Annotated in this window: 81 protein-coding genes, 2 tRNA genes and 1 pseudogene (1 of these 84 only partly in view); 40 read left to right on the top strand and 44 right to left on the bottom strand. The window is 53.2% G+C overall.

Annotated elements, in window-relative coordinates:
• Positions 1 to 1,733: the 5' portion of a polyphosphate kinase 1 gene (gene ppk1 / locus MLE19_RS14500; protein WP_240718869.1), read on the bottom strand. It extends 457 nt beyond the left edge of the window; the window shows 1,733 of its 2,190 coding nt (coding positions 1-1,733); the start codon lies at positions 1,731 to 1,733; the stop codon falls past the left edge of the window.
• A 121-nt stretch (positions 1,734 to 1,854) separates the two neighbouring features.
• On the bottom strand, positions 1,855 to 2,865 hold the full coding sequence (hemB, locus tag MLE19_RS14505) for a porphobilinogen synthase (protein WP_240718870.1): 1,011 nt from the start codon (positions 2,863 to 2,865) through the stop codon (positions 1,855 to 1,857).
• Positions 2,866 to 3,033: 168 nt separating this feature from the next.
• Between hemB and elbB the strand changes: the two genes are divergently transcribed.
• Complete coding sequence (elbB, locus tag MLE19_RS14510; RefSeq protein WP_240718871.1) at positions 3,034 to 3,693, top strand: isoprenoid biosynthesis glyoxalase ElbB; 660 nt, start codon at positions 3,034 to 3,036, stop codon at positions 3,691 to 3,693.
• Between the two features lie 90 nt (positions 3,694 to 3,783).
• Here the strand turns inward: elbB and tatC are convergent, their stop codons facing one another.
• The 13 genes from tatC to MLE19_RS14575 all read right to left on the bottom strand — a co-directional run bounded on the left by tatC (position 3,784) and on the right by MLE19_RS14575 (position 16,455).
• Positions 3,784 to 4,575 carry a twin-arginine translocase subunit TatC gene (tatC, locus tag MLE19_RS14515; protein WP_240718872.1) on the bottom strand — a complete coding sequence of 264 codons (792 nt, stop codon included), beginning with the start codon at positions 4,573 to 4,575 and terminating at the stop codon, positions 3,784 to 3,786.
• On the bottom strand, positions 4,572 to 5,054 hold the full coding sequence (tatB, locus tag MLE19_RS14520; protein ID WP_240718873.1) for a Sec-independent protein translocase protein TatB: 483 nt from the start codon (positions 5,052 to 5,054) through the stop codon (positions 4,572 to 4,574). Before tatB ends, tatC begins: the two co-directional genes overlap by 4 nt.
• A gap of 3 nt (positions 5,055 to 5,057) precedes the next feature.
• Positions 5,058 to 5,336 (bottom strand): Sec-independent protein translocase subunit TatA, encoded by a 279-nt coding sequence (tatA, locus tag MLE19_RS14525; protein WP_240718874.1) that lies wholly within the window; start codon positions 5,334 to 5,336, stop codon positions 5,058 to 5,060.
• A 142-nt stretch (positions 5,337 to 5,478) separates the two neighbouring features.
• Positions 5,479 to 5,841 carry a phosphoribosyl-ATP diphosphatase gene (locus MLE19_RS14530; protein ID WP_240718875.1) on the bottom strand — a complete coding sequence of 121 codons (363 nt, stop codon included), beginning with the start codon at positions 5,839 to 5,841 and terminating at the stop codon, positions 5,479 to 5,481.
• A 41-nt stretch (positions 5,842 to 5,882) separates the two neighbouring features.
• Positions 5,883 to 7,505, bottom strand: a complete 1,623-nt coding sequence (gene ubiB / locus MLE19_RS14535) for a ubiquinone biosynthesis regulatory protein kinase UbiB (RefSeq protein ID WP_240718876.1) — start codon at positions 7,503 to 7,505, stop codon at positions 5,883 to 5,885.
• Positions 7,502 to 8,158, bottom strand: a complete 657-nt coding sequence (locus MLE19_RS14540; protein ID WP_240718877.1) for a ubiquinone biosynthesis accessory factor UbiJ — start codon at positions 8,156 to 8,158, stop codon at positions 7,502 to 7,504. Before MLE19_RS14540 ends, ubiB begins: the two co-directional genes overlap by 4 nt.
• 31 nt (positions 8,159 to 8,189) lie before the next feature.
• Positions 8,190 to 8,945, bottom strand: a complete 756-nt coding sequence (ubiE, locus tag MLE19_RS14545) for a bifunctional demethylmenaquinone methyltransferase/2-methoxy-6-polyprenyl-1,4-benzoquinol methylase UbiE (protein WP_240718878.1) — start codon at positions 8,943 to 8,945, stop codon at positions 8,190 to 8,192.
• Between the two features lie 150 nt (positions 8,946 to 9,095).
• Positions 9,096 to 9,479 (bottom strand): gamma-butyrobetaine hydroxylase-like domain-containing protein, encoded by a 384-nt coding sequence (locus MLE19_RS14550; protein WP_240718879.1) that lies wholly within the window; start codon positions 9,477 to 9,479, stop codon positions 9,096 to 9,098.
• Between the two features lie 131 nt (positions 9,480 to 9,610).
• Entirely contained in the window at positions 9,611 to 10,933 is a 1,323-nt protein-coding gene (hslU, locus tag MLE19_RS14555; protein WP_240718880.1) for an ATP-dependent protease ATPase subunit HslU, read from the bottom strand.
• Between the two features lie 51 nt (positions 10,934 to 10,984).
• Positions 10,985 to 11,518, bottom strand: a complete 534-nt coding sequence (gene hslV, locus MLE19_RS14560) for an ATP-dependent protease subunit HslV (protein WP_008957546.1) — start codon at positions 11,516 to 11,518, stop codon at positions 10,985 to 10,987.
• A gap of 159 nt (positions 11,519 to 11,677) precedes the next feature.
• The gene (locus tag MLE19_RS14565) at positions 11,678 to 12,409 is read right to left on the bottom strand and encodes an SPOR domain-containing protein (protein WP_240718881.1); all 732 of its coding nucleotides are present in this window, start codon (positions 12,407 to 12,409) and stop codon (positions 11,678 to 11,680) included.
• A gap of 3 nt (positions 12,410 to 12,412) precedes the next feature.
• On the bottom strand, positions 12,413 to 14,098 hold the full coding sequence (argS, locus tag MLE19_RS14570; RefSeq protein ID WP_240718882.1) for an arginine--tRNA ligase: 1,686 nt from the start codon (positions 14,096 to 14,098) through the stop codon (positions 12,413 to 12,415).
• A 146-nt stretch (positions 14,099 to 14,244) separates the two neighbouring features.
• Positions 14,245 to 16,455, bottom strand: coding sequence for a primosomal protein N' (locus MLE19_RS14575; protein ID WP_240718924.1), 2,211 nt, complete (start codon positions 16,453 to 16,455; stop codon positions 14,245 to 14,247).
• Between the two features lie 219 nt (positions 16,456 to 16,674).
• Here MLE19_RS14575 and rpmE point away from each other — a divergent pair, with 219 nt between their 5' ends.
• Entirely contained in the window at positions 16,675 to 16,890 is a 216-nt protein-coding gene (gene rpmE, locus MLE19_RS14580; RefSeq protein ID WP_146875607.1) for a 50S ribosomal protein L31, read from the top strand.
• Positions 16,891 to 17,219: 329 nt separating this feature from the next.
• Positions 17,220 to 18,491 carry a malic enzyme-like NAD(P)-binding protein gene (locus tag MLE19_RS14585; protein ID WP_240718883.1) on the top strand — a complete coding sequence of 424 codons (1,272 nt, stop codon included), beginning with the start codon at positions 17,220 to 17,222 and terminating at the stop codon, positions 18,489 to 18,491.
• Positions 18,492 to 18,563: 72 nt separating this feature from the next.
• Here the strand turns inward: MLE19_RS14585 and MLE19_RS14590 are convergent, their stop codons facing one another.
• Positions 18,564 to 19,382: an acyl-CoA thioesterase gene (locus tag MLE19_RS14590; RefSeq protein WP_240718884.1), complete on the bottom strand. Its 819-nt coding sequence runs from the start codon at positions 19,380 to 19,382 to the stop codon at positions 18,564 to 18,566.
• Between the two features lie 121 nt (positions 19,383 to 19,503).
• Between MLE19_RS14590 and tadA the strand changes: the two genes are divergently transcribed.
• Positions 19,504 to 19,998 carry a tRNA adenosine(34) deaminase TadA gene (gene tadA, locus MLE19_RS14595; RefSeq protein WP_240718885.1) on the top strand — a complete coding sequence of 165 codons (495 nt, stop codon included), beginning with the start codon at positions 19,504 to 19,506 and terminating at the stop codon, positions 19,996 to 19,998.
• A 13-nt stretch (positions 19,999 to 20,011) separates the two neighbouring features.
• Here tadA and mltF read toward each other — a convergent pair whose 3' ends face one another.
• Complete coding sequence (gene mltF / locus MLE19_RS14600; protein WP_240718886.1) at positions 20,012 to 21,475, bottom strand: membrane-bound lytic murein transglycosylase MltF; 1,464 nt, start codon at positions 21,473 to 21,475, stop codon at positions 20,012 to 20,014.
• 184 nt (positions 21,476 to 21,659) lie between these two features.
• Between mltF and purL the strand changes: the two genes are divergently transcribed.
• Positions 21,660 to 25,607, top strand: coding sequence for a phosphoribosylformylglycinamidine synthase (purL, locus tag MLE19_RS14605; protein WP_240718887.1), 3,948 nt, complete (start codon positions 21,660 to 21,662; stop codon positions 25,605 to 25,607).
• A gap of 93 nt (positions 25,608 to 25,700) precedes the next feature.
• Here purL and MLE19_RS14610 read toward each other — a convergent pair whose 3' ends face one another.
• Complete coding sequence (locus MLE19_RS14610; protein ID WP_240718888.1) at positions 25,701 to 25,940, bottom strand: hypothetical protein; 240 nt, start codon at positions 25,938 to 25,940, stop codon at positions 25,701 to 25,703.
• Positions 25,941 to 26,092: 152 nt separating this feature from the next.
• Between MLE19_RS14610 and MLE19_RS14615 the strand changes: the two genes are divergently transcribed.
• The 7 genes from MLE19_RS14615 to nadA all read left to right on the top strand — a co-directional run bounded on the left by MLE19_RS14615 (position 26,093) and on the right by nadA (position 32,354).
• A complete protein-coding gene (locus MLE19_RS14615) occupies positions 26,093 to 27,859 on the top strand; it encodes a DEAD/DEAH box helicase (RefSeq protein ID WP_340163106.1) in 1,767 nt (588 codons plus the stop codon).
• A gap of 100 nt (positions 27,860 to 27,959) precedes the next feature.
• Positions 27,960 to 28,910 carry a segregation and condensation protein A gene (locus MLE19_RS14620; RefSeq protein ID WP_240718889.1) on the top strand — a complete coding sequence of 317 codons (951 nt, stop codon included), beginning with the start codon at positions 27,960 to 27,962 and terminating at the stop codon, positions 28,908 to 28,910.
• Entirely contained in the window at positions 28,907 to 29,758 is an 852-nt protein-coding gene (scpB, locus tag MLE19_RS14625) for an SMC-Scp complex subunit ScpB (RefSeq protein WP_240718890.1), read from the top strand. Before MLE19_RS14620 ends, scpB begins: the two co-directional genes overlap by 4 nt.
• A complete protein-coding gene (gene rluB / locus MLE19_RS14630) occupies positions 29,745 to 30,620 on the top strand; it encodes a 23S rRNA pseudouridine(2605) synthase RluB (protein WP_240718891.1) in 876 nt (291 codons plus the stop codon). Before scpB ends, rluB begins: the two co-directional genes overlap by 14 nt.
• 181 nt (positions 30,621 to 30,801) lie before the next feature.
• A tRNA-Lys gene (locus tag MLE19_RS14635) sits at positions 30,802 to 30,877 on the top strand.
• 88 nt (positions 30,878 to 30,965) lie between these two features.
• Positions 30,966 to 31,041: transfer RNA gene (locus MLE19_RS14640), tRNA-Lys, on the top strand.
• 284 nt (positions 31,042 to 31,325) lie between these two features.
• Positions 31,326 to 32,354, top strand: a complete 1,029-nt coding sequence (gene nadA, locus MLE19_RS14645; RefSeq protein WP_240718892.1) for a quinolinate synthase NadA — start codon at positions 31,326 to 31,328, stop codon at positions 32,352 to 32,354.
• A gap of 140 nt (positions 32,355 to 32,494) precedes the next feature.
• Here the strand turns inward: nadA and MLE19_RS14650 are convergent, their stop codons facing one another.
• Positions 32,495 to 33,958, bottom strand: a complete 1,464-nt coding sequence (locus tag MLE19_RS14650) for a M48 family metalloprotease (protein WP_240718893.1) — start codon at positions 33,956 to 33,958, stop codon at positions 32,495 to 32,497.
• A 158-nt stretch (positions 33,959 to 34,116) separates the two neighbouring features.
• Here MLE19_RS14650 and MLE19_RS14655 point away from each other — a divergent pair, with 158 nt between their 5' ends.
• Together MLE19_RS14655 and MLE19_RS14660 are read left to right on the top strand one after the other, a co-directional pair.
• Positions 34,117 to 34,380: a sulfurtransferase TusA family protein gene (locus tag MLE19_RS14655; protein WP_240718894.1), complete on the top strand. Its 264-nt coding sequence runs from the start codon at positions 34,117 to 34,119 to the stop codon at positions 34,378 to 34,380.
• The gene (locus MLE19_RS14660) at positions 34,377 to 35,483 is read left to right on the top strand and encodes an AI-2E family transporter (protein ID WP_240718895.1); all 1,107 of its coding nucleotides are present in this window, start codon (positions 34,377 to 34,379) and stop codon (positions 35,481 to 35,483) included. Before MLE19_RS14655 ends, MLE19_RS14660 begins: the two co-directional genes overlap by 4 nt.
• 48 nt (positions 35,484 to 35,531) lie before the next feature.
• Here the strand turns inward: MLE19_RS14660 and MLE19_RS14665 are convergent, their stop codons facing one another.
• A complete protein-coding gene (locus tag MLE19_RS14665; RefSeq protein WP_240718896.1) occupies positions 35,532 to 36,008 on the bottom strand; it encodes a peroxiredoxin in 477 nt (158 codons plus the stop codon).
• A 350-nt stretch (positions 36,009 to 36,358) separates the two neighbouring features.
• Between MLE19_RS14665 and dapA the strand changes: the two genes are divergently transcribed.
• From dapA to purC, 3 genes are all read left to right on the top strand, one after another.
• On the top strand, positions 36,359 to 37,243 hold the full coding sequence (gene dapA, locus MLE19_RS14670) for a 4-hydroxy-tetrahydrodipicolinate synthase (protein WP_240718897.1): 885 nt from the start codon (positions 36,359 to 36,361) through the stop codon (positions 37,241 to 37,243).
• Positions 37,244 to 37,320: 77 nt separating this feature from the next.
• On the top strand, positions 37,321 to 38,304 hold the full coding sequence (bamC, locus tag MLE19_RS14675; protein ID WP_240718898.1) for an outer membrane protein assembly factor BamC: 984 nt from the start codon (positions 37,321 to 37,323) through the stop codon (positions 38,302 to 38,304).
• Positions 38,305 to 38,336: 32 nt separating this feature from the next.
• Positions 38,337 to 39,053, top strand: a complete 717-nt coding sequence (gene purC, locus MLE19_RS14680; protein WP_240718899.1) for a phosphoribosylaminoimidazolesuccinocarboxamide synthase — start codon at positions 38,337 to 38,339, stop codon at positions 39,051 to 39,053.
• A 15-nt stretch (positions 39,054 to 39,068) separates the two neighbouring features.
• Here the strand turns inward: purC and tsaA are convergent, their stop codons facing one another.
• Complete coding sequence (gene tsaA / locus MLE19_RS14685) at positions 39,069 to 39,806, bottom strand: tRNA (N6-threonylcarbamoyladenosine(37)-N6)-methyltransferase TrmO (protein ID WP_240718900.1); 738 nt, start codon at positions 39,804 to 39,806, stop codon at positions 39,069 to 39,071.
• Between the two features lie 212 nt (positions 39,807 to 40,018).
• Between tsaA and MLE19_RS14690 the strand changes: the two genes are divergently transcribed.
• A complete protein-coding gene (locus tag MLE19_RS14690; protein WP_240718901.1) occupies positions 40,019 to 40,543 on the top strand; it encodes a GNAT family N-acetyltransferase in 525 nt (174 codons plus the stop codon).
• Positions 40,544 to 40,549: 6 nt separating this feature from the next.
• Here the strand turns inward: MLE19_RS14690 and nadC are convergent, their stop codons facing one another.
• A complete protein-coding gene (gene nadC / locus MLE19_RS14695) occupies positions 40,550 to 41,404 on the bottom strand; it encodes a carboxylating nicotinate-nucleotide diphosphorylase (protein ID WP_240718902.1) in 855 nt (284 codons plus the stop codon).
• A 105-nt stretch (positions 41,405 to 41,509) separates the two neighbouring features.
• Here nadC and ampD point away from each other — a divergent pair, with 105 nt between their 5' ends.
• The 7 genes from ampD to MLE19_RS14730 all read left to right on the top strand — a co-directional run bounded on the left by ampD (position 41,510) and on the right by MLE19_RS14730 (position 50,859).
• Complete coding sequence (gene ampD, locus MLE19_RS14700; protein ID WP_240718903.1) at positions 41,510 to 42,091, top strand: 1,6-anhydro-N-acetylmuramyl-L-alanine amidase AmpD; 582 nt, start codon at positions 41,510 to 41,512, stop codon at positions 42,089 to 42,091.
• Between the two features lie 386 nt (positions 42,092 to 42,477).
• Positions 42,478 to 45,150, top strand: coding sequence for a pyruvate dehydrogenase (acetyl-transferring), homodimeric type (gene aceE, locus MLE19_RS14705; protein ID WP_240718904.1), 2,673 nt, complete (start codon positions 42,478 to 42,480; stop codon positions 45,148 to 45,150).
• Positions 45,151 to 45,208: 58 nt separating this feature from the next.
• Entirely contained in the window at positions 45,209 to 47,245 is a 2,037-nt protein-coding gene (gene aceF, locus MLE19_RS14710; RefSeq protein ID WP_240718905.1) for a pyruvate dehydrogenase complex dihydrolipoyllysine-residue acetyltransferase, read from the top strand.
• A gap of 253 nt (positions 47,246 to 47,498) precedes the next feature.
• Positions 47,499 to 48,152: an adenylate kinase gene (adk, locus tag MLE19_RS14715; RefSeq protein WP_240718906.1), complete on the top strand. Its 654-nt coding sequence runs from the start codon at positions 47,499 to 47,501 to the stop codon at positions 48,150 to 48,152.
• A gap of 122 nt (positions 48,153 to 48,274) precedes the next feature.
• Positions 48,275 to 48,973 (top strand): tRNA (adenosine(37)-N6)-threonylcarbamoyltransferase complex dimerization subunit type 1 TsaB, encoded by a 699-nt coding sequence (gene tsaB, locus MLE19_RS14720; protein ID WP_240718907.1) that lies wholly within the window; start codon positions 48,275 to 48,277, stop codon positions 48,971 to 48,973.
• The gene (locus MLE19_RS14725; RefSeq protein ID WP_240718908.1) at positions 48,970 to 49,713 is read left to right on the top strand and encodes a class I SAM-dependent methyltransferase; all 744 of its coding nucleotides are present in this window, start codon (positions 48,970 to 48,972) and stop codon (positions 49,711 to 49,713) included. Before tsaB ends, MLE19_RS14725 begins: the two co-directional genes overlap by 4 nt.
• 24 nt (positions 49,714 to 49,737) lie before the next feature.
• Positions 49,738 to 50,859 (top strand): phospholipase D-like domain-containing protein, encoded by a 1,122-nt coding sequence (locus MLE19_RS14730; RefSeq protein WP_240718909.1) that lies wholly within the window; start codon positions 49,738 to 49,740, stop codon positions 50,857 to 50,859.
• A gap of 46 nt (positions 50,860 to 50,905) precedes the next feature.
• Here the strand turns inward: MLE19_RS14730 and MLE19_RS14735 are convergent, their stop codons facing one another.
• Positions 50,906 to 51,565, bottom strand: a complete 660-nt coding sequence (locus MLE19_RS14735) for a YecA family protein (protein ID WP_240718910.1) — start codon at positions 51,563 to 51,565, stop codon at positions 50,906 to 50,908.
• Positions 51,566 to 51,629: 64 nt separating this feature from the next.
• Between MLE19_RS14735 and MLE19_RS14740 the strand changes: the two genes are divergently transcribed.
• Together MLE19_RS14740 and acs are read left to right on the top strand one after the other, a co-directional pair.
• On the top strand, positions 51,630 to 52,178 hold the full coding sequence (locus tag MLE19_RS14740) for a SprT-like domain-containing protein (protein WP_240718911.1): 549 nt from the start codon (positions 51,630 to 51,632) through the stop codon (positions 52,176 to 52,178).
• A gap of 194 nt (positions 52,179 to 52,372) precedes the next feature.
• The gene (acs, locus tag MLE19_RS14745) at positions 52,373 to 54,322 is read left to right on the top strand and encodes an acetate--CoA ligase (protein WP_240718912.1); all 1,950 of its coding nucleotides are present in this window, start codon (positions 52,373 to 52,375) and stop codon (positions 54,320 to 54,322) included.
• A 93-nt stretch (positions 54,323 to 54,415) separates the two neighbouring features.
• Here the strand turns inward: acs and MLE19_RS23040 are convergent, their stop codons facing one another.
• A complete protein-coding gene (locus MLE19_RS23040) occupies positions 54,416 to 54,541 on the bottom strand; it encodes a hypothetical protein (RefSeq protein WP_022522133.1) in 126 nt (41 codons plus the stop codon).
• Between MLE19_RS23040 and MLE19_RS14750 the strand changes: the two genes are divergently transcribed.
• Positions 54,540 to 55,202 carry a response regulator gene (locus tag MLE19_RS14750; RefSeq protein WP_240718913.1) on the top strand — a complete coding sequence of 221 codons (663 nt, stop codon included), beginning with the start codon at positions 54,540 to 54,542 and terminating at the stop codon, positions 55,200 to 55,202. The genes MLE19_RS23040 and MLE19_RS14750 overlap by 2 nt on opposite strands.
• A 70-nt stretch (positions 55,203 to 55,272) precedes the next feature.
• Here MLE19_RS14750 and MLE19_RS14755 read toward each other — a convergent pair whose 3' ends face one another.
• The 4 genes from MLE19_RS14755 to MLE19_RS14770 all read right to left on the bottom strand — a co-directional run bounded on the left by MLE19_RS14755 (position 55,273) and on the right by MLE19_RS14770 (position 62,042).
• Positions 55,273 to 59,214, bottom strand: a complete 3,942-nt coding sequence (locus tag MLE19_RS14755) for a hybrid sensor histidine kinase/response regulator (RefSeq protein WP_240718914.1) — start codon at positions 59,212 to 59,214, stop codon at positions 55,273 to 55,275.
• 136 nt (positions 59,215 to 59,350) lie between these two features.
• A complete protein-coding gene (locus tag MLE19_RS14760; protein ID WP_240718915.1) occupies positions 59,351 to 59,860 on the bottom strand; it encodes a hypothetical protein in 510 nt (169 codons plus the stop codon).
• Positions 59,861 to 59,993: 133 nt separating this feature from the next.
• The gene (locus MLE19_RS14765) at positions 59,994 to 61,775 is read right to left on the bottom strand and encodes a sodium:solute symporter family protein (protein WP_240718916.1); all 1,782 of its coding nucleotides are present in this window, start codon (positions 61,773 to 61,775) and stop codon (positions 59,994 to 59,996) included.
• A gap of 6 nt (positions 61,776 to 61,781) precedes the next feature.
• Complete coding sequence (locus MLE19_RS14770; protein WP_007113808.1) at positions 61,782 to 62,042, bottom strand: DUF4212 domain-containing protein; 261 nt, start codon at positions 62,040 to 62,042, stop codon at positions 61,782 to 61,784.
• 679 nt (positions 62,043 to 62,721) lie between these two features.
• Here MLE19_RS14770 and MLE19_RS14775 point away from each other — a divergent pair.
• The 11 genes and pseudogenes from MLE19_RS14775 (at position 62,722) to MLE19_RS14825 (ending at position 76,548) form a co-directional block, all read left to right on the top strand.
• Positions 62,722 to 64,551: a DUF294 nucleotidyltransferase-like domain-containing protein gene (locus MLE19_RS14775; RefSeq protein ID WP_240718917.1), complete on the top strand. Its 1,830-nt coding sequence runs from the start codon at positions 62,722 to 62,724 to the stop codon at positions 64,549 to 64,551.
• Positions 64,552 to 64,556: 5 nt separating this feature from the next.
• Complete coding sequence (locus tag MLE19_RS14780) at positions 64,557 to 65,210, top strand: DNA polymerase III subunit epsilon (RefSeq protein ID WP_240718926.1); 654 nt, start codon at positions 64,557 to 64,559, stop codon at positions 65,208 to 65,210.
• Between the two features lie 313 nt (positions 65,211 to 65,523).
• Positions 65,524 to 65,742 (top strand): annotated as a pseudogene (locus MLE19_RS14785) (tRNA 2-thiocytidine(32) synthetase TtcA); the annotation flags it as partial.
• A gap of 143 nt (positions 65,743 to 65,885) precedes the next feature.
• The gene (locus MLE19_RS14790; protein WP_208862694.1) at positions 65,886 to 67,145 is read left to right on the top strand and encodes a site-specific integrase; all 1,260 of its coding nucleotides are present in this window, start codon (positions 65,886 to 65,888) and stop codon (positions 67,143 to 67,145) included.
• Positions 67,142 to 68,848 (top strand): hypothetical protein, encoded by a 1,707-nt coding sequence (locus tag MLE19_RS14795; RefSeq protein ID WP_133732149.1) that lies wholly within the window; start codon positions 67,142 to 67,144, stop codon positions 68,846 to 68,848. The genes MLE19_RS14790 and MLE19_RS14795 overlap by 4 nt, the downstream gene beginning before the upstream one ends.
• Complete coding sequence (locus MLE19_RS14800; RefSeq protein WP_133732150.1) at positions 68,841 to 71,126, top strand: hypothetical protein; 2,286 nt, start codon at positions 68,841 to 68,843, stop codon at positions 71,124 to 71,126. The genes MLE19_RS14795 and MLE19_RS14800 overlap by 8 nt, the downstream gene beginning before the upstream one ends.
• Before the next feature lie 5 nt (positions 71,127 to 71,131).
• Positions 71,132 to 71,542 carry a hypothetical protein gene (locus MLE19_RS14805; RefSeq protein ID WP_022522142.1) on the top strand — a complete coding sequence of 137 codons (411 nt, stop codon included), beginning with the start codon at positions 71,132 to 71,134 and terminating at the stop codon, positions 71,540 to 71,542.
• On the top strand, positions 71,535 to 71,972 hold the full coding sequence (locus MLE19_RS14810) for a VPA1267 family protein (RefSeq protein WP_022522143.1): 438 nt from the start codon (positions 71,535 to 71,537) through the stop codon (positions 71,970 to 71,972). Before MLE19_RS14805 ends, MLE19_RS14810 begins: the two co-directional genes overlap by 8 nt.
• 212 nt (positions 71,973 to 72,184) lie before the next feature.
• Positions 72,185 to 74,137 carry an AAA family ATPase gene (locus MLE19_RS14815; RefSeq protein WP_208797096.1) on the top strand — a complete coding sequence of 651 codons (1,953 nt, stop codon included), beginning with the start codon at positions 72,185 to 72,187 and terminating at the stop codon, positions 74,135 to 74,137.
• Positions 74,138 to 74,593: 456 nt separating this feature from the next.
• Positions 74,594 to 75,985, top strand: coding sequence for an MBL fold metallo-hydrolase (locus tag MLE19_RS14820; RefSeq protein WP_133732152.1), 1,392 nt, complete (start codon positions 74,594 to 74,596; stop codon positions 75,983 to 75,985).
• A gap of 107 nt (positions 75,986 to 76,092) precedes the next feature.
• A complete protein-coding gene (locus MLE19_RS14825; protein WP_240718918.1) occupies positions 76,093 to 76,548 on the top strand; it encodes a DUF305 domain-containing protein in 456 nt (151 codons plus the stop codon).
• An 807-nt stretch (positions 76,549 to 77,355) separates the two neighbouring features.
• Here the strand turns inward: MLE19_RS14825 and MLE19_RS14830 are convergent.
• The 12 genes from MLE19_RS14830 to MLE19_RS14885 all read right to left on the bottom strand — a co-directional run bounded on the left by MLE19_RS14830 (position 77,356) and on the right by MLE19_RS14885 (position 87,482).
• Positions 77,356 to 79,668 (bottom strand): heavy metal translocating P-type ATPase, encoded by a 2,313-nt coding sequence (locus MLE19_RS14830; protein ID WP_008958466.1) that lies wholly within the window; start codon positions 79,666 to 79,668, stop codon positions 77,356 to 77,358.
• On the bottom strand, positions 79,661 to 80,119 hold the full coding sequence (locus tag MLE19_RS14835) for a hypothetical protein (RefSeq protein ID WP_008958467.1): 459 nt from the start codon (positions 80,117 to 80,119) through the stop codon (positions 79,661 to 79,663). The genes MLE19_RS14830 and MLE19_RS14835 overlap by 8 nt, the downstream gene beginning before the upstream one ends.
• Positions 80,120 to 80,146: 27 nt before the next feature.
• On the bottom strand, positions 80,147 to 81,484 hold the full coding sequence (locus MLE19_RS14840) for an APC family permease (protein WP_008958468.1): 1,338 nt from the start codon (positions 81,482 to 81,484) through the stop codon (positions 80,147 to 80,149).
• 220 nt (positions 81,485 to 81,704) lie between these two features.
• On the bottom strand, positions 81,705 to 82,049 hold the full coding sequence (locus tag MLE19_RS14845) for a hypothetical protein (RefSeq protein WP_022522184.1): 345 nt from the start codon (positions 82,047 to 82,049) through the stop codon (positions 81,705 to 81,707).
• Between the two features lie 40 nt (positions 82,050 to 82,089).
• On the bottom strand, positions 82,090 to 82,296 hold the full coding sequence (locus tag MLE19_RS14850; RefSeq protein WP_035586996.1) for a DUF2933 domain-containing protein: 207 nt from the start codon (positions 82,294 to 82,296) through the stop codon (positions 82,090 to 82,092).
• 1,340 nt (positions 82,297 to 83,636) lie between these two features.
• The gene (locus MLE19_RS14855; RefSeq protein WP_240718919.1) at positions 83,637 to 84,137 is read right to left on the bottom strand and encodes a c-type cytochrome; all 501 of its coding nucleotides are present in this window, start codon (positions 84,135 to 84,137) and stop codon (positions 83,637 to 83,639) included.
• A complete protein-coding gene (locus MLE19_RS14860; RefSeq protein WP_133732153.1) occupies positions 84,097 to 84,963 on the bottom strand; it encodes a WD40/YVTN/BNR-like repeat-containing protein in 867 nt (288 codons plus the stop codon). Before MLE19_RS14860 ends, MLE19_RS14855 begins: the two co-directional genes overlap by 41 nt.
• 23 nt (positions 84,964 to 84,986) lie before the next feature.
• Positions 84,987 to 85,730, bottom strand: a complete 744-nt coding sequence (locus MLE19_RS14865) for a cytochrome c biogenesis CcdA family protein (protein WP_008958474.1) — start codon at positions 85,728 to 85,730, stop codon at positions 84,987 to 84,989.
• Positions 85,731 to 85,745: 15 nt separating this feature from the next.
• Entirely contained in the window at positions 85,746 to 86,129 is a 384-nt protein-coding gene (locus MLE19_RS14870; protein ID WP_008958475.1) for a hypothetical protein, read from the bottom strand.
• A 12-nt stretch (positions 86,130 to 86,141) separates the two neighbouring features.
• Entirely contained in the window at positions 86,142 to 86,690 is a 549-nt protein-coding gene (locus tag MLE19_RS14875) for a TlpA family protein disulfide reductase (protein WP_240718920.1), read from the bottom strand.
• A gap of 14 nt (positions 86,691 to 86,704) precedes the next feature.
• Entirely contained in the window at positions 86,705 to 87,145 is a 441-nt protein-coding gene (locus tag MLE19_RS14880; protein ID WP_008958477.1) for a DUF411 domain-containing protein, read from the bottom strand.
• Between the two features lie 100 nt (positions 87,146 to 87,245).
• A complete protein-coding gene (locus MLE19_RS14885) occupies positions 87,246 to 87,482 on the bottom strand; it encodes a hypothetical protein (protein WP_062363006.1) in 237 nt (78 codons plus the stop codon).
• 245 nt (positions 87,483 to 87,727) lie between these two features.
• Between MLE19_RS14885 and MLE19_RS14890 the strand changes: the two genes are divergently transcribed.
• Entirely contained in the window at positions 87,728 to 88,153 is a 426-nt protein-coding gene (locus MLE19_RS14890; protein ID WP_240718921.1) for a MerR family transcriptional regulator, read from the top strand.
• On the opposite strand, the gene MLE19_RS14895 is transcribed toward MLE19_RS14890, so the two are convergent.
• The 4 genes from MLE19_RS14895 to MLE19_RS14910 form a co-directional block, all read right to left on the bottom strand.
• Positions 88,150 to 88,884, bottom strand: a complete 735-nt coding sequence (locus MLE19_RS14895; RefSeq protein WP_240718922.1) for a sulfite exporter TauE/SafE family protein — start codon at positions 88,882 to 88,884, stop codon at positions 88,150 to 88,152. The two genes, MLE19_RS14890 and MLE19_RS14895, sit on opposite strands and share 4 nt — an antisense overlap.
• Complete coding sequence (locus tag MLE19_RS14900; protein ID WP_062362913.1) at positions 88,885 to 89,427, bottom strand: protein-disulfide reductase DsbD N-terminal domain-containing protein; 543 nt, start codon at positions 89,425 to 89,427, stop codon at positions 88,885 to 88,887. It lies immediately after the preceding gene.
• Positions 89,424 to 90,236 carry a prolipoprotein diacylglyceryl transferase gene (lgt, locus tag MLE19_RS14905; RefSeq protein WP_008958484.1) on the bottom strand — a complete coding sequence of 271 codons (813 nt, stop codon included), beginning with the start codon at positions 90,234 to 90,236 and terminating at the stop codon, positions 89,424 to 89,426. Before lgt ends, MLE19_RS14900 begins: the two co-directional genes overlap by 4 nt.
• A 67-nt stretch (positions 90,237 to 90,303) precedes the next feature.
• The coding region (locus tag MLE19_RS14910; RefSeq protein WP_340163105.1) for a redoxin family protein at positions 90,304 to 90,571 on the bottom strand (268 nt) is incomplete at its 5' end.

The raw sequence follows: 90,571 nt of genomic DNA on the forward strand, positions 1-90,571 counted from the left end.
ATGATATGTCCACGTTTACCCTTGCGCGCTATCTGCGATTCACGGTCAATCATCTCCACCAGCCGCTCATGCAGGGTAAAAGGGGCGTGGAGCAGGGTATCAATTTTACGCGCACGCCCCATCCCCGACAGCTGCTGAAACACTTTATGCACATCGGCACACAGTGCTTTATTCGCTGTCAGCAGGCTGTAATCGGTGTAAAGCTTGGCAGTTTTAGAGTGGTAGTTGCCGGTGCCCAGGTGCGCGTAGTAGCACAGCTCGCCTTTTTCGCGGCGGACAATGTGTAGCATTTTGGCATGGGTTTTATACGCCATAATGCCGTAAACAACGATGGCACCAGCTTCCTGCAACCGTGACGCTAACTGTAGATTGTCCGCTTCATCAAAACGTGCGCGTAGTTCGATCACGACCGTGACTTCTTTACCCTGACTGGCCGCTTCTACCAGCGCGCTAACGATGGGAGAGTCTGCGCCCGTACGGTACAACGTCTGCTTTACCGCCAACACATGGGGGTCGCGGGCAGCTTCACGCAGCAGGTCTTCAATCGGAGTAAATGACTGGAAAGGGTGGTGCAGCAAAATATCGTTCTTGGCAATGGCATTAAACAAACTGCCCGATTTGAGCGCTTTGGGAATGCTTGGCGTAAACGGTCGATAGAGCAGCTCCGGGCGATCGACATCGCCGAGCACCGACATCATGCGGGTTAAATTCACCGGTCCTTTGACCCGGTATAAATCGCCGTGCTCAAGCTCAAATTGGCGCAGCAGGAAGTTAGTCAAGTCATCGGGACAGCTGTCTGCCACTTCTAAGCGCACGCCGCTGCCGTAGCGGCGTGCCAAAAGCTCACCGCGCAGCGCAGAGGCAAGGTCGGAGACCTCCTCTGGATCAACGCTCATATCCGCGTTACGGGTCAATCGGAACTGGTAACAGCCGCGCACACGCATACCGGGAAACAGCTCATCAGCGTGGGCGTGGATCATTGATGAAAGAAAAACGTACTCCGAAAAACCCTCTTCGCATAACTCTTTGGGCAGTGCCATCAGGCGAGGTAGCGAGCGGGGGGCTGGCAGAATGGCCATGCCGCCCGCCCGGCCAAAGGCATCCTTGCCTTCCAGCTCAACAATGAAATTGAGGCTTTTATTCACCAGGCGCGGGAAGGGGTGTGATGGGTCTAAACCGATTGGGCTAATGACCGGCATGATTTCGTTATCGAAGAATGCCCGAGCCCACTCTTTTTGCTTTTCAGTCCACTGGTCGCGACGGCGAAAACGCAGCCCGTGGGTTTCCAGTGCGGGTAGTAAGGTGTCGTTAAGTATTTGATACTGGCGATCAATCTGGGTATGCGCGACCTGGGATATCTCCGCCAATACGGCTTTAGGCAGACGGCCATCGGCGGCGGTAGTATCGTCTCCAAGCGCGATTTGATGCTTTAAACCTGCAACGCGTATCTCGAAGAACTCATCCATATTGGACGAAAAGATCAGCAGAAACATCAGCCGGTTGAGCAGCGGGTGAGCATCATCTAATGCCTGTTCCAATACGCGAATATTAAATTGCAGGTGTGACAATTCTCGGTTGAAGTAGAGCTGGGTGTCATCGAGATCCGTTTCCGGCAGCGCTTCACGGGCTTGAACGCCGGTAGGGGTGCGGTTAATTCGTAGCGGCATATCGCCGTCGCTGCTGGTTTGATCAGTAGACGATGATGGTAAGGAATCTGAAGCTTGCTCGTCCATAGTGGATCTCCCCGCGTTGATGGCTCGAAGGTATCATAGCCTGATACTTGTATATGAAGGCAGTATGCGGGGAGAAGATGACAAACAAGTGTCACCTTGTTGTCATCTTTGTCGCAACGAATTAGTGACGCTGCAATAAACGTGCCGCGTCGAGGGCGAAATAGGTCAAAATTCCATCGGCGCCTGCTCGTTTGAAACACATCAACGATTCCAAGATGACCGGCTCTGCTTCTAGCCAGCCATTATCAAAGGCGGCGCGGTGCATGGCGTACTCGCCGCTAACTTGGTAGGCAAAGGTGGGGACCTGTAGCTCAGATTTTACGCGGCGAACGACATCCAGATAAGGCATGCCGGGTTTGACCATTACCATATCCGCACCTTCGGCGATATCCATGGCCACTTCGTGTAGCGCTTCATCGCTATTGGCTGGATCCATTTGATAGGTACGTTTGTCTGCTTTGCCCAAGTTAGCCGCGGAACCCACCGCATCGCGGAAGGGCCCGTAGTAGTGTGACGCATACTTAGCGCTGTAAGCCATGATGCGCACGTTGTGCAGATTCTCTTGCTCCAGCACTTGGCGAATAGCGCCAATGCGGCCATCCATCATATCGGAAGGGGCTACGACGTCGGCGCCTGCTTCAGCATGGGAGAGGGCCTGCTTTAGCAGTGTGTCTACTGTACGGTCATTCTGCACGTAGCCATTCTCATCGAGAATGCCGTCCTGTCCGTGGCTGGTGTAGGGGTCGAGCGCCACGTCAGTGATAATGCCCAGTTCTGGCAGGGCTGCCTTGAGGGCACGTACACTTCGTTGTACTAAGCCGCTCGCGCTATACGCCTCTTCAGCAAGCTCCGTTTTGTGCTCTGGGCCAACGACGGGGAACAGTGCCAATGCGGGAATGCCAAGCGCATAAGCCTCTCGGGCTTGCTCAATCAACAGGTCGATAGAGAGCCGCTCAACGCCGGGCATTGAGGCCACGGCTTCACGCTGATTTTCTCCTTCCAGTACAAACACCGGCAGGATCAGGTCTGAAGGGCTCAGGCTGTTCTCTTGCATTAAGCGACGTGAAAAATCATCGCGGCGCATGCGGCGCATACGTGTGGCAGGGAAGTGGCGGGGAGTAGGTGTGCTCAAAGGGTCTCTCCATTAAGGAACGCATATGAGGGTGCCCGAAGGCCTGGACGGAGTATATCAGCCATACCCTGCGGCGAAAGCCGTCTTGTGACAACAAGGTAGACTGACTAAAGTGAGCAATTGCTTTGCTGTATTGCGTTCGGCAGACCCTGGGATAAGGAGATAGGCATGACCAAACAGGTAGCGGTGATTTTAGCTGGCTGTGGCGTTTACGATGGTTCAGAGATATATGAGACCACGCTAACGCTGCTGCGCTTGGATCAGTTGGGTATTGGTTACCACTGTTTTGCCCCGAATATAGAGCAGCATCATGTTATTAACCATCTCACCCAAGAGGCGGTTGAGGGCGAGCAGCGTAATGTGTTGCAAGAGTCTGCCCGTTTGGCGCGGGGAGATATTAGCCCGCTGGAAGAGTTAGACGCTGATAATTTCGATGCAGTGATTGTGCCCGGTGGGTTTGGTGTCGCCAAGAACCTGTCGGATTTTGCCACTGCCAGTGACAACATGCAGGTGCTTGAAGCGCTAAAAACGTCGTTGGCTGGTTTTCGCCAAGATGCCAAACCGATTGGCTTGATGTGTATTTCGCCGGTATTGGTGCCCCGTCTGTTAGGTGATGGGATTGCGGTCACCGTGGGTAATGATCCTGCGGTTTCTGGGGCGATCAGTGCCATGGGCGGGTTGCACCGCAGCTGCGCGGTAGAAGATATCGTCGTTGATCTTGAACATCGCGTGGTGACTACCCCGGCGTATATGCTGGCCACGCGCATCAGTGAAGCCGCTACCGGTATCTTTAAACTGGTGGATCGCATCAATGAAATGATGGAGTAAGCCGCTACTTAAAAAGTGTGGGCTATATAAAAGCCGCCGCCATCATTGATGGCGGCGGCTTTTTAATTAGCTGCCCGTCAACGGCTAGGGTTAAAGGTCAGCTTCTTGCTCTTCAGCGGCTTCTTTCTCAGCTTGGCGTTTACGTACCAGGCGTCCAAACAGTAGGCCAACTTCGTAAAGCAAATACATTGGGATCGCCAGTAGGCTTTGAGAAATCACATCCGGTGGTGTTAGGAGCATCCCCACCACGAAGCAGCCTAATAGAATGTAGGGGCGCTTTTTAGATAGGCTTTCCACCGTCGTGGCGCCAGAAAGAATCAGTAAGAAGGTCGCAATAGGAATTTCAAATGCTACACCGAAGGCAAAAAACAGCTTAAGAACAAAGTTCAAATACTGGTTGATGTCAGTCATCACAGCGACATTTTCAGGTCCCGTTTGGGTGAAAAACTCAAACAGCAGCGGAAAAACCACGTAATAGGCGAACGCCGCGCCGCCATAAAAAAGCGCAATGCTCGACACCAGAATCGGAATCGCCAACGCTTTTTCATTGTCGTAAAGCCCCGGCGCAATAAAGGCCCATGCCTGATGCAACACAAAGGGAATAGCGATAAACACCGCCACAACCAAGGTGAGCTTAAATGGTGCCAAAAACGGCGAGGCCACTTCCGTGGCAATCATCTGCGAGCCTTCAGGCAGCAGATTCATTAATGGCTCGGCTACAAAGGTATAAATATCATTGGCAAAGGAGTATAGGCCCAAAAAGATCACCAGTATCACGATCACGGCACGCATTAGCCGTGAACGTAATTCGATCAGGTGCTCAATGAGGGGGGCTTGGCTCTGTTCTTCACGCGGCTCCTTTGAATCGCCAGACATACTCATTGGTGATTACGATCCTTATTTAATGCAGCCTTTTCAGTTTCAGCCAGTTCAGGTTTCGCCTCGCGGTTAGTCGCTGAAGGTGACGCGGGTGGCTCTTCGCGCACTGTTTGAAGGGCGTCATCTAAACGCGCGCGGGCCTTGGCAACCCGTTGTTCCGTATCGCTTTTAGCCGCGTTGGTTGCCGGGGGAGTAGTTGAGGCAGTAGTTGAAGAAGAAGGGGCGTCGGCAATGCTTTCTACGTCCAGCTTGGCTTTTTTCAAGCTGCTGTCGAGCTTCTGCTGCTGCTCGTTAAGCTTTTGCCTAAGCTCTTCCGCTTCCAGTTGGGCGCTGATTTCACGCTGCATGCCAGATACCGTGCGCTTAATTTTGCCAATCCACATACCCGCCGTTCGGGCAGCACGGGGCAGCCGCTCCGGGCCAAGCACCAATAGCCCAACGACGCCAATGAGCATCAGTTCAAGAAAGCCGATATCCAGCATGATTTATTTGCGCTCTTCGTTGCGGTCGTTGGCGGCCTGTTTCTCTTCGGCTTGAACGTCATACGTATTGCCAGGCTCTTCATGGCTCACTTTGGCATGAGGTTTGTCGCTGTCTTCTTTATCGCTCTCTGTGTTTTTCTCTTCATCATGGATGGCTTTCTTGAAGCCCTTGACCGCCCCGCCAAGGTCGGTGCCCACGTTACGCAGTTTTTTGGTGCCGAAAACCAGGATGATGATGCCCAGAACAATCAGCAACTGCCAAATACTAATACCACCTAACATATGCGTTTCCTCATGGGAGCAGGTTGACTATCTCGTGTCTATCTTTCTCGTTTCTAGCTAACTTGTTTCTAGCTATCTCGTTTTTTCTAGCTAGCTTTTTTAGCTCTAGCGTGAACCGCTGTGCGACAGCTTATAGGGCTAGCTATGGCTGACGAGACGCTTTTTCATCGTGTCCAGATATGCCAATGCGACGTGCCAGCTCGTCTAAAACCGCTTGATGATCCATCTCAAGGTGGGACAGCATCACCAAGCTATGAAACCACAGGTCGGCAGTTTCAGAAATCAACGCTTGACGCTCGGCTTCACCGCCGTGCTCGGCATCTTTTGCCGCAAGCACTGTTTCAGTCGCTTCTTCGCCAACCTTTTCGAGTATCTTGTTCAAACCCTTATGATGCAAGGAGGCAACATAAGATTCTTCTGCTGCTGCATGGCGCCGCTGCTTCAATACCTCATTAAGCGTATCCAGTACATTAGCATTGTTAGGCGATAATGCGTTGCTGTCCATGGGAATCCTTATAAACGTTTAATGCGCCTCTCGGCTATGGCTTATTGCCACACCAGCAGTAACAGGCCGATAGCGGCGGCCGCTAGTATTGGCCACTCCTGAAGCGCTATCCAACCGCTTAATGGCTGCCAGGCCAGCGCTAGTGCTAGTAGAATCAGGCCAAGCCTGAGACGGTATAGCCGCTTGCCCTGGCGTGCCATCTGTTCACGCATGGCGTTGATCGAGTCGACCTGCTGGTGGCGTTGTCGATGCTCGTGCTCCATACGGCTGAGTGCTTGGTGCGCGAGTACTGGCAATTCAGGTAGCTGGCGCGATAGTTCCGGTGCCTGACGTTTCATCGACTCCCATAAACCGCTAACCCCTGCACGCTCTTTCATCCACTGCTCTAGATAGGGTTTGGCAGTGCTCCAGAGATCCAGGTCGGGATACAGCTGGCGCCCTAACCCTTCGATATTGAGCAGCGTTTTCTGCAGCAGTACCAGTTGCGGCTGCACTTCCATATTAAAGCGGCGCGCGGTTTGAAATAGCCCCAATAGCACCTGACCAAAGGATATATCTTTTAAGGGTTTCTCTAAAATAGGTTCGCATACGGTGCGAATGGCCGCCGCGAACTCATTGGCACGGGTATTTTCACCCACCCAGCCGGACTCAATATGCAGCGCAGCGACTTCGTAGTAGTCCTGGTGGAAAAACGCGAGTAGATTGCGCGCCAGATAGTCTTGATCTTCCCGTGTCAGGCTGCCGACAATGCCGCAATCGATGGCGATGTACTGGGGGTCTTCGGGATTGTCGCAGTTAACGAAGATATTGCCTGGGTGCATATCCGCATGGAAGAAGTTGTCACGAAATACCTGGGTAAAGAACAGTTCGACGCCGCGTTCGGCGAGTTTTTTCAGGTTAGTGCCCCGGGCAATCAGGGTGTCTAAATCGGCGACCGGAATGCCGCGAATGCGCTCCTGCACCATCACGTGGCGTCGGGTGAAGGGCCAATAGATAGTCGGCACAAACAGCAGCGGTGAGTCTTTAAAGTTACGTTTGAGCTGCGAGGTGTTGGCGGCCTCTTTATAGAGATCCAGCTCGTCAAACAGCGTGGCTTCGTAGTCACGAATCACTTCCACGGGGCGCAGGCGGCGAGCCTCGGGGATTTTGGAAAACAGTTTGGCGACTTGGTACATCAGCGCCATGTCCTGGCGCATTACGCGGTCAATACCGGGGCGAATGATTTTCACCACCACGTCTTCACCGCCGTGCAGCGTTGCCGCGTGTACCTGGGCAATGGATGCCGAGGCTAGTGGCACCCGGTCAAACTCTGCAAAGGCCTCTTCCAACGACATTTCCAGCGCTTTCTCGACCCGAGCGGCGGCTTGCTCGCCAGGGAAGGGCGGCACCTGATCCTGTAGACGTTTCAACTCATCGGCAATATCCGCGGGCAGCAGATCGCGACGGGTCGAGAGCATTTGGCCAAATTTGATAAAAATCGGCCCCAGCGCCTCTAACGCCAAGCGAAGGCGTTCGCCGCGAGTTCGCTTGCCAATAGGCACCAAGCGTAGCGGTGAAAACCAAAGCAGCGCGCGCAGCCACCAGGGCAGGCGCTCTAACGGCAGCAGCGTATCCAGTCGATGGCGCGTAATGACCCAGCTTATACGCAGCAGACGCAGACTCATGGGCTCGGCTCCTGAGAGGCATTTTGCTGCTGCGTTAGCTTTCTTTGCAGGCGTTTGAAGCGCGCTTCCAGACGATCAGTGGCGACTTCTAATTCGGTCAGGTGTTCGCGTAAGAGGTTGCGCTGTTGCGGCCCTGGAAGCAGTCGCGCCTCTTCAAAAACGTATTCAGAAACGTCTTGCATCAGCTCATCTTTTGCACGCAGTCCCCAGCGGGCGGCGCGCCGCAATCCTTCTGCCAGCGAGTGGGCGGGCATGTCACCTAGCCACCTGGCCAGCTCGCTTTCCCAGTCAATGTCCAAATCAAAAAGCAGGTCGCGGGTCGCTTCAAGAAGATGGATACGCCCACGCACGGCTAATTTGCCGTCAAACATGAGCCGTTCAATTGATGCGCCGCTAAGCCACTCGGAAAGCGTTTCTGGGGTCATCTCTACGACTGCGTCCACATCGGTTTCTTCGATGTCTTCGCCACGCATGAGGTCGAGCCCCGCGTAGTGATAGTGAATGACTAGCGCTAGATGTGGCTGCTCCAGACGCACCAATAAGCGACTGCCCGACAGTGCCGCCAGCCTTGCGGGGGCTGCCGGGTCACGGGCGAGTAGGGCATTGAGTGTGCGTTCACATCCGGCCAACAGCAGGGTCGGGGTTACCAGCATGCTGGCCTCTGGGTCTGTAGCGTGTGAAGCCTCATAGCTTAATGCCGCGGTGCAGCGCAACGATGCCACCGGTCAGATTGGTATACTCGACCCGCTCCAGTCCGGCGGCTTCCATCATGTCTTTGAGCGTTTCCTGGTCAGGGTGCATTCGAATCGACTCCGCTAGATAGCGATAGCTCTCGCCGTCACCCGCCACCAGTTCACCCATTTTGGGCAGTAAGCGAAACGAATACTCGTCGTACGCTTTTGAGAGTAGCGGATTGTTAGGTTTGGAGAATTCAAGCACCAAAAGGCGTCCGCCGGGTTTGAGTACGCGCGCCATTGAGCGCAGCGCGGCGTCTTTGTCGGTGACGTTACGTAGGCCAAAGGCAATCGTAATGCAGTCGAAACTGTTATCGGGAAACGGCAGGCTTTCAGCATTTGCCTGAACATACTCGACGTTGCCACCTACTCCGTTATCCATCAGCTTGTCGCGGCCGACTTTGAGCATGGACGCGTTGATATCGGCCAGTACCACCTTACCCCGGGGGCCCACCAAGCGGGAAAACTTGAGCGTTAGGTCGCCCGTGCCACCCGCGATATCCAGCACGTGGTGACCGGGGCGGACACCGGCACGCTCAATGGTAAGCCGTTTCCATACCCGGTGAATGCCCATGGACATCAGATCGTTCATCACATCGTAACGGGCGGCAACCGAATGGAATACATCGGCCACTCGTGAGGCTTTCTCATCAACCGGTACTTCCTGAAAGCCAAAGTGGGTGGTGCGTTTTTCAGTGGGGCTCATTGGGCAGTAGCTCCCGAATTCGAGGCATTGGCAGATCGACCATGGTTTTTTGACCCAGGGGTCGACGCGATTAAAAGAGTAGCATCATTGTAGCCTTGTCCACCCTGGCTTGTCTGCCCGGCTCGACTGAGTATGGGCTGCGTCGTGCAGTTACAGTTGCTTGAATTGGATACTGGCGGGCTCGCGGGAGGCACCGGCGTCTTTTAAGCGCTGTAAGTAGTTGTTCCAGTAGGCCTCTTCATGAGTCGCCAGATCATACAGATAATTCCAGCTAAACAGTCCGCTGTCGTGACCATCGTCAAAGTGTAGTTTTAGTGCGTAGTTACCCGCCTGGGTAATATTTTGCAGGCCAACATCTTTTTTACCTACCTGGAGCACGGCCGTATCGCCACCGTGGCCGCGTACTTCTGCAGAGGGGGAGTAGACGCGTAAAAGCTCAACCGGAAGGCGGAAGCTCTCTCCATTGGCGTAGCCAAGTTCCAGCTCGCGGGGCTGCTTATGGTAGTGAACCCGAGTGGGGGTGGGGGCGTTCATGTTGAGACCTCATGGCTAAGAGTCCATGGCTAAATATGATAACAGCAAGCCCGCGAAGAGCGGGCTTGCTGTTGCTGGCTACACCTATGCTTTTAAAAACGGCAGGCGCTGATAAAAACGGCAGGCGCAGCTTATAAAATATACCGCGACAGGTCTTCGTCGACCGCCAGTTCGCCAAGCTGTGCATTGACATAGTCGCCGTCAATGATAAGCGGGCTCTCCATGTCGCCGCCTCTGAAAGAGGCTTCTTCGAGCAGACGCTCCATCACTGTGTGTAGGCGACGGGCGCCGATATTTTCAGTTCCTTCGTTGACCTGCCAGGAGATCTGCGCGATACGCTCGATACCGTCGGGAGTAAACTCCACATCAAGGCCTTCAGTCGCCAGCAGTGCTTGATACTGCTTGGTTAGCGAGGCAGAGGGCTCAGTTAGAATGCGTTTAAAGTCGTTGGGCGTGAGGGCATCAAGCTCCACACGAATCGGTAAACGACCCTGCAACTCAGGAATCAGATCTGACGGGCGCGAAAGGTGGAAGGCGCCGGAGGCAATAAACAGAATATGATCGGTTTTGACCATGCCGTACTTGGTTGACACGGTAGAGCCTTCAATCAGTGGCAGTAGGTCGCGCTGAACGCCCTCACGGGAGACTTCGCCACCGCTGGATTGACCGCTGCCCTTGGCAACTTTATCGATCTCATCCAGGAACACGATACCGTGCTGCTCGACCGAGTAGACCGCGCGAGCCTTGATCTCTTCCTCGTTGACCAGCTTGCCGGCTTCTTCATCGCGCAGCAGAACCAGCGCCTCTTTCACCGTCACGCGGCGATTCTCACGCTTCTGCTGGCCCATGTTGGAAAACATGCTCTGCAGTTGGCTGGTCATCTCTTCCATGCCCGGCGGAGTCATGATGTCGATGCCTTGGCCGTGAGAGGAGATTTCGATATCAATCTCTTTATCGTCCAGTTGGCCTTCGCGTAACTTTTTACGGAAGGACTGGCGAGTGCTGCCTTCTTCGCGTGGCTTGTCTTCCTGGCCACGGGGAGGCGGCAGTAGGGCATCCAGTACCCGATCTTCGGCGGCATCGGCGGCGCGGTTGCCTACTTCTTCTTTGGCCTGTTCGCGCACCATCTTAATCGCCGCTTCCATCAAGTCGCGAATAATCGACTCAACGTCGCGGCCAACGTAGCCGACCTCGGTGAACTTGGTCGCTTCGACTTTGATAAACGGTGCTTTGGCCAGCTTGGCTAGGCGCCGGGCAATTTCCGTTTTACCCACACCGGTAGGGCCAATCATCAGAATATTCTTGGGCGTCACTTCAGGGCGTAGGTCGTCATCCAGCTGCATACGGCGCCAGCGGTTACGCAGCGCGATGGCAACGGCGCGTTTAGCATCCTGCTGGCCGATAATGTACTGATCAAGCGCGTGAACGATTTCGCGGGGTGTCATCTGAGTCATATAAGTAACCTTTGTGGGCAGTGAGCGGCGTTTGAGAGTCGCGTACGTTGATTAGCGACCGTCAATCGACAGCTCTTCGAGCGTCACGTGATGATTGGTAAACACACAAATATCACCAGCGATCGCCAGCGATTTCTCAGTAATTTCACGCGCCGAAAGCTCGGTATTTTCTAACAGCGCTCGGGCGCTGGCCTGGGCGAAGTTGCCACCAGAGCCAATCGCAATAATGCCGCGCTCAGGCTCGACCACGTCACCGTTACCGGTAATGATCAGCGAGGCGCTATGGTCGGCCACGGCCAGCAGTGCTTCTAAACGGCGCAATGCCCGGTCAGTGCGCCAATCTTTGGCGAGCTCGACCGCTGCTTTGGTTAAATGGCCTTGGTATTTTTCCAACTGCGCTTCAAAGCGCTCAAACAGAGTGAACGCATCCGCAGTGCCTCCAGCAAACCCGGCGAGGACTTTGCCGCGATAGAGGCGGCGTACTTTGCTGGCGTTACCTTTCATTACGGTATTGCCCAGCGACACTTGACCGTCGCCAGCGAGGGCGACTTGGTTACCACGACGAACGGAGACAATAGTGGTCATGGAGATAACTCCTTGGTGGGAGGCGTGCTCCCGATGACTGGCTGGTCACTTGCTCTTTAACATACTGCTTCTAGCAGCGACCATTGTGTAAGCGTTCACAACAAAATGCGGGCGGCTGATAAAAAATCAACCGCCCGCAGGGTATTCCAGATGGGATTATTAGTTTTGCAGTTGGATCAGCAGTGGCTCGATACCTTGGGTATTCATCAAATCCTGAGCGCGGTTCAACTCGCGGGTATCTTCGTAAGGCCCCACTTGAACGCGGTGCCAGGTATTGCCATCCGCCTGTACTTCGCTGATTTCTGCCAGCAGGCTTAGATTGCGCAGCCGGCCGCGCAACTGCTCGGCGTCGCCAACCTCGCGAAACGAGGCAGCCTGAAGCATATAGCGCCCTGGCGTGTTGGTAGCCGCTTCATTCTCCTGGGCTGCGGAGACCTGATCCTCAGGCCGGGTGTTGGCCGCAATGACCTGGGCGATAGGGTCATCGCCTGTGGCCGGGGCTGCGTCGCTATCAGTGGCCTGCTCGGCAGCCTCTGGGCGAACCACGCTGGAAGGTAGCGTGACGCCGGGAGCAATGACCTCGGTTTCAGGCAGCAGAGTATAAAACTCAAATGTTGGCATTGAGGGTTCGGCAGCATCTTCGGTTTCCCGAGCGGCGGCGCGCTCTTCACTGCCATCCGGCTTGGGTAGCACCGTGGCTTGAGGCGTTGCACTCGGCTGCTCTTGCCAGGGGGCGGTACCGTGCTGGTGCTGAGCCAAGAAAAAGCCTGCAGCCATGCCAGCAAGGCCCCACAGCCAGCCAGGAAGGCGGAAACCACCGCCAGAACTACGGGCTGATTTGCGCTGCGAGGTGGCCCCGCGGCGGGCGGGCTTTTTACGCGGGGTAGCCATGAATTACATCTCCTCTGGGGCGCTAACCCCCATTAAATCAAGCCCATTGCGCAGCACTTGACGGGTAGCAAGTCCCAGCGCCAGGCGGGTATTGCGTAGGGTGTCGTCCTCGACCATTACTTTGACGGCGTTGTAGCAGGTGTGGAAATCGCCGGAAAGATCGAGCAGATACTGGGCAACCTGCTGTGGTTCACGGTTTCTGGCGGCGGTTTCAACCACTTCAGGGAAGCGTGCCAAGCGATTAAGAACGGCTTTCTCCTGGTCGCTATCCAGCAGCGCTAGGTTGGCCAGTGCTAATGGGTGGTCGAACGGCTGATCAGCGTCTTGGGCTTTGCGCAGCATGCTGCATACCCGCGCGTGAGCGTACTGAATGTAGTACACCGGATTGTCGTTCGACTGTGAGCGGGCTAAGTCGATATCAAAGGTAAGCTGAGAGTCGGCGCGGCGCGCGGCAAGAAAGAAGCGCGTGGCATCGCGCCCCACTTCGTCGATCAAGTCGCGAACGGTGACATAGCTACCGGCGCGCTTAGAGAGTTTTACCTCAACGCCGGAGCGGGTGACCATCACCATCTGGTGGAGCACGTAGTCGGGCCAGCCTTTGGGAATGCCGACTTCCAATGCCTGTAAACCGGCGCGAACGCGGGTGACGGTGGAGTGGTGGTCGGCGCCCTGCTCGTTAATCACGGTTTTGAAGCCGCGCTGCCACTTGTCCAGATGATAGGCCACATCAGGCAGGAAGTAGGTGTAACCGCCATCGCGCTTGCGCATCACGCGATCCTTGTCGTCACCAAAATCGGTGGTGCGCAGCCACATGGCACCGTCATCCTCATAAGTGTGACCTGCGTTTACCAGCGTCTCAACGGTGGCGTCTACTTTGCCGTCTTCATAAAGAGAGGACTCTAGGAAGTAAACATCGAACTCAACGCCGAACGCTTTAAGATCCAGATCCTGCTCGCGGCGTAGCCAAGCGACGGCGAACTCTTGAATAGCGTCTAAATCGTCAGGATCCTTTTTGGCGGTAACTTCGCGGTCATCGGCGCTTACCGTTTTACCCGCCAAGTAGTCGTTGGCCACATCCACAATGTACTCACCGCGATAGCCGTCTTCCGGCCAGCTTTCATCATCAGGGCCCAAGCCTTTTACCCGCGCTTGTACCGAGCGGGCGAGGTTGGCGATCTGGGCGCCTGCATCGTTGTAGTAAAACTCGCGGGTCACATCATAGCCGGTGGCTTCAAGCAAGCGGCATAAACAGTCACCAATGGCAGCCCCACGGCCGTGGCCAACATGGAGCGGGCCAGTTGGGTTGGCGGAAACGAACTCCACCTGCACTTTTTCGCCTTTGCCTATCAGGCTGCGGCCAAAGGTGTCGCCGCAGTCGAGCACTTGGGCTACGATTTGCGCTGCGGCATCGGCGGCAGCGAAAAAGTTAATAAAGCCGGGGCCTGCAATGTCAGTTTTTTGAATGGCGTCGCTTTCGGGAAGCGCGGCGACCAGCATATTGGCCAGTTCGCGCGGATTTTTACCGGCGGGTTTGGCCAACATAAGCGCCAGATTGGTGGCGTAATCGCCATGTGCTTTGTCTTTGGTGGGGTCCACTTTAATCGTGGGTTGAAGGTCGTTCGGCAGCACGCCTTGGTGCTTGAGCGCGGTAACCGCGCCTTCGAGCAGAGAAACTATAGTGTCGTTCATGTAGGTATCCGGGTGTCGTCGTTGGCGGCGTGTGCTAACGCGCATCAATATAGGTGCGTCAATAAGGCGGCTATTATCAGCAATTGAGCCGCAGTTTCAAAGCCGCGTAATGGGAAGCCCCTATTTAGGAGAGCGTTTAGGAGGGCTTAGGAGAGCGTTTGTGGATCGATATCGATCGACCAGCGCACCTTGCGTGCCTCACGATTCGCTTCCAGCCACTGCACGAGCCAACTGACGGCAGGGTGAAGCTGGCTTCGCTTATCTGCCGCCAGCATGACATGTAAATGGTAGCGATTTTGACGTCTTTCCATCGGTGCAGGCACCGGCCCCAGGCAGCGGGTCGAAACGCCTGACGCTTTGAGCCATTGACGTAGAGCTTGAGCAGCCTGTTGCGCCATGGCTAGGGCCGCATCCTCTTTGGGACTTTCAATCCGCAGTAACGCCATAAAGCAGAACGGGGGCAGTTGGGCGATGCGCCGCTCTTCCAGCATGTTGCGCGCCAGCGCCCCGTAACCGTGCTCCGCCAACTGGCCTAGATGCGGGTCATCGGGGTGTAGCGTTTGAACCAGCACTCTGCCTGGGTGGGCGGCACGCCCCGCACGCCCCGCCACCTGTTCGAGTAACTGTGCGCTATGCTCGAGCGCGCGAAAATCCGCTGCATACAGCCCACCGTCGGCATTGATGACCACCACCAAGGTCACGTGGGGCAGGTGGTGCCCCTTGGCGAGCATCTGAGTACCAACCAGCACACACGGCTCGCCGCGCTGAATCTCTTTTAGCACTTGCTCAAAGCTATCCTTTCGCCGCGTGCTGTCACGGTCAATGCGGTAAATGGTGGTTTTCGGAAACAGCGTTTGTAGCGTCTCTTCAGTACGTTCCGTGCCGCTACCCAGCGCGCGTAAGTCGCCGCTGCCGCACTCGGGGCAGGCGTCCGGCAGAGCGCGGCGACTATCACAGTGATGACAAGCTAGCAGCGGTGGCTGGCGATGCAGTGTCATGCGGGCGTCGCACTGGCCGCACTCGGCCATCCAGCCGCAGGCGTGGCAGGCAAGCGTTGGCGCAAAGCCGCGGCGGTTGATAAAAATCAGCACCTGTTTGCCAGCGCTTAAGGTGCTTTTAATCGCCTTGATCGCACCGGGGAGCAGGCCGCCCTGACGATGCTGGTGGCGTAAATCAATCAGTTCCAACTTGGCTGGTGGGTGGCGGCTGGGCCGCTGGGTCAGGCGAAGATGGCGATAAGCACCGCTGAGCGCTTGATGAAGACTCTCTAAAGAAGGCGTGGCACTGCCCATCAGCAGCGGAATTTTATGGTAGTGAGCGCGGGCCACGGCCAAGTCGCGGGCGTGGTAGCGTAAGCCATCGTGCTGTTTGTAGGAGCCGTCGTGTTCTTCATCGACAATGATCGCACCGGGGTTGGCCAGCGGCGTGAAAATCGCCGAACGAGTGCCGATAATAATCAGCGCACGACCACTGGCAGCGGCTTCCCACACGTCTAGACGCTCGGGGTCAGTAAGGCCCGAGTGCAGCGCCACCACCGGAACGCGAAAGCGGCTCCTAAAGCGGGCGAGGGTTTGCGGTGTTAGGCCAATTTCCGGCACCAGTACCAGCGACTGCTTGCCTTTAGCGGCGATAGCTTCAATCAGTTGCAGGTAGACTTCCGTTTTACCGCTACCCGTAACGCCTTCCAGCAGGCAGGGGTGATAGCTATCGAGTTTTTCATGCAGCATAGCCAGCGCCGTGGCCTGTTCGCGGTTGAGGGGGAGTGCGGGGGTCGCTAGTAAATTGCCGCTTGGCGCTGAAGGGGCCGTTAGAATATGTTCCTGACTGGTGGCCAAGCCTTTCTTCTCAAGCGCCAGTAGCTGGTCGCGGGCAAAACCATGGGCGTTTACCGCACGACTGGGTAACCCATGGGGGTGTTGGCGCAGCAGTGCATGCAGCTCTGCTTGCTTGGGCGCTCGACTAAGAGTCCCTTGTTTACCATCACCCTGGGCGAGCCACAGGGTTTGGGTGCGACCTGCCATGGCGTGACCCTGGCGTAGCCGCGCGGGCATGGCGTGGTGAAGGGTGTCACCCAGGCTGTGCTGATAGTAGCGAGCGGCAAATCGGCATAACCAGAGCCAGTCTTCTGGGAGTGGAGCGTCGTCAAGCGTTTCGCTGACTGCACGCAGTTGGCTGCGCGGCAGGTCGCTGTGATCGGCAAGCTCCACTATTACGCCGACGACTTCACGCCGCCCAAAGGGCACCCGCACTCTCAGACCCGGCTGCCAGCCGCAGACAGGGCTCGTGGTGCATGGCAGGTAGTCGAACAGGCGGCGAAGTGGTGAAGGCAGCGCTATTTTGAGTACTGGTGTTGGCATTTGGGAAGCTACCCGTGAAGAAACAGAATCAGGCAATTGGCCTCCGGCGTTAGTTTTGCTAGAATACGCGACCGCTCAATCTTAACGACCTGTCTTTAAGAACGACATTTAAGAACTATCGTAACGAAAGAGCGTCTAACCGGTTAGTAGTTTTTCCAAACCCGTATGCGGTGCCTGGCGCTAGATCAGGTGGCGGCATATAGCTTCGTGAGGCTCGAAATGAGACAAGGTATTCACCCGAATTACAACACGGTCACCGCTAGCTGTTCTTGCGGCGCTAATTTCCAGGTTGGTTCTACCTCTGGTCAGGACTTCTCTCTGGACGTGTGCTCCAACTGCCACCCGTTCTACACTGGTAAGCAGAAGCAAGCGACCACTGGTGGCCGCGTAGAGCGCTTCAACAAGCGTTTCGGCGCAGCTGTTAAGCGCGGCTAAGCCATACTGGATAGCCACATCGCAAGCACGCCATGTGTTTGTGCAAAACCCACGCCACGGCGTGGGTTTTTTGTTGTTCAGCTAAAACTAACTCAATGGCATTTGTGGAAAAAATTTTCATAAATGCTGCGCCACAGCAATTTGCAAAGCATTACGGCTAAAGCGGTTTTTGGTAATTTTCAGCAAAAATCATACGAAATGCGGCGAATGTGAAGGTAAAATTCAGTTAAACGAGCGTTTTTATATGAGTTGACGACGCGCTTGAGACGCATAGGTTTTTTCTATATTCTGAAAAGACTTATCTACTTTATGTTAACTGGACTCTGACCATGACGGATGCAAATAAGCAGGCTGCTTTGGATTATCACGCGAAACCAATTCCCGGCAAGCTGTCGGTAGAGTTGACCAAGCCCACTGCAACCGCACGGGATTTGGCGCTGGCGTATAGCCCAGGCGTGGCTGAGCCAGTGCTTGAAATCGCCAGGGATGCGGAAAATGCCTACCGCTATACCGGCAAGGGTAATCTGGTCGCCGTTATTACCGACGGCAGCGCTATCCTTGGCCTAGGCAATCTGGGCCCACTGGCGAGTAAGCCAGTAATGGAAGGCAAAGGCGTGCTGTTTAAGTGCTTTGCCGGCCTCAACTCGGTTGATATCGAAGTGGATGCGGAAAGCCCGCAGGCATTTATCGATACCGTTGCGCGCATTGCCGATACCTGGGGCGGCATCAACCTTGAAGATATCAAGGCGCCTGAGTGCTTTGAAATTGAAAAAGCCCTGATTGAGCGCTGCAGCATCCCGGTGTTTCATGATGATCAGCACGGCACCGCGATTGTAACGGCGGCAGGTATGCTCAATGCGCTGGATATCGCCGGCAAAAAAATCGAAGACGTTAAGATTGTCTGCATGGGCGCAGGGGCGGCGGCGATTGCCTGCATGCGGCTGCTGGTCTCTTGCGGTGCCAGTAAAGACAATTTGGTAATGCTTGATCGTCGCGGTGTTATTCACGCCGACCGTGAAGGCATTAACGAATACAAGGCTGAATTCGCCCGCGATACTGAAATGCGTACCCTGGATGATGCCATCGATAACGCCGATGTCTTTATCGGCTTATCAGGCCCTGGGCTGCTGTCCGCCGACCAAGTGAAGAAAATGGCACCCGATCCGGTGATTTTCGCCTGCACCAATCCGGATCCGGAAATTCACCCTGACGTTGCTCGTGAAGCGCGTCCGGATGTGATTATGGCCACTGGCCGTTCGGACTTCCCGAACCAGGTTAACAACGTGCTGGGCTTCCCGTTTATCTTTCGGGGTGCTTTGGATGTGCGTGCCACGCGCATTAATGAAGAGATGAAGCTGGCTGCCGTGCACGCGCTCAAAGATCTGGCCCGCGAGCCGGTACCCCAGGAAGTGCTGAACGCCTACGAGCGTACCGAGATGAGTTTTGGTCGCGAGTACATTATTCCCACGCCTGTCGATATTCGCCTGTTGGCGAGGGTCACCTCAGCGGTGGCTCAAGCCGCGGTTGATTCTGGCGTAGCGCGTAAACCGTATCCTGCGCACTATCCGCTAACGTCAATTAACGACGTTTACGGCGGCTAAGCCACTCACTGAGCTCTGGTCATTACTTACGCCCGCTTCTTAGCGGGCGTAAGTGTTTAAGAGGCTCTCTAATTAGTCTTGTGAGTAACGCGTTAGCCCTTCCTGAGCAGTAGAAGCCACTAATCGACCGTCACGGCTGTAGATATGCCCCCGCGCCAGCCCGCGAGCGCCGCCTGCCCATGGCGAGTCGATAACGTAGAGCAGCCAGTCGTCCAGGCGGGTGTCCTGGTGGAGCCACAGCGCGTGGTCTAGGCTGGCGATGCGTAGCTTGGGGTCGCGATATTCAATGCTGTGAGGAATCAGGCTGGTGGTCAGCAAGTTGAAGTCAGAGGCGTAAGAGAGCAGGTGACGGTGCAGGGCCGGATCGTCCGGAAGGGTGCCTGAAAGGCGAAACCATAAGCACTGACCCGCAGGTGTGCCGCTGTCGGGATTGCCCGTTAGATGCAAAAACTCAATGGGGTGGCCAGGAAAGCGGTCATGTTTGGCATCGCCGCTTTCGATTAACGCTTCCGGTGCAAGCACCTCTGGCATGGCGCGTTGGTGGCTAAAGCTTGCCTCTTCGCTCTGAAAGGAGGCGCTACAGAAAAAGATCGGCCGACCTTTTTGGATGGCGGTGACGCGGCGGGTGGTAAAGCTGCCGCCATCGCGAATGGTATCTACCTGATAGACAACGGGGCGATGGGGGTCGCCAGGGCGCAGGAAGTAACCGTGTTGAGAGTGAGGGCGACGCTCATCTGGCACAGTGCGTGCGGCTGCCGCTAGCGCCTGGCCGAGCACTTGGCCACCGTAGAGCTGAGGAAAGCCTAGATCCTGGCTCTGGCCACGAAATAGCGTCTCTTCCAGCGTTTCCAACTCCAGTAACGCTACCAGTTTGTTCAGCGCGTCTGTCATTCTCGGTATCCTTGCGGCTGTCTCTATCGAATGCTGTCGTTGAAAATGGACTACCACGGCGGCGGGCTGCCCTTTTCATACGATCGTTTAGCTATCAGCTACCTTAGCGGAGTTTACGTTTATGCGCAGCGATGAATTTTACATGTACCGGGCGCTTGACCAAGCCCACCTGGCTGCCGCAGCGGGCGAGGTGCCGGTGGGCGCGGTAGTCGTTGACGCGCAGGGTAATATTATTGGTGCAGGGTGCAATGCGCCAGTGGCCAGCTGTGACCCCAGCGGCCACGCGGAAGTGCGCGCACTGCGTGAGGCGGGTAAGCACCAGGGCAACTACCGCCTTGAGGGCTGTACGCTGTTTGTCACTCTGGAGCCCTGCATGATGTGTGCAGGCACGATGATTCATGCCCGCTTAGCCCGCCTGGTTTACGGTGCCGCCGAACCTCGGGCGGGCATGGTGGAGTCAAAGGCTAACCTGCTGTCACAGCCGTGGTTCAATCATCAGATCATAGTAACCGGTGGCGTGCTAGCCGCAGCCTCGCAAAAACTGCTGAAGGGTTTTTTTGCCGCCCGGCGCGCGCAGCCAGGTGAGCCGTTGCCCACAAACAGGGCTAGTGAGTAAGTTGGACTGACCTTTAATTAAGCGGCGGTACAAGCTCAAACAGCAGTAGCGGATCATCGTTGACAGGTGTTTGTTCTAGTTGAAAAAACTGCTGGCGACTGCGCTCTACATACTCGATCATTTCGTAATAACGGCGGATGTTGCGCACGTAAATCACCGGTTCGCCGCCACGGGCATAGCCGTGACGCGTCTGGCTATGCCATTCGCGCTGCTGTAGCAGTGGTAGTGCAGCGCGTACATCTTCCCAACTGTCGGGGTCGCCGCCGCGCATTTCCGCAATCTTGCGAGCGTCGTATAAATGGCCAAGGCCGACGTTGTAGGCCGCCATGGCCATAAACAGGCGGTCATCGCCGGTAATGCTTTCCGGTAAGCGGTCTTTAATGCTGCGTAAATAGCGGGCACCGCCATCAATGCTCTGTGCGGGATCGGTACGGTCAGCAACGCCCATCTCACCCGCCGTGGGGTTGGTCAGCATCATCAAGCCTCGCACGCCTGTCGGCGAGACAGCGTCCGGATCCCAGTGAGACTCCTGATACCCCACCGCCGCCAGTAGCTTCCAGTCAAACTCTGTTTCACGGGCGGACTGCTGGAACAGTTCCGTGTAACGGGGCAGGCGTGCATCAAGGTGGTCAAGAAAGGTGCGGGTGCCGACATACTCTAAGTAGTCGTCATGGCCAAAATAGCGGCTGACGAGCCGATTGAGCGTGCCGCTTTCTTGTAGGTCTTGCAGGAAGCGATTAGCGGCTTCCAGTAACCCCAGGCCTCGACCACTGGGCACTGCCCACGCCATGGAGAGCGGATCGCCGAGTATGAAACCACGCTCGACGTTGGGGAAAAACAGCCGGTTTAAACGGAATTGATGCTCAAAAATAACGGCGGCATCCAGCGTGCCGTTCTCCACCCGTGCAAGCAACTCAGCAACTTCAAGCTCGTGTGACTCTTTCCAACTCAAGGTGGGATGACGGCGTTGAAGATCGCGCAGCGCTTGATCCGTCCCGGCTTCACTGAGCGTGCCCAGTTCTAAGCCGACCAGATCACTCGGCGCTTTAATGCCGTTAAGTCCGCGGCGGTACACCACCAGCGGCTGCATTTGAATAATCGGGCGAGTGTAGTGGATGCCGGGGCTATCGGGCAGTAGTGGGAGTGCTGCTGCACCGAGATCGCCTTTGTCACGTACCGCTGGCAGCACACTTTCGGGGTGATGGCTGGCGTCAAGATTAAGGCTTACCCCCAAGTAGTCAGCAAAGCGGTGCATCAGCTCGTACTCAAAGCCGGTAGGGCCTTGGCGGCCTTCGTAATAGGTGGTGGGGGTGTTGCGGGTGTGAACGGTAATAAAGTCTTTTGCACTGATATGCGTCAAATGCTCGCCTGGGGGGACGAGGGAAAGAGTCGGTACCATGGCTAACAGCATAATGGCAGTTAACGCATAATAAGCGCTGGCACGGGCTATAAAATGTCGGCAAATCAACGTCAGCATGGCGTCTTGTCGGCATGAAACAAGCTGCCACGATACCCAGACACGGTCATGCTGTCACCTTGTTGATTTCGTGTGGCGGCTGGTTTCCAGTATCATAGGCGTTTTTAGGCACCATAAAAGCATGGTCGCACAGCGGCCCGGTGATTTCCCTGCTCGAATTTCCCTGCTCTAGAGGCTTCAGGATATGCTCGAACTGCGAGGCGCGCCCGCCCTTTCTGCCTTCCGTCATGCTCGGCTGTTAACGGTGCTGCGTGAACGTGTGCCCGAAGTGGAAGCGCTGTCTGCCCACTATGTTCATTTTGTCGATGCTCACACCAATGATCGTCAAACACTGGAGGACGCCTCCCGCGAGCGTTTAGCACAGCTACTCGACTATGGCACTCATACCAGCGTGGAGGTTCCCGAGAACGCCCAGCGTTTTTTGGTGGTGCCGCGCTTGGGTACTCAGTCACCCTGGTCGTCAAAAGCGACTGATATCGCCCATAACTGCGGGTTACGCGACATTAGCCGCATCGAGCGCGGTATCGATTACCGGGTAAGCTTCACCGCCACGCCGGATGACGAGAGCCTGAACGCGCTGGCGGCACTGCTGCATGATCGTATGACCGAAACGGTGCTGACGGATGTCTCAGACGCCGCTAAACTTTTTGCCCAACATGATCCAGCACCGCTGGGCAGTGTGGATATTCTCGAAGGTGGCCGAGACGCGCTGGCTACCGCCAACCAAGCGCTGGGGCTGGCGTTGGCAGAGGATGAAATCGACTATCTTGTCGACGCCTTCAATGAGTTGGGGCGTAACCCCAGCGACGTTGAACTGATGATGTTCGCCCAAGCTAACTCTGAGCACTGCCGTCACAAAATCTTCAACGCGGATTGGGTTATCGACGGCGAAGCGCAAAATCATTCGCTGTTTAAGATGATCAAGAATACGTTTGCGTCATCGCCCGATAATGTTCTTTCGGCCTATAGCGATAATGCCGCCGTCATTAAAGGCAGTCAGGCCGGGCGCTTTTTTGCTACACCGCTAACCGGGGCTGACGACGAACGCGCGCTCTATGCCACTCATCAGGAGCCCATTCATATCCTGATGAAGGTGGAGACGCATAACCACCCAACCGCCATTGCCCCTTTCCCGGGTGCCGCGACCGGCTCCGGCGGTGAAATTCGCGATGAGGGTGCGACGGGGATCGGCGGTAAACCTAAAGCAGGTCTTTCGGGCTATACCGTATCTAACCTGCGCATTCCTGAGTTTGTGCAGCCCTGGGAGGCGTTTGATTACGGTAAGCCCGAGCGCATGCAGTCAGCGCTTAACATCATGCTCGACGGCCCGATTGGCGGCGCGGCGTTTAATAATGAATTTGGTCGCCCTAACTTAACCGGCTACTTCCGCACCTACGAGCAGGAGTCGCTTAACGAGGGCGGTATCGAGCGGCGCGGCTTCCATAAGCCGATTATGCTCGCCGGCGGATACGGCAATATTCGTGCGCACCATGTTCAGAAGGGCGATATCCCCGTCGGCGGCAAGCTGATCGTCATGGGCGGCCCGGCGATGCTGATTGGCTTGGGCGGTGGCGCTGCATCCAGCATGGCGTCCGGCACCTCCAGCGCTGATTTGGATTTTGCCTCGGTTCAGCGTGAAAACCCTGAAATCGAACGTCGCGCCCAGGAAGTGATTGACCGCTGCTGGGCAATGGGCGACCACAACCCCATTCGCTTTATTCACGATGTCGGCGCGGGCGGACTTTCCAACGCGTTGCCCGAGCTTGTTAAAGACGGCAACCGTGGTGGCCGCTTTGATCTGCGCGCGGTGCCCAATGCCGAGCCGGGCATGAGCCCGCTGGAGATCTGGTGTAACGAAGCCCAGGAGCGCTACGTACTTGCCGTCGCGCCAGAGGATTTAGACACCTTTGACGCGCTTTGTAAGCGTGAACGCTGCCCTTATGCGGTGGTCGGTGAAGCGTTGGAAGCGCATCACCTTGAAGTCCGTGACGGCCACTTTGACAGTAAGCCTGTCGATTTGCCGATGAGTGTGCTGTTCGGTAAAGCACCCAAAATGCAGCGCGAATTTGAGCGTCACGATCCTGAACTTTCCGGCATGATGCTCGACAATCTCGACCTGCGCGAAGCGCTTGATCGCGTGCTACGGCTCCCCACTGTGGCCTCCAAAAATTTTCTGATCACTATTGGTGACCGCTCAATTACAGGCCAAGTGGCCCGGGACCAGATGGTCGGCCCCTGGCAGGTGCCGGTAGCCGATGTCGCCGTAACGACCGCTAGTTTTGATACCCATGCCGGTGAAGCCATGGCGATGGGTGAGCGTCCGCCGGTGGCGTTGATCAACCCCGCCGCCAGCGCCCGCTTGGCCGTCGCCGAAGCGATTACCAATCTGGCGGCTGCGCCAATCGCCAAGCTCAGCGATATCAAGCTCTCCGCTAACTGGATGAGTGCGGCTGAACATCCGGGTGAGAACCAAGCGCTGTATGACGCTGTTTATGCGGTAGGTATGGAGATGTGCCCGGCGCTGGGTATTGCTATTCCGGTGGGCAAAGACTCCATGTCGATGCGCACCGCCTGGGTTGATGATAATGACCAAGGGGAAAGTGAAGACAAGAGCGTAACGTCGCCGCTGTCTCTGGTCGTCACCGGCTTTGCACCTGTTACTAATGCATTGGCGACGCTAACGCCGCAGATCAACTTGGATCAAGACGAATCGGATCTGATTCTGATTGACCTAGGCAGCGGTCAAAATCGCTTGGGTGGCTCAGCCTTGGCGCAAGTGTACGGCCAAGTGGGTAATGACTGCCCTGATGTAGACGACCCGGAAGATATTAAAGCGTTCTTCGAGGTCATTCAGGGTCTTAACCGTGACGGTAAAGTGTTGGCTTATCATGATCGCAGTGATGGTGGCCTGCTGGTGACGCTGCTGGAAATGGCTTTCGCCGCCCACGCCGGGCTTGAAATCAAGCTCGACTGGATGATTGATGAGCCGGTAGAAGCGCTTAATGCGCTGTTCTCGGAAGAGCTAGGCGCGGTCATTCAGGTCAATCGCCAACACACGGAAGAAGTGCTGGCGCAGTTTGCCGTTGCCGGTATCGAAACGTGCGGCGTCATTGCTCGCCCCCGTTATGATGACCAAGTACGCGTGACGCTGTTTGAAGAGCCGCTACTGGAAACCACGCGTCTACTTACCCAGCGCACCTGGGCTGAAACCAGTTACCGCATGCAGGCGCTGCGGGATAACCCCGAGTGTGCCAAGAATGAGTTCGACAATCTGCTTGATAGTCGCGATCCGGGCCTCTCTGCAGCGCCAACCTTTGATATCAACGACGATATTAGCGCGCCCTATGTCAACACCGCCAAGCCAGCCATGGCCGTCCTGCGCGAGCAGGGCGTCAATGGCCAGGTAGAAATGGCCTGGGCCTTCGATAAAGCCGGGTTTGAGGCAGTCGATGTGCATATGAGCGACATCCTCGAAGGGCGTGTTTCGCTTGATGAGTTCAAAGGCCTTGTCGCCTGCGGTGGCTTCTCTTATGGCGATGTGCTGGGCGCCGGGGGCGGCTGGGCAAAATCAGTGCTGTTTAACGAGCGCGCCCAGGAGCAGTTTGCGGCGTTCTTCGCCCGTGACGATAGTTTCTCGCTGGGGGTATGTAACGGCTGTCAGATGCTCTCGCAGTTAAAATCGTTAATTCCTGGGGCTGAAAATTGGCCGACCTTTGTACGCAATGAGTCTGAGCAGTTTGAAGCGCGGGTCTCTATGGTGAGGGTTGAGAAGAGTCCTTCGATTCTGCTTGCCGGCATGGAAGGCTCCAAGCTGCCCATTGCGGTTGCTCATGGTGAGGGGCAGGCGGCGTTCCGTGACAGCGCCCATCTGCGTAGCATGCAGTCGAGCAGTCAAATTGCCATGCGCTACATCGACAACTACGGCCAGGTGACGACGCGTTACCCGGCTAACCCTAACGGTTCGCCCTCGGGCATTACCGGCCTAACCACCCCCGATGGCCGAGTGACGATCATGATGCCGCACCCTGAGCGTGTGGCTCGGGCGGTCACTAACTCTTGGCGTCCGGCGGAGTGGACGGAAGATGGCGCTTGGCTGCGCCTATTCCGCAACGCTCGGGTTTGGCTCAACTAATTTAGGCAATGCGTCCAGGTAATGCGCTTGATTTGACGATAGCGTTCAACGTTAACGGCGGCTTTTGCCGCCGTTAATCGCTAAAATCAGCGCTCAAGCGTGCTGCTGGGGCGCACTCTCTGCTGTTTCGTCTATTGTCACAGGCGGCAGCCCCAGCTTAGCCTCCAGTGTTTCAAGCTCTAAGCGATAGCGCTCCACGAGGTATTCGAAGCGACCAAAATCATGCCCGCAATCCATGCAGTACACGTGGGCTTGAGCACGCCGTGTAGCGGGCAAGCGTTTTAGACGGCTACTGCATTCTGGGCATTCAGGGCTGAAATGATTCGTTGTCATGGTGAACCTCTTTCTTAAACTCCCGCAGAACGACGCAATAACGACTCGGGAGATTAAAAGTGGATTTGAAAACCTTCACTGTTAAGATGCGACGAAAGTCGCAATAGTTCAATAGCAGGCTAATTAATTTGCCGACATCCAACGCCTCTCAAATATCCTCGCCCACGCCCCAGCTTCGCCCCTATCAGGTGGACGCGGTAAAGCGCGTGGTGGTGCACTTTCGCGCCTCGAGCGATCCTGCTTTGGTAGTGCTGCCTACCGGGAGCGGTAAATCGCTGGTGATTGCCGAGCTGGCGCGCTTGGCAAGAGGGCGGGTGTTGGTGCTGGCCCATGTGCGCGAGCTTGTGGAGCAGAACCACGCCAAATACCAAGCCTATGGCCTTGAAGCGGATATTTTTAGTGCCGGTTTAAAGCGCAAAGAAGCGAGTCGCCAAGTGGTGTTTGGTTCGGTGCAGTCAGTAGTGCGTAACTTGGCGAGTTTTAATGATGCCAATTTTACCCTGCTGGTGATCGACGAAAGCCATCGTGTATCGCTCAGCGAGGATGCCAGCTACCGCCAGGTGATCGAACATCTGCGCCAACACAATCCGCAGCTGAAAATTCTTGGCTTAACGGCGACCCCCTACCGACTGGGGCAGGGCTTTATCTACTATCGCCACCATCACGGTATGGTGCGTGGCAGTGAAGAGAGCTTTTTCCGCGACTGCGTGTTTGAACAGCCCCTCCGCTTGATGGTGAAACAGGGCTATCTCGCCGAGCCCAAGCGCTTGGATATGGCTATTGAGGGCTACGACTTCTCAGCGCTACGGCCGTCAACGAGCGGCCTGTTTCAGGAGGAGGAGCTTAACCGCGTGGTAGCGGGCAGCCGTGCTACGCCGGGCATCATCGGGCAAATTATCGAACGCGCTCACGACCGCCAGGGCGTGATGATTTTTGCCGCCACTGTGGCCCACGCTGAAGAGATCATGGGCTACTTGCCCAAGGCAGAGGCTGCGTTAATTACCGGTGCAACGCCTTCCCAGGAGCGCACAGCGCTGATCGATGCCTTTAAAGCGCGGCAGCTTAAATACCTAGTTAACGTGGCGGTGCTGACCACTGGTTTCGATGCGCCCCACGTAGATTTGATCGCTATTTTGCGGCCTACCGAATCGGTGAGCCTCTATCAGCAGATGGTGGGCAGAGGGCTGCGCCTATCGCCGGGGAAAAACGACTGTCTGATTCTGGATTATGCCGGTAACCCCTGGGATCTCTTTGCGCCGGAAGTGGGCGAACCAAAGCCGGATAGCGACAGCGAACCGGTGCAAGTGGAATGCCCCGCCTGCGGTCATGCCAATCTTTACTGGGGCAAGCGCGACGGCGATCTAGTCATTGAGCACTTTGGACGCCGGTGCCAAGGACTGATTGAAGATGATGAAGGAAAGCGGCGCCAGTGTGAGTTTCGGTTCCGTTTTAAAGTTTGCGAGGCGTGTGGCGCCGAGAACGATATCGCCGCCCGCCGCTGCCATGGCTGCGACAAACTGTTGGTGGACGCGGATGACAAGCTCAAAGATGCCCTTAAGCTGAAAGATGCCAAAGTGTTGCGCGTAAGCGGTATGCAACTAGAAGCAACCACCAATGGTCGTGGTCTGCCGCGCTTAAAAGTCACCTATCATGACGAAGATGGCACCCATCTCTCTGAGTGGTACGCGCTGGAAACCCCCGCTCAACGGCGCGCCTTCTATGCTGCCTTTCTGCGCTATCACCTGCGTGCACCAGGGGGTAAATGGCAGCCGCTAAGCGCCGAGGAGGTCGTCGCCGAGCAGCGTCGGCTGCGCCATCCTGATTTTGTCGTAGGCCGCAAAGTGGGGCGCCATTTCCAAATCCGAGACAAGCTGTTTGATTACGCTGGCCGCTACCGCAAAGCAGTGGAGGCGGGGTAGTACGCTTGTGCTGACTTTCTAATAGAGCGACGCGAATGCTGATGACTTTGCTAAACTGTTCGCTTGTGCCGATTCCCATTTCTCAAGAGAGCCGACCCGCGTGAGCGAGACGCCAAGCGCTACTGTTGATTTAGAAACACCTGATTCCGAGCCCGCTGATCCAGTGGCGGTTTCGTTTGGGCGTCTGTTTAATGAGCAGATTACGGAAATGCCGGAGGATTTGTATATTCCTCCCGAGGCACTACGCGTCTTTCTGGAGACCTTTGAAGGCCCCCTGGATTTACTGCTATACCTGATTCGGCGTCAGAACCTGGATATCCTGACCATCAATGTGGCCACTATCACCCACCAGTACATCGAATACGTGGAGCTGATGAAGGCCATGGAGATTGAGCTGGCGGGGGAATACCTGTTGATGGCCGCCATGCTCGCTGAGATCAAGTCGCGCACGCTGTTGCCGCGCCCGCCGAAAGCAGAGGGCGACGATGAGGAGGATCCTCGCGCAGAGCTTATCCGACGCCTCCAGGAGTACGAACGCCTCAAAGAGGCAGCCGAGACCCTGGATACGCTGCCGCGCATGGGGCGTGACTGGTTCAGCGTGCAGGCGGGTTTACCTCCACTGGAATCACGCGTGATTCATCCTGAGGTAGAGCTGGACGAGCTGCTCAGCGCGCTCTCCGATATCCTCAAGCGCGCCGAGCTGGTGCAGGCCCACCAGATTAGTCGTGAGGTGCTATCTACCCGCGAGCGCATGCTCAAGATTATGGAGCAGCTAAGCGTTGATGACGCGCATCAGCGCTATACCCCCTTTGAAGCGCTGTTCACCCTAGAAGAAGGGCGGGCTGGCGTGGTCGTGACCTTTATGGCAATTTTAGAGCTGGCCAAAGAAGCCATGATTGAAATTGTTCAGAATGCACCGCTTTCGCCGATTCACGTACGTGCTCGTCGTGCCGCCCTGGCCGATGACGAGGAAGGAGCTTTTGAGGAGGGCGAGATAGAAGATGATGCCTATGGCGAGTCCGCTTTTGAGCCTGGAGAGGAGACGCCATGAGTAACGCCGCCAACGCGTTAAATGACACTGTTTTAGATGACATTATTGAAGCAGCGCTCCTGGCCGCTGGCGAACCCTTGCCCCTTGAGCGCTTGGAAACTCTTTTTCTGGAAGGCGAATGCCCAACGCGCAAGGAGTTCCGTGATGTACTTGAGCGCTTACAGCTGCGCCATTCGGCTGGGGCGCTAGAGTTATTGGAAACGATCTCAGGCTATCAGCTACGCATTCGCCCGCGTCTATCGCAATGGGTCTCGCGGCTATGGGATGAGCGCCCCCAGCGCTACTCTCGGGCGCTGCTGGAAACGCTGGCCTTGATTGCTTACCGTCAACCGGTCACCCGAGGCGATATTGAAGAGGTACGTGGGGTCAGCGTGAGTAGCTCGATTATGCGTACTCTGGCGGAACGTGGCTGGATTCGCGTAGTCGGTCATCGTGATGTGCCCGGTCGACCGGCGGTGTACGCCACTACGCGCAGCTTTTTAGACGATTTTGGTTTAAAAACCCTCGATGCGTTGCCGCCGATGCACACCCTGGCGAGCTGGGACGAAAGCGAAATACCTGAAGACACGGGCATGACGAACGATGCTGGCATTCAGGGAGTCAATGATCCCGATTCAGACCATGAAGCACTGGACGAAACGGATAAAACGGTGCAGGATGCGCCTCCCCAGAAAGATGAGATAACGTCGGCTGACATTGCCGATACGCACGCCGAGACGGCGTTAACCCAGCCGCTGAGCTTTGCTGATCTACAGGCACGGCTAGCGGCACGTGCCAAGCGCCAACAAGATGAGCGCGAGGGCACGCAGACTAACGATGTGAGGTCAGACGACCATGAATCAGAGTAATACCACTACGCCCCCTACCAGCGAAAAGCTGCAAAAAGTCTTGGCCCGTGCCGGTCTTGGCTCGCGGCGTGAGATGGAAACAGCCATTTCCGCCGGACGCGTTAAAGTGAATAGCCAGGTAGCCAAGCTGGGCGATCGCGTTGAAGCACGAGACAAGGTCAGTTTCGATGACCGTCCGGTATCACTGCGCCCGGAAGAGGAAGTGCCGCGTCGGGTGATTATGTACAACAAGCCGGAAGGCGAGTTGTGCACGCGCAAAGACCCAGAAGGTCGGCGCACCGTATTTGAACGCTTGCCGCGCTTGAAAGGTGAGCGCTGGATTGCCATTGGCCGTCTGGATATCAACACCAGCGGTTTGCTGCTGTTTACCACGGATGGCGAGTTGGCCAACCGTTTGATGCACCCCTCCACCCAGGTGGAGCGTGAGTACGCCGTTCGCGTGATGGGTGAAGTGAAGCGCGAGCATATCTTGGCCATGGTCGATGGCGTGATGCTGGAAGATGGCCCGGCACGCTTTACGGACGTGCAGGAGTTTGGTGGCGAGGGCATTAATACCTGGTTTCACGTGGTGATTTTAGAAGGTCGCAACCGCGAAGTGCGTCGTCTTTGGGAGTCACAAGCGCTCACCGTTAGTCGCCTAAAACGTGTACGCTACGGCAATATCTTCCTGGATAAGCGGGCAAAAGCAGGCGAATGGGTCGAGCTTACTCAGGATGAAGTGGATGACTTGGCCACGCTGGCTAACTTAGAAACCCGTAAAGTGCCCGCGCTGACGCCCGATGAGAAGAACCGTTGGAACCGCGATAAACATAAGCGCAAGCCGGTTCAGGCAATGCGTAAACCGAAAAGCAAAGCTCGCTAAGCGCGTCTTTGATAGCTCCGTGTCGAACGGCATGGAGACGTGAAGTCAGTCGTTAAATAAGCGTGTCTGACTCTGTTTAAATGAGTAAGTCAGGCACGTTTGTGGTTCATTTCTACTATCCGAGGCTAAAAAGCACTTGCTATCAAAGCAGTGTAAGCGTAGGATATGCATCCGTTCAGGCGGGTCGTTAGCTCAGTTGGTAGAGCAGTTGACTTTTAATCAATTGGTCGCAGGTTCGAATCCTGCACGACCCACCATCGAAGCCTTTGTTTTTACGATATGTTTGAACAGCAAGTGGCGTCGGGTGGTTATGAACGAAGATAGTATGATGTAGCAGCGCAATTTGGGTCGTTAGCTCAGTTGGTAGAGCAGTTGACTTTTAATCAATTGGTCGCAGGTTCGAATCCTGCACGACCCACCAAATTCAACGCCCCTGGCAGCTAGCTGCCAGGGGCGTTTTGCTATGCGCTGATAAGAGACTCGCTTGAGCAGTGGGCCCTAGTGACAATCTGTTTGCAGCGGGCAGCTATTTCCCACCACAATGGTCTAGAATAGATTTTAGACGACGGGTCACCGCGAGAGACGCAGCGGCCCGTCGCGCACGCGAGTGACATAGGTGTAAAAGTAGCTGCGAAACAGTGCTTGCCTGTGCCTCGACCCAGTGTTTAGCAGGGGGATTCCCTGTTCGTCACAGTGGTAGACACAATGACTATTATGACTACTCAAGCCGAGCTCAGTACTCCGCTACCCGTTGCGTATTGCCCGACCCGTATTCCGGCGGAAGATCTGGCGCGGGTCGAAGAAATTAAACGGCTATTGAAAGCCCATAACGCCGTTTTGGTAGCGCACTACTACACCGATGACGCGATCCAGCAGCTTGCCGAAGAGACCGGCGGCTGTGTCGCTGACTCGCTGGAGATGGCACGCTTTGGTGCCCGCCACGAGGCCACAACGCTGGTTGTTGCCGGTGTACGTTTTATGGGCGAAACCGCCAAAATCCTATCGCCTGAAAAGCGCGTGCTCATGCCCACCCTTGAAGCAACCTGTTCGTTGGATATTGGTTGTCCTATCGACGAGTTCAGTGCTTTCTGCGATGCCCATCCTGACCGCACCGTGGTGGTGTATGCCAATACGTCTGCGGCGGTTAAGGCGCGGGCTGACTGGGTGGTGACTTCGTCGATTGCGGTTGAGGTGATTGAGCACCTGCAGGCCAAGGGTGAGAAAATTCTCTGGGCGCCCGATAAACATTTGGGCGGCTATATTCAGAACAAAACCGGCGCCGATATGTTGATGTGGGACGGCGCCTGTATCGTCCATGAAGAGTTCAAGGCCAAAGGCGTTGAAGACCTTAAACGAATCTACCCCGATGCAGCGGTACTGGTGCATCCCGAGTCGCCTGAACCGGTCGTCAGGCTTGCGGATGTAGCTGGCTCCACCTCCCAGTTGATTAAAGCGGCAAAAGAGCTGCCCAACGATAAGCTGATTGTGGCAACTGACCGAGGCATCTTTTTCAAGATGCAGCAGGCGGTGCCCCATAAAACCCTATTTGAAGCGCCCACCGCCGGTAACGGCGCTACCTGTCGCAGCTGCGCGCACTGCCCCTGGATGGCCATGAATGCGCTGGATAACCTGGCGGGTGCATTGCGCGAGGGGAGTGGTGAGATCCAGGTCGATGAGCCGATGCGTTTGAAGGCCTTGATGCCGCTGGAGCGAATGCTTAATTTCAACGCATAGCGAGAAAAGATTAACCGAAGGTCATTGCGAACGAAGTGAAGCAATCTCGGGGTTATTGCCACCGCTGGTTAAGATTGCCGCGTCGCTGCGCTCCTCGCAATGACCTAGGTTTAGTTGACCTAGATTTAATTGGCATAGATTTAGTTAAAATCTTCCAGCGCTTCGCGGTACTCAATAAACGCCTCGCGGCGCTGCTCAATTCTTGCTACTACCTGCAGATCACTTTCGCGCTCCGCCGCATCCCTTGCAATGGAGAGCTGGCGAATGCCGCGGTCTACCCGCCCCGTTAGCTGAAGATGCTCTGCTCTCGCTAAATGCCCCCAACCATCATGCCCGCTGCGTCCAGCCGCCTCGGCGAGCAGGTTAAAACCTTGTGGGTTTTCTGGATGTTGAGACGTTACGTCGCGCAGCAGGTTGTAAGCAGCTTCAGGGTCGCGCTGTAGCTGTGCTTCAGCCAGTATCAGTTGAGCAGGAAGGTAGTTAGGCATAAAACGCAGCAGTCGCTGGCTGCGCTGGATGGCCTCATCGTACTGGCCAGCCTCTAAGGCGACGCTCGCCGCAGAAGCGGGTAGCATAGCGAAGTCAGGCTGCTGGCTGGCAAGCTGATCCAGGCGTTGTAAGGCGCTACTCGTCTGGCCGTTGCGGGCAGCGATCAACGCATCTAGGTAGCTCTGGGCAACTTCATCCGCGCCTTCACGGGCAAGGCGTGACGCCGCTTGCTGAGGAGTGTTGGCGTGAATGCTCAGCAGTGCCCGGGCGCGCATCATGTCGTAAAGAGTGTCGCTGGTGTATGCATCGGCGACATTCAGCTGGGCAGCGCGATCCTGAGCGGCGCTTAAGCGGCTATCAGTGACCGGGTGTGTGAGTAGGAACTCGGGTGGCGTATCGCCCTGCAGGCGGGCCATACGCTGCATGGCTGCGAACATGCGCACCATGGCTTCCGGGTCATAGCCCGCGTCGGCCATTGCCTGCAGGCCAATATTGTCGGCTTCCTGTTCGAATAGGCGCGAATAGCTGAGCTGATCCTGGATCAGCGCTGCCTGGGAGCCCATGGCGGCCGCCATGCCAACGTCGCCGCCGCCGCTTGCCGCGATCAGCATGCCGGCCAGCATAGCAGCCATGGCGGGCAGTTGGGTTTGCGATGCGCGGGCGCTGCCCCTGGCGTAGTGGCGTTGGGAGAGATGGCCCAGCTCATGGGCTATCACCGATACAAAAGCGCCCTCATCCTCGGCAAACGCGAAGAGTCCCGAGTTAATGCCTACCACGCCACCAGGCACGGCAAAAGCGTTGAGCGATGGATTATCGACCATGACGGCGGTTGTCCGTAAGCCGTTAATCTGGCTATAGGGCGCAAGCCTAGCAATAAGGCTTTCCAGGTAATCACTTACAATGGGATCTTGCCACTGCGGTGCCTGCGCTCGAAATTGACGCAGCCATGCTCGACCCAGGCGGTACTCTTCGTTGCTGACAGAGGTAGAGGCTGCGCCCAGACTAGGCAGACCGTAATCGTTGATAGCGGCGCTTTGTGGGCTGAAAAGCAGGCTGCCGCAGGCGCAAGCGAACGCGCATATCCAGCTAGGGTAAGCGGTACGAAAGGTCGGCATGGCATCCTCATGAGTGTTGGTAAAGCGTAGTTGTCACAGTGTGACATTGATAAAGACGGGGAAGTGCCGTTAAATCGATGACCTAGTGAAATCAATCGCTAAAAAGTCAGTTTATGCAACAATGCCGTGAATATGCAGGTCATTTTGAGGGAGTGTGTATGTCTGAGCAAACCGAGGGCTTTCAACCCGATACGGTGCTTGATGCTTGTGGTCTGCATTGCCCGTTGCCACTGCTGAAGGCGAAGCAAGCCTTGGCAGGTTTGGCAGCAGGCCAGTTGCTGGAAGTACGTTCAACGGATGCGGGCTCATGGCGTGATATGGCCTCGTTTACCGACCAGAGTGCGCATACGCTGGAAGGCCGTGAAAAGCATGATGATGTTTACGTGTACTGGATTCGTAAAGCCGGGGATGCGCACTCATGACTCTGCGCACGATTTTAAAAAGCTGGGTTGAGCGCTACTTCTCAGACGAAGAAGCGCTGATTCTGCTGGTGGTGTTAGTGGCGGGCTTCGCGGCAATTATTTGGTTTGGCCGTATGCTGGCGCCGTTTTTCACTGCGCTGGTGATCTCGTTTCTACTGCAAGGTGTGGTGAGCGCGCTGACTCGGCGTGGCCTGCCGCATTTGCTGGCCGTTATCTTGGTGTTTTTGGCGTTTATTAGCGTTCTGCTAACCCTGGCCTTTATTCTTATGCCACTGATTTGGAACCAGTTAGTCGGGCTGGTGCAGGAGACACCGAGGATGTTTGCCAGTGGACAGGGCTGGCTAGACGAACTGCAGGCGCGTTATCCCAATATTATTACGCCGGATCAAATGCAGAACTGGATAGGCGTAGCGAGCCGCGAAATCAGCCAGTTAGGGCAGCGTGCCTTAACGCTTTCACTGGCATCGCTAGGCAATATTATGTCGCTGATTATCTATCTGGTGTTGGTGCCGATTCTGGTTTTCTTTATGCTCAAGGATCGCGACGTATTAGTCGGCTTCATGCTTTCGCTGCTGCCCCAAAAGCGCACGCTGCTATCGCGTATTTGGCGTGAGATGGACGACCAGATAGCCAACTATATCCGCGGCAAATTTATTGAAATTATCATCGTGGGTACGGTCGCGTTCTTTACCTTTGCCTTCTTTGGCTTGCCTTATACGGCGCTGTTGGCGGTGTTGGTGGGGTTTTCTGTGTTGGTGCCGTATATCGGCGCGGCGGTTGCCACTCTGCCGGTAGCCGCGGTCGCGGGGTTCCACTTTGGGCTTAGCGAGGAGTTTGTCTATGTGCTGGTGGCTTATGGTGTGATCCAAGCGCTGGATGGCAACGTATTAGCACCGGTTCTGTTCTCCGAAACCAACAATATCCACCCGGTCTCTATCATTGTGGCGGTGCTGTTCTTCGGCGGGATTTGGGGGTTCTGGGGTATTTTCTTTGCGATACCCTTGGCAACGCTGCTGAAGGCGTTGATCTACGCCTGGCCGCGAAGTATGCATGAGCGTGAGGAGCGTCGAGGCTTGCAAGCTCCGGCAAAAGAGTACGAGTAGCGCTGAAATATGGCCCGCGCTGGGTATCCTCAGCGCGGGCACGAAGGGTTAGCTTGCAGCGTCAAGTTGTTCGGCTGCGGCAAGCACTTCTTCAACGTGGCCTGTTACCTTTACGCCACGCCACTCTTTTGCCAGCTTGCCCTCTTTATCAATCAAGAACGTGCTTCGCTCGATGCCAAGATGCTCCTTGCCGTACATTTTCTTGAGTTTGATAACGTCAAAGATCGTGCAGACATTTTCGTCTTTGTCAGAGATCAGCTCAAAATTGAAATCCTGCTTGGCTTTGAAATTTTCCTGTGCCCGCAGGCCATCGCGTGAGACGCCAAGAATGACCGTGTTAGCGGCATCGAAGGCGGCTTTGTGGTCACGGAAATCGCCGCCTTCGGTGGTGCAGCCTGGCGTGCTGGCTTTAGGGTAGAAGTAAACCACGACCTGTTTGCCGCGTAGCTCTGACAGCGTCACGGTGGTATCACCGGTCGCGGGGGCGGAAAAATCAGCAACGAGTTGACCGATTTCAACAGACATAAGGCATCCTTTTAAGAGTGGGTGTTAATATTGGGCGTTAATGTAGACAGCTAATGTTGTTGGTTATTGTGGATAGTTATTGTGGATGGTTAATGTTAATTGTTACGCGCGATTACACGTAAGCCAGAGGCCGTTGTCAAAGCTCAAATCAGGCTGGTGACAAACTCGCAGCGCTTTACGCTGTACAGGCTGGAATCGCCTGAGTACCATTTGCCCTCTGTGGAGCGCCAGCGGCTTGTTACGAAGTAGCGCGATGGCGACCATTTTTGATAAAAACATAGCACGTAAAATACGTAGCACTTAAAACACAGATAGTTGATATCACACTTTGGCTGGTGAGGAATAAACGGATGATCACAGGCAGCATCGTCGCCCTGGCGACGCCTATGAAAGTCAATGGCGACATCGACTGGGAGGCGCTTCGTCGTCTGGTGAACTTCCATCTCGAAAATGGCACCGATGCCATTGTTGCTGCGGGCACGACAGGCGAACCAACTACCATGTCCTTTGCGGAGCACTTTGATGTAATTCGCAGCGTCGTAGAAGAGGTCAATGGCCGTATTCCGGTTATCGCTGGAACCGGGGCCAACGCCACGTCTGAAGCGGTTGAGCTGGCGCGATACGCCGGTGAAGTGGGGGCCGATTACTGTTTGTCAGTATGCCCTTACTACAACAAGCCCACCCAGGAAGGCCTCTACCAGCACTTTAAAGCGGTCGCTGAAGGCAGCAAGCTGCCGGTAATTCTGTATAACGTGCCGGGCCGCACCTGTTCTGATCTCTACAACGAAACCGTCTTACGGTTGGCTAATGTAAATAATATTATTGGCTTAAAAGACGCGACGGGGAACCTGGAGCGTGCAGAAGATCTAATCACGCGTCTGAAGGGCAGTGGCTTTATGCTCTACTCCGGCGACGATGCGACTGCCTGTGACTTTATGTTGATGGGTGGCCATGGCGATATCTCCGTTACCGCCAACGTTGCCCCCCAGGCAATGCACGATCTGTGCGCAGCTGCCGTAGCCGGTGATTCCGATAAGGCACACCAAATTAATACACGTTTGATGCCGCTGCATACCAATCTGGGCATAGAGTCGAACCCTATCCCGGTGAAGTGGGCGCTGAATCGTATGGGCTACGCAGACGCGGGGATTCGTCTACCGCTGACTTGGCTGTCGGAAAAATACCACGCCACGGTGAGTGAAGCGCTGCAGTTGGCAGGCGTTGTAGAGGAGTAACTCGGCGCAATACCCTTTGCTACCCAGCTAGCTTATCGCTGAGCTGGGTACCTGATTTGTTGACTTAAGGTGGCTTGATGAGCTCTGTGCTTGAAATACGTGCGCTTAAATGGGTTCCGCTGGCACTCGCAGCGGCTGTCGTGCTCTCTGGTTGTGCGCGAGATGGTTTTTACCACGACCGTAACCTGGACTACACCGAGGCCGCTCCGGCGCCGCCTCTAGTGTTGCCGGAGACCCGTGATGCCCAACGATACCGCGATGCGCTGCCGGTTCCTCAAGCCGCCACTCAAGGTACACGGCTTGACGAAGCGGCAGAAATTCGTCCGCCTCAATCGCTGGCTATTGGCAGTGGTCTAGAGCCTGAGTATGTTGAGCGCCGCGAAGTTGGCGACCAAACCTGGCTCGTCGTGGCCGCCGACACCGGTACGGTGTGGCCGCAGTTGGAAGAGTTTGTACGCAGCCGACAGTTGGCCGTACAGCAGAGCAGTGCTTCCCAGGGCGTTATTGTGACTTCTCAGGCGGAAATACGCCTGCAGAGTGCACTCCGTGCGGGCAGCAGCGAAGTGCGCTGTGAGCGTGGCGGGCAAACCATGACAAGCTGTTTAGAGGCGCTGGAAAGCCACCTAAGCGCACGCAGCGCGTCTGCCAGCGTGTCCTCTTCCTGGACCGCTCAGCGCCTCACTGACGAGCAGACACTGCAAATTCGTCAGCAGGGCGACGAGTGGGAAGTGGTTATTCCGCAGCCCATTGACCGCGTATGGGCAGAGCTCAACCACTACCTGGAACTCGATTTTGCTCAGGAAGGGCAGCGTGATTTGCTGGCCGCCGATCCGGCTAGTCACGAGTTCATGGTTGATTATATGACCGCGACTGAGCGCAATCGTAACCCGCTACAGATCGTGTTCAGTGCGGATGTTCGCAAGATGTCCCAAGAGATTCGTCTTGCCCTACAGCCTGACGGTGACCAGACGATCCTGCGTGCCATTAACGCTAGTGAGCGGGCATTTAGCGCCGACGATCAGCGCGAGCTGCTTGAGCGTGTCTCCGGCTATTTACGTTAATTTGTTGATCCTTGACCCCTTACGGAGCCCCCATGGAAAAGCGCCAAGAACTCTACGCCGGTAAGGCGAAATCTGTGTATACCACCGACGATCCGGATTTGTTGGTGCTCAATTTTCGTGATGACACCAGCGCCTTTGATGGCAAAAAAATGGAGTCGCTGGCCCGCAAGGGGATGGTCAATAATATCTTTAACGCCTTCATTATGGAGCGGCTGCAGGAAGCGGGTATTCCCACCCACTTTGAAAAGCAGCTCTCCAACACGGAAAGCCTGGTCAAAAAGATGCAGATGATTCCGGTGGAGTGCGTAGTGCGCAATATCGCCGCCGGTGGTTTGGTAAAACGGCTAGGCGTGGAAGAGGGTATTGCCCTAACGCCGCCTACCTTCGAGCTGTTCTTGAAGAACGACGAGAAGGGCGACCCGATGATCAATGAGTCTCTGGCCGAGACCTTTGGTTGGGCGACCCCTGAGCAGTTGGCTAAGATGAAAACATTAACCTTCAAGGTTAATCATATTCTCAAAGCGCTGTTCGCCGATGGCGATATGCTGCTGGTGGATTATAAGCTTGAGTTTGGTGTGTACAAAGGCGAGGTTGTGCTGGGGGATGAGTTCTCCCCTGATGGCTGCCGCCTATGGGATGCCAATACTCGTGAAAAACTGGATAAGGATCGTTTCCGTCAAGGGCTAGGCGGCGTGATCGAGGCCTACGAAGAAGTAGGCCGTCGTCTGGGGATTACCTTTCCCGCTTAAGTCATTATCATTGGCTTATTGCTCGGCGTAAGGTTCGATAGCCATCACCTCCAAGGTGGTGGCTTCGTCTTTTAGGCAAGCACGAAACTGAACGTCCACATCCCGCAGCCTGACCCCATAAAGTCGACCTGACGCGCTATCTTTTTGCTGGTAGGCGGGTCTTGGGTCTTGGCTTAGTACCTGCTCTATTAGGGCATGCAGAGTAGCGCTATCTGAGCGTTGGGCGAGGGAGTCCAGTGCTGCTGGGTGGAACGACACCGGCATCAGTGACGGGGTCTGGGGGGCGAAGCCGGCCTGTGCGTTGGGCTGAGATTCGGCCCAGGGTAGGTAGGGTTTGATATCAACGACAGGCGTACCGCTGACCAAGTCGCAGCCCTGTAACGTCAAAACCACGCCTTGCTGCGTGTTGATGCCCACGAGTCGCACCAGTGACAGTCCCAGGCGGTTAGGGCGGTGGGTGCTGCGACTGGCAAATACGCCCACTTTTTTATTGCCGCCCAAACGGGGTGGTCTGACCAGTGGCGACCAGCGATCAGGGCTCTGGTGAAATATGAAACTCAGCCACAGATGGCTAAAATCTTCTAGGCCGCGCACCGCGAGCGGATCGTTATAGGGGGGCGCGAGCACCAGCCTGGCGCTAGCGGCGGGGGCGAGCCCCGGTTGGCGCGGAATGCCGAACTTATCCGGGTAGTCGCTCATTACGTGGCCAATGGGCCTCAGCGCAAAGTGCTCGCTGTTAGGGGCATCGTCCATCACACTGCCTTTTGCTAAGGTGAAACTGCGTAGGGTTGGTCCCCGTCGTATAAAGCGTAGTAAGAAGCCAAGTAGTAAGCTGCCAAAGAGTAAGAAGCCAAACAGTATAATGCAGGCCAACGGCTTAAGCGTGACCAAATAGGGTGCGATCGAATGCGGCGTGATCGAATAGTCATTGACCAAATGTTAGTTGAACAGCTCAAAGGTGATGCATGAGTAATACCGAGGAGCAGCAGGCGCCAACCAGTGCGCGGATTATGTATCGCGCGGCGCTAGCACGTGATGCCGCCGATCAGGCAGAAGTGTTTTACCACGCCGTCATGCAGGGGGCTGCCACGCACTACACGCTGGATGAGCGGCGGGCCTGGGCCAATGCGTTGCCACGGGAAGGCAGTGCGTGGAGAGTGCGCCAAGCGCTCTACACCACGTTGATTGCTACCTGTGATGGGCGTTGCGTGGGTTTTCTGGAGCTAGATTTAGCTGATGGTCGGGTTGAAACGCTCTACGTTTGGCCCTCTTTAACCGGCCGCGGCATTGGCACCACGCTGCTGGTACATGCTGAGCGCTTGCTGCTAGAACAAGGGCTGGGACGGGTGGAAATAGAAGCCAGTTCGTTGCTTTATGAGCGCCTGATGCGCCGTGGTTGGGAAAACCACGGCGAGGAGTGGGTCGAGCGAAGCGGGGAACGGCTACAGCGTTATAAGCTTTCGAAACCACTCAATGCCGTCGAAACGTAAGTAGAGTTACACGCTATAGCTGCGGGTAATGCGCATGGAGAGATCGATTGAGGCGATATCCTTGGTCAGTGCGCCGCTTGAGATACAGTCAACGCCGGTATCGGCGATGGCTCGTAGCGTAGCGTCGTCAACATTGCCCGAAGCTTCCAGGGTGGCTCGGCCACCATTAATTTCGACCGCAACGTGCAGGTCTTCAATGGCAAAATTGTCGAGCATAATAATGTCGGCACCTGCCGCCAGCGCCAAGTCCAGCTCTTCAAAGGTCTCCACCTCGACCTCAACCGGTAGGTCGCTGGCTAACTTGCGCGCTTGCGTAACCGCCGCCTGAATGCCGCCACAGGCAGCAATATGGTTCTCTTTGATCAGAAAAGCGTCCCACAGGCCAATGCGATGGTTATGTCCGCCACCGCAGGTGACTGCATATTTTTGCGCCAAGCGCATGCCGGGCAGTGTTTTGCGGGTATCCAGCAGGCGTACGCCGGTGCCTTCAATCAAATCCACGTAAGCGCGGGTGGCGGTGGCAGTGGCCGACAGCGTTTGCAGTACATTCAGCGCTGCACGCTCTCCCGTCAGCAGGGTGCGGGCGGGGCCTTCCAGGGTTAAGAAACACTGCCCGGCCTCAAGCTTGTCGCCGTCGGCGGCCTGCCAGTGAAGGCTGACTCGGCTATCCAGGCGGCGAAACAGTTCGTCCACCCAGGCAGCACCGCAGAGAACCGCGGGCTCACGGGTAATGATGTCGGCGGTGGCCCACTGGTGTTCAGGGATCAATTGCGCGGTAATATCACCCGGGCCAACGTCTTCGGCTAGCAGGCGAGCAGCGCTGGCGCGGATTTCTTCTGCAAGAGCGGATTGATAATGCATGGCTGTGAGTTCTCTGAACGTCGTCAAGTGTGACCCGCAGTATAGAGAAAAAGAGCGGCGAAAGAGAGCAGTGAAAAGAGCGCTAACGGAGAGGAGCCCCTGCCCATGGAAGAGAAACAACCCCATAGCGGTTGGTGGGAAAATGCCCGAAAAGTTGAATCCCCCAACTGTGATACTAGGCCTGAAGGTGAGGTGTCGCTGTTAGTGATACATGCCATCAGTTTGCCCCCAGGGCAGTTTAGCGGGACAGCGATTGAGGCGCTGTTTACTAATCAACTAGAGGGAAAAGAGCACCCCTTTTTTGCTGAAATTTCTCATTTAAGAGTATCAGCACATTTGCTGATACGCCGCGACGGTGAGTGCGTGCAGTTCGTGGATACGGATCAGCGGGCATGGCATGCCGGGCGCTCCTGCTGGTGGGATGCCCACCACGGTAAGTGGCGCACGGCGCTCAATGATTTCTCGGTAGGCATTGAGCTTGAAGGAGATGATGTTACTCCCTACAGCAAAGCTCAATATAACGCTCTGATAGAGGCCTTCGTATGGCTAATGGCACGTTATCCTCAGCTTGATACTTCCCGTATTACTAGCCATGCCTATGTGGCGCCATTGCGCAAAACAGACCCCGGTCCGGCGTTTGATTGGGCGTATTTTTATCAGCGGCTTAGAGCCCGAACTGAGCGTTAATGTGCCGATTAAGTGATTAACCGGCAACGAAATAAAACGGTAGTTTAATTACACTCGTGCGCTAATTAATGGTTCTCATTAAAGCACTATGCTTTGCTTATGTTGCAGTGCAATAGTTTGTTTTCGATAGGCTTTTCCGCTGCGACAGAATTGGCAGCGTGGCGACTTTGCGGTATCTTCGCATATACAAAAGGCTAACTTTTACGACATTTGTGTAGCTTTACTACATCGACATGTACGTAGCTTGTTGAATGTAGAGCTAAAACCCCTATCCGGCGTTTAATCACCGGCTGAATGTTGGCGCGTGGTGGAGTTCCACACCGCCGCCCCAGGCCCTTCAGGGTAGCGGGGCTAATTGTCATTTATCGTCATTCGGAGAGACCTCTATGAGTCTGGAGACAAGAGAAGATCTCGATCCGATCGAAACTACGGAATGGATTGATTCCCTAGAGTCGGTATTGGATCGTGAGGGCGAAGATCGTGCCCGCTACCTGATGACCCGCCTGGCGGATCGCCTGCGCCGGGACGGGATGAAGGTACCCTTCTCGGTGACAACCCCGCACCGTAATACGATCCCGGTTCACCGCGAAGCACCGATGCCTGGCGACCTGTTCATGGAACGTCGTATTCGCTCCTTGATCCGTTACAACGCTATTGCACAGGTTATTCGTAATAACCGCGCAAACCCGGGCCTGGGCGGTCACATTGCCAGCTTTATGTCATCTGCCACGCTGTATGACGTAGGCTTTAACCACTTTTTCCGCGCCGCAAAAGACGATTTTGCTGGTGACTTAATTTACATCCAAGGCCATGTGGCGCCAGGCATTTATGCTCGCTCTTACTTGGAAGGCCGCCTGTCGGAAGAGCAGATGGACAAGTTCCGCCAGGAAGTTGATGGCGATGGTCTGTCTTCTTACCCGCACCCATGGCTAATGCCGGACTACTGGCAATTCCCTACCGTCTCCATGGGCCTAGGCCCCATCCAGGCGATCTATCAAGCCCACGTGATGAAGTACCTGCATCACCGTGAGCTGAAAGACATGCACGACCGTAAGATCTGGTGCTTTATGGGTGACGGCGAGTGTGACGAGCCGGAATCCTTAGGTGCTATTTCGCTGGCAGGTCGTGAAAACCTCGACAATCTGATCTTCGTGATCAACTGTAACCTGCAGCGCCTTGACGGACCTGTGCGCGGCAACTCGCGGGTGATGGACGAATTCGAAGGCGTCTTCCGTGGTGCCGGCTGGAACGTGATTAAGGTCGTTTGGGGCCGTCACTGGGATCCGTTGTTCGAGAAGGATAAGAAAGGAATCCTTCAGAAGCGTATGGACGAAGCGGTCGACGGTGAGTACCAGAACTACAAAGCCAACGGCGGTGCGTATACCCGCGAGCACTTCTTTGGTAAGTATCCAGAAACCGAAGCGATGGTCAAAGACCTCTCTGACGACGATATCTGGAAGCTCAACCGCGGTGGCCACGACCCCTTCAAGGTTTACGCGGCTTACAACGAGGCGGTCAACACGTCTAACGGCAAGCCCACGGTAATCTTGGCGCATACCGTTAAAGGTTACGGCATGGGTAGCGGCGATGGCGAAGCAGCCAACGAAGCGCACCAGGTTAAGAGCATGGAGCACGAAGCGCTCAAAACCTTCCGTGATCGCTTTGGTATCCCATTGACCGACGAGCAGCTTAAAGACGTGCCTTACTACAAGCCGGAAGATGATTCTCCTGAGCTTAAGTACATGCATCTGCAGCGTGAGCGCTTAAATGGCTACCTGCCAAGTCGTCGTAGTGACTTCGACGCGCTGGAAATTCCGACCCTGGAAGATAAAACCTTTGCCTCGCAAATGGTTGGCTCAAAAGGCCGTGAAGTCTCCACCACCATGTCTTTTGTGCGGGTACTCAATGGCTTGGTTAAGGATAAGACCCTTGGCAAGCTGGTCGTGCCGATTATCCCTGATGAAGCACGTACCTTCGGTATGGAAGGTATGTTCCGTCAGTTAGGTATTTATACCGCCGAAGGTCAGAAATATGAGCCGGTGGATAAAGGCCAGATCATGTACTACCGCGAGGACCAGAAAGGCCAGGTTCTTGAAGAAGGTATTACTGAAGCGGGTGCGATGTCTGCCTGGATTGCTGCGGCCACTTCCTACAGCAACAACCACGTCACGCTACTGCCGTTCTATATCTACTACTCCATGTTTGGTTTCCAGCGTATTGGTGACTTGGCGTGGGCGGCGGGTGACCTGCAAGCGCGCGGCTTTATGGTTGGCGGCACCGCAGGGCGCACTACGCTCAATGGCGAAGGCTTACAGCATCAGGATGGTCACAGCCTGATTCAGGCCTCCACCATTCCTAACTGCCGTAGCTATGACCCGACCTACGCGCATGAAGTGGCGGTGATCGTTCAGGATGGTTTGAAGCGCATGTTCACCGATAAGGAGAACTGCTTCTACTACCTCACGGTGATGAACGAGAACTACGAGCACCCAGCGCTAGAAAATGTACCCGCCGACGACATCGTCAAGGGCATGTATCTGCTGCGTGAAACTCAAGGTGACAAAGGGCGCGTTCAACTGCTTGGTTCAGGCACTATTCTACGCGAAGTAGAAGCTGCCGCTGAGCTGCTGGCTAACGATTGGGGTATCGGTGCCGATATCTGGAGCGTTACCAGCTTTAACGAGCTACGCCGTGAAGCCTTGCTGTTGGATCGTGAAGCCTTCTTGAATCCGGACGCTGAAGCGCTTAAGCCCCACGTCACTAAGTGCCTGGAAGGGCGCGATGGCCCGGTTATCGCTTCAACCGATTACATGAAGCTGTATGCCGATCAAGTACGCGCCTGGGTGCCGGGTGACTACACTGTACTGGGTACTGATGGCTTTGGCCGTTCAGATACTCGTGTGAAGCTGCGTTACTTCTTTGAAGTAGATCGCCACTTCGTAACTGTCGCCGCGCTGCGCGCGCTGGCTGATCGTGGCGAGATTGATCGCAAGCTTGTCGGCGAAGCGCTGAAGAAGTACGGCATTGACGCCAATAAGCCTAACCCGCTGACTAGCTAAACCGCTGCCCGGTGGGTGAATGCCCACCGGCTCGATCCGATTTGGAAGGAGCGCGACCTTGAGTAGCGAAATCATCAAAGTTCCCGATATCGGTGGTGATACCGATGTCGAAATCATCGAGATTGCGGTGTCAGAAGGCGACGTCATTGAAGCGGAAGACACCCTGATCACTCTGGAATCTGACAAAGCCAGCATGGATGTGCCGGCCCCGAAAGGCGGCAAGGTCATCAAAGTGCTGGTCAAAGAAGGCGATAGCGTTTCCGAAGGTGACGATATCGTAGAGCTGGAAGTTGAAGGCGACAGCAGTAGCGAAGAAAGCAGTAGCAACGACGCTGAGCCAGAAGCAGCCCCAGCGAAAGAAGAAAAGCCCCAAGAAGAGAAGCCGCAGGACGAGAAGCCTGCTGCCAAGAAATCAGCCGGTGGTAAGCAAACCGTTGATATCAAGGTGCCCGACTTGGGTGGCTCGGATAGCGTTGAGATCATCGAAGTCGCGGTGAGTGAAGGCGATGAGGTTGAAGCTGAAGACACACTGATTACCCTGGAGTCTGATAAAGCCTCCATGGACGTGCCCAGCCCTCATAGCGGCAAAATCGTCAGCTTCACTGTGAAAGAAGGCGACACGGTTTCTGAAGGCGACGTGATCGGTCAGATGGAGATTGCGGGCGAAGGCGGCGACGAGAGTGAAGACGCGCCTGAAGAGCAAGCCTCTAGCCAAGCCAGCAGCGAACCCGAAGAGCCCGCTGATGAAGATGATCAGGAAGAGGCCGCCAGCGTTGAGCCGGAACGCAAAGAGATTCGCGTGCCTGATCTTTCTGGCGCATCTGACGTGCCAATTATCGAAATCGGCGTAGCGGCAGGCGATGAGGTCAATGAAGAAGATCCGTTGATCACCCTAGAGTCTGATAAAGCCTCTATGGACGTCCCTAGCCCTTACAAAGGTAAGCTCATCGAGCTGACCGTTAAAGAGGGTGACACTGTCTCTGAAGGCGATGTGATTGGCTATATGGAAGTGGCGGGTGCCAAAAAAGCAGCACCGAAAAAAGCCGCACCCGAAAAAGCCGAGTCTAAAAGCGATAAGCCCAAGAGCGATAAGCCGAGCAAGGCCGCTGAGTCCCCATCGGGCACGCCCAGCCCGGAAGCTCAAATGGCGGCCCACAAGCCACGCGACGGCAAACTGGTTCACGCCGGGCCTGCGGTGCGTATGCTGGCTCGTGAGCTGGGCGTCGATTTGGAACTGGTGAAACCCAGCGGCCCGAAAGATCGCGTGCTCAAAGAGGACGTACAGTCCTATGTTAAGCAAGCGATTGCCAATCAGGGTAAAGCCCAGCCCGGCGCCGCAGCTGCGGCCACAGGCGGTGCGGGCATTCCGCCGATCCCGGAAGTCGACTTCAGCCAGTTTGGTGAAGTGGAAGAGAAGCCGATGGGTCGCCTGCTTAAGATGGGTGCGACCAATCTGCATCGCAGCTGGCTCAATGTGCCCCATGTCACGCAGTTCGACGAAGCGGACATTACCGAGCTGGAAGCCTTCCGTAAGGCGATGAAAGCCGAAGTAGAAGCTCAAGGCGCCAAGCTAACGCCGCTGCCGTTTATGGTTAAAGCCTGTGCCTTTGCGCTGCGTAAATTCCCGCAGTTCAACGTCAGCCTGAAGGGCGATGGTGAAACGCTGGTATGGAAGAACTATGTCCATATCGGTATCGCTGTCGATACCCCTGATGGCCTGATGGTTCCTGTTGTGCGCGACGCCGACAAGAAATCCCTGGTCGAGATTGCCAAGGAGATGGCGGAGCTAGGCAAGAAAGCACAGACCAAAAAGCTCAAGCGCGACGAGATGACCGGTGGCTGTTTCACTATTTCGAGCCTCGGTTCGATTGGTGGTACGGCGTTTACACCGATCGTCAATGCGCCGGAAGTGGCTATATTGGGTGTCTCCAAAGCGCAAATGAAGCCGGTATGGGATGGCAGCGCCTTCCAGCCGCGCCTAATGATGCCACTATCGCTCTCCTATGATCACCGTGCGATCAACGGCGCCGATGCGGCACGCTTTACCGCCTTCCTGGCAGATGTATTGACCGATATCCGTCGTTTACTGCTGTAATTCCCTGCGATGGAGTTTCACAAGCGGCGCCCCTCGGGGCGCCGCTTGTGTTTGCTAAATGGTTAGCAGGGCGACCAAAGTGGTAGTTTTAGGGCATTTGGCTGTTTTAATTTAAAAAAATTGAAATAAAAGCGGGTTTCTCAGGCTTTTGGGGAGTTGTGTCGCCTGAGAGGCGCGGTTATTGTCGGTTAACAGAATTTGCATACTCATTTTTCATACGCTTTTCATACCAAGAACTTCAAGGAGCAGTGCCATGCGTTTAATCCTGTTGGGTGCCCCCGGCGCGGGGAAGGGGACTCAAGCTCAGTTTATTTGCGAGCAATTTAAGATTCCTCAGATTTCCACCGGGGATATGCTGCGCACGGCCATTAAAGATGGCACTGAGCTAGGCCTAAAAGTAAAAGAGATCATGAACACCGGTGGCCTGGTGTCTGACGACATCATCATCGACTTGGTCAAAGAGCGCATCAGCCAGCCAGACTGCGAAAATGGCTTTCTGTTCGACGGCTTCCCGCGCACGATCCCACAGGCTGATGCCATGAAAGAGGGCGGCGTTAAGCTGGATCACGTGGTAGAAATTGCCGTACCTGATGAAGAGATCGTTAGCCGCTTGGCGGGTCGGCGTGTCCATCAAGCCTCTGGCCGGGTCTATCACGTTGACCACAATCCGCCCAAAGAGCCTGGCAAAGACGATGTCACTGGCGAAACGCTGATACAGCGTGAGGATGACCAGGAGTCCACAGTGCGCAATCGTCTATCGGTTTATCACGATCAAACCGCACCGCTGGTCGATTACTACCAGCAATGGGCCGCGCAGGACCCGCAGAGCGCACCAAAATACCACCGCATTGAAGGTGTGGGCAGCGTGACCGATATCACCCGCCAGGTGAAAGAAGCGCTAAGTTAATAACCGCTATTGGCGATAACGCTGGTTTTACGCATCTGGGATGGCCCGCTTAGGCGGGCCATCGTCGTGATAGCCTGACAAAGGTATAATGTCGCAATCTTTCTTTTGAGTGGCCACTTGCTATGCCGTTACATCTGCTTGCCCTGGACGCCTCATCAAGCGCCTGCTCTGCAGCCCTACTGCGCCAGGACGATTCGAGCACTGAGTGCCTTGCGCGCTTTGAGATGACGCCGCGAGCCCATACCCGGCGGTTGTTACCGATGGTGGATGAAGTGCTTGCTGAAGCGCAGGTAACGCCTTCCCAGCTGGATGCCGTAGCATTTGGCCGGGGGCCGGGGTCGTTTACCGGGCTGCGTATCGCGGCGGGAGCAGCCCAAGGGTTAGCCTTTGGCCTCGACTGCCCGCTATTGGGGGTCTCAACGCTGGAAGCGCTGGCGCTTCAGGCCCATCGCCGCTATCACCTTCGCCACGTGGTGACCGCCTTGGATGCGCGCATGGGCGAGGTCTACGCCGCCACCTGGCACTGCCTGAAAGACACCATTACGCCGATGAGTGCCGAGGCCGTGCTGGCCCCAGAGGCGCTGCGCCTGCCTGGCGACGAAACCGATTGGGTGGGCGTAGGCAGTGGCTTTTCATTGTGGGAGCGCTTCACTGTCGACGTTCAGCTAAACATGCCCCAGCATTTGGATGATGTAGAGCCCCGCGCTGAAGAGATGGCGTGGCTGGCGGCGCGTGATTTTGCGGCTGGGTTAGGGCAGGCCGCGCACTTGGTTCAGCCAGTTTATCTACGCAACGATGTTGCCTGGAAAAAGCCCGCATGACCTTTGAAGAGAGCGCTGTGGAAAGTGATGTTGAGCGCGAGATTGAGGGCATCGTTCTGCCTGACGGCCTGCGCTTATTGCAGGGCGCTGAAGGGTTGGCGCTGGTCGGCGATGAAAAACGCTACGGCAAGCCGCTGAGCGTCGATTTTGTGGCGGGCAAAGCGGCCCATCGGCGTCGCTTTGGCGGTGGGCGGGGGCAGTTAGTCGCCAAGGCTTGTGGCCTAGCCAAGGGCGTGACCCCCAGCATTGTCGATGCCACAGCAGGGCTAGGTCGCGATGCGTTTGTGTTGGCCAGCCTGGGTGCCCAAGTGCTGCTGATTGAGCGGGTCGCGGCGATTGCGGCACTCTTGAACGATGGCCTTAAGCGCGCTACCAGACATAGCGATACGGCGGATATTGCCGCCCGTATGCAGCTGTGTCATGGCGATGCCGCTCAGTCCCTGGCTGACATTGTCGCAAGTGCCCACTTTCCGCCCCAAGTCATTCATTTGGACCCTATGTTTCCCCATCGTGAGAAATCGGCGCTAGTGAAAAAAGAGATGCGGCTGTTTCGAGAGTTGGCTGGTGACGATAACGATGCCCCACGATTGCTTGAAGCGGCACTGGATGTGGCTACTCACCGCGTAGTGGTAAAGCGCCCCCGTAAGGCGCCACCTATCGATGGCCCGGTACCCCAGCATACGCTTGAAGGCAAAACCAGCCGCTATGATTTATATGTGCACCGTTCATTGGTGCGCTGATCCTCGGCACTGCAAGGAGCAACCATGCAGAACGCGTGGCGAGAAGGAAATCGATTTACGCTGTTGCCGGAAGCTTCGCGCTTTCTGCCAGCCATGTTTGAAGCAGTCCATAATGCTCGTCACTATGTGTTGGTAGAACTCTATTTGATGGAGTCGGGAGAGCTTGCTGACCAAGTGAGTGACGCGCTTCTTGATGCTGTCCAGCGCGGCGTCAGCGTCAGTTTGCTGCTGGATGGCTACGGCTCTATGGGGCTCTCCAATGAGGATCGTCAGCGGTTGAGAACGGGCGGCGTACAGCTGCGCTTTTTTAACCCGATAGGTTTCCACTCCTTGGCACGTAATTTAAGCCGCGATCACCGCAAAATAGTCGTGATTGACGGCGCGCTTGCGTTTACCGGTGGCTTTGGCGCGGTGGATGAGTTTCTCAACGCCTGGTATGAGATTGCGCTGCGAATCGATGGCCCGGTGGTGGCTGACTGGGAGCAGCTTTTCCGGCGATTGTGGAACTCACGGCTAACCCGCAATGAAAAAGGCGATAATAGCGCGGGAAGCCTGCCTGAACGGCGTGAGCCACGAGCGCATACTGATGGCGTGCCTGGACGGGCGATGTCGGCTCGGGGCTATCGATACCAAGCCATTCGCCATTCACTGCATGAGCGGGTAAACCATGCACAAACACAGCTATGGCTGTGTACTCCCTATTTTGTGCCGACCTTTGCGCTGCGACGCCGTCTGGTTAGAGCCGCCCGGCGCGGGATTGATGTGCGCCTGCTGCTACCCGGAACAAAGCATGACCACCCCAGCGTACGCTTTGCCGGCCAACGCTTCTACCACTCGCTGCTGAAGGCGGGCGTGCGAATTTATGAATTTCAGCCGACCTTTATCCATGCCAAATTCGTGCTCGCCGATGAGTGGGTAAGCATTGGTTCGTGTAATTTTGATCACTGGAATCTGCACTGGAACTTAGAAGCAAATCAAGAGGTGATGGATCCCCAGCTTGCCTCCGAAGTACGCGAGCTGTTCGAGCGTAACTTTGCCGCCAGCCAAGAAGTAGACGCCGCTGTCTGGGCGGCGCGCCCCTGGGGCCAGCGCACCAAAGAGTGGATCTATGGCGTGCTGGATGCCATGGTGACGCGGCTTAAATAGTTAGCGTCTATTCTAAGTGCTTATTTTAAGTGTCTACTCCAAGCGCCTAGCGCTTTTTACCTTTTGCAGGTGTCTTTTTACGCGGTTTGGGTTTGGGCGTTTCAGGCGGGACGCGGTAGTGCAGGTAAAGGTCTAGCACGAGCTCAGGCAACTGCACGACGAGCGACTCCTGGCGCGCTTGGTCTTTCGCCAGCTCGGCCATATCCGGCTCATCGTCGAATAGCCCAGAGAGAAGCATAAACGGCAGCAGCAGGGTGGCGGCGGCCTCTTCATCGTCCTGGAACCAGGCGCTCTCATCGCTGAAGACGCCCTCCATAAAGCCTGCACACCAGTCGCCAATCGGCGTTTCTTCGGCAGGTTCGCCACCCAGTGTTAGTTCAAAAGGGAGTTCCGGTAAGCCGCCTTGTTCGAGTACCGCCACCGCATTGTCACGCAGTAAGGTGAGGAGGGTGATAATCTCCTCTTGCTCAGCCTCGTCGGCGTAGCGCGGCTCACCTTGGAACAGCTCCGCTAGCCACTGAGTGGGCGGCACTTCGCTTGGGGCCACTGCAAGAGCGACTAAAAAACCATGGGCGGAGATGAGATCCAGAGCATCTTCATCCACTTGATCAGAGTCGAGGAAATCGTCCAACCTATCCAGCTGCTCATCTTCGAGCAGTGGCTGCGGTGGCGTGTTTGTGTCGGGCGTATCGCTGCGCTCTGCCATGAGTAAAGCCTCGTCAATGCAAATCGGTAATCAAGAGTTATTTATAACGGCTAGTTTATCACTAATGAGTATTACACCACTGCCCCCCTGGCCAGTTGCTGAGCTGGCTGCCATGTCGGAAACAGCGTTGCATCAAGCCGCGCGTGCTCGCGTTGAACAAGCGTGGCAGCGCTGCTGTGAAGTATGCCCTACGCTGCCAGCCCCAAAGGTGTGGTTTAACCTGCGCGGCGCTTCGGCCGGACAAGCGCACCTGGGGCACGGCGGCTTACGCTTAAACCCGGTGCTGCTGAGTGAGAACCGCACGGCGTTTTTTGATGAAGTGATTCCACACGAAATGGCCCACTGGCTGGTGTTCCATTTGGACAACGGCCCGCGCTTAAAACCCCATGGACGTGAGTGGAAAACGGTGATGCGTGAGCTTTTCGGTATAGCCCCCAGTGTGACCCATCGGTTTGATATTAAGCAGGCACAGCCTGCACCTTATCGTTACCAGTGTGATTGCCGGTTTCATCAATTTACCTCGAGGCGTCATGCTTTAGTGGTAAACGGGCGTCGCTACCGCTGCCGCCACTGTGCTAAGACCTTGGTCTACAGGCCGGAAGTTGACTCATGATTCGTTTATAAATGTTTGTTTTTTAAATAAAAAATGATAATACCAATGTCTAAAGGGAAGCCCGGGCGAGGAGGTTTATGCTAGGGGAACATTAATGGCAGTCGATACTCCTGATAATGGCTAATAAGCCCCATAAATAATCGTATCGACTACAGTTTCTTAGAGAGTGCATTTTCACGGACAGAGGCAATTTCATGAGCAACCAACAGAACGTCTATCCGGTGCGCGACGATTTCGCCGCCAATGCCTGGGCCGATAAAGCCAAGTATGAGGCCATGTATCAGCAGTCAATGGACGATCCGGAAGGCTTCTGGGCCGAGCAGGCCAAGCGCCTAGACTGGATCAAAGCGCCCACTAAAATCAAAAATACCTCGTTTGCGCGTGATAATGTCGATATACGTTGGTTTGAGGATGGCCTGCTCAACGTCAGCGCCAACTGCCTTGACCGCCATCTAGATAAGCGCGGTGATCAGACGGCGATCATTTGGGAGGGCGACAATCCCGATGACTCCAAGCACATTACCTATCGCGAGCTCTACGCCCGTACCAACCAACTGGCCAACGCGCTAAAAGAGCTGGGCATCGGTAAAGGCGACACCGTAACGCTGTATATGCCGATGATTCCTGAAGCGGCCATGGCAATGCTTGCCTGTTCGCGTATTGGGGCCGTTCACTCGGTTGTCTTCGGTGGCTTCTCTCCCGATGCCGTTGCCCAGCGCGTCATTGGTGCCGACTCCAAGCTGGTGATTACCGCCGATGAGTCGGTGCGTGGTGGCAAGCACGTGCCATTGAAGGAGAACGTCGACGCTGCGCTGACCCGTGACGGCACCGATGTGTGCAAAAACGTCTTAGTAGTGAAACGCACCGGCGGTGAGATTGAGTGGAAAGATGGCCGCGATGTTTGGTTTGACGAGCTGGTCGACAAGCAGTCCACCGAGTGCGAAGCCGAAGCCATGAGCGCTGAAGATCCGCTGTTTATTCTCTATACCTCAGGCTCTACCGGCGCACCGAAAGGCCTGAAGCACACTACCGGTGGCTATCTGACCTATGCGGCCATGACCCACCAGTATGTGTTTGACTATCAAGAGGGCGAAATTTACTGGTGCACCGCGGACGTTGGTTGGGTGACCGGTCACAGCTATATCGTTTATGGCCCCTTGGCGAACGGTGCGACCACCTTGATGTTTGAAGGCGTTCCCAGCTATCCGACCCATGGCCGATTGGGCGATATCGTTGATAAGCACAACGTCAATATCCTCTATACTGCGCCCACTGCGGTGCGTGCTCTGATGGCTCATGGCGACAAGGTTATGGACTCCAGCAAGCGCGATAGCCTGCGCCTGCTCGGCTCCGTGGGTGAGCCAATCAATCCGGAAGCCTGGGAGTGGTTTTACCGCGTTATCGGCAACGAAAAATGCCCGATTGTGGATACCTGGTGGCAAACCGAAACCGGCGGCATCATGATTGCCCCGCTACCGGGTGCAACACCGCTTAAGCCTGGTTCTGCAACCGTGCCGTTCTTTGGCGTGAAGCCCGCTCTGGTCGACAATGAAGGCAACATTCTTGAAGGTGCCACCGAAGGCAATCTAGTCATTCTTGATGCTTGGCCGGGGCAGGCGCGCTCTATTTGGGGTGATCACGAACGCTATATCCAGACCTACTTCTCGACCTATGATGGTATGTACTTCACGGGTGACGGTTGTCGTCGCGATGAGGATGGCTACTACTGGATTACGGGGCGTGTGGATGACGTTCTGAACGTGTCGGGCCACCGTATGGGGACTGCCGAGATCGAGTCCTCGCTGGTTGCACACAGCGCCGTCGCGGAAGCAGCCGTTGTAGGTTTCCCGCATGATATTAAGGGACAAGGCATCTATATTTATGTCACCCTGAACGACGGCATTGAAGAGTCGGATGAACTCAAAAAAGAGTTAACGCAGTGGGTGCGCAAAGATATTGGCCCGATTGCCTCGCCGGACGTCATTCAGTGGGCGCCAGGGTTGCCGAAAACCCGCTCGGGTAAAATCATGCGTCGTATCCTGCGCAAGATTGCCGCAAACGAGTGCGATGGGTTGGGTGATACCAGTACGCTAGCCGACCCGTCGGTGGTCGATGAGCTGATTGAACATCGCGCCAATCAATAACGGCGACACCGCTGAAGGCTGTATTTAGCCTACTATGAACAGTGCCGGCCCGAGTAGGTCGGCACTGTTGTTTTTGTTTGTGTGATCTATCTATTACAAATTGTGCATGTGATGCTTGGGCATGATGAAGCCCATGGGGTACCATGCTTCACAACCGTAAGAGCCTAGCGTCGCGGCGGCAGACAACCCCGCTGCTCGAGGAACCGGAGGAATATCCATGGCAGTAGCTCATAAGTTTATCGTCGCTGACGATCACCCGCTGTTTCGTGCAGCGTTGACCCAAGCGTTACGCCAGTTGGCCCCCCAGGCGGAGATTGTCGAAGCGGATACCATGGAAGCCACCACTGATGTGGTGAATCGCCACCCAGATGCCGATTTGATTCTCCTGGATCTGCACATGCCAGGAGCCCATGGCTTCTCTGGCTTGATTCAACTGCGTGGTCAAATGCCCGATATCCCCGTCGCGGTGGTGTCAGGCAGTGATGAACCTTACGTGGTTCGTCGTGCTATTGACTACGGCGCGTCGGGTTTTATCCCTAAATCGTCCTCTCTACAACTAATTGCTGAGGCGGTAGGCGAAATCCTGCAGGGCGAGGTGTGGTTACCAGAATCATTAGCCAACGTGCTGGAAGAGACCAGTGAAGAGGAGTCGCGCTTTGCCGAAGCGATTGCATCACTGACGCCACAACAGTTTCGCGTGCTGAATATGCTGACGGAAGGCCTGCTGAATAAGCAGATCGCTTACGAACTGAGTGTTTCTGAAGCGACTATCAAGGCCCACGTGACCGCAATATTACGCAAACTTGGCGTACATTCCCGTACTCAGGCGGTTATCGCCGCGCAGAAACTGGAAGTCGAACCACCGAAAGTCGTCTCCTAATTTCGCACCGCTCGCGAGAACGTTCTCCAAGGTAAGCCCCGAGAGCCCCATCTGAATCCAGCTGCGGCGCTTATCGCGCCGCGCGATTGGCCTGAAGCGTTCGCGTTAATAGCGCTCGCAGTGCCGCTGGTTTAACGGGTTTCAACAGCAGTTGATAACCCGCCCGCTTTATCTCTTCGGCGACCGCTTCGGTACGGTCAGCGGTAATCACAATCCCCGGCACTGCTCCCTCAAAACGTTCGCTGAGCGCCTCTAGCGCCATCAGGCCGGTGACTTCGTTATCCAGGTGATAGTCCGCCAGAATAGCGTCCGGGTCGCCATCCATATTGCGTAGAATCGATTTTGCTCCGCCGATACTCGTGGCAGTAAACACCTCGCAGCCCCAGCCGCTGAGCATGGCGGTCATGCCTTCCAAAATCAGCGTTTCGTTATCGATACACACAATCCGTGTGCCGCTAAGTTTGTGACTGCCGCGCCGTGATTGGGGTTCAAGCTCTGTATCGCTGCCCTCCCGGGCAGTGACAATCGGTACGCTAACAGAGAAAACCGCGCCTTTACCCACCGTGGAACGTACTTTGATGGGGTGATTGAGCACCCGGCTCATGCGGTCGGCAATGGATAGCCCCAGCCCCAGCCCTTTCTCGCTCTCTTTATGGCGAGACACCTGATCCAAACGGCGGAACTCCTGGAAAATCTCGGTCAGTTTAGATTCATGTATACCAGGGCCGCTGTCCCATACTTCAATGGAGAGCCAGCCATTTTGGCGACGACAGCCGAGCAGCACGCGGCCCTCTTGGGTGTAGCGAATGGCGTTGGATAAGAAGTTTTGTACGATACGGCGCAGCATCTGAGGATCGGAGTCGACCCAGAGATGGGTCGGCACGACTTCCAGATCCAGCCCTCGATCGTCTGCCATCACCTCAAACTCAGCGCGTAGCGGGCGAATGATATCCGCCAGGGCAAAGTGACTGCGCCGCGGCGTTAACGCCCCAGCGTCCAGTTTGGAGATATCTAGCAGGGTGCTGAGCAGCTCCTCGGCGGCCTGCAGCGAGTTATCGATATGACCCACGATGCGTTGCGTATCGGTGGTAGTCACGTTCTGCATTAAGGCGGAAGTAAACAGCCTTGCCGCGTTAAGCGGTTGCAATAAATCATGACTGGCAGCCGCCAAAAAGCGCGTTTTAGACGCGTTGGCATCTTCAGCCAATTGCTTAGCCTGGCGTAGGGCAAGCTCGGCTTCTGCGCGGACACGGTTCTCTTGACGTAACGCCGCGTTGGCTTCAGAGAGCGCCTGGGTACGTTCTCGCACACGCTCTTCCAGGGTTTCGTTGGTCTCCTTCAGGGCAATTTCGGCCTGGCGGCGTTCGGTAATATCCTGATAAAGGGCGAAAAAGCCGAGAATCGCCTGGCTATCGCCAAAGTGCGGCGTGTAAGTCACCAGCATATAGCGCATGGCGTCATTGACCCGCAGCGAAACTTCAAAGCTGACCCGCTCACCGTTCAGCGCACGGGCCACCCAGGGGGCGCGCTCTTCCGCTTGTTTCACCTGCAGTACGTCTTCAAAGCGGCGGCCGATGACCGCGTTACGGTCAATGCTGAAGGCCTGCTCGTAGGCGCGGTTGGTAAACAGATAACGGCACTCTTTATCGAAGTAGGCGATGAGGGCGGGCACATTGTCGGTATAGATCCGGATATTATTTTCCGAGCGGATCAGCGCCTCTTCGATGCGCTTCTGCTGGGTAATATCCTGGTAGGTGTACACAAAGCCACCGCCGGGCATTGGATTGCCTTGCACTTCCAGCACGCTGCCGTCCTGGCGGTAGCGCACGTAGCGGTGGGGTTGGCCTTCGCGAATATTGTCGAGCAGTAGCTGTACGTGCTCTTCCGGGTCGCCGGGGCCATATTCGCCGTTGTGGGCGTTGTAGCGGAAGATACGGTCGATGGGAGCGCCAACGCGAATCAAGTGGTCAGGGAAGCGGAATAGCTCCAAATAGCGCTGGTTCCACACCACCAGGCGCAGATTCTGATCGACCACGCTGATGCCCTGGTTAATATTTTCGATGGTGGCCTGCAACAGCGCCCGGTTGAACTCCAATACCTGGGAGGCTTCATCGACAATCGAGATCACATCCGAGATGCCGATACCACGGCCCTGGAGCGCCGAGTTAACCACGATCCGCGCTGATGAAGCGCCCAGCACCGAGGCCAGGAAGCGTTCGGTGAACTGAATAATGTCGATTGAGGCACGCGTGCCGTTATCTAGCGGTTTCCCGGCGCGTCGGGCGTAATCTTCAAAGGCGCGGTCTACCTGGCCAGCACCTAGGAAGCGCTCACAAAGCACTTTTAAGTCGCCCACCGTGGTGGCGCCGGTCCACGGGCGGTTTACCGAGGTTTGGCGGGTTTCCACGCTGTCCACAAACAGCGAGGCCTGAATACGCTCAACCACCCGCTGGGAGGTCACCTGGGAAACAAAAATGTAGCAGAACAGGTTAACCCCAAGTGACAGCATCACACCGTGGGTAAAGCTGTCGCCTAAGTTGAGCCCAAACAGCGCAGTGGGAGATAGCCAGTTAAGCCCCAGTGGGCCGCCTTCAAGCCACATTGTTGGAAGCACGCCGGCATTGATCATAGCGGGTAATAACAGGCTATATACCCAGATGGCAAAGCCAGCGTTCATGCCGACAATGACCCCGAGGCGATTACCGCGCTTCCAGTAAAGCCCCCCAATCACCGCGGGTGCAAACTGGGCAGCGGCGGCAAACGACAGCATGCCGATCGAGGCCAGCGAGGTGAACTCGGCAATCAGTTGGTAAAAGCCATAGGCCATGGCCAATACGGCCACGATGGTCAAGCGCCGCGCACGCAGTACTAAGCGGCCATAATCCCGCGCCTTGGTATCAAACCAGCGCAACCGGAACAGTGCCGGAATAACGATCTCGTTGGAGATCATGATCGACACCGCCACCGCGGCCACAATCACCATGCCGGTAGCGGCCGAGAAACCGCCGATAAAGGTGAGTAGCGTCAGCCACTGATGGCCGGAAGCCATGGATAGCGCTAGTACGTAAGTATCGGGTTCTACGCCGCTTTCGGAAAATAGCAGTAAACCCGCCGCTGCCAATGGCACCACAAAAAAGGCGATCGCCAATAGGTAAAGCGGGAACAGCCAGCGCGCTTTGGTAGCGTCGTCAGGGTGAATGTTTTCGACCACCGCCACGTGGAATTGGCGCGGCAGACACAGAATGGCCAACATGGCGAGCAGGGTTTGCGCCCAGAAGCTCTGACCAAAATCTTGATTGGCGAGCTGGCGCTGGAGTTCAAGCTGGCTCTCCGCGTGCCCCATTAGCTCACCCAGGCCATCGAACATGCCCCAGGTAACAAAGGCGCCGAGCACGACAAAGGCGAGCAGCTTAACCAACGATTCAAACGCTACGGCGTGGATTAAGCCTTCGTGGTGTTCGGTGGCATCGGTGTGGCGGGTGCCAAATAAAATTGCAAAGATCGCCATCACGATCGCCACATAGAACGCCGTATCGCCAAACAGCGGCGTATGGGTGACATCGGAGGCGTCGGTGAGCACGCTAAAGGTGGTGGAAACCGCTTTTAGCTGTAGCGCGATGTAGGGCAGGGTGCCGACAAGGGCAACTAAGCTGGCAAAGGCGGCTAGTGACTGGGTTTTACCGTAACGCGAGGCGATAAAGTCAGCAATCGACGTGACGTTTTGGTGCTTGGCAACGCGAATCATCTTGGCTAACACTGGCCAAAACAGCAAAAACGTCAGGATAGGGCCAACGAAGATGCTCGCAAATGACCAGCCTGCGGTCGCCGCTTGGCCCACTGCGCCGTAAAATGTCCACGAGGTGCAGTAGATCGCCAGTGCCAAGCTATAAATGATCGGCCTTCGCCGTGTCGCACCGTGGGTACGTGCACGGCGGTCACCATACCAAGCGATACCAAATAAAACGGCAATATAGAGAAGCGATACCGCGACCAGTAGCCCGCCGTGAAACATGCCTTTCTCCCCGCCAGAGTGTGGTGCGCTAATCAAAAGGCTTCATTCTAGGCGAAACAGCGGGCCGTGTACGACCATTCCCTCGGCTTGTTTACACCACAGACTTATTTAACTATTTATTTAGTGATTTATTTAGCTATGCGCACACATTGTTGAGTAGCGGTGAGGTTTCGCGCAGCGTGCGAATCTCTTCCAGCATGGGCTCGCGGGTCTCTTCATCCAACGGTACTAATTCGCGGTTATCACAATTGAGTAAGTAGGGCTGGGTGATCAAGATATCTGTGTGGTGACGCTCAAACTGATAAAGAATAAATTCTGCTAAGCGAGTGCCATCCTGCTCGCTCGTGCGAATATTTTCGCTGTCAATCATGCTGAATTTGGTGGTCATGGGAATGGCAAAGGTCCATGGGCGCCATACTGCTGTACTGCTCTCCGTTGATATCACCGTAGCGGTCTCGGGAAGCTGCGCCTGCTTGTGTTCAAACCAGCTGTACTCGACCTGTATTTGATAGGCCAACATGCCCAGCCCACCGCAGACCGGTACGATCCACTTGGGGAGTCGCTTACCGCTCAGTGTGCGAAGTATTAAGCCAATCCCTGCCGCCGCGAGGCCAGCAAAAACAGCGGCGATCAAATGCCAAATCATAAAATATCCTTTCCAAAAGCCGTCTATAAGAGCTGTCTATAAAAGCCATCGGGCCTCCCGAAGGAAGCCCGATGGTAAGGTCGATTCCTAAGCGATATCACGACACTGCGATAACGCCAGGAAAGAGTATGACTTAGTGATCGATCGCCACACCAGCACCTTTTGGATAGCGAACGCTTTCCACCAGATCCTGAATTTCCTGTGGCGGTGCAGCGGTCACTCTGGAGACCGCAAAGGCAACGGCGAAGTTAATCATCGCGCCGACGGCACCGAAGGAGAGCGGCGAAATGCCCAAGATCCAGTTATCCGGCGTGTTAGCCAGCATATTGGTGCCCGGTACGAAGAACCAGCCCAGGTAGGTGAAGATATACAGCAGGGTACAAATCAAGCCTGCCAGCATACCGGACACTGCGCCTGGGCTGTTCATCCGCTTGGAGAAGATACCCATCATCAGCGCGGGGAACAGTGATGCACCGGCGATACCAAAGGCCAACGCCACCGTTTGTGCCGCAAACCCTGGCGGATTAAGCCCCAGATAGGTGGCCAGTAGAATCGCGCCGCCCATGGAGATTCGCGCTGCTAACATTTCGCCTTTTTCGGAGATCTTCGGGTTGATCATGGTCTTGATCAAATCGTGACTGATCGCCGAAGAGATCGCCAGTAGCAAGCCAGCTGCGGTAGAGAGCGCCGCGGCGATACCGCCTGCTGCGATCAAGCCAATGACCCAGCCGGGTAAGTTGGCAATTTCCGGGTTGGCGAGTACCAGGATATCGTTATTAACAGTTAGCTCGTTACCTTCCCAGCCACGGTCAGAATAGTCGGTAGCATCGTTATACATCTGGATACGACCGTCATTGTTCAGGTCATTGAAGCTGATAAGACCTGTTTCTTCCCATGTGCGAACCCAGTCTGGACGCTCTTCATACAGAATCGGGTTTTGCGCAGCCTCTTCGTAGTTCTCAACCTGTCCCGCCATTTCGGGGTACACGGTGGTCGCCAAGTTCAGACGTGCCATCGAACCAACGGCTGGCGCGGTAAGGTAGAGCAGGGCAATAAACACCAGTGCCCAACCAGCAGACCAGCGTGCGTCGGCCACTTTCGGTACGGTGAAAAAGCGAATGATAACGTGGGGCAGACCGGCAGTACCGACCATCAACGACAGGGTGAACAGCACCATGTTGAGCTTGTTGTCCACATCGGCAGTGTAATCCCGAAAGCCAAGTGCGCTAACCACGTCATCCAGTTTAGCCAGCAGCGGAATGCCGGATTCGGTATGCGTACTGAACATGCCGAACATCGGAATCGGGTTGCCGGTCAACTGGAACGCAATAAACACGGCTGGGATGGTGTAAGCGATAATCAGAACAATGTATTGCGCCACCTGGGTGTAGGTGATGCCCTTCATGCCGCCGAATACGGCGTAAAGGAATACGATCAACGCGGCTAGCCAGATACCCCAAGTGTTGCTGACTTCAAGGAAGCGCGAGAACGCAACGCCCGCACCGGTCATCTGACCGATTACATAGGTGACTGACGCCACAATCAAACACACGATCGCTACCAAGCGAGCGGTGTTGCTGTAGAAGCGGTCACCAATGAAGTCGGGCACGGTGAACTTACCAAACTTACGCAGGTAAGGGGCTAATAGCATCGCCAGGATAACGTAGCCACCGGTCCAGCCCATTAGGAAAGTAGAGTTAGCGTAGCCGCCGGAGGCCAGCAGGCCTGCCATTGAGATAAACGATGCCGCTGACATCCAGTCAGCCGCGGTCGCCATCCCGTTGGTGATCGGGTGAACGCCGCCGCCCGCGACATAGAAGTCTTTCGTCGAGCCTGCTCGTGCCCAAATCGCAATGCCGATATAGAGGGCAAAGGAGGAGCCTACGAACAGTAGGTTAATTGCAAACTGGCTCATACCGGCTTACTCCCCAAGTCCAAATTTTTGATCGAGCTTATTCATCTTCCAGGCATAGAAGAAGATCAGCACGATAAACGTTAAAATGGAGCCCTGTTGTGCAAACCAGAAGCCAAGATCGGTGCCGCCAACCGGAATACCGGCGAGCAGTGGGCGAAACAGGATTGCGCATCCGTAAGAAACAAATGCCCAAACAGCTAGGCATCCGAAAATTAACCGGACGTTAGCTTTCCAGTATTCAGCAGCATTGGTTTTGTCGTCTGCCATTGTGTTGCTCTCCACTTGTGATTTTTAAGGTTGGGAAAGTTCACGAGGAATAGCGTGTGACCCATCAGGGCAATCGCACGTCGAAAGCCACTCAATCGTAAGGAGTGGTGAGCCAGCTTTTGTCAGCACGTCACCTTATTATTCGATATGAAATTTCGAGTTAGTTAGTGACGTGCGATTACCCTGCATGACTCATTGTTAATACTGGGCAATAAACGTCAAAAAATAAATCCCAGACTTTGGTATCAATATACCCTTTAAACGCCTTTCTTGTTTTTCATGTGATTGAAAATTCGAATTTTTAGACGCTGTTTAAGCGAAATTTGTAGGCGTTTGTAGAGCTATAGGACGATAGTCTAGTGAGCAAATAAAAGTGGTTATTGGCTACTTTAAATACATGTATTGGGTTTTAAGGCTAAACGTCGTTAGTAAGTGTTGATACTTTGGTCTCGTATCAAAAGTCGCTTCGACCTTAGCGTGATAGCTAAAGGTATAACAACGTTATACTTGCTACTTGGGAAGTGAATCCTTTATACCCGTAGAGCCACCTTCACATAATAACCGATAACAGTTTTGAAGCGTTGGAATGATATCCTTTGATGTGACTCAATATCCGGCGGAGTTTGTGTTTAAGTCTGTTTTTTTCTAGTTCGCCTTTAGTTGAATGAGGTCATGCAAAATGGTTGATGTGGATCTATCCCAACTGCCGTTCACGCTTCTTGATGATGAAGGGCGTGACCACATTCGCCGTGGTATTGATCTGGCCTATTTTGATCGCGACGAAATAATTTTAGAAACCGGTCAAGCAGGTGAATTTGTTTTTCTGATACATAAAGGTGAGGTGGCGGAAATTGATCCTACACTGCCCTCGTCCACCACACGTATTGGTCACTATACGGCGGGGGATCTGTTTGGTGCGATCAGCATCCTCAATGGTAAAAGCCGTTATCGCTTTAAAGCTGAGCAGGAGTGCCTTTGCTATCTCCTGCCCAAGGCGCTGTTTCAGCAGCTGTGCCGTCATTACCCTGACTTTAGTGATTTTTTCCGCCAGTCGTTGACGCATAAAGCGCGCTTACTGACCGAAAAGCGCGCCGAAGGGGGCGTCACCATGGCGGGCTTTATGCTGGCCAAGGTCAGTGAGTGCATGCGTGAGCCGCTACTCATGGCGGCGTCTACTGATATCGCCAGCGCAGTGAAACAGCTCAACGAAAGCCACGCCGACAGCCTGCTAGTAGAGACCCAGGGCAAGCTGGGCATGGTGACTAAAACTGACCTGCTCAATGGGCTGGTGTTAGGCGGTAGCACGGTGTCATCGCCGGTTGATGAAATCGCTCATTTTAATCTGGTGACCGTCGCGCCGGATCAGTACCTGTTTGAAGTATTGGTATTGATGACACGGCACAAAGTGACGCGGGTAGTGGTGCTCGAGCAAAACGCTTTAAAAGGTGTTGTCGAACTCACCGACGTGCTGAGCTATTTCTCAAGCCGCAGCTACGTGGTGAGTTTGCAGGTCGAACAGGCGGGCAGTTTAGAGGCGCTGTCGGCGGCCAGCCAGCGTACGCCAGAGCTGGTCAAAGCGCTGATGGCCCAGGGCGTAAAGCTGCGCTTTGCGATGGATCTATTGGCGGCGCTGAACGGTCGTATCATGAGCAAGGCCTGGGAGTTCACCATTGATGAGCACTACCGCGAACAGAGCTGCATGATGGTGATGGGCAGTGAAGGGCGAGGCGAGCAAATCCTTAAAACAGACCAGGATAATGGTTTGATTTTAGCGGATGATGCGCAGTGGCCGGACCTTGCCAGCCACATGCAAACGCTTACTGACACCCTGATACAGCTCGGCTACCCGCCATGCCCTGGCAATATTATGGTGTCCAACCCTGAGTGGGTGGCAACGGTATCCCAGTGGAAAGGCAATATTGCCAAGTGGGCCAGGGAGCGTGACGGCGATAGCTTGATGAAGCTTGCGATTATGCTCGATGCCCATGCCGTTGCAGGTAACCCCAGCCTGCTTGCAAGCGTACGCGAAGAGCTATTTGAACGCTGCTCGGGCGATGAACTGCTGCTCTCTTACTTTGCCCGCACGGCGCTGCGTTTTTCGACGCCATTAACGCTGTTCGGCTCGTTGAAAAAGCCCCAGCACGGTATCGATATCAAAAAAGGTGGCATCTTCCCCATTGTTCACGGCGTGCGCACCATGGCGCTGGAGCGACGGATCAAAGCCACCTCGACACTGGATCGTTTAGACGCGCTGGCTGCCGATGGCCGATTGGATCGCCGCTTTGCTGACGATCTGGGCGAAGCGCTGGCGCTGTTTTCCGAGCTACGCCTCAAGCAGCAACTCAATGCCTTAGAGGCAACCAGCACGTCGCAAGAGGCGAACCGCACCAACCGTGTCGTGGTGCAAACCCTCTCTTCGCTCGAACGTGACCTTTTACGTGAAGCACTGCACATTGTTAAAGACTTTAAGCAGCGGCTTTCCCATCGTTATCATCTGGAGTATTCGTGACCGGAATGCGGCTGTTAGATCGACACGTGGCACTCTTTAGCGGTTCCCTGCGTACCTTGCTGCGCCGCGAAAGCGACCGGCGTCGCTGTGCTGACACTCCTTACGCCTGGCTATTTCAACCCTATATGGGCGATGAGCTGGTAGCGCTCGCTTGCATGGCAACGCCAACGGCATCTGCACCGGTGATTAGTCTGGCAGCCGTGGTGTTGAGCCAGCAGCATGTGCGAACCAGCCGGGCCTTTGTGCTGACCTTAGGCACGCCGGGGCAGGCTGAGAATGCGTCATTGCGTCGCCATCACTTACTCTGCCAAGCTGGGGAAGTGACTTCCCCCAACAGTGACAATCTAAATGCGTTGGTCGAGTTTATCGGCAATCGACCGATTGTTGGCTGGCAGTTAGATCAGAGGATTGGGGCGTTGAATACACTGCTGAGCGAGCGGTTGGATTTCGCGCTTCCCAATGCCCAGGTCGATGTGGCAAAACTGCACCAGCGCCAACTGCGGCGTTTGCACCCGGAGGTCGAGGCACCCAGTAGCTTTACCCAGGCGCTGGCGTGTTGGCAGGTGCCCACGATGGGCATGCAAAGCATGCTAGGCGAAGCGACGGCGAGCGCGCTGCTGTATATGCGCCTGCAGCGTGTGATGGCAGAGGCTGCTTAGTGGCAGCTATCGTAGTGCCGAGGAAAGGCTTCCGTGAGGGCGCTGTGAACCCATCCCTGGGCGCTACTTTTTCCATCTGACCGCCATGGATGACGGAAATGCTGGAATGGTCGGGAACATTTTCCGGCCCTGGAAAAAGACCCTCGCTTCAACCTGCCCTCGCACCGCGTAAGGTGTAGTGGTCAGGGCAGTCATTTTACATTGCGATATCTTGGATGGTTCTCTCTGAGTAGTTGGGTCTGGGCGGTGAGTGTTGTTAGAATAGCAGCCACTTTTTTCTTGAATGCCTTCCACCCTCGGCAGTGCTTATACCATGCAATCTCTTAATCACTTTGATCCTGCTCACCTTGACACGGTTGGAGCCACCCCAGCTTACGCTGAGCTCGACCAGCCTGAGCTGGCTGATGTTAAGCAGAAGCGTGAATTTAACAAACTGCAAAAGCGCCTGCGCCGAGAAGTGGGCAATGCCATCATTGATTATCAGATGATCAATGAGGGCGACCGTGTGATGGTGTGCCTCTCCGGCGGAAAGTTATAGACCATATATATTTTGTAAAGCTTTTTCCTGTCTCTTTATCTTCCGAAAGCCGGTTTTTCGGCCTTTCTGAAGATTTTTATTGACAAAGATTTTTCTGAGTAATAGCTTTTTGTAATCTGCTTATAGGATTACATATTTTGTCAAAGATCAGGCTTAAAAAATATCTCTATGGTGGCATCCAATTCGTATCAATTGTAGATGAGAACGATTGTCCTGTAGACGTCTATGCGACAGCTTACATAAATAGCGTATTATCCCGAAAGGCGTTTAATACAACGGCGAGATATGCAAACGAATTATTGTTTGTGCTTTGTTATTTCACTAAACGCTCGATAGATCTGACCGTCCGAGTGGCAAGCGGTAAGTTTATTTCATACCCTGAATATTTAAGTTTTCTTGATTTTTGCCACCATCAAAAAAGCGCCCCACTTGAGCCTAACGTAATACCTTTTCTAGGTGTCGAGGATAAACATCTGCGAAATGCTATGACAGCGAATCTCCGAGCCTTCTCAAAGGTATCTCCAGAAACTATTCAGGGGCGAGTACGTCGGCTCAGGCAATATCTAGAGTGGCTATTTGATGAGTTTCATGGTGGAAAGATAGTTACTGACGAAGTCGAAGATTGCTTTCATAAATTGATCTCAAAATTAAAGCTTGATGAGCATTCGTTTGGCCGAAATTCGGACTTCAATCCTGTCTCATCAAGCGATTCGGTGATACCTGACAGCGTGTTCGAAAGCCTTCAAGAGATGATCCTTCCTGAGTCTAAAAACAACCCCTTTAAGTCTTCCAAAGTAAGAAACTATCTGATTGTTTCGCTGCTTGAGCAAACGGGTATCCGGCGCGGGGCGCTCGCAAAAATTAAGATATCAGATTGTCGGTTTCATGGTAGCTATGACCGAATATTTATCTATCGTGCTCGTGGTGCAGATCTTACCGACCCTCGACTAGAAAAGCCAAATCAAAAGACTCGCTCCCATGAAGCTGTTGTTGACCGCAGTCTAATGGAGAAAATAAAAATCTATATAGACTGTATTAGGCCGCAGTTTGATCAGTCAAAAACGCATGATTTTATTTTTGTAAGCGAGAAAAATTCAAGAGGAACTTCCGGACAGCCGCTTTCACTAAAAACAATTAATAATATTTTTAATAAACTCTCAAATGCTCTCGATTTTAAAGTGTATCCCCATATGCTACGACACAAATGGAATGAGAAATTCTCTTTGGCAGGTCAAGAGCAAAAAATTGACGGAAGGCTTTTAGAAGATATGAGAAGAAAAGCTATGGGCTGGTCCCCTAGATCAACTATGGGGCAAGTTTACAATGACAAAGTCCTCCAACGTCATACAGATGAAATGATGAAAAGGCACCAAGAAATCTTGGATAATAACAAATGAAAAGCATTAGCGAATCAGGAGAAAATAAAAATAAAACATCCTTCTTTGTTGAAGATTATATTGCTTCTGATAGCAGTATTCCTGAGTATATTACTGCAAAATCAGGTTTAAAAGTAAGAGTTGCTGACTCCGAATGGAGGCTCTTGCATAATAAAGGAAAGGGTAATATTCTTAACCTTAGTTGGTTAAGAGGTAGTAATTTAAAAGATAGAGAGCTTCAACTGACATTGCTAGTTTTTATTTATTATGCGATTAATAAGGCTGCTTCAACTACTGCCACAGTCTCAATTGGCATCAGGCCTGTTATAAATTCTGGTTTTCCCTCGGTACTAGATCTAACAATAATGTGGAGTGGGTTAAGTATAAGCAAGAAAAAAGCTACTAATCAGTTTTTCGGCACATTATTAAAGCTTGGTTATCGTGAATTTAAAGAATATCATCAGTTTACTTCAGCTAACCTTGGGTCAGATAATGCTGATCCGTTAAGCCCTTTTACAGGAAGGCTCAATGATATTGAGTTTGATTCGGTAATTCAAAATTTGAATCAGGAAATTGCTAAAGTCGATTTTGATGAAAATAAAGATTACAATTTTTTCGCGAAACGTGGTAACTCATATTCTTTTGCATTTAGTACGCTCCGGTCTCTTATAGGTACGAGACTGGTAGTTGCTGTATTACGTCGACCATTACAAGTTGCAATGATAAAGTGGAGCGATATAATTCCAGTTGGAGGTACTTTTGATGACGATTTGATACCGGTGGAAAATGAGGTTTTTAATATTGGTACTGTCTCTCTTCAATTAAGACTTTATCGTATAAAGAATAACGTAAAGGATGCTAGGTATCGTTCTACTCCGGAGAAGTATCCTATGACTTTGAGTGAAAATTTATCTCTTCTGTTATATCGCTATAAGAAAATATTTATAACAGGTGTCCAGCTAACTCTACTAAATTCTGGGATTAATCTTACAAAAGATAAAGTTTTAACTTTGATAAAGAACATGCCTATCTTTATTTCATCAGAATTTTTTAGTGTAAAGATTAATTGTTTAAGTGAATTTGAGGGAATATTCACACATAATTCTTCTCTCTACCACTTAAATGAAGCACTGATAACTAATGCAGTTGCAGGTATGAAAGGGATATCGGATCGAACAAATAATTTATGTGTTACTTCAAACAGGCTTCGTCATACTGCATTAACTCGTGGTGCAGAAGAAGGGCTCGATTCTGCACAACTAAGTAGATTAACAGGTGTTACAGAGCCTGCAGCCAGGCATTATATAGATATTGATTATCTATCAAGACGATTGATTGATGATAATTATATTGCTAATGATTTTTTGAGAAATGCTTTTACAGTCCCGGTTCGGAACTTAGATAAAGATAGTGGTGTTATTATAGGGCATGATTTTGAAGAAATTGGTGGTGTGAAAAATATAAGTTCTTGTAACCTGTGTCTGGCTAAAATGGGCAAGCCAATTGGTTGTTATGGATGCCCAAATTTCCTTCCTCTTCTGGATGCTGATCACCGTTTTATACTTGAGCAAGCTGAAGAAAAATTAAAAGCTAATATGGCGCAGTTTGATCTTATAATCGGGAATAGGTCATTAGAAAAACTCGAACGTCAAGTCAAAAAGATAAAAATAGTAATTTCCCTATGTGATGAAATTATTAATAAAAAAGAAGAACTAAATGCTTAATCTTTATTTGAGTAACTTACATTCCCTTATTTCTGAATATGAACTAAAGAAATTCCCTCAATTTGTAGGGACTTATGGTAGTGAAGCGACACTGGACGATCTGGTTTGGTATCATATTGATTCAAAAACCGGTAGAAAAATCCGTCTTTTGTGTACCATTTTTAATGGCCAAAAAATAAGAAACGACAGTAAATTATCATCAGAGCTTGCTCTCGCTAAGCCCTATGATCACCTATTAAAAATATTTATTATTGAATCACTTGCGATTGGTTCTTCTGCGGCTCATTTGCAATCCAAAATAATATCAGCTCGCACTATTCTTTCAGTGGTAAAAAATTCGTTAGATGACGTAACAATAGAAGGTTGGAACTCTAGTAAAGATAGTGGATTTTTTTGGCAGTTCTGTAAGAGACATAACTTATTAGGTGGGCACGAAAGCCCAATATATTGTAATGATGATCGTGACAGGACAGGCGATGAGATTAACGAGCGCCGTAGAAACCTCTTACCAAGTCAGCCAGTAATAGAGGCGCTCGGACAAATTTTTATTAATACATTTCGTGATGTTGATGACGAGGGGAAAGTAATTCCTGATGGATCAATAGATATATCTGATGCTTTAACATGTACGTTTGCAGCCTTATCATTAGCGTCACCAAATCGTACGGGCGCTGAAATACCTGTCATTCATAAGCAAAAATTAAAAAGTTATTCGGAAACTTATGAAAAGCCGGTATATTACTTAGAATGGAAAGGCAGTAAAGGGTATAAAAATTATAAGAATCATATCTTAGAGGCGTTATCCAGCAATGTTTCTCAAGCAATTAATTTCTTTTATTCTTATTGTGAGCCTTATAGAGTCATAGCTCGTTTTTACGAAAACCCTAATCAAAAATGTAAAGATCTTTTATGTAATTTCAGCGTAAATAAAGAGTTATTATCTAATGATGATCTCAATAACATTCCTAGCTTGTTCTTTTTAGCGTTCGTTCTTGGTTTTTATAATCATAATGCCACTGTATTAGTTATTAAAAATATAAATAGATCTAAATTAGTCCGTGAAAAAGGAGGTAAATTAAACAGTACACATTTTTCTGACAAGTTAATTCGAGAACTTAATGCTGAAGATTTTTTCTATACACCTGGTTTCCATAAAAGCAAAGTGTGGAGTATTTTATTTGGTGTGATTGTAAGTCCTGATACAGTAAAAGAGCTTGAAGACTTTATAACAGTAAAGGAGCTTCAGGATTATTGGATTGGCTATTATAAATCACAGCTTTCTACTTCCTTTCCTTATGCCTATAGTGCAGGCGAAAATTATGAATTTTATTCTGAGTTGCTGTTTTGTTTGCCAAGATGTGTTTTGAATAGATCTTCACTTGGTGGTGTTAAATATAGCAAGTCTTTTTTGGCTTTAGATTCACCTAGAAACATTTCATATCATGTTTCTAGTAGACTTAACAAAAGCAATGTTAAAAGATCAGCACGCTTTTCTATCTTTCAAGAAAATGGTTATGGTGAGGTAATGTACATTAGGCCACACCAGCTTAGACATTTTGCAAATACTTTAGCTGATCTTAGTAATATTCCTGTTGAAATTAATACGGCATGGTCTGGAAGAAAGGATGTTAGTCAAACATTTGAATATATTCATACTACTAAGCATGAGGAATCTGAGCGCTTAAGCTCTGTGCTCGATTTTTCAAATGACAAAGACTCAGATATTCGTATAATCACAAGTAAGGACTTGGATGAGATTACTAACCTGCCTGCTTCCGTGACATCAACTGGCGTATGTATTCAAGAGCTAAATGTTTCCCCTTGTGAATATTTAAACGATTTTGTTAGTCAGTGCTTTATGTGTTCTTCCTCTTGTCATATTGCAGGAGATCAAAAAGCGATTGATCTTTTTGAAAAAGACTTTGTTTACCAAAAGGCTCGCTTGGATCAGGTGAGAAATGATTCTAGAGTCAAAGTTTCAAAAGCAATGCAAGACTGGCTTGTGTTACACCACCGTAATACAGAAGTACTTCAATCACTGATCCTGCTTATGAAAGAGTACCCTGTTGGTTCTATCATTCGTTTTTCCCAAAGTATTAGTGAGTTCAAAGTGACGGATCTGAGTACCAAAAAAGTAGAGACAATAAGGTTTTCTTTGCCTGGTTCAAATAGTGAAATGGAAAGCCTCCAGTCCATTGAAACCAGTCACGTCGACCTTGGTATTGAGAATAGTGATTTGAATAATTTGCTATCCAACTTTGGTTTGTCAGAGGAATAAATTCAATGGCCTTGCCAAAAATAAGCTCTCAGGAACAACGCAAAATTGAAGTTCTCATTCATAAGTGGAAAGGGAAGCTTACCTGGGCGACATTGGTTGAGCGAGCCGAGCTGGAACTGGGGATAAGGGTTACTCGCCAGACACTCTGCACCTATACGGGTATCTTACACGCTTATAAAGATAAGAAAAATCAGCTACGCGGTGTTCCCTCGTCAATGCCCGAAGAAGTCACTGTGGAGAGTGCAAGCCTTGCTCGGCAAATTGAAAACCTAAAAGCAGAGATAGTCATTTTTGAACGCAAAAACAATGAGCAACTGAGGTTGATCGAACGCATTTTATCTAACGCTAGAGAAATACCAAACTTGGATTTACGTACCCTAATCAAGAAACGCCCTGAAGAGATGAACAATGGCTAGTGGTCAGCAATTAGCAAAACACAATCTTGAGCAGTTTCGAACTTGGCGAGCCACTCAGACTGACGAAGATTTTCTACAAATTATCCACCTCGGTCGGTTGAAGCGCGTGGAAATTGCTAAGGCAATTGGTTGTGGTAAAAGTGCGCTAACTCAGAATCCTGGTTTGCGTGCTGAAATCGATGCTCTTGAATCGGAATTACGGAATCGGAGTATCCTTCCACCAGTAGTAGAGGCCGCCCATACACCAACCGATCAGTCTCGGGAATACAATATTTCGGCAACACGTCTAACGCGCAATGATCATCGTTCCGCCCGACTTGAGCAGGAGAATATAGAACTCAAAGCCCGAATTAGAGAGCTAGAGCGCCGCCTAGCCCGCTTTGGCGAGCTATCCGAGACGTTAGCCGAAATGGGGGTGATGCCGCGCTGATGAATACGCTCTGCCCATTTGATACTGATTTCTTGCGAGTTACTAGCATTCCATATGCAACGGATAGATATGTCATTTTCAGCGGTGTCCCAGTTCGCAACTCCTCTCCGTTAGTCAGTAGCGTAAAATACGTCATTACGATCAAATCCGATTTGTCAGCTCTCCCTGTCGCACCGTCAATAGGTCAGCATTGGAAGGTTACTGGGTCGTACGTGATCGACACTCTGCAGAATGGTGCTTATTCGTTCAGACGCCACACCTATGATGCGCCAAAACAGCTTGCTTGTACCTTGCCGCAAGACGGCGAGCAGTTGATTCAATTTATCGCTAAAGAAGAAGACTTTAAGGGCATCGGAGAGCAGAAAGCCCGCTTGCTCTGGCATGCATTGGGCGAACACTTTCATATGACCGTGAGCAAGGATACACCAGAGTCTCGAAATAAATTACTGAAGCTACTGAGCCCTGATTCTGTCAATGCACTGTTTGAAGGATATGCCAAGTATGCAAACCTCTCTGCCTGTAATTGGATGTCCGAGCACGCCATACCGGCGCCAGTTCAGCAACGGCTTTTAAAATTTCATCACGAGCGTTCCATTGAAATAATCCAAGAGAATCCCTATGTGCTTATGGGTTTCGGCATGTCCTTCCAGGAAGTGGACTCTCTCAACTTCACTATCACAGATGAAGACCCTAGACGTCTGATTGCTGCTGTTGAGATGGCGATAAGGAAGGACGTCGAAAAAGGCCATACCTACACGACTCAAAGCCGAATTCGCCCGTATGTCAGTAAGGCGCTTGGCACTTCAAAGCTTGCGTCTCGGGCTTTTGAAGTCGGTCATCAAAAGGCCCAGTTCGTGCTGAACCAGGAAGCTGATACCTACCATCCAACGGCGCAGTTCTTGATGGAGTCAGTTGTAGCAAAGCGACTAAGAAAGTTAGCTGCTCAAATCGATTTATATGACCAGGATGCCGACCAAGCCTGCAGAACCTCATTAGCCGAGATGCCTTATGAATTGACGCAGCGTCAAGTTCAGGCCATTGCGATCTCTCTGGATAATGCTGTTAGTTGCATCACAGGCGGTGCAGGAACGGGGAAGACCACTGTGCTCCGCACAACGCTTAGTGCCTTCAAAGCTCTCGGCTACGAGATACACGCCGTTGCCCTATCAGGCCGGGCAGCGATGCGCCTGCAGGAGTCGATTGGTTTCCAAACAAGGACTATTGCCGGGCTGCTACGGCAAGCACCTGTTGAGCCCACTAGTGCTCAACCTCTGCACCTGCTCGTAATAGATGAAGCCAGCATGGTCGATTTACCCACCATGTATCGTCTAGTCACTCACCTCAGCCCTGATATTCGGATCATTTTCACGGGTGATCCTGATCAGTTACCACCAATTGGTTGCGGTAAAGTTCTTTCAGATATTGTTGCATCGGGCCTGATTGCTAACACAACGTTAGATATTGTGAAACGCCAAGTGGAGTCGACGGGCATCCCTGAATATTCGCAAATGATTAACGAGGGTATCGTTCCTAAGCAGCTGTCTATGGGTGCAGTCTTTTTTCACGAGACACCCCAAAACAACATTGCCGAACAATGTACTGCGCTGTTTGCAGAGGCTCCAGACGGTAGCCGCATCGTCGGCGCAACTAAAGCGCTCGTAGCTGATATTAATCAGCGCGTACAGGCAGCGGTGAATTCAAGCGGACAGCGTATGGAATTTGAGCTGCAAGGTGACCGTTTTTTCCGCGAAATTCGCTGTGGCGACTCTGTGTTATTTACGGAGAATAATTACGACTCAGGTATCCAGAATGGGTCATTGGGTACTTTAATTTCGTCCGAGTCCGAGGCTACAGGAAAATATTTCGGCGTGGTGCGATTGGATGTCGGCAGCGAGATTGTGTTAACTCAGGCTATCCAGGAATCAATGGAGCTCGGCTATTGCATTACACTTCACAAAGCACAAGGATCGCAATTTCCGCGTGTGATTATTGCCCTTAGGCCTGGGAGAATAGTGGATAGAGCATGGCTTTATACCGCGATTACACGCGCTGAGTCGGAGGTGCATATCGTTGGCACGGCTCGTGACTTAGCAACGATTACTCATAAACCCAGCTTTTCCCACCAAAGACTGAGCTATCTAGAACAACTTTTGGCGAAGGAATGAGGAGAAACTCCTATTTTTCAATGCTTGCACCTCAAACCCCAACCAAAATCACCTCCGCCTGCCCATCCAACTGTTCCTTCACTGACTGCCATTCCGGCATAAAACTGTATTGGTGCCAGGCAGGTTTGTCGATGGGTGCACGAATCATCTTCAAGTAAGTAACTTAATGCAGGTTTAACGAACGGTCTCCAACAAAAACTCTTTCAGGTGCAAAAAGTAAAGCACCGAGGCTTCCTCAATATCTCAGTCCCCGCCAAGTATTCAGGTGCCGTTCAGTGATCCACCGAACAGACTAACGTTTTTTGTGAGATTAACGTCGATTACGTTTCACTGTGGTTGCAGTGGCCAAATCGTTCTATCTTAAATGTTAGTTGACAACGAGGAAGCACACGCGTTTTACGTAAAAATATTGGACGATTGGGCAATGACACCCCCCATCTTTTAAAGGAGGTAGCGATGCTTATTTTCGAGTCTTTTTTTACAAGTGGCCTAGCACAGATTTCCTATCTGGTTGGTGACAGCAAGGCGGCAGTGGCCGCGGTAATCGACCCTCGTCGAGATATTGATATCTACTTGCAGATGGCAAAAGAGCAAGGCCTGCGAATTGCCTATGTCATCGAAACGCACATTCATGCAGAGTTTGTATCCGGTGCTCAATCACTGGCGAACCGCACTGGTGCGCAGGTTATTGGTGGCCGCTCCGATGAATACCGGTTCGACCTTCGCCATGTCAGCGATGGTGAGGTATTGGAACTCGGCCAGGTAAGGCTGCAGATCATGCATTCGCCGGGCCATACGCCTGAACACATTTCTCTTCAGCTGTTCGATACGCAGCAAGGCAGTGACCCCATCGCATTATTCACTGGCGACACGTTGTTCAACCTGGATGTTGGGCGCCCTGATTTGCTTGGAGAGGGCAGTGAACGAAAGCTGGCCAGTGAGCTATTTCACACTCTCTTTGATCGTTACCTGCCGCTGGGCGATCGGATAGAAATATATTCCTTTCATGGGGCCGGTTCGGCGGGCGGTAAGTCGATAGGTGACAGGCATCAATCTACGCTTGGCAACGAACGGCTTTTTAATTCTGTACTGCAGGAAAAGAGTAGCGAAGAGGCGTTTATTGACACGCTGCTTGCCGATATGCCGGAACCGCCACGACACTATGCGCGCTTGAAGAAGCTGAACGTCGGTGCCATCGAACAGTGGGAAAGCCTATCGCTGGCCCCGCCGCTGTCGCCTGATGACTTTCAATCACTTGCTGGCAACGCCAACATGCAGGTCGTAGACATTCGCTCAATACTGGCATTTGGCGGTGGCCATGTGCCAGGGGCTATCAACATCGCGTTACGTAACGAGTTTGTCAGTTGGGCGGGATGGATGCTCTATGACTCCCGCCCAATTTTGCTGGTGGGCGAGTCGACAGAAGATGTCCATCAAGCCATTACCCAGCTCTACCGCATCGGCCTGGATGACATTCGTGGCTACCTGCACAATGGTATAACGGATTGGCAGAATGCGGCACTACCCCTGAGCAGGTTGCAGGAGTGGACCGTCCACGAGCTGAACGCTCGGCGTGAAGAGCCCGATGTTCAGGTGCTTGATGTGCGTAGTCCCAATGAGGTTGCCAATGGACGAGTACCGGGCGCAAAGCATATTTACGTCGTCCATCTTGCCGAGCAACTAGATAAATTAGATCCGAACAAGACCATCGCCACTTACTGCGGATCAGGCTATCGAGCCTCGATTGCCGCCAGCCTTCTGAAGCGAGCTGGCTTCTCCGACGTGGCGAACACGCCAGGGTCATGGGCGGCTTGGAACGCAGCAGGTCTGCCTATTGAAACGAGCTGAGCTGAACCGGTGTATCAGTACTCCCATGCCGCTCAAAATCGCAAAATACGAGTACGTAGGCATCATGCGATAATTTCATTATTATATTGATTTTAAAGGAAAAATCTATGAAAATGTCTTACTGGCGTTTCGTCGCAATGGTCGCTACATCGACAATCATTATGTATGGGTTGATGTATCTGAACACGTACGCTTTTGACCATGTTTTCTGGAGCGAAACTAGAGCATGGATTGCTCTTGTCATGGGGGCTGTGATGGCGGTAGTGATGTTGAGCTTTATGCTCAATATGTATCAGAAAAAAAAGATAAACATCGCCATCTATGCAGGCAGTGCTGTGCTTTTCATTGCTGCATTATGGATCGTCCGTAGCCAGGTTACCGTAGATGACACCGATTACATGAAAGCAATGATTCCCCATCATTCAATCGCGATCCTGACCAGTGAGCGAGCGAAAATTTCAGATCCGCGTGTCCGTGAGCTGGCAGATGAAATCATTGCTGCACAGCGTCGCGAAATTGAGGAAATGAAACAGCTCATAAACGACTTGGAAAAAGCGGACTGATGTTTATTTTTTCATAAAACCGTTCACGTCAGATTTTTATCTTTCCGATTATCACATTAGGCACTGTTTACCTCACCGGTTGTGGCTTTCCAACTTCGGGAGACCTAGGAACAGTTGTACAGCCCTTAAGTTTTTCGTGCGTCGATATATCAGAGACGATTTGGTGCGCCGCATAGTGTGTGCCATAGATTGACGCATCTAGACCCATTTCGGTGACCCAGGCTTTCACAATACGGGCATATTGGCGCGTGGATAGATGCTTTGCGCTATTGATTCGGCTGGAAAACAAGAAGTCTTCGCTCCGGAGCTGAGCAAGCTGTATCCAGTAGATAATAGCGATGTGAGTTTGCTCGGTAATTTCGAACTGGACAGGTCAATGTGACTTTTGCTGTATCATAATGGCTCGTGAAGATATGCACGCAACATGGGCTATAGCCCGTACTCGTAAATTGAAGAGGTCGCAGCCTCGTAGATTGCTATCGATAGCTAAATTGTAGAGGGCAAGAGTTCTCTCGTCTTTTTGGCAAGCTGTAGGCGCACACGGATGGCCCAGATATCTTTTAGACTCAGAGGTGCCTTCTCCCCAACCAACTTGCCTTTATTCCAAGGTGTAAAGGAGATTTCAGTCGAAACATTCATGGCATGATCCTCCATCAGGTGGAGGTCAAAGAATGGGTTGCCTCAGATGTCATGGCAAACAACCCATAAAGGAAAAAGTTGAGATCAAAATGTTCGGGCTAATGCACGTGAGGATAATATCCATAGTGAACATGAACAACTGAGTGATTTATCTTCGAGTAGATATTGTTACTTAATAGCAATCATCCTAAGTCGTAAAGCATTGCCAATCACGCTCACTGAAGAGAGTGACATCGCCGCCGCCGCGATAATCGGTGATAACAGCATACCTGTGAAGGGGTACAAAATCCCTGCGGCAATGGGGATGCCTGCCGCGTTGTAAGCAAAGGCAAAAAAGAGATTTTGGCGAATATTACGCATGGTGGCTTTTGAGAGCTTATGCGCCGTGGCAATACCGGTAAGATCTCCTCGCAGTAGAGTAACCCCAGCGCTTTCTATCGCCACATCGGTGCCGGTTCCCATGGCAATGCCGACATCCGCTGTAGCCAGCGCAGGTGCATCGTTCACGCCGTCGCCGGCCATGACAACAATGCGCCCTTCATCACGGAGACGCTGAATCACTCGGCCTTTATCCTCTGGAAGCACTTCAGCTTCGACCTCATCAATGCCTAGCCGACGTGCCACAGCGTTGGCGGAGGTGCGATTATCGCCTGTCAGCATCACCACTCGAATGCCGTCAGCCTGGAGTGAACGAATGGCTTCTTCGGTGGTTTCCTTGACCGGATCGGCAATGGCGAGCAGCCCAGCTAAATTCCCGTCGATGCTCGCAAAGATGACAGTAGCACCGTCGCTGCGCAATTGATCGGCATGTGTGTCTTGAGACTGGGTGTTAACGCCCTCGCTTTCCATCAATAGCCGGTTGCCCAGGGCAATACGCTTGCCATCTATCTGGCCTATAACGCCCATGCCATTGGGAGCCTCGAAGTCCAACGCTTCTGTTAATTTTACCTCTGCCTCTTTAGCCTTTTCGACTATTGCATGGGCCAAGGGGTGCTCGCTGCCTCGCTCAAGACTAGCTGCCAAGCGCAAAAGCTCCGATTCAGCAATGCCTTCAGTGAGAATCAACTCGGTCACTCGTGGTTTGCCTTCGGTAAGCGTGCCGGTTTTGTCGACGACGACGGTGTCGACCTTCTCTAGACGTTCAAGAGCTTCGGCATCGCGAATCAACACGCCTAACTGGGCACCGCGCCCTACACCGACCATAATTGACATGGGGGTAGCAAGACCTAGCGCGCACGGGCAGGCAATGATCAGAACACTAACCGCCGCAATAAGGCCAAACGCCATCGGCGGGGTAGGGCCCCACAATGACCAGGCGATGAAAGCCACAACAGCAATGAGAATAACGACGGGTACAAAGATGCTGGCGACTTTGTCGGCAAGCCCTTGAATGGGTGCGCGGCTGCGCTGGGCGCTGGCGACCATTTGCACAATCTGCGACAGCATCGTGTCCTGGCCCACCTTGTCAGCGCGCATGACAAAGGATCCTTGACCATTGATGCTGCCGCCAATGACGCCATCGCCGACTTCCTTTTTCACCGCTAGTGGTTCACCGGTAACCATGGATTCGTCAACGTTGGAGCGACCTTCCATCACTTCGCCATCTAATGGCACCTTATCGCCGGGGCGCACCCGGAGACGATCCCCTACCTGAACCTGGTCAAGAGAGATATCTTCCTCATTGCCCTGATCATCAAGGCGTCGAGCGGTAGCAGGCGCCAAGTCGAGCAGAGCACGAATAGCGCCAGAGGTTTTTTCACGAGCGCGTAGCTCTAATACTTGTCCCAGTAAAACTAAAACGACAATCACTGCCGCTGCTTCGAAATAAACGGCCACCGAACCATCGGCTTGACGGAAGGCGTCGGGAAAGATGCCCGGTGTGAGGGTGGCCAGCAAACTGTAGAGCAACGCGGTGCCGGTACCGATCGCGATTAGCGTGAACATATTAAGGCTGCGATGCACTAGCGAACGCCATCCGCGTACAAAGAATGGCCAACCTGCCCAGACGACTACCGGCGTTGCCAGCAGCAGTTGAATCCAGTTAGAGGTTTGCTGGGAAATAAAATGCATAAGGCCAAACACGTGGCCACCCATTTCTAGGGCAAACACGGGGAGGGTCAGTACTAGGCCGATCCAGAAACGCCTGGTCATGTCCTTGAGTTCGTCCGAAGGGCCGGTGTCAGCAGAGACGGTCTCAGGTTCCAGCGCCATGCCACAGATTGGACAGTCGCCTGGGCCTTCTCGTCGAACTTCTGGGTGCATCGGGCAAGTATAAATAGACCCCGAGGGTACTGACGCTTGTGACTGTTTGCTTGGCTCAAGATACGCATCAGGCTTGGCAATAAACTTTTCCTGACACTTTTCTGAGCAGAAGTACCAAGTCTTACCCGCGTGATCGGCACGGTGGCGGGAGGTATGGGGATCAACGTCCATGCCACAAACAGGGTCTTTCACCTTTGTCTCGTTATGGTCTTCAGACATCGTTCATTCTCCCCGTTTGGCGAACAAGGCGCATGGCTTCGTGCTCTTCAAGTGCTAAAAGGGAATCTAAGAGCTCTTTAGCCTCAGGAATTTCCGCTTTGCCAACGAGGGTTCGATAAAGGTTTATCGTTTGTTCATGGAAATCAAAAACCTCTCGGCAAATGTCGTCAACACTTAGCGTGGAATAGGGCGCATCGCAGGTACGATGCGTACGGATAGGTTTATGCTCCAAATAGTCATAAACGTAGGTTTTTAATGCTTTCGCGTCAGCAGTCTGTTCAAAGCGCGCCACAACGCGCTGCATTTCCGCTTCCTGTGCAGCTAAGTAATTGAGCAACATGCGAGCGCGCTCTTCTTCGTGTATATCGGCGCAATGAGCAAGGCAAGCTGCAAGATGCTCGTGTAACTGACGGGTCCAATCGATCAATTCACCAAAGGTTCTAACGTCCATTTGGTACCTCCTATAACGCTATTAACGTTAATGAGTGTGAGAGTGCTCGCTATCGTTTGAAGCGTCGCGTTTGGATAGGAAAATCCATTCGCCGAGTAAAAGAGTAGCCATTACTACGCCAGCAACGATGAGCACCATGGGGTCCGAGATGGCTTTTACCCATAAAAAGCCGATTAACACGACAGCATCTAGTAGTATGGCAATGCTAGGAATAACAGGATTAGCCCCCACTCTGTCCTTGAGATGACGAAGCACACCCCAGTGGATGGCCATATCCATGATCAGGTAGAAAATGATGCCTAATGCTGCGATGCGGCTCAGGTCAAAAAAAGCGGTGAGCACTAAGCCAAATACGATGGTGTACACCAGTGTATGCTTTTGTACACTGCCGGGCATGTGGAAATGGCGGTGAGGAACCAGCTTCATTTCTGTCAGCATGGCGAGCATGCGTGAAACGGCAAAGACGCTGGCGATGATACCGCCCGCCGTTGCCAACATGGCGAGAATGACGGTAAACGCAACTGCCGCTTCACCCAGTGCGGGACGGGCAGCGGCGGCCAGGGAGTAGTCTTGGGTTTCGATAATTTCAGGCAAAGATAGGTTGCTGGCAACGGCAAAACCGACAAGGGCATAGATCACCACGCATAGCGCAATCGAGATCGTGATAGCTTTGCCAAGATTCCGCTTAGGATCTTTAAGCTCCGAACCACTATTGGTAATCGTCGTGAAGCCTTTAAATGCCAGTATGCCGAGCGCCGTAGCACCTAAAAAGCCCGTTATCGTAGGCGTAGGTGCATCGTTGCCAGCACCCATTTCGATGGAGTCGGCAATAAACACGCCGACAATACCAAACACTATAATGCCACCTATTTTGATAAATCCGAGCACCGAGGCGACGGTCTCGATCAAGCGGTTGGCGGATAAATTGATCAAAAAGGCTATTAGCAGTAAACCAACCCCGAGTAGGGGCACAAATAGTGAACGATCCCCCAGGTCAAACAACTCAAGCGTGTAGGAACCAAACGTTCTCGCCAAAAAACTCTGTGCGATCACCATGGAAAAATACATCAGGAGGGCATGAAAGGCGGTGGGAAGCGTCGGGCCATACGCTTTCTGTAAATACATGCCAATCCCACCTGCTGATGGGAAGGTATTGGACATTTTAACGTAAGAATAAGCGCTGAAAGAGACAATGACGGCAGCGGCCAGAAAGGCTAGAGGAAATAGCCGACCAGTCATTTCGGCCATTTGGCCGGTTAGCGCAAAAATACCGGCCCCAATCATCACGCCGGTGCCTAATGCAACGGCACCGACCAACGAAAGACTGTTTTCTTTATATTGTGGCGTTCTATCCTGCCCAACCATGAAAGCGACTCCTTGTATTAACGGCAACCACAGCAGCAATAACTGCCGAGGACTCCTGTGCGGTGTTTTTTGATGCTATATAAATTAAATATAGAACCTATGTGCAGCCACATGGCAAATGACTAACGGAAGGTCTGATTTTGCGAGGCCACAGGCAAGCAGCTCTTACCCTAAACTAGCTAGTCTTGCTCCTGGTTGTGTCATGTAGCCGTTATGACTATTAATGACAGCTCCAAGGTTCCTGTTTAGCGTTGTCTTTAACGTTCTGATCGACGAAACGGTAATACTCCTTCTTAAAGCGGTTCCACCGATCAGCGCTGACCTGTATGTCATGGAGCTTGAGAATTTTTTCAACGTCATCGATGCAGAGCCTCAGCGCATCGTAAGCAAGGCTGATATTTCGGTTTTTCTCGTTGTAGACCACCTTATCCATTCCATAGAGTCGGTCGATATCTGACAGCGCTTCTTCAATGCGTTTGGATTTACTAGGCTTGATTTTTAAATTCCGAGTCACCAGTGTGTTTTTGGAAACACCCAAGCGGTGCTCTTGTTGTGTCGTTTTCATGGTCTTTCTCCCAGGCGCGTACATGTATATATAGAGTGGTTCAGTCCTTGTCTATTTTGTCCTTATGACCGCCGTGGTGTTTATGCATGAAAATATGCATCAGTGGGCATGCTGCCAAAAAGAGGAAAGGTAAGAACTGAAATAGGTGGAGACGGTGCTCGGTTCCAATCAGGTATCCCGCCCAAATGACAAACCCAGCAAGTGGCACCCACAACATCAGCAAACGACTACTTGTACTGTTACTCATAATCACCTCAGTAACTCGCCCAAAGAGCCAACAGCAGTTAAGGCCGTTGGTTTGGGAAAAATCAAATAAATAACCCCAATAACAGCATGGATGATTTGTCTGAACGCAACCTGAACAGCATCGGAGGGAAATATGATCCTGATCAAGCGCCTCGCAAAAAGTAGGCGATAATTACCCAAGCGGTATCCATAGCCTCATTCCCATCATCATTAGGTTTTCGGTGAGCGATACAAAGCTTAATGGGTATTACTGTTGCCGACACAGGCGCACTTGAGCTCACGTTTATCGAGGTATATCGCTTTAAAGACAGAACCTGTCACACGGTGCCAACGAATAGCGCCAGTGGCGCAGCCAGCCAGATAAGCGTATCGGCCAGCAATTAGTAGCTTCGGAAGTATCTAGGCGTGAAGGTAAACGTAACTGAAGGGGACTTGGCGCTGGGCGTGCAGGTCATAGTTGAGAAACATGGCGCTAAAGCTCGCTACGCCCTGCAGCTTTTGCAGACCCGGGGGTATGATCGCTGTGGCTACGGCATACTCTAGCACGCGTGCAGTGAATATTATGCACTGAACCTCCCAACTGGCAGAAAAATCGATGAGTAACGCAGTGGCAAAAATTGCCAGCACAGGGCGATAGGTGGTCGCATTAGGGTCTGAAACGCTAACTCCCAGGTGCTCATGAAGCTCTTCATAGCCGCCAATACGTTCATAGCCCAGATATCCCTGGGAAATCGTATCGACATGTTCCTGCTCTGTAAACGCGTCAATCTCTTATCGCGAAGTCAGCAGGTTTACGTTCACCTAAGGCCCATGTGCACGAGCAGGTCAACGATCTACAAGCCAAACGGACATATGTACTCTCCTGTTTGCAACCATAAGCGCGAGCGCTGGAGTGGGTCGTTGTCACCGTTATGAACCTCTTAGTTGTTTATTAACACTATATTGCTTACCTAACATAATAATCTAACTCCCTTCCACAGCCTTCAGATCAAATATGTGGCGCGACGAAAACTTTATTGTGAAGTGAGCCAGTCGATCTTACTAAGCCTGAAGGCGCCTCAGTCGTTAGGTAATAAGTTTATTTTATATGAAATTTGTTAACTTCCATGTCTCAACATAAACATTTGAGATTCGCTAAAGTGTATATTTATTCGCTGACAATGCGAAGTTGGTTTTCTAAGTAAGGGCTAGCATTCGCCGGGAGCAGGTTTGTCGGAGTTAAAAGGACCAAGAGGTTGTTTTCTACTTAATAACACAAGTGGGCGGTTGAGACGGTAGCTAACAGTGTGGTGACCCATAAGGTGACTAAGAAAATTTGTTATAGGGCATAGACACTATTATTTACTCTGGGGGTATTTCAGTTTGTATGGGAAAGGGGTTCTCAGCACTTTCGTCTGCTTGGTGACGCCTTTGCTCTTGCGTCCATAATGACTTGAGATAATTCACCACATCGCGGATCTCGGTGGGAGCCAAAATCTCCTGGTACGCTGGCATTGTTAGCCTATCAGTTTTATTCCAGGGGTCACGCCAACCTTCAGCAATAATTCGGTAGAGCATGGCATCAGAGTGTTTCCAGGTATGGCCCTCTGGCCCATGTGGTGGAGCAGGTAACTCCCCCAGAGCATTTTGCCCTTCCCAGTTGGGCATGCCTTCGCCTTGTGTACCGTGGCAACTGGCACAGTATTGTCGGTAAACTATTTTTCCGTCTTCCAACTGAGGAGTATTGCTTGAAAAAAGGCGATCCTCAGCCATGGCGTGCCCCACAACCATTAGTGTCAGCCATAAGGCAAAGAACCAGCGCTTACGCATCGGGATAAGCCCAGGATTGGCCTTCGTCTTCACTGCGCAAAAGCTCCCCTTTCTGATTTAAACCATAGAGCGTGCCTTTGGGAGAGAGGGTGAGCGCAACGAGCACTGTGCCGTCACCAGCTACTGGTTGCCACTCTTGTCCACCCGTTTCGCTTCGCCATAGGCCCTGCTGCGTAGCCACATAGACTCGCTTTGGGTTGTCAAGGCTATAAGCCATATCATAGACGCTGCCAGCATCAAGCTCTCCGGTCGGTCTCCAGCCGCAAAAGCAGTCCATCGATAGACGCACCGCATCGTCCGATACCGCGTAAAGCCAGCCAGTCTGCATGCTACCTTCCATGTCAGAGTGAACGAGTCGGTTAACCTTTTGTGAAGGACCACTGTCCATTTTTTTCCAGGTGGTGCCAGCATCTTGGCTTTGGTAGATGCCGTTTTCGGCAATCACCGCATAAAGTGTTTCGTCCTGGCGGCGATGCACGGTTAGCGCAGTCACCTCCCGGCTAGGTAGGTTAGCGCTGAGCTCTTGCCAGGTTTCTCCATTGTCGGTGCTACGCTGCACCCCGATTGAGGGGCCTGCGATATAGAGCGCTTGCGGATCAGTGGAGGGGACCGATACCGCGCGCAACTGGCCTTCATTCACGTCTTCGGGCAAGGGAATCGCATTCCAAACCAAGCCTTCGTCGGTACGCTGAAATAGCTGGTTAGCCTCAATTTTAAACAGTCGTTTGCCTGTTACGTCATATTGCAGTGCAAGCAACCCTTCTTCAGTTGCCAAGGCCGTAATGGCGCTGCCAAAGCTGACTGCGGCCAAGCCTGTCAGTAAGAAGACACGTAAAAAACGACTCACGATCATGTGCATTTCAATATTTCCTTAAATAACGATTAGCCGATAACACCTAGGGCAGGGAAAGTACGCAATAACCAATATGACAGCTCGGATAGTTTGCCTGTGATCATTAAGCTACCCATCAGAATCATGATCAACCCAGCCGCTATATGTATGAAATGCCCCCAGCGACGCAGGAATTTCTGGTGCTTTATGAAGCGATCGAGCGAAATAGCACTCAGCATGAAGGGCACGCCCAGACCCAAAGAATAAACGCCGAGCAACGCCATCCCGCTCCAGGCGTTGGCCGTGGAGGCGCTGACGGTAAGAATGGCACCCAAAATCGGGCCAATGCAGGGGGTCCAGCCAAATGCAAACGCTAAACCAAGCAGATAAGCCGCACTGCGGCTTCCGCCGACGTCCTTCAGTCGACCCATAAACCGCCATTCTTGCTGAAACCAGCGCCACGGCATGAGCCCGGTCATGAAGGCACCAAACAGGATGACGATAAGGCCACCGACTAGGTTTGCTTCTTGGCGATACACCAACAGCAGACGACCAATGGCTGTGGCACTGGCTCCCAGCATCAAAAAAACGGTTGAAAAACCGAGCACGAACCACATTGACTGGGTTAATACCCGAAGACGCTCTCGTCTATCCGCTTCCTGTAGTTGTCCGAGCGAGCGGCCGGTCATGAATGAAAGATAGCCAGGCACAAGTGGCAAAACACAGGGCGAAATAAACGAGATCAGGCCTGCCAGAAAGGCAGTGGCAAGTCCTATATTGGCTACTTCAAGCATTATCCTTTACCTATGCTAGGCTTGGAATTTTGACGAGGACTGCTTGATTGACTCGCTTTGATCTACTATTTGGTGAGTGGTGGGCGCTGTGTCGGCATTCACTTCTGAAGCGTCTTCTACCTGGGCCTGAACATTGGTAGCGTCGCTTTGCTCGGTCGCTTCACCTTTTTTGTCTTTGCACTTCATTATGCATAGGCCTAATCCGCACATAATGAGACATGGCAATAGGCTCAATAGAATAGGCGCGATGCCGAGCAAGACCAGGTTATCCCAGCCAAAAGCAAGGCCGCCAGCCACTGCCACGCCACCCAGCAACATCAGGCCGCGAGGCCCTGTCAACAGGCCTTGTAGCCCCGATTTTTGTTTGCTCTGTTGGGTTTTGTCGTCACAACAACTCATGGTGCTACCTCATTATCTGGTTGCAATCATTTCGGTAAGAAAGTCGATCATGTCTTGAGTGTTCCACTCGGCTTCCCCCACGAGGCGCCCAATTTCTTTGCCTTGGCGGTCAAGTAGAAGCGTCGTGGGAATACCTACAGCCCCAAGATCTGCACTAGCCATCCCGGTTTTATCTATATAGGGAGCCAGATGCTCAATGCCTATCTCTTGATAAAATTCATTAACAATCTCGATCCCCTTACGGTCGATCGATAAGGCGACCACTTCAAAATTATCGCTGCCAAGCTCAGCCTGGAGGGCATCTAAAGTGGGCATTTCCTCTCGACAAGGCCCACACCATGTTGCCCAGATGTTGAGTAAAATCAGTTTTCCTTCAAAGTCAGCCAACGTTAAAGGGGTGCCGCCGCTATCCTCGAAACTGATTTCCGATACGTCGTTGGGGGTGGCCCAGAGAAGAAACCCTTGTGGCCCTGAGCTTTCTGACGGGGCGGCCATGGCAAGGGATGTGGCAGTCATCAGAAATACGGCTACGAGATATCCTGTCAGGATGGGGTGTTTCATCGCCGCACTATCCCTTAGTGAGTCGCGTAAATGTCGGGGCTATCGGTCGGTTGCGAGGCTATGGCATAGACCTCGAGCGGGCCGCGTTTTTCTCCCGACATGCCCGGTGAGCCAAGCGGCATTCCCGGCACACTCAGCCCTATGATAGAGGGCTTTTCATCAAGCACTTGGGTCACACTCTCAACAGGCACATGCCCTTCGAAGAGATAGTCTCCTACGACCGTGGTATGGCAGCCATGCAGTTCTTCAGGGACGTTATACTCGGCTTTCATTTCCACTAGATCATGGGTGTCGACCGTCTCCACGTCGAAGCCGTTTTGTTCCAAATATTTGGCATATTCGGCACAACACCCGCAATTGGGATTTTTGTAGAGGGTCGCTGATATATCAGCCGCCAATCCCGATACGGGAAAAGCCAGCAAAGACGTAACAGCTAACGCTTGCCAATGTTTCATATATTGAGTGTCCGGTTAGTTAACAGGGCGGAAGGTCTCATTGACGCTGCCCGCATAAGAAAAAGGTTGCTTGCGTACAAGCAACCCCATCCGAGCCGCTTTAAGCGTCGTCGTTCTCATGCTGCATGTTTTCCATCATGGCGTTACATTTTTCCATCATGGACTTCATATCGCCCATCATGTCGTGCATACCCCCTGCTTGCATCATATTGCTATGCATGGCGTTGCCCTCCATCGGCTTCTGTTGATTCTCTTCTTGGGCAAAAAGCGAGCTAGCTCCGAAGCTGCTGGCAGCAACAATGGCAGTAAACAGGATCGCAGTATTACGTTTACGCATGACACTCTCCTCTGTATGTGAGTCACTCTGCCAAACGCGCTGGTGGTAGGACTTGATTACGGTTTTTTATCCTGTGGCAGGAGTGCTTTTTTAAGATATCCTTAAAGTAGACTTTAAGGTCAAGGCCTCATTTTAAATTCGTTATACAACCTAAATGTTTGTCATGAGCGCTCAGCTGAAGACTTGACCTTTGGGCAGCCTAACGGTTGTAAGCTGGCTACGAATAAACGAATGAGGATAAGCCAATGCGAGTCTCAGAGCTGGCTCAGACGGGAGGGGTAACGGCAGAAACGGTACGCCACTATACAAGGGAAGGGTTATTGCAACCGCACCGCGACCCGCGCAACGGTTATCAACTCTACGATGCAGAGTCCTTGGGGCGCCTACGTTTTATCGATTGCCTGCGTTCGCTGGGTGTTAGTCTTCCAGAGATCAAGCAAATATTATCTTGGGCGGATCAAGGCACTGCAGAGTTTATTGAACCAGTACCACTCGCCACTCAAAGGGGACGTCTTTACTTGCGGGCTCAAGAGTTCCAGGTGATAGCGCGCTGGATAGATAATATGAATCAAGACAAGATGACTGAAAGTTTCAGCCTGAAGGAGCTCATCGAATCGCTTGGGACAGGTAAATTAGTTTTCGAGGCTAATGATTCGCGAAGTGATCATTAGTGATGCGGCGAAGTCATGGCACTGTGCGTATCCTCCATCCCTATCATGGACTGCAGATGCCAGAGTTGCCAGACAGCAAACGTAATAATCAGCAGTGCTGCCAGCGTACGAGTCGCGGGGCTACGTATCCATATTGAGACACGGCGCGCTGCCACTCCGGTCGCTAGGACGGCAGGCAAGGTGCCGAGCCCAAAGGCCCCCATCATCGCGGCGGCACGCAATGGCTCGGCTACAGCAAGACTCCAGGCCAGCATCGAATAGATTAGCCCACAGGGCATCCAGCCCCATAGCGAGCCAAGTGCGAATGCTTGGGGTACTTTTACAACAGGCATCAAGCGACGGCCTATTGGTTCGATGCGGCGCCACAGGACGCGCCCCAGTGCCTCGATACGTAGCAAGCCCTTCCACCAGTTGGCGATATACAGTGCCATTAGTATCAACATGACCGCCGCCAGGATACGCAACACCAGGGCGAAGCTGTCCAGTGCATGGTTGAGCACGGAACCGAGCAGGGCCACCAAGGCACCAGCGATCATGTAGCTGCTGATACGACCTAAATTATAGCCGAGCAACAGACCTGCTAAACGCCTCGGCTGTCGCATGCTGGGGGGCACAGCAAAGGTCAGGGCACTCATGATGCCGCCACACATGCCGATACAGTGCGCGCCTCCCAGCAAGCCGAAGACGAAGGCCGCCGCCAGCGGCGGCAGGCTCATGTCGGCGGGATTCATTTACGGGGCACCTTTGGAGCTACCCGCCGTATCACGGGAGGGGCTGATGGTGAAGGCCGCCGGAGGCGAACCGTACGGTGATACGATTTCGACCTGTTCGGGTGGATAGCAGAGTCCTTGGTCGGAACAGCCCTGAAAGGTCACCATGATGGCCAGCGGCCCGGTAACGGTGTCGCTCGCCTCGATGGGCGCACTCACCAACACCTGATCGTAGAAAACGTTAATGTTCCCTAAAGACGCGTGCGACATTGGCTCGCCAGGAGGCAAAGCCAACTCACCGAAATTGATATCTTGAGAGAGACTCTCAATCGCGAACTGATGCCGGTGAAGGTAGTAATTTTCGGCGGCGGTGAAGCCGATATAAACTCGATCATCGTCTCGCCAGGCGGTGGTTCGGAAGGCTTCTTTAGCCGGTAGAAAGTCACGTTGGGGCGAACGGTTAAAGGGGGAACTTTTGTCACCAACCTCAAACATCTCTTCACGTGCCGCTACCGGGGTGACTATAAAGAGTGCCACCGTTAGAAAAGCGAAGACTTGTTTCATGAGTTTAACGCCGCCTTTGGCTTATCCATTGGCTGACCTCTGGACCAAGCGACCAGAGCAAAGCCCGCGACGATCATTGGTAGTGTCAGTAGCTGCCCCATGGTTAACCAGCCAAAAGCGATGAATCCCAACTGAGGGTCGGGGAGGCGCACGAACTCTACGATGAAACGGAAGGCTCCATACAGAAGCAGGAACAGCCCAGAGATGAGGCCCCGCTGACGTGGTCGGCGCGATAGCCACCACAGCACGGCAAACAACACGACACCTTCAAGGGCAAACTCGTAGAGAGCCGAAGGATGCCGTGGCTCTGGGCCCAGCTCCATCATGGATGGAAACACCATTGCCCAAGGTACATCACTAACTCTCCCCGGTAACTCGTGATTGATGAAGTTCCCGAGGCGACCCGCTCCCAGGCCGATGGGGACTAACGGAGCAATGAAGTCGGTCAGTTGAATAAAAGCCAGTTGATGTTTGCGAGCAAACAGCCAGGCAGCCACTAACACACCGGCAAGGCCGCCATGAAAGCTCATGCCTCCTTCCCAGATTTTTAGTAACCAAAGGGGGTTGGCTTGCAGTTGTTCGAGCCCGTAAAACAGTGCATAGCCAAGGCGGCCGCCAACGATGATGCCGATGGCGGCGTAGAAGATCAGGTCGCCTATATCATCGTGGCTTAGGCCGAGTCGGTGGGCGCGACGCCGACCCAACCACCAAGCGGCCACTAGCCCGATTACATACATTAAGCCATACCAGTGAATCTGAAGAGGGCCTATGGCGATGGCGATCGGGTCGATTTGAGGGTATTGCAGCATATATCTTCCTTAATCAATCGTTACTGTTGGAGTCATCAACAAAAATTATTGCGTCTTAAGAGCCGTTTTATCGTTTCCACTTCTCGACTTCCTGGATGACTCGCTCAACATCTTCAGAAGTTATGTAACCTGTATGTTTGTAACGAATAGTGCCCTCGGTATCGACCAGATAGCTTTCTGGTGCGCCATAAACACCTAGCTCAAAACCTAGGTTACCCTCTGGATCAAAAATATTGACTTCAAAAGGATTCCCAAACTCGTCAAGAAACTCGAGTCCCTTTGCCTGGGTATCCTTGTAGTTGATGCCAACCAAGCGGACGCCTCGCGCGGCTAAG

The organism is Vreelandella neptunia, from assembly GCF_022489065.1.
In the GTDB taxonomy this organism is placed as follows: Bacteria; Pseudomonadota; Gammaproteobacteria; order Pseudomonadales; family Halomonadaceae; genus Vreelandella; species Vreelandella neptunia_A.

Excerpts from the sequence above, each read along its gene's own strand:
- elbB (WP_240718871.1), top strand. The coding sequence starts at position 3,034 with ATGACCAAACAGGTAGCGGTGATTTTAGCTGGCTGTGGCGTTTACGAT.
- tatC (WP_240718872.1), bottom strand. The coding sequence starts at position 4,575 with ATGAGTATGTCTGGCGATTCAAAGGAGCCGCGTGAAGAACAGAGCCAA.
- tatB (WP_240718873.1), bottom strand. The coding sequence starts at position 5,054 with ATGCTGGATATCGGCTTTCTTGAACTGATGCTCATTGGCGTCGTTGGG.
- tatA (WP_240718874.1), bottom strand. The coding sequence starts at position 5,336 with ATGTTAGGTGGTATTAGTATTTGGCAGTTGCTGATTGTTCTGGGCATC.
- MLE19_RS14530 (WP_240718875.1), bottom strand. The coding sequence starts at position 5,841 with ATGGACAGCAACGCATTATCGCCTAACAATGCTAATGTACTGGATACG.
- ubiB (WP_240718876.1), bottom strand. The coding sequence starts at position 7,505 with ATGAGTCTGCGTCTGCTGCGTATAAGCTGGGTCATTACGCGCCATCGA.
- MLE19_RS14540 (WP_240718877.1), bottom strand. The coding sequence starts at position 8,158 with ATGCTGGTAACCCCGACCCTGCTGTTGGCCGGATGTGAACGCACACTC.
- ubiE (WP_240718878.1), bottom strand. The coding sequence starts at position 8,945 with ATGAGCCCCACTGAAAAACGCACCACCCACTTTGGCTTTCAGGAAGTA.
- MLE19_RS14550 (WP_240718879.1), bottom strand. The coding sequence starts at position 9,479 with ATGAACGCCCCCACCCCCACTCGGGTTCACTACCATAAGCAGCCCCGC.
- hslU (WP_240718880.1), bottom strand. The coding sequence starts at position 10,933 with ATGACTCAGATGACACCCCGCGAAATCGTTCACGCGCTTGATCAGTAC.
- hslV (WP_008957546.1), bottom strand. The coding sequence starts at position 11,518 with ATGACCACTATTGTCTCCGTTCGTCGTGGTAACCAAGTCGCCCTCGCT.
- MLE19_RS14565 (WP_240718881.1), bottom strand. The coding sequence starts at position 12,409 with ATGGCTACCCCGCGTAAAAAGCCCGCCCGCCGCGGGGCCACCTCGCAG.
- argS (WP_240718882.1), bottom strand. The coding sequence starts at position 14,098 with ATGAACGACACTATAGTTTCTCTGCTCGAAGGCGCGGTTACCGCGCTC.
- MLE19_RS14575 (WP_240718924.1), bottom strand. The coding sequence starts at position 16,455 with ATGCCAACACCAGTACTCAAAATAGCGCTGCCTTCACCACTTCGCCGC.
- rpmE (WP_146875607.1), top strand. The coding sequence starts at position 16,675 with ATGAGACAAGGTATTCACCCGAATTACAACACGGTCACCGCTAGCTGT.
- MLE19_RS14585 (WP_240718883.1), top strand. The coding sequence starts at position 17,220 with ATGACGGATGCAAATAAGCAGGCTGCTTTGGATTATCACGCGAAACCA.
- MLE19_RS14590 (WP_240718884.1), bottom strand. The coding sequence starts at position 19,382 with ATGACAGACGCGCTGAACAAACTGGTAGCGTTACTGGAGTTGGAAACG.
- tadA (WP_240718885.1), top strand. The coding sequence starts at position 19,504 with ATGCGCAGCGATGAATTTTACATGTACCGGGCGCTTGACCAAGCCCAC.
- mltF (WP_240718886.1), bottom strand. The coding sequence starts at position 21,475 with ATGCTGACGTTGATTTGCCGACATTTTATAGCCCGTGCCAGCGCTTAT.
- purL (WP_240718887.1), top strand. The coding sequence starts at position 21,660 with ATGCTCGAACTGCGAGGCGCGCCCGCCCTTTCTGCCTTCCGTCATGCT.
- MLE19_RS14610 (WP_240718888.1), bottom strand. The coding sequence starts at position 25,940 with ATGACAACGAATCATTTCAGCCCTGAATGCCCAGAATGCAGTAGCCGT.
- scpB (WP_240718890.1), top strand. The coding sequence starts at position 28,907 with ATGAGTAACGCCGCCAACGCGTTAAATGACACTGTTTTAGATGACATT.
- rluB (WP_240718891.1), top strand. The coding sequence starts at position 29,745 with ATGAATCAGAGTAATACCACTACGCCCCCTACCAGCGAAAAGCTGCAA.
- nadA (WP_240718892.1), top strand. The coding sequence starts at position 31,326 with ATGACTATTATGACTACTCAAGCCGAGCTCAGTACTCCGCTACCCGTT.
- MLE19_RS14650 (WP_240718893.1), bottom strand. The coding sequence starts at position 33,958 with ATGCCGACCTTTCGTACCGCTTACCCTAGCTGGATATGCGCGTTCGCT.
- MLE19_RS14655 (WP_240718894.1), top strand. The coding sequence starts at position 34,117 with ATGTCTGAGCAAACCGAGGGCTTTCAACCCGATACGGTGCTTGATGCT.
- MLE19_RS14660 (WP_240718895.1), top strand. The coding sequence starts at position 34,377 with ATGACTCTGCGCACGATTTTAAAAAGCTGGGTTGAGCGCTACTTCTCA.
- MLE19_RS14665 (WP_240718896.1), bottom strand. The coding sequence starts at position 36,008 with ATGTCTGTTGAAATCGGTCAACTCGTTGCTGATTTTTCCGCCCCCGCG.
- dapA (WP_240718897.1), top strand. The coding sequence starts at position 36,359 with ATGATCACAGGCAGCATCGTCGCCCTGGCGACGCCTATGAAAGTCAAT.
- bamC (WP_240718898.1), top strand. The coding sequence starts at position 37,321 with ATGAGCTCTGTGCTTGAAATACGTGCGCTTAAATGGGTTCCGCTGGCA.
- purC (WP_240718899.1), top strand. The coding sequence starts at position 38,337 with ATGGAAAAGCGCCAAGAACTCTACGCCGGTAAGGCGAAATCTGTGTAT.
- tsaA (WP_240718900.1), bottom strand. The coding sequence starts at position 39,806 with ATGGACGATGCCCCTAACAGCGAGCACTTTGCGCTGAGGCCCATTGGC.
- MLE19_RS14690 (WP_240718901.1), top strand. The coding sequence starts at position 40,019 with ATGAGTAATACCGAGGAGCAGCAGGCGCCAACCAGTGCGCGGATTATG.
- nadC (WP_240718902.1), bottom strand. The coding sequence starts at position 41,404 with ATGCATTATCAATCCGCTCTTGCAGAAGAAATCCGCGCCAGCGCTGCT.
- ampD (WP_240718903.1), top strand. The coding sequence starts at position 41,510 with ATGGAAGAGAAACAACCCCATAGCGGTTGGTGGGAAAATGCCCGAAAA.
- aceE (WP_240718904.1), top strand. The coding sequence starts at position 42,478 with ATGAGTCTGGAGACAAGAGAAGATCTCGATCCGATCGAAACTACGGAA.
- adk (WP_240718906.1), top strand. The coding sequence starts at position 47,499 with ATGCGTTTAATCCTGTTGGGTGCCCCCGGCGCGGGGAAGGGGACTCAA.
- tsaB (WP_240718907.1), top strand. The coding sequence starts at position 48,275 with ATGCCGTTACATCTGCTTGCCCTGGACGCCTCATCAAGCGCCTGCTCT.
- MLE19_RS14725 (WP_240718908.1), top strand. The coding sequence starts at position 48,970 with ATGACCTTTGAAGAGAGCGCTGTGGAAAGTGATGTTGAGCGCGAGATT.
- MLE19_RS14730 (WP_240718909.1), top strand. The coding sequence starts at position 49,738 with ATGCAGAACGCGTGGCGAGAAGGAAATCGATTTACGCTGTTGCCGGAA.
- MLE19_RS14735 (WP_240718910.1), bottom strand. The coding sequence starts at position 51,565 with ATGGCAGAGCGCAGCGATACGCCCGACACAAACACGCCACCGCAGCCA.
- MLE19_RS14740 (WP_240718911.1), top strand. The coding sequence starts at position 51,630 with ATGAGTATTACACCACTGCCCCCCTGGCCAGTTGCTGAGCTGGCTGCC.
- acs (WP_240718912.1), top strand. The coding sequence starts at position 52,373 with ATGAGCAACCAACAGAACGTCTATCCGGTGCGCGACGATTTCGCCGCC.
- MLE19_RS14750 (WP_240718913.1), top strand. The coding sequence starts at position 54,540 with ATGGCAGTAGCTCATAAGTTTATCGTCGCTGACGATCACCCGCTGTTT.
- MLE19_RS23040 (WP_022522133.1), bottom strand. The coding sequence starts at position 54,541 with ATGGATATTCCTCCGGTTCCTCGAGCAGCGGGGTTGTCTGCCGCCGCG.
- MLE19_RS14755 (WP_240718914.1), bottom strand. The coding sequence starts at position 59,214 with ATGTTTCACGGCGGGCTACTGGTCGCGGTATCGCTTCTCTATATTGCC.
- MLE19_RS14760 (WP_240718915.1), bottom strand. The coding sequence starts at position 59,860 with ATGATTTGGCATTTGATCGCCGCTGTTTTTGCTGGCCTCGCGGCGGCA.
- MLE19_RS14765 (WP_240718916.1), bottom strand. The coding sequence starts at position 61,775 with ATGAGCCAGTTTGCAATTAACCTACTGTTCGTAGGCTCCTCCTTTGCC.
- MLE19_RS14770 (WP_007113808.1), bottom strand. The coding sequence starts at position 62,042 with ATGGCAGACGACAAAACCAATGCTGCTGAATACTGGAAAGCTAACGTC.
- MLE19_RS14775 (WP_240718917.1), top strand. The coding sequence starts at position 62,722 with ATGGTTGATGTGGATCTATCCCAACTGCCGTTCACGCTTCTTGATGAT.
- MLE19_RS14780 (WP_240718926.1), top strand. The coding sequence starts at position 64,557 with ATGCGGCTGTTAGATCGACACGTGGCACTCTTTAGCGGTTCCCTGCGT.
- MLE19_RS14795 (WP_133732149.1), top strand. The coding sequence starts at position 67,142 with ATGAAAAGCATTAGCGAATCAGGAGAAAATAAAAATAAAACATCCTTC.
- MLE19_RS14800 (WP_133732150.1), top strand. The coding sequence starts at position 68,841 with ATGCTTAATCTTTATTTGAGTAACTTACATTCCCTTATTTCTGAATAT.
- MLE19_RS14805 (WP_022522142.1), top strand. The coding sequence starts at position 71,132 with ATGGCCTTGCCAAAAATAAGCTCTCAGGAACAACGCAAAATTGAAGTT.
- MLE19_RS14810 (WP_022522143.1), top strand. The coding sequence starts at position 71,535 with ATGGCTAGTGGTCAGCAATTAGCAAAACACAATCTTGAGCAGTTTCGA.
- MLE19_RS14820 (WP_133732152.1), top strand. The coding sequence starts at position 74,594 with ATGCTTATTTTCGAGTCTTTTTTTACAAGTGGCCTAGCACAGATTTCC.
- MLE19_RS14825 (WP_240718918.1), top strand. The coding sequence starts at position 76,093 with ATGAAAATGTCTTACTGGCGTTTCGTCGCAATGGTCGCTACATCGACA.
- MLE19_RS14830 (WP_008958466.1), bottom strand. The coding sequence starts at position 79,668 with ATGTCTGAAGACCATAACGAGACAAAGGTGAAAGACCCTGTTTGTGGC.
- MLE19_RS14835 (WP_008958467.1), bottom strand. The coding sequence starts at position 80,119 with ATGGACGTTAGAACCTTTGGTGAATTGATCGATTGGACCCGTCAGTTA.
- MLE19_RS14840 (WP_008958468.1), bottom strand. The coding sequence starts at position 81,484 with ATGGTTGGGCAGGATAGAACGCCACAATATAAAGAAAACAGTCTTTCG.
- MLE19_RS14845 (WP_022522184.1), bottom strand. The coding sequence starts at position 82,049 with ATGAAAACGACACAACAAGAGCACCGCTTGGGTGTTTCCAAAAACACA.
- MLE19_RS14850 (WP_035586996.1), bottom strand. The coding sequence starts at position 82,296 with ATGAGTAACAGTACAAGTAGTCGTTTGCTGATGTTGTGGGTGCCACTT.
- MLE19_RS14860 (WP_133732153.1), bottom strand. The coding sequence starts at position 84,963 with ATGCACATGATCGTGAGTCGTTTTTTACGTGTCTTCTTACTGACAGGC.
- MLE19_RS14865 (WP_008958474.1), bottom strand. The coding sequence starts at position 85,730 with ATGCTTGAAGTAGCCAATATAGGACTTGCCACTGCCTTTCTGGCAGGC.
- MLE19_RS14870 (WP_008958475.1), bottom strand. The coding sequence starts at position 86,129 with ATGAGTTGTTGTGACGACAAAACCCAACAGAGCAAACAAAAATCGGGG.
- MLE19_RS14875 (WP_240718920.1), bottom strand. The coding sequence starts at position 86,690 with ATGAAACACCCCATCCTGACAGGATATCTCGTAGCCGTATTTCTGATG.
- MLE19_RS14880 (WP_008958477.1), bottom strand. The coding sequence starts at position 87,145 with ATGAAACATTGGCAAGCGTTAGCTGTTACGTCTTTGCTGGCTTTTCCC.
- MLE19_RS14885 (WP_062363006.1), bottom strand. The coding sequence starts at position 87,482 with ATGCGTAAACGTAATACTGCGATCCTGTTTACTGCCATTGTTGCTGCC.
- MLE19_RS14890 (WP_240718921.1), top strand. The coding sequence starts at position 87,728 with ATGCGAGTCTCAGAGCTGGCTCAGACGGGAGGGGTAACGGCAGAAACG.
- MLE19_RS14895 (WP_240718922.1), bottom strand. The coding sequence starts at position 88,884 with ATGAATCCCGCCGACATGAGCCTGCCGCCGCTGGCGGCGGCCTTCGTC.
- MLE19_RS14900 (WP_062362913.1), bottom strand. The coding sequence starts at position 89,427 with ATGAAACAAGTCTTCGCTTTTCTAACGGTGGCACTCTTTATAGTCACC.
- lgt (WP_008958484.1), bottom strand. The coding sequence starts at position 90,236 with ATGCTGCAATACCCTCAAATCGACCCGATCGCCATCGCCATAGGCCCT.